The following is a 114,314-nucleotide window of genomic DNA, read 5'->3' on the forward strand; positions in this document are numbered from 1 at the left end:
CGAAGGAAGCAAACGCCGCATACTTGACCTTCTTCGGCTCCACGAGCCCGCTGCCGGTCAGGCGCAGCGGGCCGGAGCGGTCATCGTCGGTCCCCTTGATGCCATCGGAGTAGTCGTTGGCGTAGTTCACGCCCACGATCATCGCCAGTGCAACTACCCCGGCTAGCACGGCGCGCAGCGGGGCCGCCCCGTCCGCCAGCGCGGCCGCTGCGGTGCCGGCCAGCACGGGAGCCACGGCGTTCGCCCAGGTATGCGGCCGTGCTCCTTCCAGCCACTGAGCCGGTGTCGCGCCGGGGTACTGCCTGGTCGTGGAGGTCATGGTTCGCCTTTCTGGGGCTCGCGCTGCACTAGGTACCCGTCACATCGGGGTGCCACAAACCTCTTTAGTCTAGTCCGTTCCGCGTTCGTTCTCTTAACCCCGTGACGGGCCGTAGAAATCGCGGAGCATTGCCGTTGCTCGTTGGCGGTCGATCTTCCCCGGCCCGGTGGTAGGCATCTCGCCTATTGCCCAGACACGTCGGGGGAGTAGTCCGCGGCTCGTATGCTCGCGCATCGCCGCGCGCACCTGCTCGGTCACGTCGCTGTTACTGTCTGTACGGCCCTGTGCGTCGCTGTTGTCTCCGCCCAGCACCACCAGCGCCCCGATCGATTCGCCGAATTCCGCGAACTCCGGGTCTTCCACCCCCGCCGCAAATGCCACTTCGGCCCCCGGAACGTACTGGCAGATGGCCTTTTCTACCTCCTCGGGCAGAACCTTGTAGCCGCCGGTATTGATGGCTCCGTCAGCACGCCCGACAATCCGCAGTTCGCCGTCGGATCCGCCTTCCAGCATCCCAATGTCTGAGGTCACAAACTCACCTGCGACTGGGAACGCCTCCGTCGAGTCCACGTTCCGATACCCGTCTGCCACCATCGGTCCGATGATCCGCACGCGCCCAGCCCCACGCTCGTCCGCATCGTCGATGCGCACCTGTGCGCCTGGCAGGCAGTGGCCGTTGTACACCATCCCACCGGCGGTTTCGCTGGAGCCGTAGGTCAGCGCGATGTGTGCCCCTGCCGCGGCCATCTTTTCTATGACGCCCTCACGCGCCGCCGCCCCACCCACCAGCACGCAGGCGTAGCGCTTCAGCGCCTTAACGGCTGCGGGGTCTTCCGCGACCCTTTCCAGCTGCGCGGGCACGAGGGAGGTGTAGAGGTCCACGCCCGGGTAGGTTTCCGCCAATGCTTCTGTGTCTGCGATGAAGCCCGCGGCGGTGAAGCGCGCGTCGGCGTGCAGATTCTGAGCTTGTAAGTGCGCGGCGGCCAGGGGGGTGTAGCCCGCCCGCAGGCTGCGCAGCAATACCTGTATTCCGGCGATGTGATGGGCCGGGAGCGTGAGCAGCCAGGCCCCCGGTAGGGCTTTAAAGTGGCGCTCGATGAAGGAAGCTGTGGCGTCCGCACTAAAGGTGAGCTGCCGCGACCCGAGCACTGCGCCCTTCGGTGTGCCGGTAGAGCCAGAGGTGCAGGCGATCAATGTGCCGGGCGCGACCATGTCGGCATCGAGCGAGCTGCCCGCCCGCATGTGTTGGGGCAGGTCGGGGCAGGTGCGGTGCCAGTCCGCGGGGAGGGGGAGGAGGGAGATTTCCCCTGCCAGCAGTTGCCTGAGTGCCGTGAGTGAGATGCCGAAAAGTGCTGGCGAGGCAGCACTGATGATGGTCGGCTGCAGTGGGACTCGAGCTGGGGCTCGAGATGGGACTCGGGCTGAAACGGGGGCTGAGGCTGAAACGGGGTTTCCAGTCATGCTGACCAATGTACAACCCGGCGTGGACAGCCCCCGTGCGTGATTAGCTGGCCGTAAGGCCGAACTCCTGGACTCGCTCTACAGTGGTCTTCAGCTCCGCCGGGCCGGGGAGGCGCTTGTGCACTGCGAGGAAGCTGGCCTGAATGTCCTGGCGGGTGGCGGGGGTCTTTCCAGTGTCGATGAGGTAGGCGATGATGTCGAGGTAAGAGGGGCTGCGGGTATCCAAAGCGTTTAAGAAGGGGGTCGGGAGGTCACTGTTGGCTTCGAGGTAAATGCGGTATTCCTCGGGGAGGGGGAGGGCATCGGCGACGTCAGCGACATCGGGGGCTGCCTGATCGGGTCCCTCGGTGGTGTCGGTTGTCCAGAGCTTTGCTCGGAGCTGACTAAATGGGTTGAACATGATGCACGCTCTCCTTCCTGGTGAATCGTGAGTGTGTATTTATTTAAACATAGGGTAAACAACAACTGTTGGAAACGTCAAGTATTTTTTCTGCCCACCTTATGTGGGGAGGGAGAGCCAAAAATAAACCCCCGCCGGTGAGGGTTTCTGCCCTTTCCTGCGGGGTAGTTGTGCTGCTCAGCCGCTCAGTTTTAGAGCCCGGGTAACCTGTGGCTTTTAGTCGCCATCACCGCCGCCGTCTCCGCCGCTGGAGTCGCTGTCAGAGCCCGAATCTGAACCGGAGCTGAAGAAGCTGCCAGAGCTGTTGTTGCTGGAGGGGCCACTGCTTTGGTCGCTGTTCCACTGGGTGGTAGGGGCATCAGCGTCGCCGCCGTTCGTCATGCCCGCCGCACCGGCGCCACCGGCAGCGCCAACGGTGCCAGCACTGCCAGCGCTGTCCGTGCCACCGATGGTGTAGCCAGCGTAGCCGTCGTTTCCTCGATTGCTCCAGGGCGTATTGTTCTGGGGCTTATTTCCCTGGTTGTTGCCCCAGAGGTTGGAACCCTGGTTGGCGGACCCATAGCTGCCGTACGGGCTCTGCCCAGCATTTGGAGCTGCGTTCGGGGCTCCAGCCGCTCCGGCAGGCGCGGCTGCGGGAGCATAACTACCGTTGGCCTCTTGCGCCGCCTTTTCCTTACGTTCCTTGCGGGCACGTACGGGCGTCATAAAGAGATAGTCCAAGCTAAAGCGACCCGAGCCGGATGCGGCCAGGGCGAGGCCCGCCGCACCCAGAACCCCGACGAGCTCCCAGCCACCATCGGCAATGAAGACACCCTTGCCCCAGTGCGCGAAGCCAAAAGCGAAGGCCATTTGGATAAACAGCAGCGGACCGACGATCCGGACCAGCAGGCCGAGGATTAGTAGCACGCCCGCGGCGAGCTCGAAATAGGTGGCGATCTGCGCGGAAGCGTTCGGCCACGGCACGCTCATGGACTCGAAGGATTGTGCCGTGCCGTCGATGGTCCAGGAATCGTACTTTTGCCAACCGTGGGCGATCAGCACGATGCCCACGAGGATGCGGGAAATCGTGATGCAAACATCTTTAAAAATATTCATGTCGCTAACGCTACCAACTTAGCGGTGGCATGGCCGGGCTTGTGGCAGGTCAACCTGCTACAGATAGAGGCCAGAGCCACCATGAATCATTCCGAACCTCAGACCCTGATCGTGAGCGACTCGCAGGCGGATCACTGCCTGGATAAGTACATCTGCTCGCAGGTCAAGGGCGTACTCGCCACGGTGCTGTTCCGCCTGATGCGCACCAAGCAGATCACCGTCAACGGCGCCAATTGCAAACCCGACCAGCGCACCGTTGCCGGCGACAAGGTTCGGTTGCCCGCCCTGGAAGTCGCCGCGGAGAAACCGACGCCAACGGGGGATCGCAAGGCGGCGGAACAATTGGCCCGCAGGCTGTCCCGGCATATCGTTTTTGAAGACAGCGACATGCTCGTTGTGAATAAGCCCGCCAACATCGCCGTGCATGTGGGCAGCGGGGTCAAGGCTGGGGTGATCGAGGCGCTGCGCGTGCTACGGCCGAAGGAAAAGGAACTAGAGCTGGCGCACCGGCTGGATAAGGAAACCTCCGGGTTTGCTGATGGTAGCCAAGAACTCGAAGATGCTGCGGCATCTTCAGGGGCTCCTGCGTACCGGCGGGGAGGACATCCAGCGCTACTACCTGGCGGTGGTTTCCGGTGGAGCGAAAAGGACCGGTAGACAACCGCAGCGGATAGAGGCGCCACTGCGCAAAACCGGGGCGGCCGCGGAAAAGGGGGTGCGGATGCTGATGCTGCACGCCTGCAGGCTGGTGGTGCCGCTGCCGGATGGCGAGGTGCTGGACGTGCACGCCCCGATGCCCCCGGCGTGGAATAAGCTGCGGGGTTAGTGGAGGGGTGTTCATGCCCAATCAATTTTGCCCCCAAAAGTGGTTAGGTTCAATTATCTTATTGATGTCTCGTCCTTGTTGGGATTTAATGCCTTTGAGGGTGGAGTTGCTGCCCCGATGTTGAAAAGGAGATGCATCCAAAATGGTGAAAATGAAAGCTGTGGTTGCAGGCTTGGTATCAGTTATGGGACTTGCAGGGGGTGCGATTCAGAGTGCGCAGGCAGAGGATGTCGGTCATGCTGTTGTTGAGAACAACTTGCGGGAACCTAATGGAAGGCTTGTTGATAGGCAAGAGGGGGTTGCCCATCCTGATGAGAGGGTGGAGGGTGGTTTTATGACCACAGCAGCGGGGAATTGCCGACTTCATACCTGGGCTGTGGGGCAGAAGGGGAAAGGGCTAGGGGTGCAGGGAGGACGGTTTGACTGCGCCAATCCTGTTGGATTTCGAGTGCAGTTGCGGAAGAACCGGAAGTTTCTTCCCGATGAGGTGATTGGTGAATCTTGGGGGTATGGAAACGGAGCCATTCGCGCGTATGGAGTATGTAAAGGAAGGGGGACATACTTTGGCGAAACCAGAAGCGATACTGGTAATAAGAAGCAAGGAGATCGCGGTGTGCGTTGCTAACTTTCCTGTGAGGTTGAGTTCCGCCGCATGAAACTATCATTAGAAGAACTGAGCTTCTCGTATAGGAAGATCTTTGGTACGAAGCCAGTGTTGCGCTCCATTACTGGAACCTTTAATGAAGGTGTCACGGGTATCTTGGGGCCGAATGGTTCCGGTAAGAGTACCTTGCTGAATATTGTCACTGGTCGGTTGAAATCCCCGAAGGGTTCAGTCTACCTGGTGACAGAGCATGGGCGGAAAACGATGGATGAGTATCAGAGAAACTCTTCTATTGGCTACTTACCGCAGCGTTTCACGTTTGTTCCCGGGATGTGTGTCAAAGACACTGTCGAATATGTTGGATGGGTTAATGGTCTAACGGGGAAGCAACTTAATCGTGCTGTGGAAAAATCGCTTGATGTTGTTCGTCTGAATGAGCAGCAAGTGCTGAAGGCTGGTGCGCTCTCGGGTGGACAACGGCAACGGCTTGGACTCGCGTGCGTCCTTGTACACGAGCCGGAGGTAATGATTCTCGACGAGCCCACTACGGGGTTGGATCCGGAATCGAGAATGCTAATGCGGAAATGCATTGCCGACGCTGCTAGCGATGACAGGCTCGTCCTTATTTCTACCCACCATATGGAAGATCTTCGGTATCTGGCTGATGATGTATGGGTCATAGCAGAGGGGCAGCTCCTGTACTCCGGGTCGCTCGAGGGTATGGGAGAGGGTCTTGCTACCAGCGATGACCTTCGATATGGAACTGAGTTTGAAGCTGGATACTCGGACTTGGTTCAGAGCCTGCGATCCCAGAATGGGGCGGATCCGAAGCATGATTAGATTGTATGCTCGGTCTTCCCTCGGTTGGATCATGCTTGCGGGTGCCGGTGTAATTACCTTAACGGAAGTTCTCTTTCAACTTGAGTTGTTGAAGGCTCCCTATCAGCAGTGGGGTCTTATTGAGTCGAACTTGTCGAACTCACTTGTCGTCGTGATGCCACTCGTAGGTGGGATAGCTGCGGTGCTGCAGGTCGTCGGGCACTCTCCGGGGCGGATAAGCACTATGGCTGGAACTCGAGTTAGCCCTTACGGGCAGTCTATCTGGACAACATTAACGTGGTTAGCGGTGTCTATAGTTAGCGTTGTTGCCGTACTGCTTATCTGCTTCGGCTTTGCTATTGCAACAGCTGGGGGTGGAACACCGGAGTTTAAACTGTACCTGGCCATCTTAGGATCGATTGTTTTTTCGGTGTTTCTTGGTCATGTCATTGGCTACCTGGCTGCTGATCTGAAAGTATCCCTGATTGCGGTTGCCTTTCTCGCCGTGCTTCCCATGTCTGCAGTTAATGGATTTTCGACCTTGCGGTTTATTCCGATACTTCCGGCTGAGAAGCTACCTAGTTTCATTTATTCAGATAGTTGGCTGAACCGGCAATTACTGTTGGGGCTTGTCTTTATAGTGATTTTGGTTCTTGTTCTCTATAGTGCTGGCGCAACGAGGTCTCGGGGTGTCATTTCTAGAGTGATTATGTCCTCGGCTGCCCCCATTGCCGTGTTTATCATCGCTTTGGTTTCGCCTGCCGGTCCCGTGGAGGTTTTTGAGTATTCTGCCTCTGCCAGAGAAAAACAGGTCTGTGAAGTAGTTGGTGAGCGCACAGTGTGTGTACACGAGGAGAACCAGCCCGAATTAGTAAGAATTAGAACCTCGCTCAATGCAGTCGATGATGTTGTAGGGAGGTCGAGGGCGGGTTTCTATGAAATGAAAGATTCGTCCCTGGTCGATACAGCGAAGCCTTTGCCTTATGGCGTTGGAATTGTAGAGCTTAAGCCTGGTCAAGGATCTCGTTTTGGTGCTTTATTGATCGAAGCTATTTCCGGGGTTCTAGTGTGTGGACCGGAATCCTCCGAGTCTGCTGTCAACACTTCTTTCGAAGTTAACGACTGGCTGTTGTCTAGGGTTCCCGTCACGGCTCGTGAAACTTTTAGTAGCGAACCAGACCATCCTAAAGAGCGACAGTTTAATGACGTTCAGATGGAAACGATCGTGCAGGAACACAGTGAAGAACTGAGTACCTGCAGTTATTCTGGCGGTACTAATGCAAGTTCTTAAGTACGGTTGGCAGACCCGAAGACTGAGTTGGGTTGTGGGCGCCTCCCTCCTGGCAATGTGTGCAGTTGTCTTGGTTGGCGATGGTGGATTTCAAGTGAACTGGGACACGGTATATGAGCCTAAATACGTGCTCTACATGGAGTTGGTCTTCCTACTTTTGAGTACTGTGGCGGCAGTTTTGATTGAACCTCTAAGTGCTCAATGGGAAGGCAGTTCTTCACGTGCACGAGGGGTTGCATTGTTTTCCCTGTGCGTCACCTTCGTGGGTATATGGCTTGTGGCGGCGGTGGCAATGGGGCAGCTATTGAGAATTTACCCTGCCAACATCGTAGTGTTGATGATGCTGACAAGCAGCACCCTTGTAGCATCGGTGACTCTCGGGTTATCACCGTGGATTGGTCCTTACTGGGCGGGAGTTAGCTCCCTGAGCTTCTATGCGGCTTGTATCGCAATCCAGGGGTTTATGCCTGCCTACCGTTCTTTAGTCCCTCTAGGGGACTCTCGGCTGATACCCGCGCCCACGGAGCCGCATGTCGTACTCACTTCAGTTCTTGCTCTGGCGCTGTGCGTCCTGAGTCATTGGACGACAGGCGGGCTTCGCCAAGGGCGCAGAATTGTCAAAGAAGACTTGTCTTAGAGAGCCCCGGACAGCCTCAGTTAGTAGTAGTACGGGAAGTCGTCCCAGTTCGGCTCGCGCTTTTCCAGGAAGGCATCCTTGCCTTCTACGGCCTCGTCGGTCATGTAGGCCAGGCGCGTAGCCTCACCTGCGAAGACCTGCTGGCCCATCAACCCATCGTCGGCCAGGTTGAAGGCGAACTTCAGCATGCGCTGCGCGGTGGGGGATTTGGTGTTGATCTTGCGGCCCCATTCGATGGCGGTGTCCTCCAGATCCGCGTGGTCCACCACACGGTTGACAGCTCCCATCTGGTGCATCGTTTCAGCGTCGATGGCCTCGCCGAGGAAGAAGATCTCGCGGGCAAACTTCTGGCCCACCTGCTTGGCTAGGTAGGCGGAGCCATAGCCTGCGTCGAAGGAGCCGACGTCGGCGTCCGTCTGCTTGAACTTAGCGTGCTCGCGGGAGGCCAGGGTCAGGTCGCACACCACGTGCAGGCTGTGCCCGCCGCCAGCGGCCCAGCCGTTAACCAGACAGATCACAACTTTCGGCATCGTGCGGATCAGGCGCTGCACCTCCAGAATGTGCAAGCGGCCGCCCTCCACCTTCGCGCGAGCCTCGTCCACCCCATCGGCGCCAGCGGCGGCGACGTCCGTATCGTGGCTGGTGGCGTACTGATAACCGGAACGGCCACGGATGCGCTGGTCGCCGCCGGAGCAAAACGCCCAGCCGCCGTCCTTCGGGGAAGGCCCGTTGCCGGTCAGCAAGATCGTGCCCACGTCCGGGGTGCGGCGCGCGTGATCCAGCGCCCGGTACAGCTCGTCGACGGTGTGCGGGCGGAAGGCGTTGCGCACCTCGGGGCGGTCGAAGGCGATGCGCACGATGCCGTTGGCACGACCTTCGCCGACGTGGCGGTGGTAGGTGATGTCCGTGAAGTTGTTTACGCCCGGCGCATCTACCGGGCGCCACAGCTCGGGGTTGAAGGGGTTGTTGCGGGAATCAGTCATGCCCGCCATTCTATCGGCCGGCCGCTTTTGGCAAGGTAGGAAGCATGAACAGTTCCGCCCCGTCTTCTAACTTGTCTTTCCCGCTGCCGTCGCTCGCTGAGTTACTCGAGCGCGCCGACGTGGTTGCCCTGCCGATGCGGGTGCCCTTCCGTGGCGTGACTGTACGTGAGGCCCTTCTTATTGACGCCCCGTTCCAGTGGGCCGAGTTCGCTCCCTTCCCGGAATACGAACCGGCCGAGGCTTCCCTGTGGCTGCGTTCGGCGATCCAGTACGGCTATGGAGGAAGCAGCGACGGCGACGGCTGGGTGCCCGTCAACGCGACCATTCCCGCTGTGGACGTTGCCGCGCAGCCGGGAGTCATCGGTGAGCTCATGACGCGTTATCCGGGCTGCACCACTGTGAAGGTCAAGGTTGCAGAGAAGAACGCCCTGGCCAACGACCCGGCCGCCAGCATGCGCCAGGATATTCAGCGTGTCCGCGCCGTTCGGGAGTGGTACGCCAACCAGGGGGTTGTCGCCCCGAAGATTCGCATGGATGCCAACGGCGGCTGGACCGTCCAGCAGGCACTGGAAGTCGTGGAAACCCTCGCCGCCGATGGGCCACTGGATTATGTAGAACAACCCTGCGCCACCGTCGCTGAGTTGGCGGAGGTGCGCCAGAACCTCATGCGCCGGGGGCTTTTTGTGCGCGTGGCCGCCGACGAGGCGATTCGTAAGAGTGCCGACCCGATTGCTGCGGTCAAGGAGGTGACGGATGCCGGAGCCTGTGATGTGGCCGTGCTCAAAGTGCCACCGCTGGGTGGCGTGGATCAGCTCCGCACGGTCGCCCGCGAGGTTGCCCAGCGCGGGGTTTCCATCACTGTCAGCTCCGCGCTGGATACCGCGGTTGGTCTGGGTGCCGGGCTGCAGGCGGCCGCCAGCTTGGCGTACGTAGACGACGACGGCATGCTCGCCGAGCCTAACGCCGCTGGCCTGGCCACTGGAACCCTGTTTGAGTGCGACCTCGCGGACCGCAGCATTATCGACGGTCGGATGCACACTGGCGCCGTCACCCCGGAACCGGACCGCCTGGCCGAGTTCCGCGTTACTGGTGAGCGCCGCGATTGGTGGCTGGAGCGTCTGGGGGCGGCCTACCGCCACCTGTAGGCGGGCGGCTGGTGTGTGTAGCCTCTGCCGGGTTGTCCGGAGCGGAAGGTAGATTGTGGAACTGTGACTAACACTGATAGTTCTTCCCCGGATTCACCCCAGAATTCACCTAAGGGCGCAGCTGCTCTGTCCAGCCCCGTTGCCGTGCGTGCGGGGCTGGTTTTGGTAGACCAGCTGATTCGCAGCGGGGTGCGCGAGGCAGTGCTGTGCCCCGGTTCGCGCAATTCCCCACTGAATCTGGCATTTGTGGAAGCTGAACGGGTCGGTCGCGTGCGTCTGCACGTTCGCACAGACGAGCGTTCGGCGGCTTTCCTAGCGTCGGGGCTGGCGAAGGTATCGCGACTGCCGGTGCCGGTTGTCATGACCTCCGGCACTGCCGTGGCCAACTGTTTGCCCGCGATGGTGGAGGCCACGCTGTCCGGTGTGCCTCTCGTTGTGCTGTCGGCTAACCGTCCGCTTTCCATGCTGAGCTCTGGTGCGAACCAGACGATCGACCAAGCGGAGATCTTCGGTTCGCATTCCGTATGCACCCTGAACACGAGCGAGTTGGCGCTGGAAGGCGCCGTTGCCGACGCTGGCACGGGTCAAGCCGCCAAGCACACCGATGCTGCAGCGGAGCTCCGCGACCTGGTGCGCAAGCTAATTGCTGCAGCAACAGATCCCATCGACGGCGGTGGAGCCCACCTGGACGTGCCGCTGCAGGAACCGCTCGTGCCGCCGACGTTGGATCAGCTCTCGCTGTGGGCGGGCGACATCGCCGCCGCTGAAGATGCGGAAACGACCGAGGGTGCGCACGACTCGCACGCGCCAGGTCAGCCCGCCCGTGGCTCCCGGAAGCTGCCCTATGGCCAGGTCGAGGTGGACCTGTCCCGCCGCACGCTCGTCATCGCGGGCTCCGTCAGCGACGTCGCCTGGGCGCGTTCGATCATGGACGAACTAGCGGACGTGCCAACCATCGCGGAACCCGTCGCCCCGGCACCCGACTTCCCCGTGCACAGCGCAGCCGTAGACATGTTCAGTACCCAGCTCGTCAGCGACGGCGCACACTCGGCGGTTACCACGCCCGAGCAGATCGTGGTGATAGGCCGGCCAACGCTCCACCGAGGCGTCACAAAACTTCTGGCGAACAAAGACATCCACGTCATCGCGCTGAGCGATACCCGCCGTGTCACTGACGTATTTGGCAACGTCGACGAAGTCGGCAGCACCGTCCGACCGCGTGGCGAGCAGCCGGAAAGCTGGCTGCAAGTGGCGCGTGCCATTAGCGACATGGGCGTGGGGCAGGTGCGCGACGGGTTGGCCGAGCGCGACCCGTTTACCGCGGTGCATGCTGTGGCCGTTGTTGCGGACGCCCTGCGCGACGGGGATCTCTTGGTTCTGGGAGCCTCCACTGCGGTGCGGGATGCCTCCCGCGCCGGGCTGCCCTTTGACGGTGTGCAGACAATCGCCAATCGTGGGGCGGCGGGGATCGACGGGACTATCTCCACGGCGGTGGGGGCGGCGATGGCGCACGCCCACGCCGACCCGACCGCGATTCGTGCACCCCGCACCATCGCGGTGATGGGGGACCTGACCTTCGTTCACGACCTGGGTGGCTTGAACATCGGGCCGCTAGAGCCCCGTCCCGATAATCTGCTGATCGTGCTGACCAACGATAGTGGTGGCGGGATCTTTGAAACCCTAGAGCCTGGCGCCGAAGATCTGCGAACCTTTGCTGACGGAACCGCCGCTTTCGAGCGTGTCTTCGGCACGCCACTGGATCTGAACTTTGCGGAGCTCTGCGCGGGCTTTGGAGTGGAGCACAAGCTGGCCACCAGCGTGGAGGAGTTGGCAGTGGCCCTCGACGAGCACGCTGAGGTTGGCGGTAGCGGGATCACGGTGCTGGAAGTGAAGGTAGACAGGCGAGGGCGCCAAGAAATAGAAAAAAGAATTGCGGGCGCGTGATGAAGCGCACGACGGACGAAGAGCTCACCCTAAAGAAATTCCGGAGGGGGCGCAGGCTACGGCGCGCGAAGCAGGCCGTGATCGGCCTCGCCGGGCTGGTGGTGCTGGTATGCGGCGGCATGATCGTGACCTCTGCGATGGATGACTTCGCAATTTCGCGCGATAAAGCGGAGGCGACGGCGGAGGTGGTCTCTGTGCAGAAGTTGCGCACAACGGTGCGTTTTCGCGACGCGGAGGGCAACTTTCAGCAGCCAGAGGAAGGCCTGAAGTACCCATCCGGACTGGTGGAGGGGCAGAACGTGCGCGTGGAATACCAGGCCAGCGATCCGGAAAACGTGAAGGTGCAGGGGAGGGGATGGACGTTGGCGTTCTTGCCAGCGCTGTCCTCGATGTCCGCGGGGCTGATCGTATGTGCCTTCCTGTCGCTGCTGATCCGCATATGGCAGAAGAAAAATAAACTCCAATAAACTTTTCGTAACGAAAGTAACCTTCTGTTTCCCTAGACTTGTTAATGTTTTTACCCAGACGAAACGCGGGCGTGAACTACAAAAGGGATGCTGAAGGGTATGCGAGTTGCAATTGTTGCCGAGAGCTTTTTGCCCAACGTCAACGGGGTTGTAAACTCCGTGCTTCGCGTGCTGGAACACTTGCGTGCCAACGGGCACGAAGCGCTGGTGATCGCGCCCGGTGCCAAGAAGGGTCAAGAGGAAATTGCGACCTACGAGGGCTTCCGCATCGCCCGTGTGCCCGCCGTGGACGTGCCGGGAATCAACTCCCTGCCGATCGGTGTGCCGATGCCGAGCGTGTACACGGAACTGAAGAAGTTCCAGCCCGACGTGGTCCACCTGGCTAGCCCCTTTGTGCTGGGTGGCGCAGGCGCGTTCGCGGCGAAGGCTTTGAAACTGCCCTGCGTGGCCATTTTCCAGACCGACGTGGCGGGCTTTGCCAATAGCTACAAGATGGAGTTCATGTCTAAGCTGGCTTGGCACTGGGTGCGCATCATGCACAACATGTGCGCCATGACTTTGGCCCCCAGCTCCGTGACGATGCGCGAGCTGGAGGATAACAAGGTGCGCGGAGTGGCGCATTGGGGGCGCGGCGTGGACACCGTTCGTTTCAACCCCTCCAAGCGCTCCGCTGAACTGCGCCGCGAGTGGCTGCTGACGGGTGAAGAGAAGCGCGGCAACGCAGTGCGAGCTGGCGAGGGCGATGCGATGATTGCTGAGCTGGAAAGCCGCCGCAAGATTATCGGCTACGTAGGGCGCCTGGCCGCCGAGAAGTCCGTGGAGCGCATGGCCGCCTTGAACGGCCGGGAAGACGTGCAGCTGGTGATCGTCGGCGACGGCCCGGAGAAGGACGAACTACAATCCCTGATGCCCACCGCCGTGTTTACCGGCGGGCTGTACGGCGAGGATTTGGCGCACGCCTTCGCCAGCCTGGACATCTTCGTACACACTGGGCAGTTCGAGACGTTCTGCCAGGCGATCCAGGAGGCTCAGGCTTCCCGTGTGGCCACCATCGGCCCGGCGGCCGGTGGACCGATCGACCTGATTAAGCCTGGACACAACGGCTTTCTGCTGAACGTGGATACCTTCGAGGCCGAGCTGGTGGACGCGGTGGATGCCATCCTCGCCGGTGGTGTGGATTCCTACCGCGATAATGCCTTCGAAGGTGTGCAGAACAAGAGCTGGTCCAGCCTGTGCGATCAGCTGCTGGGCTACTACCGCCAGGCCATCGCCCAGGGTGGGAAGGCGGCTCCGCGCACGAACTCGCAGCGCGACTTTACCGGCGTGCGAGAGGCTGCACGCCCGGCCGCAGATGAAGGCGCCGCCGCGGGCACGGCCGCCCCGTCGGCCGCAGACTCTACGGAATCCGCCGAGTCCGCTGAGCCCGCAGCACCTGCAGCTGAGTCTGCAGCGCGCTAGTAGCCGCCTCGGCTTCCTCTTTGGCGCCGGCGCGCGTAGGCTCGCCCCGGAGCCGGTGAAAGGGACGAGCCTCGATCTGGGGCGCGCGGTTTCCGGCTCACACTCCCCGGCACGCTAAGATGTTTGTCGTGTCTCGGGCAAGTTTGGAAAAGAAACCGCAGGAAGTCGCGTCGATGTTCGACGCGGTGGGCAAGAACTACGACCTCACCAACACGGTGTTGAGCTTTGGCCAGGATCGCTACTGGCGCATCCGCACCCGCAAGCGCCTCGACTTGAAGCCCGGCGACCTGGTGCTCGACCTTGCCGCGGGCACGGGCGTATCCACCGAAGAATTTGCCCGCACCGGAGCCACCTGTATCGCCTGCGACTTCTCCTTCGGCATGCTCGCCGCCGGGGCTCACCGGGATGTTCCAATGGTCTGCGCGGACGGCACGAACCTGCCCTTCGCGGACGCGACCTTCGACGCGGTCACCATCAACTACGGCCTGCGCAACATTGTGGACTTTCGCGCCGGTCTGCGCGAGATGGCGCGTGTGACGAAGCCGGGCGGGAAGCTGGCAGTCGCGGAGTTTTCCACCCCTGTCATCCCGATCTTCAAGACGATCTACAAGGAATACCTGATGCGCGCCCTGCCGAAGGTCGCGAAGGTGGTTAGCTCTAACGCAGATGCTTACGAGTACCTCGCCGAATCCATTCGCGCCTGGCCCGACCAGGAGGAACTAGCTGCCGAGATCCGTGGGTGCGGGTGGCACGAGGTTGGCTGGCAGAATCTCACCGGCGGCATCGTTGCGCTCCACAGCGCCATCCGTATCTAGCCTCATACATATGTAGCGCCGTGTAGCCCAGCTAGCGCCGAGCCGCGAAAGGCTTGTCGATCGGCGCGAGGTTCACCATGCGCCCCGCCCCGCGCCACAGCCTGGCTGCTATGTCGCGGTCGGCTGGGCTCACGAGGTTGCCCATCAGTCGCGTCGCTACCCCCATCGCACGATTGGCCAGTGGCCCGCGCATGCCGAGCGGCCCGAGTGCGCTCATCAGCCCCGGCATCGTCAGTACCACCGCCAGCCGCCGGGCCAGCCCAAACGCTTGCCCATACTGTTTCTGTAGCTCGGCCGTCCATTCCGGCTCCATGCCGGCACCGTTGTGGTTTTTTGTTCTCGACGCCCACTTCTCCGGCCCGCCCCACTGCTCAACCAACAACCGAACCAGCAGCTCGGCGGATTCCAAGGCGTAGTCGATGCCCTCGCCGTTTAGTGGATTCACCAGCGCTGCGGTGTCTCCGATGGCGGCCCAGTTGGGGCCTGCCACGCGGCTGACGGCTCCGCCCATTGGCAGTAGTGCGGAGGTGATGGATTCCGGTTCCCCGACGATGCCCCACTCGTCGCCTACCTGACGTGCGTAGTCGTGTAGGAGCTTCTTGGTGTTCACCTTCGCTGGCCGCTTCGTAGTGGCCAGCACCCCGCAGCCGAGGTTCGCTTTGCCAATACCTTCGGCCAGGCCGCTTCCCACCCCTTCGACCGGATTGCCTAGGGGGAACACCCAGCCATAGCCTGGCTGGGCGGTGCCCGTGGAGTCGTTGAGCTCCAGATGCGAATGGATCCAGGGCTCTGCGCCGAAAGGAGTGGTGATGTAACTGCGGGCGGCGATGCCGTGGACCAGCCCCTTATCCCACTGCACGCCCAACTTGCGAGCAATGCCGCTGCGGACCCCTTCGGCCAAGACGAAGAAGCGGGCGCGGACCCTCAATTGTTGGGCTGTTGCCGTCTTGTCCCGAACGCCTTCGCCGGTGCGCGTGTTGTCCCGAACGCCTTCGCCGGCGCGCGTGCCCGCGACCTCGATGAGTTGTTGGGTTGCGGGGTCTAAGGTGGCGTCCACAATCTTCGCCTGGACAAAACGCGCACCCGCAGCGATGGCGAACCTGGCGAGGGCAGCGTCGAGGCGCGCGCGGGGGATGGCCGAGCCGCGGCGTGGGAAACTTCCTTCGGGCCACGGCGCGGTGACGGAGCCGCCGAAACCATGCAGCTTGAGGCCCTGAATGTGGGGCGCGCCGTCGAGCAGGCTGAGTGCCCCCATTGATTCGAGCGCGGCGATGGCGCGTGGGGTGAGGCCATCGCCGCAGGTCTTGTCGCGGCCGAGGGAGCTGGCCGACGTGCCCGGCACGTCGGCCATGTCCACCAGCACAACCTCCAGGCCAGCGCGGGCGGCGTGATAGGCAGCGGCGGAACCGGCCGGCCCCGCGCCCACGATGGCGAGGTCGCACTCGATGCCGTGGGGGAGGGCGGTAGAAGTTTCAGCGGTGGGGGAATTCATCGACCCCTATTGTTCCACGGGGTGGGGGCGAGGGGGCGTTGAGGGCACAGCGAAGACAGCATGTGCGTTAAACACCGCCACGTTAATCGACTAAAGTGTCGGTAGACATGTAAAAGACCACATGTGAAGTTTCAGCATGTGGGAGTTCAAGAGGAAAAGTCGAGGCTGACCACGGACATGCCAAGTGCCACACCCCGTAAACCGGCGCTCCCTGACGTGGGGGACGCGCAACTAAACGAGGCCTTGGGCCAGTCGATGCAGCAGGTTGAGCAGCTGCTGAAGGATCGGTTGTCGGTTGGCGAGTCTTTCTTGACCGACAAAATCAGCCACCTTTTCGACGCTGGTGGTAAGCGCTTCCGCGTGATGTTTGCCCTGCTGGCGGCTTACTACGGTGAGAATCCGACGGCGCAGCAGGTGAACGAGGCTGCCGCGGTGGTAGAGCTGACCCACCTGGCAACGCTGTATCACGACGACGTGATGGATGAGTCCGATCAGCGGCGTGGTGCAGAGTCCGCAAACAAGCGGTGGAACAACTCGGTGGCCATCCTGGCGGGCGACTACCTGTTTGCTATCGCCAGTGACATTATGGCGAAGCTGGGCACCGAGACGGTGCAGCACTTTGCGGAGACTTTCCGCGAGCTCGTCACTGGTCAGATGCGCGAGACCGTCGGCGCCCGCGAGGGTGAGGATGAGATCGAGCACTACTTGACGGTGATCCAGGAGAAGACCGGTGTGCTGATTGCCTCTGCTGGCTGGCTCGGTGCCCTGCACAGCGGGGCTTCCGTGGAACATCGCGAGGCTCTGTTTAGCTTTGGCCGCAACGTAGGTCAGATTTTCCAGATTGTCGATGACATCATCGACGTGTGGGCCGACCCGGAGGTATCCGGCAAGGTGCCCGGCACGGACTTGCGCGAGGGCGTGTTCACCCTGCCGGTCCTTTACGCAATGCGGCAGGAAGACACCACGGGGGCGCGGCTGCGCGAAATCCTTACTGGACCTGTCACAGAGGATGCCTTGGTGGACGAGGCGCTAGAGCTTATCCGTGGCTCCGAAGGCCGCGAGAAGTCGTTTGAGGTGGTGCAGCGCTACCGCCAGTACGCTGAGCAGGAGCTGGCGAAGCTGCCGGATAACCATGTGACCCATGCGCTGCGCAGCTTGATGGACTTCGCCCTGGAGCGCCTGGGATAGTTCGCGACGGTGCCCCCGTACGGGCGCGGGTGTGCGGGGTGTTGTGTCGCGCATTGAGTGCACGGGTTTGGTTGGGGTCTGGGCGTGTTCTGAACAGGCGATTTGCATAAGTTGGGGCTACTCGTAGTAGAGTTACCAGCGCACCGAATGGTGCATGCCAGATTGCCCGAGCGGCCAAAGGGAGCGGACTGTAAATCCGCCGGCTCTGCCTTCGTTGGTTCGAATCCATCATCTGGCACAATGCCTTATGGCAAAACAACCCGGTGGTTGCTTTCCTGTTAGTGGGAAAGCAACCACCGGGTTTTTCTGTGTGCGAAGTGCGGGCTAATGGGGTTAAAGGACAAAAAGTGTGTCTTTCCCGGGCGTGTCGTGGCTATTTGACCCAGCCTTTTTGGATGCCGAGGTTGTGTTGGTAGCTGGTGTCGATGGCGGTGTCGTATTCTGCTGGTGCACCGATGTCATTGGTAGTGGCTGTGGTGTCGTGGGTGATCAAGTTTGTTGCTGTGGAAAGTGCGTCTTGACCCCATCGCTGGTCCCTGGCGATCTTGACCGGATCGTCAGGGACTTCTGTATGTAGGTACAGCCACCAATCCATCACTGTGCGTTGATGCGGTAGTGATAATCCGCGGTGTCTGCGGGCTAGTTCTTTTATTGGGGCGTTGATGCCGCCTTCGAGACTGTTTGTTGTTGCTGCTAGTCCGTCAGGATTGATGGTTGTTGGTGGTGGTTGCAGGTAGGTAAACAACAGGTCCCTGCGGTGCAGGGATAGCAATGACTGATAGGCCGCTCGGACGCGTTGGTGGGTGTAGACCCTGCTGTAGGCACCGCTGGCAGGGTCGCGGATGGTGGTTTTCTCGTTCATCCACACCCGGTAGGTGTGGCTGAATTCGTGCAGGTGTGTGACCCATTCGGTTGCGTGGTCAAGGTCTGTGATGCCAGTGAGTTTCAGGGCTAGACGGTAGATGGTTTTGCCTGCGTCAGTGCGGGGATTGCTGGTGGTATGGCGGCGGACTGTTCGTTGGGCGTGGACGAGGCAGCGTTGGATGCGTGTTGTCGGCCAGCAGTGGTGGATGGCTGATTGGGCGCCTTGTCCGCCGTCTGTCACTGCGACAAGTGGTGCGGCAATGGGGCGTAGGAGTTCGGTGTAGGCGGCGGTGGTTTCATGTCTGGCCCAGGTCCAGTTGATGACGTGGGTTTTGCTGGCAGCGATAAGGAGGCAACCAGATTTTAGGTAGGTCGCGTCGAGGAAGATCTGGTCGTAGATACGGAAAGTATCGATGGTGGGTGTGGGGATGATCCACCAGCACCAGTGGAAGCGGCGTTGCAGTGTTTTCGCTGAAACGTGTTGTGTAACTGCAATGTGTGACAGTGGTTGGGTGCCGGTGACCCATTGGATGAACCAGGTCATGGTAGCGGCGTTTTTGTTGTGTGTTTGGGTGCTGCGGGTAAAGGAGTGTCCGCATGTGGTGCAGCGCCAGCGGGTTGTTCCTTTGCTGGTGGTGCCGTTTTTCTTTGTGTTGTTGCTGCATAGTGGGCAGCTGGGTCGGTTGGTGGTCATCCTTTAATCCAACCGGTGTGCGTTTAGCACAGATGTGGCCGGAGGTGTGGGATGGCGTGGGGAATAGCTTTCGGGGAGCTATTACGCGGTGGTTTGTGGGGTGTGTTCTGCGGTTATGTAGGGATGCGGACACACTTTTTGTCCATTAACCCGGCTAATGGGTTAAAGGATAAAAGGGGATGCGGACGTTCTCCGCGGCCGTACATTGACCTCGTACCTATCGTTGAAGACTGACCTCCAGAACGCTGGGGCGACGTGGGTCGACGAGGAGGTTCACGTGGATAACGGCTTGGTTTCTTCCCGCACTCCAGCCGATCTTGACGCGTTCAATGCGAAGTTGGTTGAGGAGTTTGCCGAGGGGCAGCACTAAACGCTCTTAGGGCGGAGCCGGGTCCCAGATGGGGCCCGGCTCCTGTCGGTTTAAAGTAGGGGACCTGTCGGAAAATAAGTCGGTTAAAATCGCCTCTGACCAGTAGATTTGTGATTCTCATTGGAAACTGGTTATGCTACTTCAGGCTTTGATCGAAGAGCACAGGCGGAAGAACACCGCTGGGTTCAATCGATTTAAGTTATGCCCCCTTAGCTCAGTCGGCAGAGCGTTTCCATGGTAAGGAAAAGGTCGACGGTTCGATTCCGTCAGGGGGCTCTGTCATTTTATGCGCCCCGTCACGCGACGTTAGACACAGACCGTTGGCGGTCCGTAGCAAAGTGGCGATGATGGCGGTGTAGCTCAGCTGGTTAGAGCGCACGACTCATAATCGTGAGGTCGAGGGATCGAGTCCCTCCACCGCTACAAATCAAGACCAAGACCACCCGGTGATGCAAGTCGCCGGGTGGTTTTGCTTTTGCTGTCGCTACGCTCTGTGTCTCGCCTCAAACCGCCTGCCCTAAACCTGCGTGTCCCAACTCCGCCAGCCCCAGCACCCGCGCCCTATTTGGTTGCGCGCTCCGAACCCTGCTATTGTTCTTGAACGTTGCACTGAATGTGCGTCGCGGAACCAGCAAGCCCAACAAATTGGGAATTGCTTTTCTTCGTCCGCAGGATGTTGCTTCACCTATGTTGATCTGGTCGCGTACACTCGTAAACCAGAACTTCGATAGGGGCGTGGCTCAATTGGCAGAGCAGCGGTCTCCAAAACCGCAGGTTGCAGGTTCAAGTCCTGTCGCCCCTGCACGATCTTCCTTGCAGGTACCTTTAAGGAGAAAACAGACGTGAGCGACGAGAGCAAAAAGTCCGCAGCCGGCGCATCCGGCAAAGGCGGCAGTCTTCGCCCGTCCGGTAAGCGCCAGGTGGCCGGTCAGGCCACGACGTCCCGCGCGGTTGCTAACTCCAGCTCCAAGGCTCCGGAGGTTGTAAAGACCAGCAAGAACCCCTTCAGCGCCATCGTGGATTACATCCGCGGTGTGATCTCTGAAATGGGCAAGGTTATCTGGCCTACCGGTCGCGAGATGGTGAACTACACCATCATTGTCCTGCTGTTCCTCATCTTCGTATGCCTGCTCGTTGCTGGCAGCGATTGGGTTGCTAGCTGGGGCTTGCAGCAGATTATGCGCTAACTTGTGTTAAGCTAGCGAACATCAACTTTTATACCGCCTTCGCCGCCCCGGCGAGAGGCGGATTTTTAATGATATGGAGGGTATTTCCATGGCAGAGGAAAACCAGAACGACCAGGCCGTTAGCGCCGAAAGCTTGGCCGCAGCTGCACAGGAAGACGTGCAGCAGGCTGTTGCTGAGGCACAGAAGGATGCTGCGGGTGCTGAGACTGAGGGCGTCACTAATGATGACGCCGCAGCACCAACCACCGAAGGGGCCGAAGAAACGGCGAGCGCCGACGGCGCTGAGGCCTCCGAGGCTTCAGCAGCAGCCGAGGGGGGCGAGAGCGCTGAAGGTGAGGCCGAGCAGTCCGCAGAGGACGCCGCGATGGCCGCCTACAAGGCTCGTCTGCGCCAGTTCATGCGTGCATTGAAGAAGCTGCCGGGCGACTGGTACATCATCCAGTGCTACTCCGGCTACGAGAACAAGGTGAAGACCAACCTGGAGATGCGTGCGCAGACTCTGGGTGTGGACGAGCAGATCCACGAGGTCGTTGTGCCGATCGAGGAAGTAGTGGAGCTGCGCGACGGTAAGCGCAAGCTGGTGAAGCGCAAGCTGCTGCCGGGTTACGTGCTGGTGCGCATGTCTCTGGATGATGCTTCGTGGTCCGTTGTCCGCGATACCCCGGGCGTGACCAGCTTCGTTGGTAACGAGGGTAAGCCCACCCCGGTGAAGATTCGCGAGGTCGCGAAGTTCCTGCTGCCGCCGGAGACTGCGAAGCCGCAGGAGACCGAGGATGGCGAAGAGGTTCCAGCTACCGGCGTGGACGTTTCCGCAACGGGTGTGGCAACCCCGCCGAAGCCGGCCAGCGAGCAGGTTGTGGTGGACTACGAAGATGGCGAGTCCGTCACCATCCTGTCCGGCCCGTTCGCTTCCGTTTCCGCAACTATCAGCGAGATCGATACAGAGAACAACCGCCTGAAGGCCATGGTCTCCATCTTCGGCCGTGAGACCCCGGTTGAGCTGGAATTTGATCAGGTAGAGAAGCTGAACTAAAGTTGTACAGGTTGTCCGTGGTAAAGGCCGCGGATTGACACGCAAATTTTTTCCATTTTCCGGTGGCCGGTGAAATTCCGGCATCCGGTCGATGCGATGAACTCCGCGCTGGCCATCACGGGCGCGGGGAACGGGCGCAGTTTTCCCTTCCAGCCTGCGGGCTGGTGGCGGTGAAAATGGGCGCCCGCGGATCGCGTTGATAACAGAAAGTAGGTTTAAAGATGGCAAAGAAGAAGGTTACTGGCCTCATTAAGCTGCAGATCCAGGCTGGTCAGGCTACCCCGGCACCGCCGGTTGGCCCGGCTCTGGGTGCACACGGCGTGAACATTGTTGAGTTCACCAAGGCATACAACGCTGCAACCGAGTCCCAGCGCGGCAACATCGTGCCGGTGGAGATCACCGTCTACGAAGACCGCTCCTTCGACTTCAAGCTGAAGACCCCGCCGGCAGCGAAGCTGCTGCTGAAGGCTGCGGGCATTCAGAAGGGCTCCGGCGTTCCGCACACCGACAAGGTCGGCTCCGTTACTTGGGACCAGTGCAAGGAGATTGCAACCACCAAGAAGGAAGACCTGAACGCTAACGACGTTGAGGCTGGCGCTGCCATCATCGCCGGTACTGCTCGCTCCATGGGCATCACCGTCAAGGACGCTCCTCAGAAGTAAATTTTTCAGACCGTGGTAAGGCTACTTGCTTCGCCTGCACCACAACTCCAACGTTTCAATAGATTGGATTCATTATGAGCAAGACCTCTAAGGCATACCGCGCGGCAGCGGAGAAGATCGACGCTGGCCGCCTGTACACCCCGCTGGCAGCCGCTAAGGCTGTCAAGGAGACCTCCTCCAAGAACTTCGACGCTACCGTCGACGTTGCTATCCGCCTGGGCGTGGATCCGCGCAAGGCTGACCAGCTGGTTCGCGGCACCGTTTCCCTGCCGAACGGCACGGGTAAGGAAGTTCGCGTTGTCGTCTTCGCCGAGGGCCCGAACGCTACCGCCGCTGAAGAGGCTGGCGCGGACGTCGTTGGCACCGCCGAGCTGATTGAGAAGATCCAGGGCGGCTGGACCGACTTCGACGCTGCGATCGCTACCCCGGACCAGATGGCCAAGGTTGGTCGTGTGGCTCGTGTGCTGGGTCCCCGTGGCCTGATGCCGAACCCGAAGACTGGTACCGTCACCACTGACGTTGCCAAGGCCGTCTCCGAGATCAAGGGCGGTAAGATCTCCTTCCGCGTGGACAAGGCTTCCAACCTGCACGCCATCCTGGGCAAGGCTTCCTTCACCGAGAAGCAGCTGGCTGAGAACTACGGCGCTCTGATCGATGAGCTGCTGCGTCTGAAGCCGTCTTCCTCCAAGGGCCGTTACTTCAAGAAGATCACCATGGCCTCTACCAATGGCCCGGGCGTTCCGGTGGACAACACCATCGTGAAGAACTTCGCCGAAGAGGACTAAGTCTCGTTGCCTAGACTCCTTCTAGGAGACTTCCTCTAGGTTTCGCGCCCTCGCTACTTCTGGGTAGTGAGGGCGTTTTCATTTTGGGGTGTCCTGGCATGGCGGGAAGTATCTGCATCGAAAGAGTGTATCGACTAGGTGTTCTATTATGGACGCCTTTTCGTTTCGATTGATGGTCATTTATGCAGGTCAAGTTAGTCGATGATTGGTTTTGCGGTTTCGGGCAGTGTCGCTGCGTCATGGTATGTTCAATCCATGCAAATACCGCTTACTTCGGTTGAGATTTGCGCTGGCGCTGGAGGCCAAGCGCTTGGTTTAGAGGCTGCCGGATTTATGCATCGTGCGGTGGTCGAACTCGATGCGCATGCCGTATCCACATTGCGGGCAAATCGTCCAGGATGGAACATTGTTCATGGAGACGTGCAAGATTTTGACATTGAGCCGTACGCAGATGATCTTGATCTGCTGGCGGGGGGTGTTCCATGCCCGCCTTTCTCGATTGCCGGTAAGCAGCTTGGGCAGGATGATGAGAGGGATCTGTTTCCGAGGGCGCTAGAGTTGACCGCGCAGTCGCGTCCGAAAGCGCTCATGTTGGAGAATGTTCGAGGATTGGCACAACCAAGATTTGCTCGATATAGAAATGAGCTAGTCACAGAGTTGGAAGAGCTGGGTTACCGTACCTTCTGGGAGGTCGTTACAGCAGCAGATTTTGGCGTCCCCCAATTAAGGCCTCGCTTCGTTTTGGTTGCTTTGAGGGAACCGTATGCTGATCATTTTGCCTGGCCTGAACCTTTAGATACGCGGGTAACTGTTGGTGAGGCGCTTCACTCGCTTATGGCTGAGAATGGGTGGCCGGGTGCAGATGCATGGGCAAAACGGGCAAACGGTATTGGGCCGACGCTCGTTGGTGGCTCGAAAAAACATGGTGGTCCAGATGTTGGCCCATCACGCGCCCGTGAAGGCTGGAAGAGGCTCGGTGTGCGGGGTACAAGCATTGCTCACGAGGCACCAGGGCCTGATTTCCCGATTGGGAATGGTGCAGAAATGCCACGGCTAACTGTACGTATGGGCGCCGTGATTCAAGGATTCCCTTCTGAGTGGAAATGGGAAGGCGGCAAGACCGCAGCGTGGAAGCAGGTAGGCAATGCCTTTCCACCGCCAGTGGCGAGAGCGATTGGCGATCGCATTGTGGCGGCTTTGCGGCAGGATCTGTTAAGTGGAATGGTTCCAGCGGAGCCGGTGGTTCCAGAAATGAGTCTCTTGGAGGGAGTGGGGCTGTGAGTCACTCTGAATCGCTAATAACTCGGGCTCGTAAAGAGCTGCATCGAGAGTTAATTGATAAGGGCGTTTTGACCATTGCTGATTTAGCAAAAGGGAGGATTGCTTCAAATGCGGACAGTAGTAGTAATGCGTCTCGAGAAACTGCGCTTCATCTAGCTGATCAGCTAGGTGCGAGCGTTGCCCGTAAGAAGGCGGGACAGTCTATGGGTGCAGACTTCGAACGTGCGGTCGCTCGCTTTATCAAGGAAACTTTTACGCACATGCAGTCGGTGCGTCCGGGAACATGGGAGGTTCAGAATGTTGGAAGCTCTCGACGGCGCGAACATCTCTTCCTCTGTGAGCCGTACTCTCACTTGGCGGATCTAGCCGAATTGGTGCGCAGGTATCCGGAATTGGGGGCTGCCCTCGGAAATAGTTATTCGATCTCTCCTGACATCTTGGTTCTGCGTGAGCCCGTGACGGATGACGAGTTTAATGAGGGAGAGTTTCTGGTAGACGGTGATTCTGGTTTGGGCTCTCCTGTGAGGGCGAGTAATCGGGAGAATCCTGCCAAGATCGTCCATGCTGTTGTTTCGTGCAAGTGGACGATGCGGAGCGATCGAGCGCAGAACACCCGTGCGGAAGCCCTGAACCTGATTGAGCATAGGAAGGCGCGTGCCCCGCATATTGTTGCGGTGACGGGGGAGCCATTGGTGACAAGAATCGCCAGCCTGGCTTTAGGTACTGGGGATATTGACATGACCTACCACTTCGCACTACCGGAGCTCAAGAAAGCGGTGGAGGCTGTTGGTAATGACGACACTTGCGAGCTGTTGCATACGCTAATTGCAGGAGACCGTCTTCGGGACATCTCTGATCTTCCCTTGGATATGTCTGTCTAACCATTCGAGTGCTTATCTCTTCTTTTTAGGGTGGGGTAGCGCGGGCGGGAGCTACCGCACCCAATGTTTGAAAATGGTTACCACTTCACTATAGTCCTTAATGAAAACTAGACCCATTGTGTTTTAAAGGACTTAATCTGGTGCGCACATCACCCCTCGCAGCATTCTCAGTCGCTCTTATCGCAGGCTTCGCAGCCTTCCTCGGTATTGGTAGCCTCGGCCCGCAGTCCCTACCTGAGGCGAAGGCGGATTCCGTCACCCTTAACCAGGGACACATCGACGCTTTCCATGTCACTTCCTCCGGGGCCGGCAACCTCAAGCTGGACCTCACGGAGGACGTCACGGGTTCCCACGTTGCTCACGATCCAAATACCGTCACCTTGGAGGTCGGGGCGCAGGCCTACGAGCCCCGCACCGCAGAAGTGGCGGAGGTTGGTGTGCCAACCTACTTCCTGCCGCAGACTCAAGAGCAGGACCTGATTTGGCCAGGCTGGGACACTCAAGGCGTGGCTCCCCACTACCAGGGCGTAAAAATCAACTTCAACCGCGTGTGTGGTCCGGGCCGAGTGTTCATGTGGAGCCAGGCGTTCAGCGGCGCCTCCCCGCTGCTCTCCGACGGGGTGGAGGTCAAGTCCGGCAACAGCATCAACCAGGCTAACCCCAGCCATGTCCACGCCAACTGGGGCTTCGAGCGCCCTGGTCGCTACTCCATGCAGGTACAGGCCACCACAGACGACGCGAAGTCGGAAGTGAAGACCTACACCTGGGTCGTCGGTAAGTCCGCCGAGGACGACCAAGCTGACGAGCCCGCAGAGGGCGCTACCCCGTGTGGCAGCGAGGACGAGGCTTCTGCCGGTGCTATCGGCGGTGATTTGGCTGGCACCGGCGCTAGAAACAAGGCCGGTTCTGCGGGCATAGCCGGAGCGGCAGGCAAGCCGAGCGTGGCAGGCAAGTCGAGCGCGGTAGGAAAGTCCCGCTCGTCTAGTAGCACTGCCAGCTCCACCGGCTCTACCAACTCCACCAGCTCTACCGGCACTCAAGGTTCGGCTACCTGCAAGAAGGGCGAACCCGCCCTGCGCCCGCAAATCAAGGACGACCGCCAGCAGCCACCAAAGTGGACCAACCCCAGTGCGCTCAACTTCGGCCTCGGCTCGGCAGCCAAGACGAACCTGCCCCAGGCCCTCGGCCCCGTCGGTGCCGGTACCGCGTGGATGATCGGCGCCACCCAGACCAACGGTGTGCCGTGGGTGGGCGTGAACACCATGCACCCGGACCTGCTGGCAAACACACAAGGTGATGTCACCTTCAAGCTCACCTCCTTCAGCGGGCCGGGCAGCATGTACGTTTTCGAACAGGGCAACCTGGGCCAGGTCGTGGGCAAGGAGTGGTTCAAGGCCAGCGGAGGCAACGCATCCGGCGCTCACGTCGTCCCCCGCAACTCGCACGTTCACCCGAACTGGGTGTTCTCCAAGCCTGGCACGTACAAGGTAGGCATCACGCAGACCGCTACTACCAAGCAGGGCAAGAAGGTCAGCGCTCCCGCGGTACTGACCTTCACCGTCGGTGGCAGTGGCAACGCCAATAGCGGCCACTTCGACTTCGGCGCAAGCATCACCACCGACGGTGATTGCGCTGCCGGTGCTGCGGGTGGCTCCGGTGCTGGAGGGGAGGGCAGTGCTGCCGCCGGTGGCGATGCTGGCTCTGCCGCCACTTCCGACGGTTCCCTGGCGGACACCGGCTCTACTTCCGCCATGCTGGCTCTGGCCATTGCAGGCGTGGGTCTAATCGCCCTTGGCGCGGGTGTGGTGTACATGCTGCGCACGAACGCTCTGGCTGCTGATTCTGTGGCGTCTCTTCGTTCGGTGACGCCCCCTCGAACCCCGCGCCCGAAGTCTTAAACATGGGCTTCGCAGTTTCATCGGGCAAGGGGCCTGCCAAGTCTCTGTGCGCGAATGTCAGCACGGTGCTGCTAGCCGCTGGCCTGGCTGGATGCACGGCCGCCGGCGGTGCGAGCCTGCCGAGCCGGGACGACGGCGTGACGGATGTTGTGGCCTCTACGCCGATCATCGCGGACCTCGCCCGCCACGTTGCGGGTGATTCCGCCCGCGTTACTGCGCTAATCCCGAACACCGCGGATCCGCACACTTACGAGCTGACTTTGCGGGACGTTCGCAACCTTGCCAACGCAGACATAGCCTTCAACAACGGACTATTGCTAGAGCAACAGTCGGTGCTGCGAACCATGGATAATGGTGTGCTGCCTGGCACGGAGGTCGTGGCGCTGGCAGACGTGGCCGCCAACCAAGGGGCGACCGTCATTCCCCTGGTGGAGAACATGGCGCTCGATACCGTCTGGCTGGGTCTGCGCGCCCAGGGGATCGGCGCCAAGCATGGAGGCTCTGCGCACTCAGAGATGCACTTAAGTGTTACCGACGTTAAGGGACCCGGCGACGCGGCGGCCTACATCACTGGTACGTTCGGCCAGCCGGAAGTCTTCTTCAACTCCCGCGATGGCTTCGATTCCTCCCGTGGATACGAGGGCGATACCGCCACGCTGCCGGTCGATGCGCACACCCATATGAGCTGGTCGTTCTCCCAGCCCGGCACCTATACCCTGCACTTGAGCGCCTCCCTGGTGCCGGATGAGGGCAAACCGCCAGAGCACATTGCAGATCAAACCGTGCGCTTTAATGTGGGCACGGAAGAAGGGGCGTCCAAAAAGATAGACAGCGGGCACTACGACATCGCGGTGAACGCCGACGACAACAGCATCAACCTGGTAGGCGACGGCGGCACCTTCGACCCCAAGGATGCAGTGGTCAGCGTGCCTAACCAAACGCTGCAGCCGATCCCGGGCGAACCGACCTTCCGCTTCCTCGGGAATGCGGGCGACGAGACCTACCTGCTGCCGCAAGCCGTGCTGGGTAAGCACGTTCACGGCGAGCTCGACCCGCACCTGTGGCACAACGCGAAGAACGCGATGGCATACGTGAAGGTGATCCGCGACAAGCTCATCGCAGTGGACCCCGACCACGCCGCGGACTACCAGCAGAACGCGCAGAATTACCTGGACCAGCTGGATCGCCTGCACCGTGACATCAAGGACAAGATACGCACGATCCCGGAGCACCGCCGGCACCTCGTTACGGCCCACGACGGCTACGCCTATTTTGCGGACGCCTACGGCCTGGACGTCGCCGGCTTTGTCACCCCGAACCCGGAGATCGAGCCGAGTACACGGGACCTCGTGAGCCTGACCCGCACCCTGGAAAACCTGCAGGTTCCCGCGGTGTTTATCGAGCCGACGATGGCGGGGCGCACCCGAGAGTTGCAGCAGATCGCGGATCGGCTGGGAGTGAGCGTGTGCCAGATCCGCAGCGACACCCTCGACGAGACGGCACCGACATATGTGGATCTGATGCGCACCAATGCGGAATCTATGTCCGACTGCCTGAAGGACGCGTGACCTGGGCTCATGTGGGTGGCCGTGGGCAGTTTGACAGCACATTGCACGACAACCGGCACCCAGACAATAGACGGCAAGACAACAGACAACAAAACAGCAAGAGGAAGAGCAACATGAAAGTTACAGTGCGCAAGAGCATCCTGACCCCCGCCGCAGCCGTGATGCTGGCCGGGGGAGTAGCCGTGGCGGGGGTGCCGGTAGCCGGGCTGCCCTTCGCCGTGGCCCAGGAAGATCCCGCCCTAAAGCAGACCGTGACCGATAAAGAGGAGCACATCCCGGCCGGTACTCCGCATGTGTTCGATCATGGCCATGCAGACCTGGGGATGCGCCTGGACGGCGGCAAGTTGGACGTGCAGCTGCGCGACGACGCGGAAGAGAAGCCCGTGTGGCGCGTGCTGGACGACGTGGTCTTCGACGTCTCGGACAAGGCCAAGCAGCAGCTACCCTCCGACGGCGGTTACGAGTTCACCGGCGCGCAGCCAGGTCAGGAGGTCTGGGTACTACCGCAGACCGAAGTACAGGGCGTGCCGTGGCTGGGCTGGAACACGCAGTCTCCGGCGCTCATAGCGCAGGCCAACCGGGGTGTGACCATGGAGTATCTGGGCCACCAGGGACCTGGTCAGATGAGCATGTTCCTGCAGGCTGGTGGGTTTGAGAAGCCCCAGGAGCTGTGGAACTCCGCACAGCCTACTCCGCAGGATCTCTGGGTGGACCTTAATACTCACACCCATGCCAACTGGGTGTTTACCGAACCTGGCGTGCACCGCGTGGCCATGGGCGTGCGCGTGAAGATGAAGGACGGCTCCGAGAAAACCGCCACCAAGGTACTGAACTTCGCCGTGGGCGTGGACCCTTCCGAGGCCCAGAACTCCGGTTGGGAAGGCGAGCTGCCGAAGGCGGGTGCTGCGGGATCTGCTGAATCCGCGGGATCTTCGGACGGCACCAATAACTCCAGCCCCAATGGTTCCGCCGATGCCAATGCCGCTAGCTCCGACGGGGAGGAGCCCAGCGGTAGCTCCTCTGCTCTGCCGTGGATCCTGGGTGGCATAGGCGTGGTGGTTGTCGCGCTGCTGGCCTTTGGCTTCCTTTCCCTGCGCAAGGGCGCCAAGGAGCGCAAGCGTATCGAGGACGAACTGTGGGGCCAGCTGAAGTGACCGCACTCCAGATAGCGGATTTGAACGTATCGCTCGCCGGGCGGCAGATCCTCACCGATGTGAACCTCGAGGCGCGCCCCGGCGAGCTCATCGGGCTGCTTGGCCCTAACGGCGCGGGCAAGACCACCCTCATGCGCAGCATCCTAGGGCTGATCCCGCGAACCAAGGGCAGCATCCAGGCCGCGAGCGTAGGGTACGTTCCGCAACGCCACGAGTTCGCGTGGGATTATCCCATCGACGTCCGCCATACGGTACTGAACGGTCGCGCGGGGCTGATCGGCCCGTTCCGGCGGTCGCGCCGGGCGGACTTTGCGGCCACGGCCCACGCCCTGAAGCGGGTGAACCTGCAGCATTTGGCTGGCCGCCCCATCGGGCAGCTATCCGGCGGGCAGCGTCAGCGCGTGCTGGTGGCCCGCGCCCTGGCTGTGGAGCCGACGCTGCTGCTGCTAGACGAACCCTTCACCGGCATGGATTTCCCCAGCATCGAGGCGCTGGTAGAGATCCTCCAGTCCCTGGCCGCCGACGGCATGAGCATTCTGATGGTCACCCACGACCTGGCTCAGGCAGTGCACGTGTGCGACCGCCTCGTGCTGTTGAACGGACGTGTGGTTGCCGACGGCTCGCCGGAGCAATTGCAGAGCCCGGAGCCGTGGATGGAGACCTTCGACGTCCGGCCGGATTCGCCGCTGTTGAAGGGAGTGGGGTTAAACCAGTGATTTCTTTCTCTCAGTTCCTAGCCGACCTCACGAACCCCGCCCTGGCCTTCCTGCCGAAGGCTCTGCTGGTGGCAGTTCTCTCCGCTCTGGTGTGTGGGGTGATCGGTACTCACGTGGTGCTGCGAGGCATGGCATTCATCGGCGATGCCGTGGCACACGCCGTGTTCCCGGGCCTGGCCATTGCCTTCGCCTTGCAGTTTTCGGTGATCGCCGGCGGCGCGCTTGCCGGAGCCGTGGTTGCCCTGCTGATCGCCCTGTTCTCGCAGCGCAGGCGCGTGAAGGAAGACACGATCATCGGCATCTTCTTCGCCGCCGCCTTCGCCTTGGGGTTGGTCGTGATCTCGAAGGTGCAGGGCTACACGGCCAGCTTGAATAGTTTCTTGTTCGGCTCCATCACGGGTGTGTCAAACGAGGACATTATTTTCAGCGCTGTCGTCGGTGCCGTCGTGATCGTGGCCGTAGCGGCGCTGCACAAGGAGATCGTCGCGGTCTCCGTAGATCGAGAGACGGCCGCCGCTATGGGAATCCGTGTGCTGTTGATCGACGTTGTGCTCTACCTTGCGGTCACCGCCGCCGTGGTGATGTCGGTGCGCACTGTCGGCAACATCCTGGTTCTCGCGCTGCTCATCACCCCGGCCGCAACCGCGCGACTGTGGACGGATCGCCTGGTCGTGATGATGATCCTGAGTGCCGTGATAGGCATGGTCGGTTCCTTCGTCGGTGTGTATGTCTCGTGGGCCATCGACGTACCCACAGGCGCGACGATCGTCCTGGTTCTCACCGTTGTTTTCCTCTTTTCTTTCTTTGTGGCGACGCCGATTCGTGCCGCCAAGCAATCCAACGAACCCTCACAGGTGGTAGCTACTGATGCAGAATAAGCATGACCTCACACAGCAGCTGGCCAAGCAGCAGCTGGCAGAGCTCAAGCGCAGCCAGAATAAGGCCGAACGGATGATGTGGGCAGCCAAGTCCACCCTGGCGGTATTGGGTGTGCTGGTGCTAACGGTGGTGGCCGGCGCCTGGAATGCGGCGTCACCACTAATCAGTGACCACCGCACCGCCGAGGTGTTGCAGCGTGCGCAAGCAACACCGACAGGGCATAAGCCCGGAACGACTAGCGACGGACCGACCGTCGGCAAGGACGTTAAGGATCCGGCAACCGGGAAAGCCCATGTGTGCGCGGGCAGAAAACTGCTGTACAAGGCGCACGTGGATGCGGTGTACGGCACGTATAACAAGGGCAAGCCGGACGTGATGGTGGTCGATGGGCAGCAACCCGTGCCCGCCGGTGACGTCTGTCTGAGGCTGGCGCCCGACGCGATCGGTGGCAAGGAGGTCTCGCGCATCAAGGTGCCGAAGAACAAGGCACTGAGCTTCCTCGGCAAGCCTGGCACTGTGCTGTGGAACGCCCCGCAGACCGTAGATTTCAGCTCTCAGTGGCGCCCAATTTGGGCAGGTCTGGGTGCCTTTGATCCGGCACACGAGATCGAGGTGCCGACAGATTTCGCCGAGTCGGATGTCCACTTCCACATGAAGAAGTTCTCCGGCCCCGGCGACATGGAGGTCTTCTTCCGCAACTCCGGCACCCCCACGCCGGAGCGGATGCTGTCCACGAAGGAAGGCCTGAAGGACTACGACTACGAGGTCGGCGGTCACGGACACTTCAACTGGACGTTCTCTAAGCCCGGCGTCTACCAAATGACGATGGCCTGGGACGTAAAGAAGAAGGACGGCTCCACCGTAAAATCTGCAGAGCGTACCATCCGTTGGCTGGTTGGTAGCGATAAACAGGTTGGTCTGCCGGAGGGCACGACCACGGGGTTGAACGAGATCGAGAATCCGATCGCGCCGCTGGAACCGGGTAATCCGGGAGATCAAGATCAACCTGAAGAGCCTGAGCAGCCTGAAGAGCCCGAGCAGCCAGGCGAGAATGAAACGCCAGGCGACGAGGAAGATCCGAGCGATGGCACCGACAAGCCCGCGCCGACGTGCGAAGCCCCGCAGGAGATCTCCGACGACGAGGTCCGCAGCGAGGTCAACGATGCCTTCGGTGAGGGGCAGGGATCCGAGCGCGCTGTGATTCCCAAGGGGCACATGGATTTGGGAGTGGGTACGACGGATGAATCAGACTCGGATCCGCACACCTTCCTGAAGGACGGCGCTGACCCCGCGAATGTGCAGGAACGTGAGTCCGGCAGTTTCGTGTTCTTGGTCAACAGCCCGAAGGCGAAAGTAAGAATTCCGGAGGCTTACCAGGAGGAACTGGGGGAGACTGCATACGCACTCCCGCAGGCACAGCAGGAGAACCCGGACGTCCCATGGTTGGGATTTTCTACCGAGCATCTGAACTCGGCGGCTCAGGGCGTGGACCTTTCCATTAAGGACTTTGAAGGCCCGGGGCGAATGGTGACTCTGGAAGATACAGGCATAGAAAGCCACCTGCGTCTGGATTCCGAGCACCGTGAGAACAAGCTCCATTACTCCGTCGGAGCGCACAACCACCAGGCCTTCTTCTTTACCAAGCCGGGAGCGTATCGGGTGGTGTTCCGCTACGAGGGAACCACGGTAAGCGGTGAGAAATTCGACAAGGAACTGGAGACATTTTTCGTCATCAAGGATTCGTGCGGCGATAACGCCGGAGTAAAAACCGGTCTGGAAGAGCTGCAGGATCTACAGAAACACCTGGACAGCGAGAACGCTAAGTTCGGCAAGTACATGGATCAGATCGTCGGCGGTATCGAGGCACTGCGCGGAAACGTGCAGGCGCCACAAAAGCCCGCCGACAGCGGGACGAGCGCGGGGCCTTCCGGCGCCGCAGAAACTAGCCCTGGAACCGGCTCTGGTACCGGCTCTGGAGGCCAGAGCGGTGGAGGCCAGAGCGGTGAAAGTGCGAACTCCGCCGATACGACAAGCTCTGCTGGAGCTTCCGGTGGGGGTGCGAGCGCCTCGTCCGCAGATACATCCGATTCCTCGGGTGCGACTTCCGGCGGAACCGGTGGCGCTGTTGCCGGCGGCGGATCCGGCGAGGTCGTTGATGGCGGAGCGGATGTCGCAGACACCGCAGGTGATTCAAGTGACCTAGGTGGCGCAGCCGACCCAGCCGACCCAGCCGACACAGCCGACACAGCCGACCCAGCCGACACAGCCCGCACAGCCGAGGGCGAGGTCGGTGGTGGTGGCATCCGCCGTATCAACGCTGCCCAGGGGCAGCAGAACGCTCACGCAGCACCCGCGCACTCCGACGGTGCACAGAATGTGGATACCAAGAAAACTGCTACCCAGTCCTTCCTGGATTCCCTTACCGGCGGTGGTTGGACCACCGGATTCCTGCTGGGGTTGGGCCTGATGGGGCTGCTCGGCGGGGCACTGCTTTTCTTCGTCGCAGCTCGCAACATGCAGCGCGCCCACACTCTGCAGCTGCTGCAGGCGTACCGCGAGATCAGCCGCGACCGCGCAGAACAGGCCTACGCGGAAGAGCCCTGGGACGGTCCGCAGGAAGGGCCGGGCAAGCAGGCCTAGCCTCGCCGCCTCCTCATCCGGAACTCGCCCATCATCGGCAGAACCACCCCGCGCCGTAGCGGGTGGGCGGCCCGGTAGGTAGCCGGGCCATCCTCGCCCGGCTCCAGCGCTTCGAGAATCAGATCCGCCACGCGCGGCGAATACAGCATCGCCAAGTGGCCGGACAGATCAAACGGGTTGTCGTCCTGAACGCTTAAATTGCGCACCCGCGCGCCCTCGCCGGCAACCATCACCTGCTTCAACCGGGGCGTGGCAATGCCGTCGTACTTTGCGGTGATCATCGTGTAGTCCACCCCTGGAGTGGTATCCCCCTCACGGTTCAGGTGCTCGCCAAACTCGCTACCCACACGCTGGTCGATCGCAGCCCCACCCAGCAGTTTTTCCAAGAATCCGGCGGACTTATTGTGGGGGTCCACCCGCTCTGCCAGCGTAGATACGCCCGACAGGGTAGTGCCGTGGTGCGCCGGACCCACGCCCACTAGGCGATCCACTTTGTTGCGCGCCACGTCTGCGCGGTCTGCACCACCAGAATCGGAGAGGTACAGGCGGGCTTGCGCCACGCCCTGCGAGTGCCCAACCAGATTAACTTTGCTAGCCCCCGTGCGCTCGATCACTTCGTCGATGAAGGCCGCCACCTCTTCCTGCGAGGTGCGAAGGAAGTTGTTCGCGTACACGCCCGCGGCCTTGCCCACGAACGCCGAGCGGTCTTTGCCGTAATTCACCGCAAACACTGGATGGCCTGCGGCGATGAGCTTCTTCGCCACGTAGTCCCACGTGTTGTATGCGTTGAGCCACGTGCCGTGGATCAACACCGTCGGCGTTGCACCGTCCAGGGGTGTGTCCCATTTATTGACGCCCTCCGGCAGTGGATTGTCGCGCAGCAGACTGGAAAGGAACTTAGGAATGAATGCGTCCATAAACCCCAAGGGTAATCAAACTGCTAACCCCACTTTTGTAAACGAAAGATTTTTTGGGGTGCAGGGTGGCGTCATAAGACAAGCACAACGGCGATTTGGAGAAGCGTTGAGGAGGGGTGTAACCTCTTTCGAGGAAGTTTGACTAGATCAACAACGAGATCAGCAACGTCAAGTTTTCACCGAAGACCGTCGGTCATCACCGTCCGTTCGACCCCTTTCGCGGGGAGCGAGTGGGCAGGAGATTGAAGGATCATCGTCATAGATGACGGCCCACGCAGGTAACACGATAGACGTTCGGATCGGATTCCAGCCTTTTGTAGGCCGGGGATCCTACGAATGCGCCTTGTGTTTCTTGCGTATAACGCCGGAAACGCGAGGCGCTTTGTCGTTTATGTACAGTGTTGCCCTTCAAACAATGATCGTCGGTGGACGTACTGCGTAAAACGTACACCGTAAACATCAGGAAGGAGGCGAGAGTATGGCTAATCCGAAGAACACCGCTTCGCTGGAAGAGCTCAAGGCACGCTTCGAGCAGGCTCAGTCCACTCTGTTGACCGAGTACCGTGGCCTGTCCGTGGCTGAGACCACCGAGCTGCGTCGCGCTCTGGGTTCGGAAGTTACCTACTCCGTCGCCAAGAACACCATGATCAAGCTGGCTGCACGCGAAGCCGGCATTGAGCTTGATGAGTCCCTGCTGACCGGTCCGACCGCAATCGCATTCGTTAGCGGCGAGGCCGTGGACGCTGCGAAGGCCATGAAGGACTTCAGCAAGGATCACAAGAACTTCGTGATCAAGGGTGGCTACATGGACGGTGCCACGATTGATGCAGCTCAGGTTGAGGCAATCGCCGAGCTGGACAATCGCGAAACCACGCTGGCCAAGCTGGCCGGTGCCATGCAGGGTTCCTTGGCAAAGGCCGCAGGCCTGTTCAACGCACCAGCATCCCAGGTTGCACGCCTGGCCGCTGCACTGCAGGAGAAGAAGGAACAGTAAGTTCCCTCCCCACTTACATAAGACATAAAACAATTTGCCGGCCGGGCCGCCAACATATTCTGGCTCACCGGCGCAACTACGAAAGGATGCCATTATGGCTAAGCTCACCAAGGACGAGCTCATCGAGGCTTTCAAGGAAATGACCCTCATCGAACTGTCTGAGTTCGTTAAGGAATTCGAAGAGGTCTTCGACGTCACCGCTGCTGCTCCGGTTGCTGCCGTTGCTGCTGCTCCGGGCGCTGAGGGCGGCGCTGCTGCTGAGGAGAAGGACGAGTTCGACGTCGTTCTGGAGGACGCAGGCGCTAAGAAGATCGGCGTTATTAAGGTTGTCCGCGAGATCGTCTCCGGCCTGGGTCTGAAGGAGGCTAAGGAGCTGGTTGAGGGTGCTCCGAAGGCTATCCTCGAGGCTGCTTCCAAGGACGACGCTGAGGCTGCTAAGACCAAGCTGGAAGAGGCTGGCGCAAAGGTCTCCCTCAAGTAAGCTCGTCTTACTTACCTCGCTTTGGCCTAGCGCCGAATGTAGAGGTGAACCAAGCCGCCGGGAATCACGTTCTGTGGTTCTCGGCGGTTTTTTGTTGTCTTGCTACGCTAGGGTGACTACGAACCGACTAAAACGCAGATGGTGGCAGAAAAGTGACAAACCGAAAGAGCTCCGGCAAGGGTCCCTACATCCTGGGTGCACTTGGTGCACTGATTGGGGTAGCGCTGATCACTGTGGGCGTCATGCTCCCCAAGGTCGTATCGAACGAGAAGGCCGTGCCGCTAGACCTGGCCGCGACGACGATCACTTTGCACGATCCTGCCGCCGAGATCGGGCCAAACTACCAAGGGCCGGACGGCAAAAAGGAGTTGACGGCGCCGGTCAACCGGCAGTTCAAAATCACACTGGAAGAGCCCGCCACCGAGGAAGAAGCCAGTGCGCGCGTAGGCGTGACCACCGCCCGCACCGACGTTGAGGACGATTTGGAGTCGCTGCTGGAGGCGCAGGTCTGGAGCTTCACCGTGGATCGCCGCTCGGGTGAGGCGAAGGGAGGCGCCAAGGTATCGGATACCCCTGCTACTCCCGCCACCGACGGCGAGATCGCGGGATACTGGGCCAAGTTCCCTCAGGGAACCGAGCAGCGCTCCTACGACTACTTCGATATGACGCTTCGTCGCGCATTACCTGCGGAGTTCACCGGTACGCGCAATGTGACCACCGCGGACGGCCACGAGCATGAGCTGTATGTGTTCCGCCAAGAGATCCCGGCTACGTCGGTGGCAAAGGAGTACGCGGGAATCCGCAACACCATCACCGTGGAAGGCGAAGATGGGAAGCCGCAGCGTGCACAGCTATACCACGAGGGGTGGCGCGAACTGACCGTGGAGCCGGCATCTGGCTTGCTGGTGAGTGTGGAGGAGAAGGTGAAGGATACGTACCGCGATAGCTCCGGTAAGGACGTACAGAACCTGTTGAAGTTCCACGGGAAGACCCCGCAGAGTGTAACCCAGTCGATGCTGGACCAGGCCATGGAAGTTAGCGGCCAGCGCAACACCGACAAATGGGGAGTTGCATTGATTGTTGCGGGTGTTATTGTGGCAGCAGCATCCGTGGTGTTGGTTCTGTGGCTCCGCGTGAAGCGGCGGGCCGGGCTGAAGGCCGAGCGTGAGGGTGACCGCGAGGCCGTAGGAGAGATCCCAGAAGAAGCCTAGACAACTGCGCATCGATGCTATAGGATAGTTCGTTGCGCTGGATTTGATTTGTTGAGCTATCCGCTACAACGAAACGACTACAAAGCTACGCAGAAGTGATGTGAAGACATTACGCCCAAAGCAGACTTTGCCAAACGTGCCAAAAAGGCCATTTGACAAGGTCGTTTAGTCGTTTCTGCGTGGGGATAGTTTGGCAGGGAAAATCCAACTAAATCGACCATCACGAGACCGTACACACACAATTACGACCGCGCACTACAGCTCCACCACGTAGTGCCGACCGATGTTGTGCTGGAAGGACCCATCTTGGCAGTCTCCCGCCAGACCAGCTCAGTGGCCGGAATTCCCGGAGCTCCGCAGCGACACAGCTTTGCGAAGATCGATGCTCCGATTGAGGTTCCAGGCCTTCTTGACCTCCAACGAGAGTCCTTCGCTTGGCTCGTCGGTACGCCCGAGTGGCGTGCCCGCGCCCAAGCAGAGGCAGGGGAGGATGTCCGCATCATGAGCGGACTTGAGGAGATCCTCGAGGAGCTATCTCCGATTGAGGATTACTCCGAGAACATGTCCCTCACCCTGTCCGAGCCCCGCTTCGATGACGTGAAGTCCACCATCGACGAGGCGAAGGATAAGGACATTAACTACGCGGCACCGCTGTATGTGACCGCGGAATTCACCAACTCTATGTCCGGTGAGATCAAGTCCCAGACCGTCTTCATCGGTGACTTCCCGATGATGACCGACAAGGGCACGTTCATCATCAATGGCACCGAGCGTGTCGTTGTTTCCCAGCTCGTCCGTTCCCCGGGCGTGTATTTCGACGCTTCCATCGACGCATCCACCGAGCGTCCGCTGCACTCTGTGAAGGTGATCCCTTCTCGCGGTGCGTGGCTGGAGTTCGACGTTGATAAGCGAGACACCGTTGGCGTGCGCATCGACCGTAAGCGCCGCCAGCCGGTTACCGTCCTGCTGAAGGCACTGGGTCTGACCACGCAGGAGATCACCGATCGCTTCGGCTTCTCCGAGCTGATGATGTCTACCCTCGAGAAGGACGGTGTGGATAACACCGATGAGGCTCTACTGGAGATCTACCGCAAGCAGCGCCCGGGCGAGTCCCCGACGCGCGACTCTGCGCAGGCTCTGCTGGAGAACTCCTTCTTCAAGCCGAAGCGCTACGACCTGGCCAAGGTTGGCCGCTACAAGGTCAATCGCAAGCTGGGTCTGGGTGGCGACACCGACGGTGTGATGATCCTCACGGAAGAGGACATCCTGACCACCATCGAGTACCTGGTGCGCCTGCACGCCGGTGAGAAGTCCATGACTTCCCCGGACGGCACCGAGATCCCGATCGATACCGACGACATCGACCACTTCGGCAACCGTCGTCTGCGTACCGTCGGCGAGCTGATTCAGAACCAGGTTCGCGTGGGTCTGTCCCGCATGGAGCGTGTTGTGCGCGAGCGCATGACCACCCAGGATGCGGAATCCATCACCCCGACCTCCCTGATTAACGTACGCCCGGTTTCCGCGGCGATCCGCGAGTTCTTCGGCACCTCCCAGCTGTCGCAGTTCTTGGACCAGAACAACTCCCTGTCCGGACTGACCCACAAGCGCCGTCTGTCTGCGCTGGGTCCAGGCGGCCTGTCCCGTGAGCGTGCGGGACTGGAAGTTCGAGACGTTCACCCGTCCCACTACGGCCGCATGTGCCCGATTGAGACTCCTGAGGGTCCGAACATTGGTCTGATCGGTTCGCTGTCCTCTTACGCACGCGTTAACCCGTTCGGCTTCATCGAGACTCCGTACCGCAAGGTCGTGGACGGACAGATCACCGATGAGGTCTACTACTTCACCGCGGACGAAGAGGACCGCCACGTGATTGCTCAGGCGAACACCCCGTTCGACGAGAATCACCGGTTCACCGAGGATCGTATTGAGGTTCGCCTGCGCGGCGGCGACGTGGAGGTCGTCCCGTACACCGAGGTGGACTACATGGACGTTTCGCCGCGACAGATGGTTTCCGTGGCAACCGCGATGATTCCGTTCCTCGAGCACGACGATGCTAACCGTGCACTGATGGGTGCCAACATGCAGCGTCAGGCTGTGCCGCTGCTGCGTTCCGAGTCCCCGTTCGTGGGTACCGGTATGGAGCTGCGCGCTGCGTACGACGCCGGCGACATGATTATCGCGCCGAAGGCTGGCGTGGTTGAGTACGTCTCCGCTGACTACATCACCGTCATGGATGACGAGGGCGTGCGCGATACCTTCGTGCTGCGCAAGTTCGAGCGCACCAACCAGGGCACCTGCTACAACCAGAAGCCGCTCGTCGATGAGGGCGACCGCGTGGAGGCCGGCCAGGTTCTGGCTGACGGACCGGGTACCGACAACGGTGAGATGGCGCTGGGTAAGAACCTGCTGGTCGCATTCATGCCGTGGGAGGGCCACAACTACGAGGACGCCATCATCCTGAACCAGCGCATGGTTGAGGAAGACGTTCTGACCTCGATCCACATCGAGGAGTACGAGATCGACGCCCGCGACACCAAGCTGGGTCCGGAGGAGATCACCCGCGACATTCCTAACGTGGGCGAAGACGTGCTGGCAGACCTCGACGACCGCGGTATCGTCCGCATCGGCGCCGACGTCCGCGATGGCGACATCCTGGTTGGTAAGGTCACCCCTAAGGGTGAGACCGAGCTGACTCCGGAAGAGCGACTGCTGCGCGCCATCTTTGGCGAGAAGGCCCGCGAGGTTCGCGATACCTCCATGAAGGTTCCACACGGCGAGACCGGTAAGGTCATCGGCGTTCGCGTGTTCTCCCGTGAGGACGACGACGACCTGGCCGCTGGCGTTAACGAGATGGTCCGCGTCTACGTCGCCCAGAAGCGCAAGATCCAGGACGGCGATAAGCTCGCAGGCCGCCACGGCAACAAGGGTGTCGTGGGCAAGATCCTGCCGCAGGAGGATATGCCGTTCCTGCCGGACGGTACTCCGATCGACATCATCCTGAACACCCACGGTGTGCCGCGTCGTATGAACATTGGTCAGGTTCTGGAGGTGCACCTGGGCTGGCTGGCCAAGGCTGGCTGGAAGGTCGATACCGACTCCCAGGATCCGAAGATCCAGAAGATGCTGGAGACCCTGCCGGAGGAGCTGTACGACGTTCCGGCGGATTCTCTGACCGCCACCCCGGTGTTCGACGGTGCTTCCAACGCAGAGCTGTCCGGCCTGCTGCGTTCCTCGCTGCCTAACCGCGACGGCGAGCGCCAGGTCGACGACTTCGGTAAGTCCAACCTGATTGACGGCCGCTCTGGCGAGCCCTTCCCGTACCCGGTTTCCGTGGGCTACATGTACATGTTGAAGCTCCACCACCTGGTTGACGAGAAGATTCACGCCCGTTCCACTGGTCCTTACTCCATGATTACCCAGCAGCCGCTGGGTGGTAAGGCACAGTTCGGTGGCCAGCGCTTCGGTGAGATGGAGGTGTGGGCAATGCAGGCATACGGTGCCGCCTACACCCTGCAGGAGCTCCTGACCATTAAGTCCGATGACGTGGTTGGCCGTGTGAAGGTGTACGAGGCGATCGTGAAGGGCGAGAACATTCCGGATCCTGGCATCCCGGAGTCCTTCAAGGTTCTTCTGAAGGAGCTGCAGTCGCTGTGCCTGAACGTTGAGGTTCTGGCCGCTGACGGTACTCCGATGGAGCTGTCCTCTGACGATGACGATGAGCTGGAGAACGCTAACGCGGCTCTGGGCATCAACCTGTCCCGTGACGAGCGTCCGGATGCTGACATGGATGTCAGCTAGGGCGTTGACGACCCTAAACATCTGACTTTCGTACATTCGCCGTACTTTCGGCGCTTGAGCCCGACAAACAACACAGCTAAGCGCCGCAACTACCCAAAGCCCTCCGCCAAGAGGAGGGGAAAGGAAGTCCACGTGCTGGACGTCAACTTTTTCGATGAGCTTCGCATCGGACTAGCGACCGCTGATGACATCCGTCGTTGGTCCCGTGGCGAGGTCAAGAAGCCTGAAACCATTAACTACCGCACCCTGAAGCCGGAGAAGGACGGCCTGTTCTGCGAGCGCATTTTCGGCCCCACCCGCGACTGGGAGTGTGGCTGTGGCAAGTACAAGCGCGTGCGCTACAAGGGCATCATCTGTGAGCGCTGTGGCGTTGAGGTGACCAAGTCCAAGGTCCGCCGTGAGCGCATGGGCCACATCGAACTGGCCGCTCCCGTCACCCACATCTGGTACTTCAAGGGCGTGCCTTCTCGTCTGGGCTACCTGCTGGACCTGGCTCCGAAGGATCTGGAAAAGATCATCTACTTCGCCGCCAACATCATCACCTCTGTCGACGAGGAAGGTCGCCACAACGACCAGTCCACCCTGGAAGCAGAGATGCTGTTGGAGAAGAAGGAGGTCGAACAGGAACGCGATGCGGAGCTGGCCGACCGTGCCAAGACTCTCGAGGACGACCTGGCCGAGCTCGAGGCAGCGGGCGCTAAGAACGATGCCAAGAAGAAGGTGCAGAGCGCAGCCGACCGCGAGATGCGCCACATCCGCGAGCGCGCCGAGCGTGAGATCGATCGCCTGGACGAGATCTGGAACACCTTCGTCAAGCTGGCTCCGAAGCAGATGATTGTGGATGAGAACATCTACAACGAGCTGGTCGACCGCTACGAGGACTACTTCACCGGCGGCATGGGTGCAGAGGCCATCCAGACGCTGATCCGCAGCTTCGACCTCGAAGCCGAGGCCGAGTCCCTGCGCGAGGTTATCCGCGACGGCAAGGGCCAGAAGAAGCTGCGCGCTCTGAAGCGCCTGAAGGTCGTCGCCGCGTTCCTGCGTTCCGGTAACGACCCGGCCGGCATGGTTCTGGACTGCATCCCGGTTATCCCGCCGGAGCTGCGCCCAATGGTGCAGCTGGACGGTGGCCGCTTCGCGACCTCCGACCTGAACGACCTGTACCGCCGCGTGATTAACCGCAACAACCGCCTGAAGCGCATGCTGGACCTCGGTGCTCCCGAGATCATCGTGAACAACGAGAAGCGCATGCTGCAGGAGTCTGTGGACGCGCTGTTCGACAACGGCCGCCGTGGCCGCCCCGTCACTGGCCCGGGCAACCGCCCGCTGAAGTCCCTGTCCGACCTGCTGAAGGGTAAGCAGGGCCGCTTCCGCCAGAACCTGCTGGGTAAGCGCGTGGACTACTCCGGTCGTTCCGTGATTATCGTCGGTCCGCAACTGAAGCTGCACCAGTGTGGTCTGCCGAAGCTGATGGCTCTAGAGCTGTTCAAGCCGTTCGTGATGAAGCGCCTGGTAGAGAAGTCCTACGCGCAGAACATCAAGTCCGCAAAGCGCATGGTGGAGCGTCAGCGTCCCGAGGTGTGGGACGTGCTGGAAGAGGCCATCGCCGAGCACCCGGTGATGCTCAACCGTGCACCTACCCTGCACCGCCTGGGCATCCAGGCCTTCGAGCCGATCCTGGTCGAGGGTAAGGCCATCCAGCTGCACCCTCTGGCTTGTGAGGCCTTCAACGCCGACTTTGACGGTGACCAGATGGCGGTTCACCTGCCGCTGAGCGCCGAGGCGCAGGCGGAGGCTCGCATCCTGATGCTGGCTTCCAACAACATTCTGTCCCCGGCCTCCGGTAAGCCCCTGGCTATGCCGCGTCTGGACATGGTGACCGGCCTGTACTACCTGACCCTGCTGAAGAAGCCGGATGAGCTCGGCGGCCAGGGTGCCTACGCACCGGCCACCGCGGATGGTCCGGCGCAGGGCGTGTACTCCTCCCTGGCCGAAGCCATCATGGCTTACGACCGTGGCGTACTGGGCCTGCAGGCTCCGATCCACGTGCGCATCAACCACCTGCGCCCGACCGAGGAGATCGAGTCTGAGCTGTTCCCGGATGGTTGGCAGCGCGGCCAGACCTGGCTCGCGAAGACCACCCTGGGTCGCGTGCTGTTCAACGAGCTGCTGCCGTGGAACTACCCATACGCAGAGGGCGTCATGGCGAAGAAGCCACAGGCCGCCGTCATTAACGACCTCGCGGCGAAGTACCCGATGATCACCGTTGCGCAGACGGTGGACAAGCTGAAGGATGCCGGTTTCTACTGGGCAACCCGCTCCGGCGTGACCATCACCATGCACGACGTGCTGGTGCTGCCGAACAAGCAGGAAGTCCTGGATAGCTACGAGGCCAAGGCCCGCGTTATCGAGAAGAAGCTGGCTCGCGGCAAGATCAACGAGGCCGAGCGCTACCAGTCCCTGGTGGACCTCTGGAAGGAAGCCACCGACTTCGTTGGTCAGTCCGTCGAGGACCTGTACCCGGACGACAACCCGATTCCGATGATCGTGAAGTCGGGTGCTGCCGGTAACATGCGTCAGATCTGGACCCTGGCCGGCATGAAGGGCATGGTTACGAACTCGCGCGGTGAGTACATCACCCGTCCGATTAAGACCTCCTTCCGCGAAGGCCTGTCCGTGCTCGAGTACTTCAACAACTCCCACGGTTCCCGTAAGGGCCTGGCCGATACCGCTCTGCGTACCGCGGACTCGGGTTACCTGACCCGTCGTCTGGTGGACGTGGCGCAGGACGTCATCGTGCGCGAGGACGACTGCGGCACCAAGCAGGGCGCCGTTATGCCCGTCGCCGTTCCGGTTCTGGATGCCGAGGGCAAGCCGACCGGCGACTACACCCCGGCAGACTTCGTTGAGACGTCTGTTCTGGGTCGTTACCTGGCTAGCGACGCCACCGCCTCCGACGGCAACGTTATCGTCGCCGCGGGCAATGTCATTGGCGAGGGCGAGCTGAAGACCCTCCTGAACGCTGGCGTGGAGGAGGTAAAGGTCCGCTCCGTGATGACCTGTGCCACCAACACCGGCGTGTGCTCCACGTGCTACGGCCGCTCTATGGCGACCGGCAAGAAGGTGGAGATCGGCGAGGCCGTCGGCATCGTCGCCGCCCAGTCCATTGGTGAGCCGGGTACCCAGCTGACGATGCGTACGTTCCACCTGGGTGGTGTCGGTGGCGACATTACCGGTGGTCTGCCGCGTGTTCAGGAGCTGTTCGAGGCACGCGTGCCGAAGGCGAAGTCCCCGATTGCGTCGGTGGACGGCAAGGTGCGCATCGAGGACGACGACAACTTCTTCACCCTCACCATCGAGCCGGACGATGGCTCCGACGATGTGGTCTACGAGAAGCTGTCCAAGCGCCAGGGCCTGGCTACGCTGGGTAGCGGTGGCGTGGAGCGCCCGATCCGCGACGGCGACCACGTGAAGATGGGCCAGCAGCTGCTGAAGGGCGCTGCGGATCCGCACGAGGTTCTGCGCGTGCTGGGCCGCCGTGGCGTGCAGCAGCACCTGATCAACGAGGTCCAGAAGGTTTACCGCGATCAGGGTGTGGCCATCCACGACAAGCACATCGAGATCATCGTGCGCCAGATGCTGCGCCGCGTGACCGTCATTGACTCTGGCTCGACTGAGTTCCTGCCGGGCTCCCTGGTGGACCACGCCGATGCAGTGGCTGCGTCCAAGGAGGCCGTCAAGACCGGCGGCCGCCCGGTGGAGGTTCGCGCCGAGATCATGGGTATCACGAAGGCCTCCCTGGCCACCGAGTCCTGGCTGTCCGCCGCCTCGTTCCAGGAGACCACCCGCGTGCTCACGGATGCTGCCATCAACAAGCGTTCTGACAAGCTGATTGGTCTGAAGGAAAACGTGATCATCGGTAAGCTGATCCCGGCCGGTACCGGTATTTCCCGCTACCGCAACATCAGTGTGGAGCCGACGGAGGAGGCCCGTGCAGCGGCCTACTCCCTGCCGTCTTCCTTCGGCGATGGCTTCTACGCCGACGACACTTACGGCGAGTTCACCGGTGCTGCCGTGCCGCTGGACGACATGGATCTGATGTAACCCATTAGGATCCCCGGACTGGCTGCGCTGCGGGTTTGCCAGTTCACTATTTAAGCGGGCGATTCTCCTTCCGTAAGGGGGCGCCCGCTTTTTCATGCCCGTCGCCGGCAGCGCATTATCGTCAGTGCTCTATGATGTGCTGCATGGGTATGATGTTTCGCAACTCCAAGAACTTCGGTCCGTTTCGTGTGAACACCTCGTCGGGCGGTGTGGGTGGCTCCACCCGCCTAGGGCCGATGCGCATTACGCAGCGCGCCGATGGTCGCCGTTCCGTTACGATCCACACCCCGATCCGGGGCTTGAACTTCACTAAGACCTTCGGCAGCAAGCGCCGCTAGAACCAATACTTCTGGCCTGCGCGCTAGTTCTCCAGCGCCCGCTTTGTTTTCTTCGTTGCCGTAGCCGACCACGGGTCTTCCGGCCACGGGTGCTTCGGGTAGCGCCCCCGCATGTCCTTACGCACGCCCTGGTAGGGGCCGTTCCAAAAACTCTTCAAGTCGTCGGTGACGGCTAGCTCACGGCCCGCTGGCGATAGTAGGTGAAACAGAACTTTCTGCCCCGCGATAGTGGGGGATTCCGCCAGCCCGAAGCATTCCTGCAGCTTAACGCGCACAATCGGCCGCCCGGTTTCGTAGTGAACCTTCGGAGCTGATCCGCTGGGTACTTCCAGTCGTTCCGGCGCGAGCTCGTTCATTCGCCCTGCCTCGGGCCACGGCAGTTGGCGCATGATCGCCTGATACGCGTCGATGTCGGCGATTCTTTCGCCCGCCACGACCCGCTCGGCCTCGGGGGTGTAGTCGCCTGCCGCTAGGTCCGGCCACGGTTCGCCGAGCTGCTCGCGGAGGTAGTCGACTCGCTCTTTCATTCTGGACGCCCCCTCCGTCATCCGCATCCAACCCAAGCCCTCGGCAGCCAAGGCTGCGACCGCTTGGGCTTTCTCTTCTTCGCCCAGCTGGCTGACGGAAACTGGAGTGCTGGATAGCTCGATGGCTCCGAGGTGGCGGGTGCGCCGGGCGCGTAGCTTGCCGTCGGATACGTGCGCGGTGATGTTTTCTTGAGCCTGCGACATATCCGGTTGCGTCAGCCGGGCAGCCGCGCGGATCAGGGGAGTGCGACCCAGCTGCACTTCCGCCACTGCCAACCATTCGGACCCGCCGAGCGGGCGGCGTAGCTCCGGCGCGAGGGTGGCGCGGGTGCCGGAGGCCAGCAGGTACTCGGAGGCTTGGCTGCTGCCGCTGTTGCCTCTGTTTCCACTGCCGTCGCTGGCTTCCATCAGCTTCGCCACGCGGTCCGGGTATGAGGAGGCTACAACCTCGCCGGGAGTGGCCGGGCCGTGGTCGTCCACCATCCGCGCGAAGCGACGCACCTCGGCTGCCGCGGGTTGCGCCTCGGCCAGATCCCCCTGTAGGCCGATCGAAAGGGCGGCGACCACCTCGGCGGCACCAGAGCCGTGCGCCAACAGAGCCGCCCCCAGGCGCGGGTCGGCGGGGATGCGGGCCAACTTCTGGCCCATCTCAGTAATCGCGCCGTTCCCGTCCAGCGCACCTAGAGCGCGTAGTTCCTTGTGGGCATCGGTGAGAGTTGCGGCCGGAGGGGCGTCTAGAAGAGAAATATCGGGGGAGCCCCAAGCAGCGAGCGTGAGGGTGGCGGCGACGAGGTCTGAAGAGAGGATTTCCGGGGTGATGTCCGGCGCAAAGTGTGAGTAGTCGGCTGCGGAATAGGCGCGGTAGACCTGCCCGGGACCGAGGCGACCGGCACGACCAGCGCGCTGGTCGGCGCTGGCCTTGGACGTAGACACGGTGACTAGGCCCGTCATGCCCCGCGCTTGGTCGCGACGGGGTGTACGAGATAGACCGGCATCGACCACCGCGTGGACGCCGGGGACAGTGAGGGAGGACTCGGCGATGGAGGTGGCGACGACGATGGGGGAGCCGCCGGTAAGTGCAGCATCCTGCTCGCGAGAGGTCAGGCCGCCGTGGAGGGGAGCCGAACCCGGAAGATGCGAGCAGACCCAGTCGATTTCCTTGCGGCCCGGAACGAAAACGAGCGTGCGGTGGTCTGGGTGGCCGGATTCGCGCCTGCTTGTGTGTACCTGGAGGGCAAGGTCCGCAACGTGCCGGTAGAAAGCCGGTGAGCCCTGGGCGCGCTCGGGGTGTGGGTGGTATGAGATGTCCAGGGGATGGGTGACCGCCGGGGTGAATACAACCTGCGCACCCATGTATTCCGCGAGCTTCTGCGTATCCACGGTGGCGGACATGGCGCAGAGGTAAAGCTCTCCGACGGGGTCGCCTTCGCGCAGCAGTGCGACCTCCTGGCACATGGCCAATACAAGGTCGGAGTCCAATTGGCGCTCGTGGACCTCATCGATGAGAACCGCCCCCACGCCTTCCAAGGCAGGGTCGGCCAAGAGGCGATTGAGTAGCACGCCGGGGGTGACGAATTCCACGAGCCTGCCGGGGTGGTGTTCGCCGCGGATGCTATAGCCGACGCGGTCGCCTACGCGGGAGCCGTCGAGGTGGGCGAGGCGCCGGGCGGCGGCGCGGACGGCCACGCGACGAGGTGCGGTGACCAGAACTTTCGGCGGGATGGTCGGGGTGGTCGGGGGCTCTCCCGTGGCTTCGTCGGCTGTGCGCGCCAGAATATTGGACAGCGCGGGCGGGACGAGGGTTGTCTTACCAGTTCCCGGCGGTGCTTCCACCACCAAAGGGCCGCGTTGGGGAATTCGGGGGAGCAGCTCGGCGGCGGGTAGCCCCTCGCCGATGGACGCAAGGTCGAACGGGTAAGGAAACATCGGGATGATTGTAGGCCAGTGCGTTTAAGAAAATGGGATTTGGTAGCTGGCACAAAGTGCACTAAACTCCTCCCCGTAGATTGTATTGTCTCCACTGGTGCAGTGGCGGCCCTAGAACAACCGAGGTTCGGATTGGCCCGAAACCGACGGATGCTCGAAGGCTGGTTGTGCAGCTGGGGTGCGATGCAGGGATCTCCACGTAGATACGTGGGGTGATACACCACGGAAGAGGCCCCGTAAGGAAGAGCCCCTTATTTTTCGTGTGTGCGCATCCTTTGAGATTCCCACGCTACAGATGCTCAAACCGCAGAGCAGTCGCCGCCGAGGCGGCCGCGTTGCGATACTGCGCCGAAAAGAACCGAAAGAAAGTTCATCTATGCCAACTATTCAGCAGCTGGTCCGCAAGGGCCGTCACGACAAGAGCACGAAGGTTGCCACTGCTGCGCTGAAGGGCTCCCCGCAGCGCCGTGGCGTGTGCACCCGCGTGTACACCACCACCCCGAAGAAGCCGAACTCCGCACTGCGTAAGGTCGCTCGTGTTCGCCTGACCTCCGGTATCGAGGTTTCCGCTTACATCCCCGGTGAGGGCCACAACCTGCAGGAGCACTCCATGGTGCTCGTCCGCGGTGGTCGTGTGAAGGACCTCCCGGGTGTTCGTTACAAGATCGTGCGTGGTTCCCTCGACACCCAGGGTGTTAAGGACCGCAAGCAGGCACGTTCCCGCTACGGCGCTAAGAAGGAGAAGTAAACAATGCCACGTAAGGGTCCAGCACCTTCCCGACAGCTAGTCAAGGATCCAGTATACGGCGACGTTCTCGTCTCCCAGCTGGTCAACAAGGTTCTCCTTGACGGTAAGAAGTCCACCGCAGAGCGCATCGTCTACGGCGCACTGGAGCAGTGCCGCGAGAAGACCGGCACCGATCCGATCCTCACCCTGAAGAAGGCACTCGACAACGTCAAGCCGGCTCTTGAGGTTCGCTCCCGCCGTGTTGGTGGCGCAACCTACCAGGTTCCGGTTGAGGTTCGCCCCGGCCGTTCCACCACCCTGGCACTGCGTTGGCTGGTGACCTTCACCCGTCAGCGTCGTGAGAACACCATGACCGAGCGTCTTGCCAACGAGATCCTGGATGCATCCAACGGCCTGGGTGCTTCCGTGAAGCGTCGCGAAGACACTCACAAGATGGCAGAGGCCAACCGCGCCTTCGCCCACTACCGCTGGTAACAGCATTCCTATAGCCTCGCCGCCCAACTTCATAAAAGGGTAGTGGGGCTATAGTTTTATCTAGCGCGCGATGGCGTCAATAGACCCCTCGACGCGACGTGACGGCGCAAAGCTGGCACAATAGAACGAGTACATAATCGCCTGCGGCTTGCGGGGCTTTTGAAAGCACTTCAAAACATCAATGTGAACAACATGGAAGTTCCAGCCAAGTCGCTCAACAACGAAATGAGCGGGGTAACCCAGTGGCACTTGAAGCGTTGACCGACCTGAAGAAGGTCCGCAACATCGGCATCATGGCGCACATCGATGCTGGTAAGACCACCACCACGGAGCGCATCCTCTTCTACACCGGTATTAACCGTAAGATCGGTGAGACCCACGATGGCGCTTCCACGATGGACTGGATGGACCAGGAGAAGGAGCGCGGAATTACGATTACTTCCGCAGCTACCACCTGCTTCTGGGAAGGTAACCAGATCAACATCATCGACACCCCGGGTCACGTGGACTTCACCGTTGAGGTGGAGCGTTCCCTGCGTGTCCTGGATGGTGCGGTTGCTGTGTTCGACGCCAAGGAGGGCGTGGAGCCGCAGTCCGAGCAGGTCTGGCGCCAGGCAACCAAGTACGACGTTCCGCGTATCTGCTTCGTCAACAAGATGGACAAGCTGGGCGCTGACTTCTACTACACCGTGCAGACCATTGTCGATCGCCTGGGTGCAAAGCCGCTGGTAATGGCCCTGCCGATCGGTGCCGAGGACGACTTCGACGGCATCGTCGACCTGTTGAACATGCGTGCAGTTACCTGGCGCGGCAAGGTCGAGATCGGTGCAGAGCCGACCTACGAGGACATCCCGGAGGATCTGAAGGACAAGGCCGAGGAGTACCGCGAGAAGCTCATCGAGACCGTTGCAGAGTCCGACGAGGAGCTCATGGAGCGCTACTTCGCCGGTGAGGAAATCACCCTCGACGAGCTGAAAGCTCAGATCCGTAAGCTGACCGTCAACTCCGAGGTCTACCCGGTGTACTGTGGCTCCGCTTACAAGAACAAGGGTATCCAGCCGATGCTGGACGCTGTGATCGACTTCCTGCCGAACCCGATGGACGTTGGTTCCATCGTCGGCCACGATCCGAAGGATCCGGAGGCCGAGAAGCTGCGCAAGCCGTCCAAGGACGAGCCGTTCTCCGCTCTGGCCTTCAAGGTTGCCGTACACCCGTTCTTCGGCAAGCTGACCTACGTCCGCGTTTACTCCGGCTCCGTTGAGTCCGGTGCGCAGGTCACCAACTCCACGAAGGACAAGAAGGAGCGCATCGGCAAGCTGTTCCAGATGCACTCCAACAAGGAGCAGCCGGTGGACCGCGCTTCCGCGGGCCACATCTACGCCTTCATCGGTCTGAAGGATACGACCACGGGCGACACCCTGTGTGACGCACAGGATCCGGTGATCCTGGAGTCCATGGACTTCCCGGATCCGGTTATCGAGGTGGCCATCGAGCCGAAGACCAAGTCTGACCAGGAGAAGCTGGGTACCGCTATCCAGAAGCTGGCAGAAGAGGACCCGACCTTCACCGTGAAGCTGGACGAGGAGACCGGCCAGACCGTTATCGGCGGTATGGGCGAGCTGCACCTGGACGTCCTGGTGGACCGTATGAAGCGTGAGTTCAAGGTCGAGGCAAACATCGGTAACCCGCAGGTTGCTTACCGCGAGACCATCCGCAAGCCGGTGGAGAAGCTGGAGTACACCCACAAGAAGCAGACTGGTGGTTCCGGTCAGTTCGCTCGCGTTATCGTCGCGATCGAGCCGTACCAGCCGGAGGAGGGCTCCGAGGAGACCTACGAGTTCGTCAACGAGGTCACCGGTGGCCGCGTGCCGAAGGAGTACATCCCGTCCGTCGACGCTGGTATTCAGGACGCTATGCAGTACGGCTACCTGGCGGGCTTCCCGCTGGTGAACATCAAGGCCACCCTGCTGGATGGTGCTTACCACGAGGTCGACTCCTCCGAGATGGCCTTCAAGCTGGCCGGCTCTCAGGCTCTGAAGGAGGCCGTTGCTAAGGCAAAGCCGGTTCTGCTGGAGCCGCTGATGGCTGTTGAGGTCATCACGCCTGAGGAGTACATGGGCGACGTCATCGGCGACATCAACTCTCGCCGTGGCCAGGTTTCCTCCATGGACGACCGCGCTGGCGCCAAGATCGTCAAGGCCAAGGTGCCGCTGTCCGAGATGTTCGGCTACATCGGCGACCTGCGTTCCCGCACCGCCGGCCGTGCAAACTTCTCCATGATTTTCGATTCCTACGGCGAGGTTCCGACCAACGTCGCATCCGAGATCATCGCGGAGCGCACTGGCGGCCAGGCCTAACCCTTGGCTTAGCCCTTTAAGCCAAGCCCCAGCAAGGTTTCGTAGCTTTTGTCGCGCTCCCTGGGGCGCCCACTCGATTGGGCGCCTGCAAGGGGGCGGCACGGGTCCGGGGCCTTGCGGGGTAGGGGTCAGCACGGCGTAGCCCTGCGTCAATAAATAACCAAATAGATAACCAGCTTTCGTGGCTATGACTGGCCACAGGCGAGCCTTTACCCCAATGTTCGTGGGTTTTCGCATCGCTTGCAGGGGCTAATTTTTCTAGATGGGTAAAGTGACGTAGGATGCGGTGTGCTGGCCGTTACCCAGTTCGCGTGTAGCGCGACTGGCCTCGAAGCACAATGTCGAGGCAGAGAGGTTCGTTACACGGATAATCTGATATTCGGCAAGAAGTAAGAAAAACTAGCCAGTGGGCGACTCGCAAACTGCGGGGAAGCAGCTGGTTGGCAACAAAAAGTTAATGTGGCTGCGAGAGTCGTAGCCACCGAGCAGTCCAGGAGGACACAAAGTGGCGAAGGCTAAGTTCGAGCGTTCCAAGCCGCACGTAAACATCGGCACCATTGGTCACGTCGACCACGGCAAGACCACCACCACTGCCGCGATCACCAAGGTTCTGGCTGACGCATTCCCCGAGGCCAACAAGTCCTTCGCTTTCGACGCCATCGATAAGGCGCCGGAGGAGAAGGAGCGTGGCATCACGATCAACATCTCCCACGTTGAGTACGAGACCGAGAAGCGCCACTACGCTCACGTTGACGCTCCGGGCCACGCTGACTACATCAAGAACATGATCACCGGTGCTGCTCAGATGGACGGCGCTATCCTGGTTGTTGCTGCAACCGATGGCCCGATGCCGCAGACCCGCGAGCACGTTCTGCTGGCGCGCCAGGTCGGCGTTCCGTACATCCTGGTTGCACTGAACAAGTGCGACATGGTTGACGATGAGGAGCTGCTGGAGCTCGTCGAGATGGAGGTTCGCGAGCTGTTGGCCGAGCAGGAGTTCGACGAGGAAGCTCCGGTTGTTCACATCTCCGCTCTGAAGGCCCTGGAGGGCGACGAGAAGTGGGGCAAGCAGATTCTCGAGCTGATGCAGGCTTGTGACGACGCCATCCCGGATCCGGAGCGCGAGACCGACAAGCCGTTCCTGATGCCGGTTGAGGACATCTTCACCATCACCGGTCGCGGTACCGTTGTTACCGGCCGTGTTGAGCGTGGCGTTCTGAACCTGAACGATGAGGTTGAGATCCTGGGTATCCGCGAGAAGTCCCAGAAGACCACCGTTACCTCCATCGAGATGTTCAACAAGCTGCTGGACACCGCAGAGGCTGGCGACAACGCTGCACTGCTGCTGCGTGGTCTGAAGCGCGAGGACGTTGAGCGTGGTCAGATCGTTGCTAAGCCGGGCGAGTACACCCCGCACACCGAGTTCGAGGGCTCCGTCTACGTTCTGTCCAAGGACGAGGGCGGCCGCCACACCCCGTTCTTCGACAACTACCGTCCGCAGTTCTACTTCCGCACCACCGACGTTACCGGTGTTGTTAAGCTGCCGGAGGGCACCGAGATGGTTATGCCGGGCGACAACGTTGACATGTCCGTCACCCTGATCCAGCCGGTCGCAATGGACGAGGGCCTGCGCTTCGCTATCCGTGAGGGTGGCCGCACCGTCGGCGCTGGTCGCGTTACCAAGATCACCAAGTAGTAGTCCACTACTTCACGTTGATCGCCGTTTAGCGCCACGGCGCTAGACGGTTTTAGGCCCCGGGTTCCGAAAGGAATCCGGGGCCTTTGGCATGTCCTGGAACTAACCCCAGGGAAAACGATTCAGCGTGGTCCAGCTGAGAACGTTGTTCTTGCCAGACGTGGGCACGGCGAGACTAAGGGCGTCTGCAATATAGCGATCCTCACTCATCTCTAGCGGCGTGCCCTTCGCATCGCGCGAGAGACGTCGGTGCACAAGTACCGGATCGCCAGCATCGAGAGGCAGCCACTTCGCATCGACCTCACCGGCCTTAGCCGCAGAGAACACGTTATCCGCAGCAAAGAAGTGCACATTGTGGCGGGAGGCCAGCTCGTTCGTCACCGAGGGGCACGAGGGATCCATCGGCTCAACCTTCGCGCCCACCCAGGCGGGGTAGCGAGTGCGCTCCAGCATGATGGGAGAGCCATCAATCGTTCGCACACGCAGCACCTTCAGCACCTTCTCGCCTTCCGCGAGACGCAGCAGCCGGGCATCCTGCTCGGTCTGCACCACCCACTCCTGGTGAATCACGTGACCTCCAGGGGTGCGTCCGCGACCGTAAGCCCACTGGGCGAAACTGCGGAACTTTGAAATTTCCGGAAATCGAGCCGGCATGCGCAGGACAACTTTGCGCGCTCCACGCTTGGAGCTGAGCGTCCCCTCGTCTACCAGCACGTTAAGAGCTTGGCGCATAGTTCCGGGGGCTACGTGAAAGCGCTCGGAGAGCTCCTTCTCGCTCGGTAGTGGTGCCCCGACTGCGAACCGCTCGCTGCGAATGTCCTCACGCAGCTCGCGGGCGATCTGTTCGTAGCGCGTGCCCATCTAGCTGTCTCCCTCGCGATAGCCGCGGCGAAACTCCTGGGGCAGCTTGTCGAACAGTGTCTGGCGAACGTTGCCAGCGAAGCGCCCCGCACGTCGAGCGAAGTTCTCCGCCACACCCATAGCTTGCTCTGCGGCGTCCATGGCCTGTTCGGCCTTGTCTTCGGGGATAAAGCTAGGCCGGTGTTCCTGTACTTGGCGGCGCAGACGGGCGCGTCTGTCCCAGTTGTCGTCGAGGGCACGCAAAGCGTCGATCAGCTCCGCGTCTGTCCCTCCGGCGTCTGGGTGGTGCTGCCGAATCAACGCGCGCCGTTGGCGTTGGTATTCGGGGTTGCTGCGGTAGTCGCTCATTGCTGTTCCTTCTTTAGATGACGCCACCTTTAGGGCATGCATCGTCACACTCCACTATGGGGGCGATTGTAGTGCTAAAAGGGCTACGGAAGTAAAAGGTCACCGGCGCGTAGGGGCGTCAAAAAAGAAGAGACAGAAGTGATTTGGTTTCGGCGCGCCCGGTGTGGTTGAATACTTGACGTTGCTTTAACACGGCACATGAGGCCAGCAGCGCAATAGTGAAGCTGGATCAAGAAGGTGTCGATGGTGAAGTGAGCATGATCCATCGTCGGTGAAGAAACTCGCGCAACGTGATTCGTACAGAATCTAACGGCGGGGCTGCTTTGCTGTGCGGTACTTAAAAAGCGGAAGGGCGACACGCCCGACCGCGGGTGCCGGAGGATGGGGCATGGTAAATGAACAGCGGCAGTAAGCGAAGGGGATTCCCTTCCGACAAGGCGCGGAACACGTTTCCAAGCTTGTACTCCATATATTTCGTATATAAGGCCTCGGTAAAACGAATTTGGCCATGGAGCGAGCAAGGGGCGGGAACCGGGTGTTGTTACATCACTTGTTAAATCGAGTGCTCTTGGCGTGTGTTCATGAAAACCAAATGACCCGCATTCCGTCGATGGCACAAACAAGTAAATGTAAGACACAAGCGACACTGGCGACTGGACCAGGCCCCTAGGCCGGACAGCGTTAAGACTAAGACAGATAAGAAGCGTGTATACCTGCTGTTTTCAACGGCGGGCAGCGCTTTGAAGGAAGAGGACAAGCGTGGCGGGACAGAAGATCCGCATTAGGCTCAAGGCCTACGATCACGAGGCTATCGACGCTTCTGCCAAGAAGATCGTCGAGACGGTAACCCGTACCGGCGCTCGTGTTGTCGGCCCAGTGCCACTGCCAACTGAAAAGAACGTGTACTGCGTCATCCGTTCTCCGCACAAGTACAAGGACTCGCGCGAGCACTTTGAGATGCGTACGCACAAGCGTCTGATCGACATTCTCGACCCAACCCCGAAGACCGTTGACGCTCTTATGCGCATCGATCTTCCGGCCAGCGTCGACGTCAACATTCAGTAAGCGGCAAACGAGTCTGAACTACTGAAACGGCAGCGGAAGAGAAACTATGAGTGATATTGAGATCAAGGGCATCCTGGGCAAGAAGCTCGGCATGACCCAGATCTTCGACGAGGAAAACCGTGTTGTACCGGTCACTGTCGTCGAGGCTGGGCCTTGTGTCGTAACCCAGGTGCGTTCCAAGGAAACCGACGGCTACGAGGCCGTACAGATCGCCTTCGGCGAGATCGACCCGCGCAAGGTAAACAAGCCGGCCGCTGGTCACTTCAAGAAGGCTGGCGTGACTCCGCGCCGCCACGTCGCTGAGATCCGCGTTGCAGACGCATCCAGCTACGAGGTTGGCCAGGACGTCACCGTCGACATCTTCAACGATGTCAAGTTCGTCGACGTGACGGGCACCACCAAGGGCAAGGGCTACGCTGGCGGCATGAAGCGCCACGGCTTCGCCGGCCAGGGTGCTGCTCACGGTAACCAGGCTGCTCACCGTCGCGTGGGCTCCATTGGACAGGCAGCCACCCCCGGCCGCGTGTTCAAGGGCAAGCGCATGGCAGGCCGCATGGGTAACGACCGCGTTACCCAGCAGAACCTGAAGGTTGCCAAGGTCGACGCAGAGTCCAACCTGCTCCTTATCAAGGGTGCAGTTCCGGGTGTCAACGGCGGCCTCGTCGTTGTCAAGACCGCAGTGAAGGGCGGTGCACACGCATGAGCAATCTAAAGCTTGATGTCCACACCGCTGACGGTAAGACCAACGGCACGGTCGAGCTGCCCGCATCCATCTTCGATGCAGAGGCTAGCGTCGCACTGATGCACCAGGTCGTTACCGCTCAGCTCGCAGCAAAGCGTCAGGGTACCCACGCTACGAAGACTCGTGGCCAGGTTTCCGGCGGTGGCCGTAAGCCGTTCCGTCAGAAGGGCACCGGTCGCGCACGTCAGGGTTCCATCCGCGCTCCCCACTTCACCGGTGGTGGCACGGTTCACGGCCCGCAGCCGCGCGACTACTCCCAGCGCACCCCGAAGAAGATGAAGGCCGCCGCTTTGCGCGGCGCCCTGACCGATCGCGTGCGCCACGACCGCATCCACGTGGTTGAGGAGCTGGTTCCGGGGCAGACCCCGTCCACCAAGGCTGCACGTACCTTCATCGAGCGTCTGACGGACCGCAAGTCCGTGCTGGTCGTCCTGACCCGCGAAGACGTCACCGCATGGAAGTCCGTAAACAACCTGCCGCAGGTACACACCCTGGTCAACGACCAGCTGAACACCTACGACGTTCTGAATGCGGACGACGTTGTGTTCTCTGTGGAGGCACTGAACGCTTTCATCAACGCCGCTGATAAGACCAAGGAGGAGGCAAAGTGAGCACTGTAGCTGATCCTCGCGATATCATCATCGCCCCGGTCGTGTCTGAGAAGTCCTACGGCCTGATGGAGCAGAACGTTTACACGTTCCTGGTTAACCCCAGCTCTAACAAGACCCAAATCAAGATTGCCGTCGAGCAGATCTTTGGTGTGAAGGTCGCCAGCGTGAACACCGTTAACCGTGAGGGTAAGCGCAAGCGCACCCGCACCGGCTACGGCCAGCGCAAGGCAACCAAGCGCGCCATGGTGACCCTGGTCGCCGGCAGCGATCCGATCGACATCTTCGGTGGAGCGACCGCCTAAGGGCGGCCGGATACCGAAAGGTAAAGAGGAAGCAAAAGTATGGCTATTCGTAAGTACAAGCCGACTACGCCGGGTCGCCGCCAGAGTTCTGTCTCCGAGTTCGCGGAAATTACCCGTTCGACTCCCGAGAAGTCTCTGCTGCGCCCGCTGTCGAAGACCGGCGGCCGTAACGTTCACGGCCACATCACTACCCGTCACAAGGGTGGCGGCCACAAGCGCCGTTACCGCGTTATCGACTTCCGTCGTAACGACAAGGACGGCGTGATCGCCAAGGTCGCTCACATCGAGTACGACCCGAACCGCACCGCTAACATTGCGCTGCTGCACTACCGCGACGGCGAGAAGCGTTACATCATCGCCCCGCGTGGCCTGAAGCAGGGCGCCCTGCTGGAGTCCGGTCCGAACGCCGACATCAAGGTTGGTAACAACCTGCCGCTGCGTAATATCCCGACCGGTACTACCATCCACGCTGTGGAGCTGAAGCCGGGCGGCGGCGCCAAGATGGCCCGTTCCGCTGGTGCCTCCATCCAGCTGCTGGGTAAGGAAGGCAAGTACGCAGTTCTGCGTATGCCGTCCACCGAGATCCGTCGCGTCGACATCCGTTGCCGCGCAACCATCGGTGAGGTCGGCAACCAGGAGCAGATCAACATCCGCTGGGGTAAGGCCGGCCGTATGCGCTGGAAGGGCGTTCGCCCGACCGTCCGTGGTGTTGTTATGAACCCGGTCGACCACCCGCACGGTGGTGGTGAGGGTAAGACCTCCGGTGGTCGTCACCCTGTGTCTCCTTGGGGTCAGCCTGAGGGACGCACCCGCAAGCCGAACCGTCCCAGCGACCGGATGATCGTTCGCCGTCGTCGCTCCAACAAGAACAAGAAGCGCTAAGAGGAGGTAGTAGAGAATGCCACGCAGCCTGAAGAAGGGCCCATTCGTCGACGAACACCTCCTCGCGAAGGTGGACGCTCAGAACGAAAAGGGCAACAAGAACGTCATCAAGACGTGGTCCCGTCGCTCGACCATTCTTCCCGATTTCATCGGCCACACTTTCGCCGTCCACGACGGCCGGAAGCACGTTCCGGTGTTCATCGACGATTCCATGGTCGGTCACAAGCTAGGTGAGTTCGCTCCTACGAAGACCTTCAAGGGTCACGTCAAGGACGACAAGAAGGGCCGTCGATAAATATGTCTGACACCGTAACCACCGCACGCGCAACCGCGCGTTTCGTCCGCGTCACTCCGATGAAGGCTCGCCGCGTGATCGACACGATCCGTGGCAAGTCTGTCGAGGACGCACTGGCGATCCTGAAGTACGCTCCGCAGGCCGCTTCCGAGCCGGTCGCGAAGGTCGTTGCTTCGGCCGCCGCCAATGCCGAGAACAACTTCGGCTTGGACCCGCAGACGCTGGTCGTCTCTGAGGCTTACGCCGATGAGGGTCCGACCATGCGCCGTTTCCGTCCCCGCGCCCAGGGTCGTGCATTCCACGTCCGCAAGCGCACCAGCCACATCACTGTGGTCGTCGAGAGCCAGAAGGGAAGTGCTCAGTAGTGGGCCAGAAAATCCACCCCCACGGCCTCCGGCTGGGTATCACTTCCGAGTGGCGCTCCCGCTGGTACGCCGACAAGCAGTACGCTGATTACCTCGCCGAGGACATCAAGATCCGTGACTTCCTGTCTGAGGGTCTTGACCGTGCCGGCATCGCCGATGTTGTCATCGAGCGCACCCACGACCGGGTTCGCGTTGACATCCACACTGCCCGCCCGGGCATTGTGATCGGCCGCCGTGGCTCCGAGGCTGACCGCATCCGCGGCCAGCTGGAGAAGCTCACCGGCAAGCAGGTTCAGCTGAACATCCTCGAAGTCAAGAACATCGATGCCAATGCACAGCTGGTGGCACAGTCCATCGCTGAGCAGCTGACCAACCGCGTTGCCTTCCGTCGTGCAATGCGCAAGGCAATTCAGGGCGCAATGCGCCAGCCGCAGGTCAAGGGCATCAAGGTTGTTTGCTCCGGTCGCCTGGGCGGCGCGGAGATGGGTCGCACCGAGCGCTACCACGAGGGTCGCGTTCCGCTGCACACCCTCCGCGCGGAGATCGACTACGGCACCTACGAGGCTCACACCACCTTCGGACGCATCGGCGTCAAGGTGTGGATCTACAAGGGTGACGTCGTCGGCGGCCGTCGCGAGAGCCTGATGAATGCACGCGACGAGCGCCCGTCCCGCGGTCGTCGTGAGCGTCCACGTCGCGGTGGCGCCCGTCGCCAGCGCGCAGAGCAGAAGCAGGAGGGCTAAGACAAATGCTTATCCCGAAGCGCGTTAAGTACCGTCGCCAGCACCGCCCGACCCGTCGTGGCGTGTCCAAGGGCGGCAACCGCGTAACGTTCGGCGACTACGGCCTGCAGGCCCTGGAGCCGACCTACATCACCAACCGTCAGATCGAGTCCGCTCGTATCGCCATTAACCGCCACCTAAAGCGTGGTGGCAAGGTGTGGATCAACATCTTCCCGGATCGTCCGCTGACCCAGAAGCCGCTCGGCGTGCGTATGGGTTCCGGTAAGGGGCCCGTGGAGAAGTGGGTTGCCAACATCAAGCCGGGCCGCATCCTCTTCGAGGCCTCTTACCCGAACGAAGAGGTCGCCCTGGAGGCACTGCGCCGTGCTGGTAACAAGCTGCCCTGCAAGGTTCGCATCGTGAAGAAGGAGGATCAGTTCTAATGGCTACCGGAACTCCGGCACATGAGCTCCGCGAGCTCAACAACGAAGAGCTGACCACCCGCCTGCGTGAGGCGAAGGAAGAACTGTTCAACCTTCGCTTCCAGGCTGCGACCGGCCAGCTGACCAACAACCGTCGTCTGGGTGTTGTCAAGCGCGACATCGCCCGCATCTACACCGTCCTGCGCGAGCGCGAGCTCGGGCTGTCTACCAACCCGGGTGGTGACGCAGCATGAGTGAGGCAACCGTGAATGACAACGCAGCTGTGGAGAACGAGAAGGGCGCCCGCAAGGTTCGCTCCGGATACGTTGTTTCCACCAAGATGAACAAGACCATCGTGGTCGAGCTCGAGGACCGCAAGCAGCACGCACTGTACGGCAAGATCATGCGCCGTGACTCTCGCGTGAAGGTTCACGATGAGAACGAGACCGCCGGTGTCGGCGACCGCGTTCGCATCGAGGAGACCCGCCCGCTGTCCAAGGACAAGCACTTCCGCCTGACCGAGATCATCGAGAAGGCTCGCTAGTCCCAGCAGCTCTGGCTGCTTAGGTGGCGCAGACGCTGCGCCGTCGGGCGCTAAGGCCCTCTCCCGCACATTGCTGCGGTAGGGGGCCTTTTTGTTTCTTAATGACGCCGAAGCCAACCACTTGGCCGTGCCCCAGTTGAGCGCGGAAATGTCGCTAGAACGGGAATACCCTAAAGCCACTGATTAGCGTCTTTGTAAAACCGCAGGTCGGGAGGTTGCTGGAATTTCCGGCGGCGAGACTGCACTGACAGATTCCCGTTCTAGCGCCATTTGGCCTCCGGCGAAGCGGGTTTGGGTCGGTAGTCGTCCCCGCGTGGCCAGGTCCTTGTGTTGCCGAGGCGCGAATGTCGGAAAAGTTGCATTTTGTTATTGGCCCCCATTTTCACTACCGTAAATCTGCAGGTCAAAGCGTTTTTGAATCTCGCTGGCTCGGAGACTATTTTCCGTTTTGCAACTTTTCCGACATTTGGTCTTTGGGAGTGCAACTTTTCCGACAGTTGGCGCCACGAGTTGCAATAGCGGGGGCATCTCGGCGCTGAGGGCCAGGGTAGCCAGGGGTGATAGTGGCAGGGGGGCGATGGTGGCGGGCGAGGCCCGGGGTTGCAATGGTGGCGGACTAGGTCTGGGGCGCCGCTGGTAATGGCGGCCGAGCGGGAAGGGCGGTAGCTTAAGGTAGATTATTGTGTGGTTAGCCTTACCTCTGTAATATAGGCGCGATTGCTGTGTTGACCGTAGCCGAAAGAGGCCAACAGTCCCTTGGGGGCTATGGGTAATACACAGCGCCTCAAAGAGTTCCTTACACGTTAGGCTTTCGCATGTTACGCAACAATTCGCTGACCCGTCGAGCGGCACTGAAGACCGCCGCTGTCTTGGCAGCATCCACTCTTGTTCTGTCTGGTTGCTCCCGAGGCGACGACGCGGCGGCGTCAAAAAATGAGGGCACCGGGGACGAGCGCATCGCCGCAGTTGGCCTGGGAGACAGCGATACCTTGCTCGCCCTTGGCATCCAACCAGTCCTCGTAGCGCCCTGGGGTGCTGAGGGAGATGTTGATGCGTCTGGCGTTGGCCCATGGGCTACCGAAAAGCTCGGCGACAACAAGCCTGAAGTGGTTTACGGTACTGCCAACGGATTCACTGCTGAAATCCTGGAGAAGATCTCCGCCGCTGATCCGGACAAGATCATTGCGGTGAACTCTGCCGTAGACGCGCAGGCGAAGAAGGCGCTTAATGACATCGCCCCAACCACCGTTAAGCCAGACGGTGCCACGGACTGGCAGATCCCATGGCAGGATCAGGTCAACCAGATCGCCGGCGCTGTAGACAAGCAAGAAGAAGGCGACAAGCTTGTCGAAGAAACGCAGAAGGCCTTCGATGATTTCCAACAGCAGCACCCTGAGCTCAAGGGCAAGCGTGCGGCTATCGTCATGCCTTATCAGGGAAAGATCGGCCTGTACACCTCCGGTGACGGTCGTGGGCAGTTTATCGAGAGTCTGGGCTTCGAGATCCCGAAGGAACTCGAAGGTGACGGGGGCGAGTTCTACCGCGACATCGCACCTGAGAACTACAGCGACCTCAACAATGTCGATTACCTCTTCGTCCTTGATTATCAGGGTGCCGCCGATACCTTGAAGAAGGATCCAACATTCAGCAAGCTGGACGTTGTTCGCGAAGGCAAGGTCCGATGGATGGACGAAAACGTGGGCAATGCAATGAGTATGCCGAACCCATTGACCATCCCCTGGGCAGTCGACAAGTTCTCTGACGCAATTTAGTTGAAAGTGTCCGTCTCAAGAATTCGACATTCTTTGGTATTTTCCAGGCGTTTGCTTACTTCGGCCGCACTCGTTGGTTTGGCTTTGCTGCTGGTTGCCTCCCTGTACTTGGGTTCCAAAGATCTTTCCATTGGCGAGGTGACCAGCATCCTCATGCATGGTTCGCACCCGTCCGCGCAGTCCGGCATTAATGCTGAACAGTCCGGCATCATTTGGGACTTGCGCGTTCCGCGTACCCTCTTGGCTGTGATCACAGGCGCAGCCCTGGCTATGGCGGGTGCCATTGCTCAGAGCTGGACCCGCAACCCCTTGGCAGATCCCGGCATTATCGGCGTGAACGCCGGAGCAAGTTTTGCAGTCGCCGCGGCACTGACCTTGGGCTGGGCAACGACGGTCGGAGAGCGAACACTTGTGGGGCTCCTCGGAGCTGCCGTCGCCGCTCTAATCGTGCTGTTGATTTCCCGCGTATCCCGTAACCCGCTAACTCTGGTACTGGTGGGCGTGGGAGTTACCTTTGCCCTGCAAGCGGCGACGAACATGCTGAGCCTCTATTCTTCCGACACCCTGGAAGGGCTCCGCCGCTGGACCGTCGGCTCTACGGCTGGGCGGGGTATGGAAGACGTGACCTTAGCTGCTTTAGGTCTAGCACTAGGTGCTCTATGTGGTGCGCTTGCAGCACGCCCGCTGGATCTACTTGCGATGGGAGAGGACTCCGCCCGTTCCCTTGGCAGCTCGCCCACGAGAACCCGCTTGTTGGCTGCCGCAGCGGTGATCATCCTCGCCGGCTCGGCGACTGCCACGGTGGGGCTTGTGACATTCGTGGGCTTCGCCGTGCCACACTTACTACGCCCGTTTACCGGCCCGGCACTTACCCGCCTCTTGCTACCAACTGCCATCGTCGGCGGTGCGGCTGTACTGCTAGCCGATATTGCTGGCCGCTTCGTCCTGCAGCCTAACGAGCTGGAAATGTCCATTGTCCTAGCTATTGTCGGCGCCCCAGTGATGATTCTGGCGGTGCGGCGTGAGAAGAGTTCACCGACCTCGAATGACTCGGAGCTGACGATATGAGCGATATGACGTCTATCCGTAGTATCAAGCGTTCACGAAGCAGACGCGTCCTGGCGGCTTCGGCAGGGTTCGCCCTCATAGCGGCTCTTTGTTACTGCTTAATCCTGGGGCAGGGTGCGGTGAAGCTCAGTCCGGTGGAAGTCATCGAGGTTCTCACCGGTGGGGGCACACAGCAAGCAATCAACGTGGTGTGGGATCTCCGCCTGCCTGTAGCAATCGCTACCGTTCTGGTCGGTGCGGCTCTAGGGCTGGCCGGTGCGTGGACCCAAACCATGGCTCGCAATCCGTTGGCCAGCCCGGACATTCTCGGTGTCTCCGGTGGCGCGGCGGTTTTGGTTGTGGCGGGCACCGTAGTTACCCGCCCTGCATGGAGTGAGGGGGTGCCGACGTTCTGGTGGCGTGCTGCACTCGCTTTGGTTGGCGCACTAGTGATCGTTGGTTTGCTCGTTCTACTCGGTGGTTTCGGGACGTCGCAGCGCGTAGTGGTCATCGGCCTGGCACTGTCGTTCCTCACGCAGTCTTTAGTGCAGTATCTTCTGCTCAGGGCTGACTTAACTCGTGCCACGGATGCCCAAACTTGGCTCGCTGGGTCCACCGGCTTTGTGCGTACGGAGGCTTTGTTGCCTATGGTGTTGGGCCTATTACCCTTCGTGGTTTTAGGCCTCTGTGTTACGCGCGATGTCCCTCTTCTTTCTCATGATGACGCCACCGCGTCCACACTTGGTGTAGATGTCACGAGGGTGCGCGCTATTTTGCTCATTGCTGCAACGGGCATTGTCGCGGTGGTGGTTTCCTTTGTCGGCCCAATTGGATTCGTGGCACTGTTGGCTCCTCAGCTGGCCAAGCTGGTGGCCGGAACGCCCACGCCCCATCCGCTGTGCTCTACTTTTGCAGGCTCCGCTCTATTGGCTGCGTGCGCCGTCGTGGCGGGCGCACTGCCGTTTACATCCCCTGTGGGTTTGGTTACCGCCATCATCGGTGGCCCCGCGTTGGTGTTGCTTGTCTGGCTGGCGGCCCGTCGCGGAACTCTGAAAGGAATGGTTCAATGAACGTTCAAGTTGATCACGTCACCGTGGGCTACAACTACGGCCCAAGCATTGTTAAGGACGTGTCTTTCACTGCAGAACCCGGGAAGGTCACCACGCTCTTAGGCCCCAATGGTTGTGGCAAGTCAACGCTGCTCAAGACGCTTTCTCGGCTGCTTGCTCCCACCGAAGGGCAGGTACTTGCCCAGGAGAAAGACGTGCATAGTTTGGGGGCACGCGAAGCCGCCCAACTAATTGCGCTTTTGCCACAGCATCCGCTGTGTCCGGCGGGGTTGACTGTTGGAGAACTCGTGGAACGCGGACGGCACCCTTATCGTCGATCGCTCTGGGGTGGGGGAGCGACGGCGTCAGAAGATAAAGAAAAAGTGCGCGAGGCGCTGAAGAAGACGAAGGTTGACCATCTTGTTGCCCGCGACGTGGCGGAGCTATCCGGCGGTCAGCGACAGCGCGTCTGGATGGCGATGGTGCTGGCGCAGGATACGCCAATTGTGCTGTTGGACGAACCGACTACCTACCTAGATCCGGCACATGCGATAGAGATTCTAAGTATCGTGCGGGAGCTCGCTCAAGAGGGCAAGACGGTGATTACCGTACTTCATGATCTTGGCCTGGCGGGAGCTTTTAGTGACGAGATGATCGTCATGAAGGAGGGGGAAAAGATCGCCGAGGGTTCTCCGAAAGAGGCTCTGACGGTGGATGTGTTGCGCGACGCATATGGCCTGAACGCCGAGGTGTGGGAAGATCCCCGCGGTATGGCTCCGATCATTGTGCCGCGAGGAATTGTGGCTAATTAAGGTCGCGCCCTGCCAAGGAACCAATACGGGCACCACTGCACGGATTCGCTATTAAGGCCCCAAGTGTGAACTACGTGGTGCCGAACATCCTTGCAAAGCTGGCCTTCGCCTGCGACCCAGACGTACTTCGACTGCGTTGCAGGGTGTTCGGCGTGGTCTAGCTGCTGTAGGTGGGACATAACCGCCGCGTTGAAATCCGTTGCCGCGCTAAACAACACCTTTAGGCTGCCTAGTTTGCACTCCCAGTCGGCGACGAGGGATGGCTCGAGGTCGTGCTGGCTCTCGGCGACCACAATGACGTGCATGTCGCACAACTGTTCCGGGGCGAAGGTTTGCGTGTATTCCAAGACGGCATGAACAGAAGGCGCGGCAGATGGGTCTGCGATCAGCGTTTGCGAACTGTGTGCACGGTGCCATAGCCCCCGGCCTGTCCAGATGCCCACTTGGTCGCCGACACGAGTCCTGAGGGTCCAGGCAAGTCCTGGTCCGACGCTCTCATCGTTAGGATTCTTGACGCCATGAGTCGCCACGTCGAAAGCTATCAGCCCACGTTCGGAATCGAGTGAGCGAACGGTATACCAACGTAGGTTTGGGCGCTGGCCGTCCGGCATAGCTGCAACACATGCACGGATATTGGTGTCACCGTTGTAGAGAGGTAAATGAAGATCCTCGTGGGGGTTTGGCGGCATAAGAAGACCAAAGAACTCGTCAGGGCCGGAAAGCTGAAAGCCGACTAATTCGGGGGAATGGATGACAATCCGTTGCAGGTTTTCGGCAGGGGCGCTGACGCTATGAACAGTGGCACGGAAGATGCGGTGGCGCGGTTCAGAAGGTGTGGCCAGGAGTTGGTGGTCAAAGAAGGCCGCGCGGTAAGTGGAAGTGTTCGTCGGAGCGTTTAATGTAAGAAGTTCTGAGACCATAGTGAAAGTTAACCTACCCTTACCTGAACTAGAGAGAAAGAGTGGGGGTATAAATAAAGCCCCACGGCGATCCAGGGATCGCGGCGGGGCTTGGGGTCTCAGCTGAACGGACTCGTTCTAGCTTGAGAAGGCTGTTCTTACTTGAACAGGTTCTGGATCTTGCCGAAGTTGGCGGCCAGGGTAACGACGCCGGCAACCAGAGCACCAATGGTGGTGATCAGGGTGACAACGCTCTTCATCTTCTCCAGGCCGGAGGTGTCATCTTTCCAGCCGAAGAACTTGTCTGCGGAACCAGCCAGCTTGGACGGCTCTTCCTTGTCGCCGTCCTTGTTCGGCTCGGTTTCGGTCTTGCCGCCAGCCTCGTTGTTGTCGGTAGCGGTGGAGCCTGCAGAGGGGGTGTTCTCCTCAGCAACAGCGGTAGCGGTGCCAGCAACTGCAACGGTAGCGGCGGTGGTCAGAGCCAGCAGAGACTTCTTGAGCTTCATGTGTTTAATCCTCACAAAAAAGTTGGTGCGTCGGCCTTAACCGGCCGGGGTACGTCCAACAACGTAGCATGTCTATTATCTTCAAGCACAGTTCGAAAATGCTACTCAACCGCTGTATTACGCCGAAGAGTACGCTGCTAGGCGACGTTGCGGCTAGGTATTGGCTGCCTGTAATTGCGGCGAAAAGTACTGGAATCGGGGAGTAAGAGTGATTTGCTGCAGTGCTTCATCAGATCACTTTCAGCAAAAGCCCATGTAGCGGTGGCGATCGGTGTGTGGTTTCGAAGGAAAAAATGAATCCGATTCCATAGGGTCGGGTTCTGCTGTTGTGTGTGGTTAATGGGGCGTGGGGGCGGCGTCCCTAAAAAAGAAAGAGAGAACTCCACGGGGGTAGCTGTACCTACCCCCGGATGGCGAAATGGCGCGCCACGGTTCGAACCTCTGGTACAGCGATTTGGTTGGGGGAAGTGGGGTGTGGAAGAATATAGCGGTTGCCAGAAGGCGTATTGGTATTGCGCTCAGTCAGCGGCTGATGCGAAGAACCGACTGCCATGCTGGCACAGACCGCGTGCGCGAGGGTCGGAAATCCCACGCACGATTAGCAAAACATTCTAGGTCAATTTAGGAGACTCAAGTGATTCAGCAAGAATCGCGTCTGCGAGTTGCCGACAACACCGGTGCCCGGGAAATCCTGGTCATCCGTCCGCTCGGTGGTTCCGTTCGACGCTCCGCTGGTATCGGTGATGTCGTCGTAGCAACCGTTAAGGAAGCTACCCCGGGCGGCACCGTGAAGGCCGGCGACATCGTCAAGGCTGTTATCGTCCGCGCCAAGAAGGAGACCCGTCGTCCGGACGGTTCTTACATCGCATTCGACGAGAACGCGGCTGTCATCATCAAGGCAAACGACAACGATCCCCGCGGCACCCGTATCTTCGGCCCGGTCGCACGTGAGCTTCGCGACAAGAAGTTCATGAAGATCGTTTCCCTGGCTCCGGAGGTGCTCTAAATGAAGATCCGTAAGGGCGACACCGTACTGGTTATCTCCGGCCCGGACAAGGGTGCCAAGGGCAAGGTCATCGAGGCCTACCCGCAGCGCGACAAGGTCCTGGTCGAGGGCGTCAACCGAATCAAGAAGCACGTTGCAAACTCCGCTCCAGAGCGCGGCGCTGAGTCCGGCGGCATCGTTACCCAGGAAGCTCCGATCCACGTCTCCAACGTGATGGTCGTTGATTCCGACGGCAACCCGACCCGTATCGGCTACCGCTTCGACGAAGACGGTAAGAAGATCCGCGTGTCCAAGCGCAACGGGAAGGACATCTAACGATGAGCGAAAACTACACCCCACGTTTGAAGACTCGCTACCGTGAGGAAATCCGCGAGAAGCTGAACGGCGAGTTCAGCTACGAGAACGTTATGCAGATCCCGGGCGTCACCAAGGTTGTCGTCAACATGGGTGTCGGCGACGCTGCTCGCGATTCCAAGCTGATCAACGGCGCAATCGAGGACCTGACCAAGATTACCGGTCAGAAGCCGCAGATCCGCACCGCGAAGAAGGCAATCGCTAACTTCAAGCTGCGTGAAGGCATGCCCATTGGCGCCCGCGTTACCCTGCGCGGCGACCGCATGTGGGAGTTCCTGGACCGTCTGCTGACCGTCGCTCTGCCGCGTATTCGCGACTTCCGCGGTCTGAGTGACCAGCAGTTCGACGGCCACGGCAACTACACCTTCGGCCTGTCCGAGCAGTCCATGTTCTACGAAATCGACGTGGACAAGATCGACCGTCCGCGCGGTATGAACATCACTGTTGTGACCACTGCGACGAACAACGACGAAGGTCGCGCACTGCTGCGCGAGCTGGGCTTCCCCTTCAAGCAGAAGGGCTCCGCTGAATAATTCAGCGCTGAGACGTTAGCTCGGGCGACGTTAGCTTAGGCGCCGATGCTGTTGCAGAGGCGCTAACATAAAAAGACCCCCGCTTCCCCTCGAACTATTTCGAAGGTAGGGAAGCGGGGGTTCGTTGTTTCCGGGGAACCCCTACTGGGGGTTCTCCAGTGCTGTAGGTCTTGCAGAGACTACAGAACGATCTTGACGATCTTGCCGATGAAGCCCAGAACGTCCTTGATCTTCTGGATGGTGGAGGTGGACTCGTCCCAACCAACCAGCTTGTCGATAGAGCCCTTCAGCTTCTGGCCCTTCTCACTGTCAGCGGAGCCGTTGGCCGGCTCGTTCTCGTCAGCGCCAGCCTCGTCCTCAGGCTTGGTCTCGTCGGCGCCTGCCTCGTCGTTACCAGCCTCGTTCTCGGTAGCAGCAGCGACCGGTGCGTCTTGTGCAGCCGGTGCCTCTTCAGCGGTAGCAGCCGGGATGCCAGCCATTGCTACGGAGGATGCTGCGGCCAGGGTGATGAGGGACTTCTTGAACTTCAAAGGAATTTCCTTCCGAGAGGGGTGTATAAAACTGCGAAATGGCGACGGTTTAGGGATCGGTTCTGCGGGTTCCGATCAGGCGCCGCCGGGTCTGTACTTTGTGTACGTACAACATGTCTAGTGAACGGCGACTCACTTGCGCAAGAAGTGCGCTAAAAGTGTGATATATATCATGTAACGCCTGAAACGTGCAGGTAAGAAGCCTTAACGTCTCTGTAAGGCCACTCATGCAGCACAAATGCTGTACACATAGTTCGCTCATCTGCGGGCAATTGGCACGGTGGTTAAAAAGCAGAAATAGGCTCCGCTGTACGTGCCTGCCTGTAGCTTTGAGCTATGTATTCAAACGGTGCGCCGCGCCCCGCCGGCTCCCACCCAACTGCTTTGAACTGGAATGGGCTCGAAACCTTTCAGGCTTTCGACCCGATGAGTCTCGCTGTCCTCTGTGGCGGCCGTTCCCACATGACTATGGTTGCGGTTCAACAACTCCTCCGCGGAGGTGCCCTTAAGGTCGGAGACCTCGCCGACAAGCTCGGTCCGATCGCTCGACGTCTACCGTCCTCACTAAAGAACAGCCTCTCCGTTTTGCTCCCCGTCGAGCCCATTCTCGCTAACCAGCCGTATCAACGTGCGGTTCTGCGCCGCACTAACGGTCGCCTTTACTTCTTTGGTCGTCGGAGGTTGTCGAAGGCGGTTGATTCTTTTGTGACGCCCCTTGCCTTCGCCGGTCTAGTCCACCGACCACAGCGCCTACGTATTCGCGGGATTGGAGACTGTCGGGATCCCCAGCTCACGCAGGCTGGCGTGCAAGCGCGCGATGCGCTGCGCAATCAGCTGGCAAGCGGAGGTGGCTACCACGCACTTGCGGAGCAAGCGGAAGATTGGGAGAAAGATGTGCTCGCGGCAGTCTACGGCGAACGCTTCATCCATTCCCTTGATCCGCATCTGTGGGGCAGTATGACGGTTACGTTTGGCGGCGTGCCCGCACGCGGGCCTTTCGGGTTCGGCAGGGACTGGGATTGGAATGCAACGGACTTGCTGGATTTCTGGCCCTAAGGGCGTCAGAACCAAAAAAACAGCGATTTGGGTAAATTCGCAGGTGATTGCTAGAGTTATCAAGTCTTACGTTGCTCCGTGCCAAAAACAGGGCCAGCAACGTGAGCAGTGTAAACATCAAACCACTTTGTTGTAGGCCCCTCGCCCAATAAAGCGGCCGCGCGGACACGGCGGCGAGCACCCCACGTTATTTAGCATGGGGCGCGCTAGTAGCCAGCAAGCGCGCGGTACACGCACTCTGGGTGGGTTGGGAACCGCAATAAGAAAGGCTATGGGTCAATACTTATGACCATGACTGATCCCATCGCGGACATGCTGTCCCGCGTGCGGAACGCATCCAACGCGTTCCATGATTCCGTCTCCATGCCTTCCTCCAAGATTAAGGCCAACATTGCCGAGATCCTGAAGGAGGAGGGTTACATTGCTGACTACACCGTCAACGACGCCAAGGTTGGCAAGACACTGGACATCGAGCTGAAGTACGGCCCGTCCCGCGAGCGTTCCATCTCCGGGCTGCGTCGTGTCTCCAAGCCGGGTCTTCGTGTGTACGCAAAGTCCAACGAGCTGCCGCAGGTTCTCGGCGGCCTGGGTGTGGCCATCATTTCCACTTCCCACGGCCTGCTGACCGACCGTGAGGCTCAGAACAAGGGTGTGGGCGGAGAAGTTCTCGCCTACGTCTGGTAACTAGAGGAGGTCTAAACCATGTCTCGTATTGGCAAGGCACCGGTGGCTGTCCCCTCTGGCGTCACCATCAACATCAATGGCCAGTCTGTTGAGGTGAAGGGGCCGAAGGGCACCCTGAACCAGGACATTCCGGCTCCGATCACCGTGGCTCAGGAAGGCGACGAGGTCGTCGTCACCCGCCCGGATGATCACCGTAAGAATCGTTCCCTGCACGGCCTGTCCCGCTCCCTGATCAACAACATGGTTGAGGGCGTGACCAAGGGTTACACCATCAAGATGGAAATCTTCGGTGTTGGTTACCGTGTGCAGCTCAAGGGCAAGAACCTGGAGTTCGCACTGGGCTACTCCCACCCTGTGCTGATTGAGGCACCGGAGGGTATCACCTTCGCCGTGGATGGCAACACCAAGTTCTCCATCGCTGGTATCGACAAGCAGCAGGTCGGACAGATCGCCGCGAACATCCGCCGTCTGCGTAAGGATGATCCTTACAAGGGCAAGGGTATTCGCTACGAGGGCGAGCAGGTCCGTCGCAAGGTCGGAAAGACGGGTAAGTAATGAGCAACACTGCACAAAACGAAAAGCGTCTACCGGTGGGCAAGGACATCTCCACCCGCCGTCGTACCGCACGCGCACGTCGTCACTTCCGTATCCGCAAGACTCTCTCCGGCACCCCGGAGACCCCGCGTCTGGTCGTTCACCGCACCTCTCGCCACATGCACGCACAGGTCATCGACGATGTTGCAGGCCACACCCTGGTCGCAGCGTCCACGATGGAGGCCGACGTGCGCGCTATGGAGGGCGACAAGAAGGCTCGCGGTGCGAAGGTAGGCCAGCTGATCGCCGAGCGCGCCAAGGCCGCTGGCATCGAGGCTGTCGTCTTCGACCGCGCAGGTTACAAGTACCACGGCCGCGTCGCCGCTCTGGCTGATGCTGCCCGCGAAGGTGGTCTGAAGTTCTAATGACCAACTCCACGAACAACACCAACGGAAGGAACGCGTGATGTCGGGACGTGAACGTAACGGCGGACGCTCCGCCGAGAACAACGACAAGAACGAGCGCAACGGCCGCAACGATCGCAACAACGATCGCGGCGGACGCAACGATCGTCGCAACCAGCAGGATGAGCGCAGCCAGTTCATCGAGCGCGTGGTTACCATCAACCGCGTCTCGAAGGTTGTTAAGGGCGGTCGTCGCTTCAGCTTCACCGCGCTGGTAATCGTCGGCGACGGCCAGGGCATGGTCGGCGTTGGCTACGGCAAGGCTAAGGAAGTTCCTGCCGCCATCCAGAAGGGCGCAGAAGAGGCTCGCAAGAACTTCTTCCGCGTACCGATGATCAATGGCACCATCACCCACCCGGTTCAGGGTGAGGACGCTGCAGGCATCGTCATGATGAAGCCTGCTGCTCCTGGTACCGGTGTGATCGCCGGTGGCGCTGTCCGCCCGGTGCTGGAGTGCGCCGGCGTGCAGGACATCCTGTCGAAGTCCCTGGGCTCCGACAACGCCATCAACATTGTCCACGCAACCGTCGCTGGCCTGAAGCAGCTGGTACGTCCAGAAGAGGTTGCCGCACGCCGTGGCAAGGCTCTGGACGAGGTTGCTCCGGCCGCTATGCTGCGCGCACGTGCAGCAGGACAGGGGGCATAAACAATGGCTTTGAAGATTACCCAGACCAAGGGCTTGGTCGGAACCAAGCCGAAGCAGCGCGATTCCATGCGCTCTCTCGGCCTGAAGCGCATTGGCCAGTCGGTTGTCCGTGAGGATACCCCGATCGTTCGTGGCCAGATCAACGTTGTGCGCCACATGGTCGAGGTCGAAGAAGTGGCAGGAGAGTAAACATGAGCGATCCAATTAAGCTCCACGACCTCCGCCCCGCTCCGGGCGCCAAGAAGTCTAAGACCCGCGTGGGTCGTGGTGAGGCGTCTAAGGGTAAGACCGCAGGTCGTGGTACCAAGGGCACCAAGGCTCGTAAGCAGGTTTCGGCAGCATTCGAGGGTGGCCAGATGCCACTGCACATGCGCCTGCCTAAGCTGAAGGGCTTCAAGAACCCCGCCAAGATCACTTACCAGGTGGTCAACGTGGCTGACCTGGAGAAGGCATTCTCCAACGGTGGCGACGTTACCGTTGCAGACATCGTCGCAGCTGGTCTGGCTCGCAAGAACCAGCCGGTGAAGATTCTGGGCAACGGCGAGATCAGCGTGAAGCTGAACGTCACCGCTAACAAGTTCTCGGGCTCTGCAAAGCAGAAGATCGAGGCTGCCGGTGGCACCGTCACCGAGGCTAAGTAACGCTGATTAAGTTTTAGTGGGGCTTAGCCCTCGCCGATCGCCCTGCCAGTGCTGTGTTGCGCTGGCAGGGCGATTTCTTTGTTTATTGACGCCCCAATTCCAGGCTGCTTCACAACCCGGTTTTCTTGCACGGAATTGTGGTTAGGTAACGGCGCACCCCGGGGCTCTTGAAAGATCTCTCGATAGTAGTGGTACAGTGTCGTAAGCATTTGCCCTGTCTGCTAACCTGTACAGGTTGCAATTAGTATCGCCTCTTTTGCGGGCGTATCTTGAAGTGCAGGTGCGCTAGCCACATAGATCCCGCACGAAGGTAAGAAACTACACAGGAGGCAAAGTTTGTCCGCCCTCTCCTCGGCGTTCAAGAACGTGGATCTTCGCAAGAAGATCTTGTTCACGCTTGCGATGATCATCCTCTATCGCATTGGCGCCCAGATCCCCACCCCAGGCGTGGATTACGGCTCGATTCAAGCGCAGATCAAGGGCCTGACCGATAACTCGGCCATGTACTCCCTGATCAATCTGTTCTCAGGTGGTGCGCTGCTGAAGCTTTCTGTCTTCGCCGTCGGCATTATGCCGTACATCACCGCGTCTATTATCGTTCAGCTGCTGACAGTGGTGATCCCCAAGTTCGAGCAGCTGAAGAAAGAAGGCCAGTCCGGCCAGGCGAAGATGACGGAATACACCCGTTACCTGACTGTGGCGCTCGCGCTGCTGCAGTCCGCAGGCATCGTGGCGCTGGCGGATCGTCGCCAGCTTTTGGGCCAGGGCGTGCAGGTTCTCAAGGACGGCACTGGCGTGTTCGGCCTAGTCGTCATGGTGCTTGTCATGACCTCCGGTGCCGTGCTGCTGATGTGGATGGGTGAACTCATCACCGACCGCGGTATCGGTAACGGCATGTCCCTACTGATTTTCGCGGGTATCGCTACCTCGCTGCCCGCACAGGGTGCTTCCATTTTCTCGGGCTCCGGCGGCTTCGTATTCGCCGGTGTCATCGTCGGCGTGCTGATCCTGGTTGTCGGTGTGGTCTTCATCGAGCAGGGCCAGCGCCGCATCCCCGTCCAGTACGCAAAGCGCATGATTGGCCGCCGCCAGTACGGCGAGACCTCCACCTACCTGCCGCTGAAGGTCAACCAGGCTGGCGTTATCCCCGTGATCTTCGCCTCCTCGCTGCTGACCGTCCCTATTCTGATCACCCAGATCATCCAGTCGGGCAACTCGCAGGGCGCAGGCCAGGATAACTGGTGGAACCGCAACGTTATGACGGTGCTGACCGACCCGGCGGCCTGGCAGTACATTCTGCTGTATGTTGCGCTGATTATCTTCTTCTCCTTCTTCTACGTCTCCGTGCAGTACGATCCCTACGATCAGGCGGATAACATGAAGAAGTACGGTGGCTTCATCCCGGGCATTCGCCCGGGCCGCCCGACCGCGGAGTACCTTGGATACGTGATGAACCGTCTGCTGATCGTCGGTTCCATCTACCTGGCTGTCATCGCCGCCCTGCCGAACATTCTGATCAACATGGGTGTGCAGACGGCTCAGGCCGGCGGCCAGGGCCAGATGCCGTTCGGTGGTACTGCCATCCTGATTCTGGTGTCCGTGGCCCTGACCACGATCAAGCAACTCGAATCGCAAGTTATGCAGTCTAACTACGAAGGATTCCTCAAATGAGACTAGTTCTGCTCGGCCCTCCCGGCGCTGGCAAGGGCACCCAAGCATCCCTACTGTCCGACTCGCTGAAGATCCCGCACATCTCCACCGGCGATCTGTTCCGAGCCAACATTTCCCAGGGCACCGACCTGGGCAAGCAGGCGCAGGAGTACATGGATGCCGGCAAGCTGGTCCCGACCTCCGTTACCGCAGACATGGTGCGCGACCGTCTGAACCAGGACGATGCCGCTAACGGCTTTTTGCTGGACGGCTTCCCGCGCACCATCGAGCAGGCAGAGCTGCTGGAAAAGATGCTGCAGGAAGACGGCCACTCCCTCGACGCAGTTATTAACTACGTCGTCTCCGAGGACGTTGTCGTCGATCGTATGCTGGCGCGCGGCCGCAACGATGACAACGAGGAAACGATCCGCACCCGTCTGGAGGTCTACCGCAACGAGACCGCCCCGCTGATCGACCACTACAAGGACGTTCTGCTGAACATCGACGCAGAGGGCACCGTGGAGGACATCTCCACCACCACGCTGAACGCGCTGGATAAGTAACTACTCCGCGCGATACTGCTCATCCCGCCAGCCGGCCCCACACGGTCCGACCTGGCGGGATTTGTGGTTGTTCGTCCCCGCGAAGGGGCGTCATTAAAACCCCAAAAACAACAACGAACAGGACAAACGAAACGATGGGCTTTCGGCGTAGGAATAAGAAGATCGCGGCAAAGACTGCCGAGCAGCTAGACAAAATGCAGGCCGCGGGTGAGATCGTTGGGCTGGCGTTGCAAGAGGTCAAAAAAGCCGCGGCGCCGGGCAAAACCACGCTGGACCTCGACCGCGTGGCCGAACAAGTGATCCGCGACCACGGTGCCACTCCGACGTTCAAGGGCTACGGCGGCTTCCCGGGTTCCATCTGCGCGAGCCCGAACGACATGATCGTCCACGGCATCCCATCTGCAGATGTGGTGCTGCAGGAGGGCGACCTGATTTCCGTGGACTGCGGTGCGACGCTGAACGGTTGGGTCGGCGATTCCGCGTGGACTTTCGGTATAGGCGAAATTGCCGAGGAACACAACCGCCTGAACCGCGCGACCGAATGGGTTCTGCACGAGGGGCTGAAGGCAATGGTGCCGGGCAACCGTCTGACTGATGTTTCCTGGGCGCTGGAGCAGGCCACCGATGCAGCCGAGAAAAAGTTTGACGTGGAGCTGTGGATCGTAGACGGTTACGGCGGCCACGGCATTGGTCGCACTATGCACGAAGACCCGTACCTGGCTAACGAAGGTCGCGGCGGGCGTGGACCGGTAATCCAGGAAGGTTCCGTGCTGGCGATCGAGCCCATGCTGGCGCTGGGTACCGCCGATTCTCACGTGCTCGACGACGAATGGTCCGTCTTGACCGATGACGGAAGCTTCGCCTCGCACTGGGAGCACACCGTCGCCGCGACTATCGACGGGCCGCGCATCCTCACGCCGCGTACGTAACCCTTCTTTAGAGGCTCCCTCTGCCCGCCACACCCGCACCGGCGCAGACTCACGGGTTGGGGGCAGGAGCCAGGGGAGTAGGGGAGTAGGGGTTAGTGGGCGGCGCGCGATTATTGGGGTGGAAAGTATTCAGAGTAGGCTAATCATTAATCGTTTCTTGAGGACCTACAAGCTTGTATAAAGGGAAAGCGCCAGCATGAACCTATCCCGAGTTTTTAATTCGCTGCTATTCAAGATCATCGTCGCGATCATCTTGGGCGTAGTGTGCAGCCTCTTCTTCCCGGATTGGGCGGGGCGCGTATTCGCAACCCTCAACGGGCTGTTCAGCAACTTCCTGGGATTCTTTGTCCCGGTACTGATCTTTTCTCTCATCGCACCGGCTATTGCCAGCCTGGGTCGCGGGGCAGGAAAATGGCTGGGCGTGACTGCGGGCATCGCATACGTGTCTACCGTCATTTCCGGTCTTATTGCCTACGGTGTGGCGGAGGGCACGTACCCGTCGTTGCTGGGGAACGAGTCGATGATCGAAGCCGAAGACATCGATGCAGGGGCGCTGGAGCCATTCTTCTCCGTCGAGATGGACCCGCCGCTGGGTGTGATGTCCGCGCTGCTGCTGGCCTTTACCGTGGGAATCGCGATGGCTTCCATGCGCACGGAGATTCTGTATAAGGGCGCAGAGGAACTGCGCGAGGTAAGCATGCGGGTGATCGAGAAGTTCATCATCCCACTACTGCCGTACTACATTTTCGGTGTGTTCTTGACTATGGGCATGAACGGCAACCTCAAGGTCACGATCGTACAGTTTTCGAAGGTGCTGATCCTTGCCGTAATTATGACGTGGCTGATCCTGGCACTCCAGTACCTGCTGGCCGGCGCGTTTGCGGGGCGCAACCCGATAACTGCGCTAAAGAACATGCTGCCCGCGTACTTCACAGCGCTAGGCACCTCTTCTTCTGCCGCGACTATTCCGGTGACGCTGGAGTGCACCCGTAAGAACGGTGTGTCCCAGTCCGTGGCAGACTTCGTGGTGCCGCTGTGTGCGACGGTGCACCTTTCTGGCTCCATGCAGAAGATCGCCCTGTTCGCATTCTCCATTGTGTACATGACCGGTATCGACATGACACCGGGTATGGCCCTGGGCTTCATCTTCCTGTTGGGCGTGATGATGATCGCCGCCCCGGGCGTGCCGGGTGGCGCCATTATGGCGGCCGTCGGCTTGTTGCAGTCTCAGCTGGGCTTCGACGACGGCCAGGTGGCGCTGATGATCGCCGCCTACATCGCCATCGACTCCTTCGGTACTGCATGTAACGTCACCGGTGATGGCGCGATTGCGCTGACTGTGAACCGTCTGGCTAACGGACAGCTGCGCCGCGAAGTGCAGCACGCCTAGCCCTGGCCCGCGAGGAACAAGCGAGGAACAACCGCCGACGGCTCGACGGCTTGACGGCTAACGTCGGCCCCGCTCTCGCCGCCCCCACGCTCGCGCCGCCCCCACGCTCGCACCGCCCTTCCTTGGAGGGGAGGCGCGAGCGTTTTTGCATCTGTGCAGGTCGCGTGTATTGTAAGCAGTTGGTGCAAGAGGTTTTCGCATCGGCTGGCCCACAAGAAAGCTGGCGTGAGCGAGATCCCTAGACTGTGCCAAATGTAGCAAAACATCACCCATTCCAGCTGCTGAGCTGGGGAAACGTTGGAGGATATGGCAAAGAAGGAAGGCGCCATCGAGGTTGAGGGTCGCATTGTCGAGCCCCTGCCGAACGCGATGTTCCGTGTCGAGTTGGACAACGGCCACAAGGTATTGGCTCACATCTCCGGCAAGATGCGCCAGCACTACATCCGTATCCTCCCCGAGGACCGCGTCGTGGTGGAGCTGTCTCCCTACGACCTGACCCGTGGGCGCATCGTTTACCGCTACAAGTAAACCGTTAAGCCTCCACACATCCAATCTGGGCAGAACCGCTGAGGTGGGCCCTGCCTAGTCACTACCTCTGGCCGCGGCGGCCGGAGCCCTCCTTCCAACACCCCAATTGTTGGGGTGTTGGTTTCGCACGTTGAAGGCACCTGGTGTCCGAACAGTCTCTTCCGTGACTGTTGGCGAGATACTCGAAGGATCAACAGGGACGAGTGTGGAGAAAACCGTCGCTAAACCGGAAGGAAACTGCCCTATGGCACGCCTTGCTGGTGTTGACCTGCCACGCGAAAAGCGCATGGAGGTCGCACTGACCTACATCTTCGGAATTGGCCCCGCCCGTTCCAAGGAGCTGCTGGAAAAGACCGGCATCTCCCCTGACCTTCGCTCCAAGGATCTGACCGACGAGCAGCTGTCCGCTCTGCGTGACGTTATCGAGAACACCTGGAAGGTGGAGGGTGACCTCCGCCGCGAAGTCCAGGCCGATATTCGCCGCAAGATTGAGATTGGTTCCTACCAGGGTCTGCGCCACCGCCGTGGCCTGCCGGTCCGCGGTCAGCGCACCAAGACCAATGCTCGTACCCGTAAGGGCCCCAAGAAGACGATCGCAGGAAAGAAGAAGTAACCTATGCCTCCGAAGACTCGTTCCGGCGCGCGCCGTTCCGGCCGTCGCGTCGTAAAGAAGAATGTGGCCAACGGCCACGCATACATCAAGTCCACCTTCAACAACACCATCGTGTCCATCACGGACCCGAAGGGCGCTGTGATTTCCTGGGCTTCCTCGGGCCACGTCGGCTTCAAGGGCTCCCGTAAGTCCACCCCCTTCGCCGCTCAGATGGCTGCCGAGTCCGCTGCCCGTAAGGCAATGGATCACGGCATGAAGAAGGTTGACGTTTTCGTGAAGGGTCCGGGCTCCGGCCGCGAGACCGCTATCCGTTCCCTGTCCACCGCGGGCCTCGAGGTTGGCACCATTGCCGACGTCACCCCGCAGCCGCACAACGGTTGCCGCCCGCCGAAGCGTCGTCGCGTCTAAAGAGAAGAAAGGATTAGGGATAGAAAATGGCTCGTTATACCGGCCCCGTAACCCGTAAGTCCCGTCGCCTCCGCGTCGACCTCGTCGGCGGCGACAACTCCTTCGAGCGTCGCCCCTACCCTCCGGGGCAGGCTGGCCGTGCTCGCATCAAGGAGTCCGAGTACCTCCTGCAGCTGCAGGAGAAGCAGAAGGCGAAGTACACCTACGGCGTTCTGGAAAAGCAGTTCCGTCGCTACTACGCAGAGGCCAACCGTCGCCCGGGTAAGACCGGTGACAACTTGGTCATCCTGCTGGAGTCTCGCCTGGACAACGTTGTCTACCGCGCAGGTCTGGCACGCACCCGCCGCCAGGCTCGCCAGCTGGTCTCTCACGGTCACTTCACCGTGAACGGCAAGAAGGTCAACGTTCCTTCCTACAAGGTCTCCCAGTACGACATCATCGACGTGCGTGAGAAGTCCCGCGCGATGCTGTGGTTCGAAGAGGCTCAGGAAGCCCTGGTCGATACGATCGTTCCTGCTTGGCTGCAGGTCGTACCGTCCACTCTGCGCATCCTCGTGCACCAGCTGCCCGAGCGCGCTCAGATCGACATTCCGCTGCAGGAACAGCTGATCGTCGAGCTCTACTCGAAGTAAACCTGACGTACCTATTCGTTAGACTTACTTCGGATAGAACACCCAACGCGGTTTCTACCGTCCGCACCGTCCACCAAACCTGGTGGCGGTTGTCCCCGTAACGGCGTCATATAGCGGTCGCCGAAAAAGGAGAAGCTTTAACAATGCTCATTTCACAGCGCCCCGCGCTCACGGAAGAGTTCATCGACGATTCCCGCTCCCGGTTCATTATCGAACCGCTGGAGCCGGGCTTTGGCTACACGCTGGGTAACTCCCTGCGCCGAACCCTGCTGTCGTCCATCCCGGGCGCGGCAGTGACCTCCCTGCGCATCGAGGGTGTGCTCCACGAGTTCACCACCATCCCGGGCGTGAAGGAAGATGTTTCCGACATCATCCTGAACATCAAGTCCCTGGTTCTGTCCAGCGACTCCGACGAGCCCGTCTCGATGTACATCCGCAAGGAAGGCCCGGGCGAGGTAACCGGTGCCGACGTGGAGGTTCCGGCTGGCGTGGAGGTCCACAACCAGGATCTGCACATCGCCACCCTGAACGAGCAGGGCAAGCTGGAAATCGAGATGGTTGTCGAGCGTGGCCGCGGCTACGTTCCGGCTGCCGCAGCTTCTTCTGAGATCGGACGTATCCCGGTCGACCAGATCTACTCCCCGGTGCTGAAGGTCAGCTACAAGGTTGAGGCTACCCGTGTGGAACAGCGCACGGACTTCGACAAGCTGATCCTGGACGTGGAGACGAAGAACTCCATCACTGCCCGCGATGCCATGGCTTCCGCTGGTAAGACCCTGGTGGAGCTGTTTGGTCTGGCTCAGGAGCTGAACAACGAAGCAGAGGGCATCGAGATCGGCCCGTCGCCACAGGAAAGCGAGCACATCGCTGCCTACAGCATGCCGATCGAGGACCTGAACTTCTCCGTCCGCTCCTACAACTGCCTGAAGCGTGAAGAGATTCACACCGTTGGCGAGCTGGCTGCACGCACGGAGTCCGACCTGCTGGACATCCGCAACTTCGGCCAGAAGTCCATCAACGAGGTCAAGGTCAAGCTGGCTGGCTTGGGTCTGGGCCTGAAGGACGCGCCGGAGGGCTTCGATATCAACGATATTGAAGGCTACGACGCAGAGACCGGCGAGTTCATCGACACCGAGGGCGAGGACATCGCGGAATAACCCGGTGGTTTAACCGCACGCGCTCACTGATTTAAAGATCCACACGAGGAGAACTAATGCCTACCCCAAAGAAGGGCGCCCGCCTGGGCGGTTCTGCTTCCCACCAGAAGAAGATCCTGTCCAACCTCGCTGCTCAGCTGCTTGAGCACGGCGCCATCAAGACCACGGACGCAAAGGCGAAGCTGCTGCGCCCCTACGTCGAAAAGATCATCACCAAGGCCAAGCGCGGCACCCTGGCGGATCGCCGCAATGTGCTGAAGCTCATCCCGAACAAGGAAGTTGTTGCTTACCTGTTCAACGAGCTGGCCCCGAAGTTCGAAGGCCGTCCGGGTGGCTACACCCGCATCATCAAGCTGGAGAACCGCAAGGGCGACAACGCTCCGATCTCCCAGATTTCCCTGGTGACGGAGCAGCTGGCCTCCACCGAGGCAGAGCGCGCTAACCGCGTTGCTGCTTCTAAGGCGAAGAAGGCTGAGGCCGAGGCTGCAGAGGCCAAGGCCGAGGAGACCAAGGCTGAGGAGGCACCGGAGGTTGAGGCTGACACCGCAACCGACAAGGCCGCCGAGGCTGAGGCCGCTGAGGCACAGTCCGCCGAGGCTGCCGACGCTGACGAGGCTGAGGCCGCTGAGGACAAGTAAGTCCGGCGCCTTCGCCAAGCTCTGAGGCGGGCCACCGTTACCCAATCGGGTAGCGCGTGGCCCGCTTTTTCTGGTTCTTGTCTTTTACTATTGACGCCCCCGCGGTCCCCACCTGTCCCCAATGTCGCCTATGGCTCAGAAGTCTGGCTGAGCACCGCCCGGCGAGTCGGCTAGTCCATCTCCAGCTCCGGTTCCTCCGCACGAGCCTGCTCGAAGACCTCCTTCGCCGCCGATAGGTTAATTAGGCCGATAATCACGCCGACCACGATGTCCGGCCAGGCGCTGGCCCAGAACAGCATCACCACGCCGGCACCGAGGATGAGCAGATTCGCGGCGGCATCGTTGCGCGCCGCCAGCCACGCCCCCTGAACCAGGGCGCTATTCGCGCCGCGCAGTCGCAGCAACAGCGCAGCGCACACCAGGTTGATTATCAGTGCGCCGATGGCCGTCACGCTTAGAGTCGTTGGCTCCGGTGGCGTACCCGTCACGATCTTCCACGCGGCCGTGCCGAAGGCGGCGAAAGCCGGAATCAGGATCAACCCCGCCAGGCCGTAGCTGGCCTTCCGCCGGCTGGCCACCGACCACCCCAGGGCGGTGAGCACGAGCACGTTGATGAGGGTGTCTTCGAGGAAGTCTGCGGCGTCCGCAAAAAGGGCGGCCGAGCCGATGACCAGCGCAATCGTCACCTCAATGACAAAACCCAGACCGTTAAGAGCAGCTACCCAGGTAACTAAACGGCGGGCGCGCGAGTCCAGGGTGGATGCGGAGAATTCGTTATCGCTCACACAGACTAGACTAAGGCGCGCGTACAGGAACCACCAACCATAAAGCATCGACGACGAGCGTAGAAAGGCGGCCGATCATGCCCGAAAACCTGCAGGCCGGGATGCTAGACCAGGCACCCGGCGAGCTCGTCCGCGTGCGCCTGGAGGTTGCCTACGACGGCACGGCCTTCCACGGCTGGGCCACTCAGTCTGGCGGACTGCGCACCGTCGCGGGGGTGCTGCAGGACAAACTGTCGCTGGTCACCCGCCACCCGATTGAGCTGGTCGTCGCAGGCCGTACTGATGCGGGTGTGCACGCCAGCGGCCAGGTCTGTCATGCAGATATTCCGCTGGAGGCGTTCGGACAGCGCTCGCTGACACGGCCGGAGGATCTGGTGCGACGTCTGTCGCGCATGTTGCCTGCCGACGTACGGTTGCATGGGGCGACAGTTGCTCCGCAGGGGTTCGACGCCCGCTTCTCCGCGCTGCGCCGACACTACGTCTATCGCGTGACGACCCACCCGGCTGGCCCCGTTCCAGTGCGTGCGCGGGATACGGCAGCGTGGCGCCAGCCGATTGATCTAGCTAAGACTCAGGCGGCCTCCGATGCCCTGCTGGGGTTGAACGACTTCGCTGCGTTTTGCAAAGCCCGCGAGGGGGCGACAACTGTCCGCGAGCTGCAGGAGTTCCGCTGGGTGGATGTCTCCACGGAAGCAGAGCCCCAAACCTATGAAGCCCACGTGACCGCCGATGCGTTTTGCTGGTCGATGGTGCGCTCGCTGGTGGGGGCGGCGTTGACGGTCGGGTCGGGTAAGCGGCCGGAGGACTTCACCCCTGGGTTGTTGAAAGAAAAGAAGCGCAGCTCTGCGGTGCCAGTCGCGCCCGCAGAGGGGCTGAACCTGGTGCGGGTGGATTACCCAGCCGACGAAGAGCTAGCGGAACGGGCACTGACAACCCGCGCTAAGCGTTCGCCGGTGGGCCTGGGCAAGGAGTCGTCCACGGAGGGAGCGGAAGCTGCGGAGCCGGGGGAGCCCACAGCACCTGGCACCGAGCCGTGAGGGAAACGGTGCTTGTGGGAGCGGGGTTGCGCTCGGTGGGATTTAACGGTCTTGGGGCGCTGGGTTAATCCCGGGGTGGTATTCGTAGCCGTAGCTGGGGGCGCGGGCGCGGGAGCGGTCGCAGTCGCCGTCGCAGTCGCCGGTGCAGCCGTGACGGCGAAGAAGTTGAAGTACTCCCGGTGTTTACCGTGTGTGAGGACTGTTCCCGTGCCCACGGGCGGCACCGCAATGCAGACATCCACCGTAGGGTGGCCTAGCAATTGCAGTCGTTTGCACCCCTGGCTCAGTACAGCCTCTGCGGCGGCGAAGCCAGTGCCAACCTGAGCGGTCGGGCGATGTGCGCTGTGGTGGGTGCCGTGCTGTGTGCTCCGCGCAGCCGGCGGAATTTCCACCAGCAGTACCTGAGTCTTCGCGGCACTGTTGCCCGCAGCGTCTGCCCCGTCCACACCGTCTGTCCCGTCCGCAGCCGCCGTTGCGTCTTCCGTGGCGTTTCCACCACCGCCGAACCTCTGCACTTCGTAGATTTCTGCCGGCCAGTTCATCGATCCCTCCACCGCGCGCAACTGGGGCGCCGTGCCGAACACCGCAAACGTCGCCCCAGGGATGGGGTGCACCTGCATGGGTTCGCCCGCATCGGTCAGCCCGACGAACCACCCCGGCGCCGCCGGAACCGTCAGCTGCTCTGCCAACGCGGTCACCTGGGCACCTGCCGGCGGTGCCGCGGCCGGTAGTGCCCACACCCCGCACCCGCTGGCAGCGAAAGGCATCCGCGCTGCCGCGTGCTCTGGCACGCCCACCAGCGTGGCATGGGAGCTCCCCAGCCAGCCGCGCCCGAAAGGTGTGGTGGGGACGGTTGTGGTGGAGATAGTGGCGTCTAGAAGACTAAGCCCCAAACCGCCGGCCAACCGGTCGCTAGAGATCTGCCGAGACGTCGGCTGGCCCCACAGTCTGTCGTGCACACACAGTAGGCGAAACCAGCGCGTTCCCTGGTCTGTAGTGGCTCGGCTGCGGGCAAAGGCGAACCAACCTGCCGCGATGCACGCAACGGCTACCACCCCGCAAAGAACCCACGCCCACCAGGCAGTATGCTGTGCCTCGGCAGAATCGGCGGCAGAAAGAGCCACAGAACCCATTATTCCCATCCCCCAAAGTAGAAAATCCCCCGTATGCAAGGTTCCCCTCGCGCCAGCAATTCAATCATGGAATACTTAAGCGCGCTAGCGGGGGCTAGCCACAACAAACACAACGAGGGGGAGCGCAGCACACATGCGCACAACGGGGATACAAGTATCTGGATTTAACTTTCTACTGCGCAGGCTTGAGCTCGCGCTGGTCATCGGCGATCCGCGAATGGCTCACGATCCGCTGCGCAGCCAGCGGCGCGCACTGGTCGTCGGCGTGCTGCTTAGCCTGCTGATCGCCGGAGGGGCGGTGATGCTGGGGCTGCTACGCCCACAGCCGGGCTTGGACGGCGCGGACCTAGTGGCCGACGAGACCGGTACGCTGCACGTGCGGCTGGAGGATTCCTACCATCCAATCACCAACGTCGCATCCGCGCGGCTGATTCTGCAGCAGCCCGTTGAGGTGCAGAAAACCACCGCTGAGCAGCTATCCCAGGTTCCGTTGGGCCAGCCGATTGGTATTCCGCAGGTGCCGGGGTTGGTTGCTGCGCCGGATCGCGAGTGGCTGTACTGCGATCGGGCGGCCGGTGGCGTGGGAACGGTCGTGGCCACGGAGCACATCACGGCCCATCGCCACGCCCTATTGGCTGCGCCGTCGGGGTATTGGCTTATCGACGCCACCACTCGCGCCCGCATAACTCCAGACGCAGCCAGAGCTTTCGGCACGGAGGCGGTTCCGGCTACTGATGGGTTGGTCCAGCAGTTCCGCCGTACCCCCGACATAGCCATGCCCGTAGGAAAGACGCGCATGCCCGCGCCCTTCGACGTGGCGGGCAGGGTAGTGACCTCTGGCGACCGGGCGTTTCTAGTGGATCGGGAGGGCGTGGGGGAGGTCAAGGGTTCGCGGCGAGATTTTGCCCTCGCCAGCAGTCCGGTTCCTTCGGTGGAGGCGCCACTGGCAAACGTCATGCGCCAACCCAGCGTAGACGTGCTGGTTGGGATTCCGGAGTTCGACGTCGAGCAGCCCGTGTCGTGGGCGCAGCCGCAGATGGTATGCGCGGGGCCGGATGGGTTGGCGGAGCCGGCAGGCAGTTCTGCCGCCGGTATCCACGATGTGCTGGTTGCAGACAAGCCGACCGCGTTCTCTGGCCCGCGCGGCACCGCCGCGCTGCAGACAGAGCGCGGATACGTGCTAATCAGCGAAAACGGCGTGCGCTACTCCGTGGGTAGCGAGTCCGAACTGCACGCCTTGGGGTTCACCACGGAGCGGAGCGTTCAATTCGCGCGGGTGGCTTCGTTGCCGGACGGGGGCCTACTGTCTGCAGAGAAAGCCCGGCAGACCACCGTGGCAATGATGCCTAGCGCGAGCACCAAGGACAGCACGACGGGCACGGAGTAATCGGCGGCGCCTGGTTCATTGGGGTGAGTGCGGACGGTATGCAAGGCGTAGGTCGCATCCGTTGAACCATCGGTGCCGCTGTCCCGGGCCTTCGCGTCCCGCAGGTCCAAGGCTCTATCCACCGCAGCGGCGGGATCGACAACCAACAGTTGTTTGCCTAGTCCCGGTCCACTTGCGCCGGGGGAGGCCGTGGAAGTCAAAAGGTCGCGGACCTCGCGTGCGCTGAAGTGAGGCACGATCTGCCAGACCAGGGCGGCTGTTCCGGTAACAACGGGCGCGGCGAAGCTGGTGCCCTCGAAGGGGTCGGGGTTGCCGACGATAGTGTGCACCTGTCCCCGGACATCTACCTGCCCCTCGACCGGCCCACCGGGTGCGAATACATCCACCCAGTGCGTCGGCGCGCTGTACTGCGCGGGCACGCGGCCTTGGTCGGCGGAGTTCGCCTTCCCCGCGCCGGATTCTGCCTTCGGTGCGGCGGTGCTACTGTCACCTGCCACCGGCTTTCGCACGCGCGGCGCTACAGCGCCCACCGCCAGCACCGGATCTAGGCTAGAAGGAAAAGTTGGGCCGCCCTCCGGGCACTGGCCAGTGTTGCCGGTAGAGGCCACCACCAACACTCCGGCCTTTTCCGCGCGGCCGATAGCCCCGCGCAATTCCGCCGTATCCTCGCAGGCCACCATCGAGATATTGATGATCTTCACCCGCGCCTTCAGCGCCTTGTCGATCGCGCGGACAAGATCCTCCACCGTGCCCTCGGCCCGGTCGGGGGCTGCGCTATGTCGCAGGGAATGCACCGTGGCTTCTGGCGCTACCGCGAGCAGCACACTGGTGACTACGGATCCGTGCAAAACGCAGTAGTCACGGTCGCCCAACACGCCCGGCCCGGCGGAGCCCGTATCTATCACAGCCACGTCCACACCCCGGCCCTGCGACAGGGCGTGCAGTGCTGGGTACGAGGGGGCGCCTATATCCGGCAACGGTACTGTTCCTGCCGGGGCGACCGTGCCTTCCTGGCAGTTCCCGTGTGGCGAAGAGTCCTGAACGATCATCAGCCAATGCCCCGAATCACCGTAAACAGCCCTGTGGTCTGCAGTGCCAGTGGGATGGCCAGGCAGAACGCGACAGCCTCCACCATGTCGATCGCGCGGCCCAGCATTGGCGACTGGACGCGCACCGCAGGCAACCCGACCAACACAAGGCACGCCGCACCCCACGGTTCGTGCAAAGCCAGCCACAGAATTGTCGCCGCCGACAGCGCTGCCAATGCCACCGAGTGCACCGGCCGAGTACTGCGCGCACTCACGCCGAGTACCGCCACCATTACCAGCAGCGCGGAAGTCCACAGGTTCAGTGATTCGCCCCACGGCGCCAGTTGGTACACACACGCACCCAGCACCACCACGATGGCCACTACCAGGGCGGAGTGCACCTCCACCACCTGCCCCGCCCGCGTGGTCGTCGGCGGAGTAAACACACCGGTCGCCGGCACCCTCGGCAGCTTGATTCCCGCCAGACCGATCGCGATCTGTCCCGAGTAAGCCAACGCGAACATAGCCAGTAGCAGCGTGATCCCCGGCCACAAGTTCACCGCTGCGAACACGACCCACGTGACCGTTACGATCCGCGCCGGGCCGCTGCGCCACACCAGCGCCGCCGCCACAAAACACGCGCATAGGACATTGACGTGCAGCCCCAGTCCGAAGCCCAGGATCGCGGCGAGGTAGCTGAAGTTGCGGTGGTGCAAAGAGGCCGCCGCTGCGGCGAGTGCTGCCACGGCGGTCGCCGCGATCGTTGCGGTATCTGCAGAGTGGTTGATGTTGACGGCGCCCCCGGGGCCCACGAGCCGATTTTCCAACGGGTGCCACGCCGGTGCCGCTTGCAGGCTAAACAGCGCCACGATGGCAGCAGCTACCCAGGCAGCAGGGCTGGTGGGGATGGGGCCGGAGAGCTCCTCGACGGCCTCGGCCGGTGGGGCGGGAATTGCGGCGATCTGTAAGGTCAGCGACTCGCCGGGGCGCACCCCGGCCTCCGCTAGCGTGTGCTGCGGCTGGACCTGGCCGACAGCTCGGTGAAGAGTCCAGTGCTCTCCGGGTTCCGCCTCCACGAGGTGCGGTATGAGTTCTGCGACCGGCACGTGGTCGGCGATCGCGGCGTTGATGGTGGTGCCCTTCGCGGGCACGGAAATGCTTAGAGCCAGCACTTAAATCCCCCTGTGCAAAGTGTTGAATGCGTTCGTTCGACGCGGTTGGTTGGCGAAGATCCCCCCTTGGACGTTCGCCGTTCTGTGCTGCAAGCGTAACCGACCGGTGCGAGTGACCGGTGTGGCTTACACGGCACAGATAGTAACCCAGACGTGGTTCACGCGCTTGCCCTGCGGTTCCCCAGGGGAAGGTTTAGAATCAGAAACCACATCCAGGGGGTTGGATGGGGGACAATACGGGGACGAGTAGGAAATCGGGGGATTTCTGCACTATGCAAACACAGGCGCCGCCTACGTTGCCGAGAGACAAACAACCGTTCATTAGGCTGCTCATGCCTGCCGTCATGCTGATCGCGGTGGTTGGCATGGTTGCCGCGATGATTTTGTCCGGGTCCGGGCGCAACCCCATCAGCTTTATCTTTCCGCTGATGATGTTGGGCAGCATGGCGATGATGTTCCAACCGGGGGCGAACGTGGATGAAACTCGACGTTCGTTCCATAGGCACATCGACGCGCTGAAAGACAGCGTGCAGCGCAGCCATAAAGAGCAGCTACAGACTATGCTGGCGGCCCACCCGCACCCGCAGGCGCTGTGGACACACGTGCACACCGGCACCGATGTGACTGCCGAGCCGGGAGTGGTCCGCATCGGCACGGCAGTGCAGACTCCGGACGATCCGCTGGAGGTGCCAGTCAGCGCGCCGCCGGAAGACTTAGAGCCCGTCAGTGCAATGAGCCTGCGCGAGGTCGCGCTGCGCTACGCCACCATCGAGGCTCCGGTCTCGGTGGAGCTGTCCAGCTTCCACTGCATCGTGCTGCTTGGCGACGGGGCAGCGGGTCTGGCGCGCGCCATGCAGGCACAGCTGGCGATGCAGGACCCGGACGTTATCGGGATTACCGGCCCATTCGAACAGTGGCTGCCGCACGATGGGCCGCGCAAGGTGCACTTCTGTACCGGGCAGAGCCCCGTAGTCGCCGGCGCTATCGTTACGGAGCCCACCGAGGAATGGGTGGAGAACGCCAAAGGGCATGGCCTATTGCTGCAGGTGGATGACGCAGAGAACGGATGTCTGCTGAGCGCCTGGACCGTTGATGGCTGGGTTCCGTTCGGGGTAGCAGACCAGCTTAGCGAGGTAGAACTGGCCCAGATCTGCCGTGCCCGATCCACAGTGAAATCCAGCACGTCCCTGCTGGAATTACCCGGTGGAGACCTGCGCGCACCGATCGGGTTTTCCGGCGCTCCGGTGTACCTGGACATTAAAGAATCCGCCCTGGGAGGCATCGGCCCGCATGGCCTGTGTGTAGGCGCCACGGGTAGTGGAAAGTCGGAGCTGTTGAAAAGCGTAGTGATCAGCTTCGCCCACCAACACAGCCCGGAAGAGCTGAACTTTGTGCTGGTGGACTTCAAGGGCGGCGCCAGCTTTCTGGGAATGGATCGCCTGCCCCATACCTCCGCGCTGATTACTAACCTGGCTGAAGAAGCGGGGCTGGTCGACCGAATGCAGGATAGCTTGCTGGGGGAGATGCATCGGCGTCAAGAAAAACTACGCGCTGCTGGCCTGACCACGGCGGCCGAATACAACCGCACTTACCCCGGGCAGATGCCAGCGCTATTTATCGTGGTAGACGAGTTCTCCGAGTTGCTGCATGCCCGGCCCGAGTTCGCCGAAGTGTTCGCCGCCATCGGGCGTTTGGGGCGAAGCCTACGGATGCACTTGCTGCTGGCCACCCAACGGCTGGAGGAGGGGCGACTGCGAGGGCTGGAATCGCACCTGAGTTACCGCATTGCGCTGCGCACGTTCTCCGCCTCCGAATCCCGCGCGTTGATCGGCACGACCGAGGCGTACGAGCTGCCGGCCACCCCGGGCGCGGCGATCCTTTCTGCCGGGGACAAAGTGCGTTTCCACTCGGCTTACGTCTCTGGCCCCGAGCTGCCCCGCGACCAGCGGCTGGTGCGGGTGCTCGGGTCTACCGTAGAGGCGGAAACGACCACTATGCGGATGGTCATCGATCGGCTGGAAGGGCCGAACAAGAATCCGGTGTGGCTACCGCCGCTGGTAGAAGACTTACCGGCCAGCGAGGTTATGGAGCCCCGCGCGCCGGGAGTGGCCCGCATCGGCTTAGAGGATTTGCCCTTCGAGGGACTGCAGGTGCCGTTGGATGTGGATCTGCGCCGCAAGCACTGGGCGATCGTGGGTCAGCCCCGCGCGGGTAAAACCACGGCGGTGCGCAGCCTGGTGCTGGGCTGGGTTCTGAGTTCGCCGGGGTGGCCGGTGTACATCTTCGATCCTGGCGGTGGCCTGCGAGAGTTGGAGCGTTTGCCGCAGGTGGCGGCGGTGGTGGGACCCGATGGCTTAGCTCGACTGTTCGACGAAATGGAGCAGACCGTGGGGCAGCGCCTGTTGGTCATCGACGGCCTGGATCAGGTTGGTACAGCTGGTGCGGGCAATGGTGAGGAAGAACAGCGTTTAATCCGCTTGGCGACCACCGGCCTGGAGCGCGGCCTGCACGTGGTGGTCACGGCGCTGCGGTGGAACTTCCGCCCATCGTTGCGCGACGTGCTGACCGGGCAGATTGAACTGCGGATGACTCCGCTGGATGCGCACTTCCGCGATGCGCAGAAGTCCCTGCCCGACGTGCCGGGCCGGGGTGTGTCGCCTCGCGGTAAGCATGTGCAATGTGTCAATTCCACCGCGCAGGACATCGAGCACGTGCGGATGGAGAGCGCCCGGCGTGGCGAGCCGGAGGTGGCCATGCGCGTGTTGCCGGACCACGTTGGGTGGGAGGAGCTGGGCAATCCACAGGCATTTGCTATCGGTGGGCCCCGCCTGGATCCGGTGTGTTGGGACCGGGGTACCTTCCCGCACCTGGTGGCTATCGGCCAGGCGGGCAGTGGTGTGACGACGGCTTTGCGCGCGGTGATGCAGTCGGTTGCGGAGACTCGTAGCCACACCGGTGAGCCGCCAGAGTTCCTGGTCACGGATACCCGCCGCGGACTTTTAGGGGTTGCGGGCTACCGCGTGCCGGAGGATTTCCGTGCCGATCTGACCACGTGGGTTGCGACGTTGCGGGAACGCATCCCTGGCAGCGACGTTACCCCGCAGCAGTTGCGCGAGCGGAGCTGGTGGTCTGGCCCGGAACTATTCGTGGTCGTCGACGATGCAGACGCAGATCCTGGGCTGGACCAGCTGGTTCCTCTGTTGCCTTATGCCGCCGATATTGGTTTGCACCTGGTGCTCGGCCGCCGTTCGGGTCAGTTCGCCCGCGCGGCTTACCAGCCGCTGATGCAAGCCATGCGCGACCAGAGTGCGTGGTTGCTGTTCTCTGCGCCGCGTGAGGACGGGCCGATCGCGGGGGTTCGCTTGGTACGACGCCTAACGGGCCGCGCCGCCTATGTTCACAAGGAAACGTGGACGGTGCACGTGGCTGAGATTGCCGATGAAAACTGATGGACACAAGAACACCTGAGCGGGGGAGAAGATGAGGGTAGATCAGAAGACTGGGGAGACGCGGGGACTGCTGGCTGAGGCGTTGGCGCTGCAGGAGTCGGGTGTGCTGGTCAGCGGAATGACAGTAACGGACCTGGCCACGGGTTTTGTGGTGACGGGGGAGGCCGAGATGCAGCAGCCGGGGTATCTGCAGTACACGGGTACGGCAGATGCAATGGACCCAGGGGGCACGGCAGGCTCAGCGGGCACGGTAGACACGGACGCAGCAGACACAGTGGGCACAACGGGCACCGCGGGCGCAGCAGACACAGCGGAGGCAGCAGATACCGCGGAGGCGATAGTGGACGTTGAGTTCCAGCGCTCCGGGTTGAGTCTAGGCCGACTGTCGGAGCTGTATGAGATGGTCAGCGAAGTCCTGGAACAGAGGTTCGACCACCCGGAGGCTGCAGCGGTGAACCCGCCGGAACCCCGCGAACAGTTCCCGTGGGGGATTGGGCTGCCGGAGGTAGACGTGTTGGTCACCGGCTCCTTCGCAGTGAAGGTGGTGCACTACCTGCGGATCATGGGTGTGCGTGCGCGGTTGGTAGATAACGATACGGTGTTGCGTGTAGCCAGTGAACTGGCGCTGGCGCAGCAGGAGTTGGAACATCTTGACCTAGCTGAACCAGCCAGTGCGCCCAAGCGGGGAAGTTATTTAGAGGAGACGGCAGGGGAACCGGAGGAGTGGGGAGGGGGAGACGAAGGGGCGTCCATAAAGAAGGAAGAAGAAAAAGACAACCGTAGGCTGCCGATAGCGTTGGCCGCGCTGGCGCTGTTCATTATCGGCGGGCTGGTGGCGACGTTTACGGTGTTTGACTCACAGGCGACGGGTAGGAATGCGAGTGTGCAGGAGAGCGAGCAAGTGAGCACACCCGCGGAGGGGCAGCCTGACGAGCAACCGGAAGAACAGACCGAAGAAGTAAGCGAACCTTTCCCCGAGCCACACAGGAATGGTGCGACGTCGGCAGATCAGAGCGTGCGGCGAGCGGATATACCAATCAGCGTGAACGTGGATGGGTGGCGCCTCGGCAGCGCAACGCGGGCACGCGAAGAATACGTTGGCAACGACGAGGGGATGCGTGTACTGGTGGCGGCGAAGGAAACACCGCTAAAGACGCAGGACGATCTGGACGCGGCGATGCTGAGTGCCCTGAATGACGTGGACGGAGGCGAGGGCGGGGTGACTGTTGTATCGAACCAGCCGGTGAGCTACGAGGAGAGTTATCCGAATTCGACGACTTTGTGGCACGTCCGCCTCGTAGACGGACATCAGATTTCGGTCGGCTGCCAGTACCGGCAGTGGAACGAGCAACGGGAAAAGGTGTGCCAGGAGTTTGTGGACACGGTGCGGCCAGAGAGGTAACCGCAGAGGAAGCCTGGTGCCGCTGCGTAAAAAAGATCTGGAGGCGGTGAACCTTAGTGGTGGCTGGTGAGTATAACTCTTACGATGGCGCCTTCGACAGGGGACTATCCAGGGGGATACCCGGCGGCATGAATATTCGATTGCAGATTCTAAATAGGGGGAGTTTGAGGCATGAGCTTTAAAACAGATGTCAGCACGATGAACCAGGCGGCGAATAACGTCGATCGTGTAAAGGACGAGGTCCAGGGGGAGCTGAGCCGACTGCGCGGTGTGGTGGAGGATGTCTCCGGAAGTTGGAAGGGGCAGGCGCAGGGCTCTTTCCACTCGCTGATGCAGCGCTGGGATGAAAACGCACGGAAGTTGAACGAGGCACTGCAGAGCATCGCGGATAACATCCGATCCAACGCTGGCGACTTCGATAACACCGACGCAGACAACGCCTCGGCCTTCAATGTTTAGGCCTGCAGCCTAAAGGCCGATCGCTCGACTACACAAGAGATTCTTTTCTAAAAGGGGATAGAAATGATTCAGTACAACTTCGCACAGATCGCCAACGCGGCGGATGACATCAATCGGGGCAACAACACCATCAACAGTCTGTTGGGTGATCTGAAGCGCGACCTGCAGCCGATGGTGAACGAGTGGGAGGGTTCTGCTGCGGAAAGCTACGGTGCTGCGCAGAAGAAGTGGGACGATTCCGCACGGGAGATCAACGATGTGTTGGGGCAGATCGCCCGTACTGTGCGTCAGGCCAACGACCGCATGAGCGAGATCAACACCAACGCAGCGAATAGCTGGGCGTAAAAGTCCAGCTAGACCATTTCTTTACCGAGAACCCTCAAGTTCCTTTAGAAATCTAAAGGGGAACCTGAGGGTTTTCTTTATTCGACATCAAGGGTCGCGCTTTTCGGTGATCGGACGCATTGTTGAGAAATGTAACCGAACTGTAATGTGTGCTGTGATCTGCGGCTTTGTGGAGCGAAACGGCACTTTTTGTTAATTGAAAAGCGTTTTGGTTGAAACGTGAATAAAACCATGCGTAGCGTCAATTGTGTACGGGAAAGACGAAAGCAATCAGCGACACCAATGCTGTAGCTACACCACTAAGTAATTTTCCCATTGTTGGTGCTCACCAAGCAAGACATAACCCCGTATTGCGTACCAACAAGGTGAAAGGATTTATTAACAAATGAGCAACGATATCAAGGATCTTTTCAAGGCAACCGCTTACGACAACGCTGGCGACAAGCTGGGCAGCGTCAAGGAAATCTTCGTTGACGACAAGTCCGGTCAGCCTACCTTCGTCGAGGTCAACCACGGTCTGTTCGGCATGAACTCCAGCCTGGTTCCGATGCGCGGCCACAAGTTCGACGGCGAGAACCTGAACCTGGCCTTCGCCAAGGATCGCGTTAAGGACGCGCCGGACTTCGACGCTGACCAGGCTCTGACCCCGGAGCAGCAGAACGAAATCTACCGCCACTACGGCCTGGACAATGTTGAGGACACCACCCGTTACGGCGATAACGCTGGCCAGCAGGGTGTTGCTGACGAGCGCGACGCCCAGGATCGCCACGAGGGTGCTGCAGGCACCGGCGCCGCTGGTGCCGGCGTTGCGGGCGCTGGCGTTGCTGGTGCAAACGAGCGCGAGGTTGCAGACCGCGAGGTTTCTGACCGCGAGGTTGCAGACCGCGATGCTGCTGCCAACACTGCTGCCGACGTTAACAACAACGGCGAGATCATCCGCTCTGAGGAGCGCCTGAACGTCCAGAAGGACAAGGTTCAGACCGGCGAGGCTCGCCTGCGCAAGTACGTTGTTACCGACACCGAGACCGTCGAGGTTCCGGTTACCCGCGAAGAGGTACACGTTGAGCGCACCCCGATCTCCGCTGACGAGGCTGCAAACTTCAAGGGCAGCATCGACGAGGGTGGCCAGGAAGCTTCCGTTACCTTGAGCGAAGAGCGCGTTTCCGTCAACAAGGAGACCGTCCCGGTAGAGAAGGTCTCCCTGAACAAGGAGCAGGTCACCGAGACCCAGCGCCACACCGAAGAGGTTCGCAAGGAGCAGATCGACACCGACATTGACGGTGACGTTCGCAAGTAATAAAAATCGGGATCGTTAGATCCCCGGCTGGCTAACCAGTCAGCCTCCAAAACCCCGGCAATTCCGACTTCTCATACTGGGAAAGACGGAACGGCCGGGGTTTTCTGCTGCCCAGGTAGAAAGCGAGTGGTAGAGCGCAACCGTTTTTGGTCTTTAAGCTTGTCTGCACTAAACTCCCAAGGGTTGTATGTATGGCGCTCGGCCTACGGCGGAGCACATTCATTTCTGCGGGTCACAACCGGCCGCCGCAGAAGCACTCACGTACCTCAGTGTTTAGTGTTCATCTGGCTGGCAGTTCCAAGATCAAGACTTTAAGGAGTCCACTGTGACTACTTTCCACCCGAAGAGCGGTGACATCACCCGTAAGTGGTACGTCATCGACGCCACCGATGTGGTGCTGGGTCGTCTTGCTGTTACCGCAGCTGACCTGCTGCGCGGCAAGAAGAAGCCCTACTTCGCACCCAACGTTGACTGCGGCGACAACGTCATCATCATCAACGCCGACAAGGTTCACGTTTCCTCCAACAAGCGCGACCGCGAGATGCGCTACCGTCACTCCGGCTACCCGGGTGGTCTGAAGACCATGTCCCTGGGTCGTTCCTTGGAGCTGCACCCGGAGCGCGTCATCGAGGAGGCAGTCAAGGGCATGATGCCGCACAACAAGCTGTCCCGCGCGTCTATCAAGAAGCTCCGCGTCTTCGCTGGCCCGGAGCACACTTTCGAGGCCCAGAAGCCTGAGACCTACGAGATCAAGCAGGTGGCACAGTAATGACTGAGTACAACGAGAACGTAACCGACGAGCAGAACGCTGCCGTCGAGGAGAACTTCGAGGGCGAGTACACCGCTACCGACGCAGTGAACGAAGAGTTCGTTGCCTCCATCGGTGACTCCGTCGCTTCCGAGGATGATACCGAGCAGGTTGAGGCTGAGCCGGTCGTCTTCGAGGGCACCATCCAGACCGTTGGTCGCCGTAAGGAAGCTGTCGTCCGCGTCCGCATGGTTCCGGGCTCCGGCGAGTTCTCCTGCAACGGCCGCAGCCTGGAGGACTACTTCCCGAACAAGCTGCACCAGCAGCTGATTAAGGCTCCGCTGGTCCTGCTGGACCGCGAGAACCAGTTCGACATCCAGGCCAACCTGAATGGTGGTGGCCCCTCCGGTCAGGCCGGTGCATTCCGCCTGGCTATCGCCCGCGCACTGAACAAGTACAACCCGGCAGAGCGCACCGACCTGAAGCGCGCTGGCTTCTTGACCCGCGACGCTCGTGCCGTGGAGCGCAAGAAGGCCGGTCTGCACAAGGCACGTCGCGCACCGCAGTACTCCAAGCGTTAAATCGCTTCGCCCTTTTTGGTGGCGACGCCCCCACGCTCCAGCCGAGCAGTTTTTCGGCCGGGACGTGGGGGTTTCCCTTTATTGGAGCATTTATGACAATTTGCTGATATCGGGAGTGGCACCCGCCAGACCGGCAAGGTGGCCAGGTAGAATTGCGCCCCATGGGTAAATTGTTCGGAACTGACGGCGTCCGTGGTCTAGCGAACAGGAAGCTGACCGCAACGCTGGCAATGAAGCTGGGTGCTGCCGCCGCGCGCGTACTGGTATCCAAGGAAGAAGTAGGCGGCCGTCGCCCCACCGCCGTGGTGGGCCGCGACCCGCGCGTATCGGGGGAAATGCTGACGGCTGCGCTGTCGGCAGGCATGGCTTCGCAGGGGGTGGACGTGCTGGATGTCGGCGTGATCCCGACTCCGGCGGTGGCATTCCTTACCGACGACTTCGGCGCCGACATGGGTGTGATGATCTCCGCCTCTCACAACCCGATGCCGGACAACGGTATTAAATTCTTCGCAGCGGGTGGCCGCAAGCTGCAAGATGACGTGGAGGATGAGATCGAGGCGGCGATGCTGGATCTGCCGGAGACCGGCCCGAAAGGTGCAGCAATCGGGCGAATTCTTGATGAATCCGCAGATGCACTGGAGCGTTACCTGGCTCATGTGGGCACGGCCATTAATCATCCGCTGGATGGTATTCGCGTGGTGGTGGACTGTGCCAACGGAGCGGCCTCGACTGCCGCGCCGGAGGCTTACCGCCAGGCAGGTGCGGACGTTGTGGCGATCCACAGCCGCCCAAATAGCTTAAATATCAACGACGGCGTGGGTTCCACCCACATTGATGTGCTGCAGAAGGCTGTGCTGGAGCACCAGGCAGACCTGGGGCTGGCCCATGATGGCGACGCGGATCGCTGTCTGGCTGTGGACTCCGAAGGAAATGTGGTGGACGGCGACCAGATCATGGCGATCCTGGCCGTGGCCATGAAGGAAAACGGTGAGCTGAAGCAGAACACTTTGGTGGCCACCGTCATGTCCAACCTCGGCATGAAGTTGGCGATGCGAGCCAACGGCATCAAGGTGCTGGAGACGAAGGTGGGCGACCGTTACGTACTGGCCGAGCTGTTGGCATCCGATCTATCACTGGGTGGAGAGCAGTCGGGACACGTCATCATCACCGAGCACGCCACCACCGGCGATGGCACGCTGACGGGGTTAACCTTGATGGCGCGTATGGCGCAGACAGGCAAGCCGCTGTCCGAGCTGGCGAAGATCATGACCGTTTTGCCGCAGACTCTGATCAACGTGCCGGTGGCGGATAAGTCCGTGATCGCGGACGACGAGCGCGTCGTCGAGGCCATTGCCAAGGCCGAGGAGGATCTGGGTGACGCGGGTCGTGTGCTGCTGCGCCCTTCCGGCACCGAAGAACTATTCCGTGTGATGGTGGAGGCCGCGGACCCGAGCACTGCCCGCCGCATCGCCGGCAAGCTGGCCGCAGTGGTGGCGGAGGTCTAGCGGGCACCGATCGGACGGAAATTGGCACTGGGAATTCCCCGCGAACCTTTCTGACATCCGCGCAGTATAACTGTGCGGATGTTTTTTAGTGCGCAGTGTTGGCATGCCGGGGTGCATGCTGTGAAGGCGCTGCCGGGGAATTCAAGGGGGACAAAAAACCGTGGGGGAGTTACACGTAGAACCAGCGATCGCCGCAGATCGGGCGGCGGCGCTACAGGAGGAGCAGCAAAGCTGGGCAGATCATTTGGGCGGTAACCGTCCGAACGTGCCTGTAGCGGCATTTGGGGCGGGGTTGCAGGCTAAGGCGCAGCAGTTCCTGGAGCTGGTGGATCAGGGGCATTCGGTGCGGCTGAACCACGCTCTGCGCCTAGCCAAAGCCGGTGAAGATCTAGTGGGATTGGTTGATCGGGTGGATCAGGCGGAGCAGGAAAACGCCACCAGTCTGATCGCAGGGGGTGGCTGGGCATGACGGGCTCTTTGGATCTACGTCTGAACGCTGCGCTCGATGTCATGGCACGCTATGGCGCACCGGTGGACGGGGCGAAAACTGCGGCGTCATTCACCCACGGCATGAACCCAGAGACCATCCGCACCTCGCTTGGTCCCGTAAGCAACCAGAAACAGCAGGCACCCCGGCTGAACGGCGAAGCGTACGCGGAGGAAAGTCTGGACGGGATGGCGTATTCGAAGCCGCGCAACGCTACAGAGAAAGCGGGCAAGGAGCAGCGCGACCATGAGCACTGCGTGCAGGATCGCTGCGTGGCGGTGAGGGATACTGCCGAGATCATGGATACGACCTCGGAAAAATCAGTGAGCACCATTGAGGACATTGCCGAAAAGCTCGAGGTCTTCGGGCTGGCGGTGATTGGCATGATGGCTGGTGGAAAAATAATGATGGATCTGCTGGCAAAGGCTGCGGGGAAGCTTTCCGAGAACATTATTCGCAGCCGCAACAAGTGCCTGGATAAGACGTTGGATCAGTTGATTTGCGACGCGAAGCCTGCCAGCGAGCCTGGGAACTCGGACAAGCCGGTGTGCCATGATCCGAAGCCCGAACAGATTACGTGCCCGGAGCCGGTCAAGAAGCCCCACGTGGACTGTCCTGCACCGAAGAGCTCTGCTCCTGAGCCGTCGGGCCCTGCGCCTACGGTAGTGACGCCCCCTCCGGCGCCCGAGCAACCGTGTGAAACTGGGCCTACACATCACCACGCACCTCAGGCGGCGGCTCAGGTGGTTACGCAGACAGCTATGGCGCACATTCCGCAACCGGCCCCTGCGCCTGCTCCGGCGCCAGTGGCTACTCCAGCGCCGGTGCCCGAGCAGATGCCTATGCCCACGCAGTCGCTGGTGCCACCGCCCCCGCCGCCGGCTCCACCGGCGCCTCCGTTGGCGGGATCCTTGCAGATCAACATTCAGGGTGCGGTGAAATTGTGGGAGGAGATCGTACATTGCGCCACTGAGGCTCTTGCGCCGCCCACGGAGAACTGTCCGCCGCAGGCAGCCGAACCTCAGCCGGCGCCGGAGCCCGCCCCGGCGACAGAGTCGGCGCCGCCTGCGGAAGAGGTCGTTCACCGAGACGAGTGCGTAGTCGAGCAGCATAAATGTACCGCCCCGACCGAAGCTGAAGTGGAACAGAAGCCGGTGGGGAATCCTCAGCCGGAGCCGACGCCGGAACCAGAGCCGAAGCCCGAACCAGAGCCCGACTGCGAGGAACCCAAGCCGGAGCCGAAGCCCGAACCAGAGCCCGACTGCGAGGAACCCAAGCCGGAGCCGAAGCCTGAACCCGAGCCGAAGCCTGACTGCGAGGAGCCCAAGCCGGAGCCGAAGCCCCACTGCGAGGAACCTAAGCCGGAGCCCGAGCACAAGGCGCCAGCGCCACCATCAAGCGACACGAAGGGGGAACCGATCACGCCCGCCGCTCCGGGGAACTCTAGTACGCCGCACCAGCCTCCTCACCCCGCACCGCACCCGGAGGCACACCCGAGACCGCAGCCAGCACCGTCTACGCAGTGGACTCCGGACGTGTGGGTATCCGCAGCGGGAGCTGCATCCATTGAAGTGACAGGAACCTCTGTGGAACTGGCTGGCGCGGGAGCTGCGGCAGTGGGCGTCCACATCGAAAGGAGCGGTGAGTGGTGACCCGCAGAGAGGAACTAACGGCGCGCTACCAGCGCATCGTCGACGAATACATGTCGGAGGTCGAAGAATCGGTGCGAGAGTTCGAGGAAACTCTCAAAGAGTGCACGCGCCAGCTCGAAGAAGCCAAAAAGGCGCAGGGAGACAAGGAAAAACAGCCGGGTAGCACCAGGGCTACTGGTGTGGCTTCTGTCGGAGGCAACGTCGGCCCAAGCTATGGCGCCCGCGGGCTTCGCGGACGGATTTTCGACTAAGGAGCAGGCCTAGAGGAACTCCGCCAGACGCTCGTCTAGGTCTACGTTCTCGGGCAGGTTCTTGTACAGCTCGTGCTGGGTTGCAGTGCGAGTCTTCTTCAGCTCGGCGTGGCCGTCGCGGAAAGACTTGTACTTGTCTTCGTGCTCAGCAAGAACGAAGCCGGTCATCAGACCACGCGCCAGCTCCTGTTGGCCGAACTGCGGCAGGCCGGAACCCAGTGCAAAGTTGCGGAGGTACTTTTCGTGGAAGCCATTGGCAGAGGCGGCCAACAGCTCGCGGTAAACAACGTCGCCACCCCAGTGCGCAGCCATACGCTTGGCGTTACCCATCGGAGTTTCCCCCAGACGGCCAGCCTCCAGCAGCAGGCCTGGAGCCTTCACGTACTTTGCAGCCTCCGTCGCATCCGGGGAAGTATCCGCCGGGTACACGGCCATCACGCCGGCGATGGTGGGCTGGGTCTCGTACCCCTCCAGCTCGCTGCGGTGGCGGCGACCCGTCGCTGCCAGCACGGCGGCCGAAGCACCCATGCCGTGGCCAGCCAGGTACAGTTCGTTCGGCTGCACGGTGATGTTGCCGTTGCCCAGTCGCACACCGGCCAGAATCTGCAGTGCAGTTTCCAGATCCGCGGCGAAACCCCGGTGGTTCGGGGCAATACCCTTTTCGGTGTCCGGTGCCGCCACCGCGAAGCCCCAGCTGGCCAGGTGGCGCAGTAACGCGTGGTAGGAATCCACGCCGACACGCCAGTCGTGCCCGAAAGCGATTCCGGGGATGCCGTTGCCTTCCGCCGGGGTATACACGCGCCCCGGAATTCCAGCGAAGTTCAGGTCGCCTACCATCACGCGGTGCGGGCCACGCTTGCCCAAGCGGGTAATCAGGTTCTTCATCTTATCTGCCACAGCCTCTCACCTTACCGAAATCGAGTGACCATTGTGTATCGTCAGAGGCATGTGTGCAATTGTTGGCTACGTAGGTAACTCCGAGGCCCTCCAAATCGGTTTGGATGCGCTGGAGCGAATGGAATACCGCGGATATGATTCCGCAGGCATCGCAGTTGTCGAGCAGGGTTCCCTGCACCTCGAAAAGAAGGAAGGCAAGCTGCAAAACCTGATCGACCGGATCGATGAGGTCGGTCGCGAAAGCTTCCAGGGCTCCACATGTATCGGCCACACCCGCTGGGCCACCCATGGCCGCCCGAACGACGTCAACGCACACCCTCACCGCTCCTTCGATGGCAAGGCCGCCATCGTCCACAACGGCATCATCGAAAACTTCTCCACCCTGCGTGCCGAGATCGAGGCCGCTGGAATCGAGCTGGAATCCGAGACCGACTCTGAGGTCGCTGCACACCTGCTGGCGCTCGCCTACAACGAGGGCGAGACCGCGGGCGACTTCCAGGCCTCCGCGCTGCAGGTTCTCTCCCGTCTGGAGGGGGCCTTCACCGTGCTGTTCGTCCACGCCGACCACCCGGGCACCATCATTGCCGGCCGTCGCTCTACTCCGCTCATTGTTGGCGTGGGTGAGGGCGAGACGTTCCTAGGTTCCGACGTGGCCGCGTTCATCGATCGCACGAAGAACGCTGTGGAGTTGGGGCAGGACAACGCAGTCGTCATCACCGCCGGCTCTTACGACATCTACGACTTCGACGGCAATCCGGTGGAGGGTAAGCCCTTCACCATCGACTGGGACTTGGATGCCGCGCAGAAGGACGGTTTTGATTCCTTCATGATGAAGGAGATCCACGAGCAGCCCGCCGCCGTCCGCGACACTCTGGCGGGCCACTTCGATGGCCGCCGCATTGTCTTGGACGAACAGCGCCTGTCCGACGAGGACCTGCGCGGTGTGGAGAAGGTCTTTGTCGTCGCCTGTGGCTCGGCCTACCACTCTGGCCTGCTGGCCAAGTACGCCATCGAGCACTGGGTGCGCCTGCCCGTCGAGATCGAGGTTGCCAGCGAATTCCGCTACCGCGACCCGGTGCTGGATCAGCGCACCCTCGTCGTGGCTGTCTCCCAGTCCGGCGAGACCGCCGACACCCTAGAGGCTGTGCGCCACGCGAAGATGCAGGGCGCCCGCGTGCTGGCCGTCTGTAACACCAACGGTTCGCAGATTCCGCGCGAGTCCGACGCAGTGCTGTATACCCACGCCGGCCCCGAGATCGGTGTGGCCTCCACGAAGGCTTTCCTGGCGCAGGTTGCCGCGAACTACCTGGTGGGCTTGGCTCTGGCTCAGGCCCGCGGCACGAAGTACGCCGACGAGATCGCGGAAATCTACTACGCCCTGGAGGCCATCCCGGAGAAGATTGAGAAGACCCTTGGCCTGCGCCAGCAGATCCTGCAGTTGTCCGAGGATCTCGGTCCGGTGAAGACCATGCTGTTCCTGGGGCGCCACGTCGGCTTCCCGGTCGCCCTCGAGGGTGCACTGAAGCTGAAGGAGCTGGCCTACATCCACGCCGAGGGCTTCGCCGCCGGTGAGCTTAAGCACGGCCCGATCGCCCTGATTGAGGACGACCTGCCCGTCGTCGTGGTCGTCCCCAGCCCGAATGGTCGCCCGGTTCTGCACTCCAAGATCGTCTCCAACATTCAGGAGATACGCGCCCGCGGCGCCAAGACCATCGTCATTGCGGAAGAAGGCGACGAGGCTGTGCGCCCGTACGCCAACTGGCTGCTGGAGATCCCGGGCACTACCTCCCTGATGCAGCCGCTGTTGTCTACTGTGCCTCTGCAGTTCTTGGCCGCCGACATTGCGCGCCAGTGCGGCAACCAGGACATCGATAAGCCACGCAACCTGGCCAAGTCCGTCACCGTCGAATAGCTCGGGTTTCTTTCTTATCGACGCCCCCTGCCGTGCCCCGTTTCCTGGAATTCCAGGAGGGGTGGCTAAGGTTATGAACATGTCGGATCGTCACCTTGCGGAATTAGTCGTTGACCTGGAAGCCATTGCGCACAATGTGCGGGTGTTCCGTAAGGCTGCGGCGCCCGCCGGGGTGATGGCGGTGGTGAAAGCCGATGCGTATAACCACGGGGTGGACAAAGTAGCGCCGGCAATGCTCGATGCCGGAGTCGAACAGTTGGGAGTGGCAACACTCGGGGAGGCCTTGCAACTGCGGGAGTTGTTGCGGGCAAAGGGGGAGCGCTATCTTCACGCCCCCATCACCGCGTGGATGTGGATGCCCACCGATGACCTAAGGGACGTTTTCGCCGAGGAGATCACTATAGGTATTCCCTCGTTGGCACATGCACGCACCCTGGTAGAGCAGGCCGTCCGCGCGGACGTGCCGGTGCGAGCATCCCTCATGGTGGATACAGGTCTGTCCCGTTCCGGGGTGAGCCCCGCCGAATGGGAAGCGACGGTGCAGCTGCTGGCCGCGCATACTGAACATGTGAACGTCACCGGTGTGATGAGCCATATGGCTAGCGCCGATGAGCCACAGTCACCGGCTAACGACCTGCAGGCTACCCGCTTTGCGGAAGCTATCGAGTTTTGCCGCGCCCGCGGCTTGCAGGTGCCCCGCAATCACATTGCCAACACACCGGCTACGCTCAACCGCCCGGAGGTGCGCCACCAACTGGTCCGACCGGGCGTCGGGCTATATGGCATCGACCCGGCAGGGGCGGGCGTCGAGCTTCGTCCGGCGATGACGCTGCGCGCCCGAGTTATCACGACCCGTGTGGTGCCCAAAGGCGAGGGTGTGAGCTATAACCACACGTGGCGGGCACAGCGAGACACCCGCACAGCAGTGGTGGCGCTGGGCTACGCCGATGGGCTGCCGCGCAGCGTGTCGGGGAAGATGCAGGTGACAATCAACGGGCGTGCATATCCGCAGATCGGGCGGGTATGCATGGATCAGATCGTGGTGGAACTCGGCTCGGCGGAAGAACCCACCGACGTGAAGCCAGGAGACTGGGCGGTGATTTTCGGCCCGGGTGGCACAAGTGTTGACGACTTTGCGGAGTTGGCGGGAACGATTAGCTATGAAGTGCTGACGATGCCCCGCGGGCCGCGGATTGCGCGTGTCTTTAGTGGCGGGGAGCCCGACTTTTCCGCGGACGGGTCGCGCGACGTAGCCACTGCGGAGGACATGCGCCAGTTGGGAGAACAACTAGGCGCGGCGCTGCAGGCAGGGACCGTCGTCGTGCTCTCCGGTCCGCTGGGAGCAGGGAAGACGACGCTGACTCAGGGACTGGCTTCCGGGCTCGGGGTGAAAGGGCGCGTGCAATCGCCGACTTTCACCATCGTACGAACCCACCGCGCCGGACAGCGCGGTGTGGGACTGCTGCACATGGATGCTTATCGCCTGCTGGGGGCAGACGTGGATCAGGGAATCGAGCCTGGGCGCCACATTGACCGCAACGAGGTGCTCGACGCACTAGAAAGTTTGGACATCGACGCGGACATCGATGATGTGGTTGTGGTGGCCGAATGGGGGCGCGGGGTGGTCGAACCACTGAGCGAAACTGTGCTGGATGTGCAGATCGAACGCGGTAGTGTGGCCGGCGATGAAGGCGACGCTGCCGACACCCGTACCGTGACATGGCACTGGAAGTAGCCTGCCTCGCCGGGTAAACAACCTTGGCAGGTGCTTCTCTGGTAGTTTCTCGGGGGCTTTTCTGGCAGTTTCTTAGGAAAAACTGGGGAATCTCTCGGGTAGGTTTGCTCGGGTAGGGGTTGATGTGTAAAAATGGTTAACGAATCACCGTGAGGGGTGTTTCACAAGACGCTGGCACTGAAGGGCCTGATCAACCCGCCAGGCGTACACCGTCCCTGAGAGGTTTACTGCGAGAGCCTCTCAGGGATTTCTTGTTTCTTAGCGGTGCCGCCTTGAACGTGAGCTCTTTATTACCAATGTCTGGGGAGCGCTCCCGACAAATCAACAAATGTGCTTAAAAGTAAGTAATCATGAGGCTGTGAGTTACCACATGGTTCTCAACAAACCAACCAAACAACAGCTGGATTCGTGGCCTGAATCCGGTTGCGTACCAGCAGTATGCTCCGCGGTATGATTCCCAAGGGAGAATGTCTGCGATAAACACGTTTCGAGGAGAATGCACATGACTACTTCAAAGAAGTTGCTGGCGCTGGGAGCTGCGGCAATTACCACGCTTTCAATCGCGGCATGTTCAGAGGATGATGCTCCGCAGGCGGAGCAATCATTCGAGGTGCAATCTTCGACCGCAGAATCTTCTTCCCCGGAGTCCACGAGTTCTGAGTCAGAGACTCCTTCCGCTTCCGCCAAAAATGAGAAGGAAGCCGAGCCAACTTTGGTTGATCCTGCGAATTCGCTTGAGCTGAGCAATGGAAAATTTCGCTTAACCAAGGACGAAGCCGGCCCCGGTTCTCCGGAGGACATCGTCACCTCATATCCGGAAATGCCCGATTATGGCTTTTCGGAGCTGCAGGTAACCGTGCCACGAGCTGAAAGGAACGGGATCATGCAGTACAAGAAGGGTTCAAAACTAGAGCTCAAGATTGCTGCGGCTGATCTCTCAAAGGTTCCTTTTGAAGAAAGAGAATGGGCGGCACTGGACTTCAAGCTGCTAGACGAAAGCGGTGCTGACGTCTTAAAGGGGCAGAATATTCGTCCCGAATGGTTGCCGGGCTATCAAAATGTGAATTACGATGAGATCAAGTTTGAGAATAAGGATATCAAGCTATCGGATTACTCTGAGGCAAATGTTGCTTATGACCTCGAAAAGGCGGGGAAATTCACCCTTGAAATCGAGGTTGCAATCCCAGGCTACAAGCCATTTAACATTAGTCAGCCTCTAGTTGTTGCCTAAGTCGAAATGTTAGCTGCCACTGATGGATCACACCTCATCGTCGATGATTTGATCGGAACCCGCAGGGTTTTATCTCAAGCAGTTAGTGTGACCCTTGGCCGGGCATCTGAATTCCCCATTGGAGCAGACGACCCTGCTATGCATCGCGCTTTTTTGCATTTCTGGTGTGACCATGGGATGTGGATGGTGCGCAATGTAGGCAGTTTCATTTCGGCTACCATTCAGCCGTCCTATGAAACCACCACGTATTCACCGGTTCGTCTCACTCCGGGGATGCAGTGGCCCCTCCCCGCAGGTACGAATTTCATTCTTTTTGCGACTAGAAACTTGCGGTATGAGATTGAAGTGACGGTTGTCCGACCAGTTGATTCCGTTCCGCGAATGAATACTCCCCTGGCTCCATTCACAATGGGGACATTTGATCCAAATATCGAGCAGCAGCAGGTGTTAGCTGCACTAGCAGCGCCGCTTCACCGTGACCCAAGTGCAGATCCGCGCATTGTGGTTCCTTCTGTGAAAGACCTTGCATGCCAGTTAGGCTGGGGAGAAAAGAAAACCTCGCAGAAGATTCAGTACATGGCGGAGACGTTGAAGAGGTTGGGTGTTCCACAGTTTCAGGATGGAGTGAACATCCCGTGGCGCATCGTGCTTGCGAAGTTCGCAGCGGAAAATCCGCATTTGTACTCTTAGTTCTACTTGCTCGTATTCACCATGTTCACCATGAATTTTTCCAAAGCCCCTGTCTCTGAAGACTTCTTAAATGATTTAAGTGCCCTGGGGTACTCAAACGTCCAACAGCTTGGACAAGGTGGTATGGGCACCGTATTTCGTGCTTACAAGCGAAATCTGGATCGGACAGTGGCAATCAAGGTTGTTTCCCAGGATCGTGTTTCTAACTCTGAATATGTCCAGAGGTTCTACGCGGAGATGCGCACCATGGCAGCGCTTGATCACCCTGCGATCGTTCCTGTATACGACGGGGGAGTGACCTCACATGGTTTTCCGTACTTCACAATGAAGTACATCGATGGTGAGAATCTTTATGACTTCCTACACCGACGTCGAGCATCGCGCCAGCTTCTTACTGTTCAGGAAGTTGTGCAGATTCTGGCTCCAATTGCCAGTGCGCTTGACTATCTCGCGGCGCTACCGAATCCTGTGGTTCATCGAGATATCAAGCCGGCTAATATTTTGTTGCCCTCTTCAGGGATGAACGGTATTCCGGCTTTGCTGACGGATTTCGGTATTGCAATTGATCGAGAATCCACTCGTATGACTCGGGTAGGGATGCGTATCGGTACAGATGGATACATTGCACCCGAATTGTTGGTTACGAAAGACGTGGCGGAACCTCCGCAACCGGATGCGTTGAGTGAACAGTATTCACTGGGTCTGGTTGCTTTTGAGCTGTTAACGGGCATTTACGTTCGTGGCTCCGTGACGTATGAACAGTGGGCTGTAAATCGACCAGTGCCAGAGCTTAAAGGGGAATTGATAAACCCCGCGGATGCTTCACACGTTAAGAAGCTCAATGAGGTCTTCGCGAAAGTTTTGGACGGTGACCCGAAGAAGCGTTTTGCAACCGCCTCGGCCTTTATTTCTGCTTTGCACTCCGTAGAAATGGAGCAGCAGTCAGAGCATGTGAAGCGAGGAGCGAAGCACAAAGGCGTTCCGAAGAAACTACTAGTGCTTGCCACGGCCGGAATGATGGTGGTCGTGATCGCTGCGGCAGTCTTTTCTTATCTGACCGCGCCCCAATGGGAAGGGGAAGATGCAGTTTTAGCTGACACTTTCCCACACATCGTGAGCCAGAATTCCGGAGGAGAAGGATGGCAGTCTACGTCGTGCGAACATCGAGAACCAAGCAGTGGAGAGCTTGCCCGTATTGCCTGTAACTCGGGGCAATTTAGCGTGGTTGTTGCTCACTTCGAATCGGTGGAGGCGAGGAATGCCGTGATACCAGTCGAAGGTGCTCAAACAATGAGATCAAGTCGATGCAGTGCGTTAACTATGCCGATGGGTTCAGGCGATTCTGCCTACGGGGTGTTTCCACAAGGTGATCTAGCCGCCTACGGGTTTATTGTTTCTGGGGACAACGCTGAGGATCTGCGGTTGAAACTTCCGATCTGTTAGCCTCCTGCTACGCGTCGCCATCTTTGTTGTACTAAGTCGTATTAGGGCATTAATTCGAGCTGACCACACAAGAAGCCTAAACTTGGTCACCATGATCAACGTGCTGGCCGTCGATACCTCCACCAATTACGTCACTTGTGGTGTTGTCCGCATTTCCGCCAACGGCCAAGTCCGTGTGCTGGCGGAGCGTCTGGTGGATAACGTTCGCGGCCACATGGAACTACTCGCCCCCAACATTCAGGCTTGTCTGGACGAAGCCTCGTTTTCCCCGCGCGATCTGCACACCGTTGTAGTCGGTACCGGCCCAGGTCCGTTTACGGGGCTACGGGTTGGCATGGCTACCGCTGCTGCTTTTGGCGACGCCCTCTCGATTCCCGTGCACGGAGTTCCCAGCGCAGCTGGCACCGTGTGGGAACACGTCGTTTCCCAGGTGGGTGCGAAGGCCTTCGGCGATTACCTTGTTGTCTCCGATGCACGTCGCCGGGAGTTCTACCACTCCCGGATCAGTTTTGTTCAGGGCGTAGCAGGGCAGTTGTGCTCGGAGGTGCAGGTTCCGGCTTCTGTCCACGCTCCCGATGTGGTGCTGGACATACAGCGACGAGTGGATCGCTGGCCTCTACGAGTCCTGAGTGCCTCGGCGGTGGCCGATCAGGTTCAGGAGCTATGCGCCTGCCAGGAAGGTTGCCAGGTGGAGAGCCTGGATGCTCACCCCACGCCGCGTGGCCTCGTGCTTGCTGCGTTGGAATCCCTTGGCTCAGTCCCCGGGCTGCTCACAGATGCTCCAGCGTTGCGGGCACTGTACCTGCGCCGTCCGGATGCGAAGGAGCCAGCGGCGAAGGCGATTTCGAAGGCACTGGATTTCTCCCGAGTAGGGGATCCGCATTTGGAGGTAAGCGAGCCTGAAAGCACGGCGGGGGCGGCCGCGGTGACTAATGCAGAGCCCGCTGTGGATGCTTCCCCTCACGGCGCCCGGGTACGCCAGCTCAAGGTCACTGACGCGCCGGCATGTGCGACCATTGAGCAGCGACTCTTTACTGAAGATTCCCCCTGGTCAGCCGATGCGGTCGTTAGTGAGATTGCTGCGCCGCATACGCACTGCCTCGGCTTGGAGGCCGCCGGTGAACTTGTCGGATACGCCATCCTCGCAGTCGGTGGCCCGGCGCACGATCCGGAAGGGGAGATCCACACCATCGGTATCCTTCCCGAGTGGCAGGGTAAGGGATTGTCCAAACTACTCGTGGATCCCCTCGTCACTATTGCCGACCGCCTGGGAGCCCCGATTTTCCTGGAGGTTCGCACCGACAATCAGCCCGCCGTGAGCCTCTACGAACGCTACGGCTTCACCATCGAAGGCACGCGCAAAGACTATTATCAGCCTTCTGGGGCCGATGCCTTCACCATGGTGCGCCCTGGTTTTATTGCTGACGCCATCCCGGCCCCAGAGGTCGAAACTCCAGATCGACCCCGCTATATCCTGGGTGTCGAAAGCTCCTGCGACGAAACTGGTGTGGGGATTATCGCCAGTACCTCAACTGCCGACGGTGCCGAACAGCTGGAGATCATCGCGGACAAAGTGGCTTCCTCGATGGAACAGCACGCCCGTTTCGGTGGAGTGGTTCCGGAGATTGCCTCCCGTGCCCACCTGGAGGCTATGCAACCGACGATGCGCGCCGCACTGGTGGAGGCGCGCGCGAACGTCCCAGGCTTCCATACTCCGGACGTGGTGGCTGCGACCGTAGGCCCTGGCCTTGCTGGAGCTTTGCTGGTCGGCGCCGCTGCGGCGAAGGCCTACGCGCTGGCGTGGGAGGTGCCCTTCTACGGCGTGAACCACCTGGGTGGACACGTGGCTGTGGGGACGCTCAGTGAAGGAGATGCGGCGGATACTACGGATATTACTGCCCCCGGAGAGGATCTCAGCAATGCAATCGCTTTGCTGGTCAGCGGTGGGCACACGCAGATTCTCCACGTCTCCGGCGTGGGTTCCCCGATGGAGGAGCTTGGCAGCACACTCGACGACGCAGCAGGTGAGGCCTATGACAAGGTCGCTCGTTTGTTGGGGTTGGGCTATCCCGGAGGCCCTGTTATCGACCGACTAGCGGCTCAGGGGAACCCGCAAGCTATAGCCTTCCCGCGCGGCATGATGCGCCAGCAGGACTCGCGCTATGATTTTTCCTTCTCCGGCCTCAAGACCGCCGTCGCCCGCTATGTCGAGAAGGCCGATAAGGAGGGTGCAAGCGTTCCGATTGAAGATGTGTGCGCTTCCTTCCAGGAGGCGGTGGTGGATGTCCTCATTACTAAGGCGCTGCGCGCCTGTGAAGATAAAAATGCCCGCGTCATGCTGCTCGGTGGAGGTGTGTCCGCGAATAGGCGCTTGCGTGACGTGGCGGCGCGCAGGTGCGGAGAAGTGGGCGTCCACCTAAAAATCCCGCAGGCAAAGCTCTGCACCGATAACGGCGTGATGATCGCCGCATTGGCCGCGCGACTGGTTGTTGCGGGAGAGGAGCCGAGTGGTTTATCCACGCCCACAGATCCTTCGCTCGATGTGGAAGAGCCCATCCTGCGTAATCCCTAATTTGCTGGCAAGATGGGTAATGACTGTGTAAAAATTCACAACTCTCTCATCACACATCTAGCTAGGAGCTCACGATGGCACGCAGCATGCTGGTAACGCCTGATCTGCAGGCGAAGGAACTGGATATCGATCTTTCGGAGGCCGCCGATGTCCTCGGCGGCAGCGAGCAGGACCGTCTGCACGTCGTTTTCGTGGAGAGTGGCCTAACGGTCGCCGCCATTTACTCCTCCGATGCGCGCAAGGCGGAGAACCCGGAGCCGAACCCGCTGGCTTCCATGGGGCGCAAGGAACAGGAGACCGGTGATTCCGCCTTCATTTCCGATCCGACCCGCGCCATCATCGGCCCGGTACTGTTCGTCGGCGACGAGGGAGAGGACCTGACCGACGAGGATGTTGAGTCCATTCACACCGGCATTCGTGCGGTGGAGAACTACAAGGCGGACAACGCTGAGGATTACCAGCTGTGGCACGACGCGGTCATTAACCTGACCAAGGGCGTCTAACTTTTCGAGCACCAGCTCCTGGTGCTGGAGCCCAGTGTAGGCACCTAGCACTGGAGTTGGTTGAGCGTTAGCACTTGCGAGGGTAGAGTGCCAGATAGGTTGTTTGACTCACAGTTGTTCACCCGCGACGACGGCTGTATCTGGAAAACCAACCGGCACAACAGTTCACAAGAGTGAAACCTACAGCTCGAATACACGGAGGTATTCAATCGTGGCTAACGTCAACATCAAGCCCCTTGAGGACCGCGTCCTCGTCCAGATCGTTGAGGCGGAGACGACCACCGCATCCGGCCTGGTCATCCCGGACTCCGCAAAGGAGAAGCCGCAGGAGGCTACCGTCATCGCAGTCGGCCCCGGCCGCTGGGCAGATGACGACGACCGCATCCCGATGGATGTGAAGGAGGGCGACACCGTCGTCTTCTCCAAGTACGGCGGCACCGAGCTGAAGTACGACGGCGAAGAGTACCTGCTGCTGAGCCAGCGCGACATCCTCGCTGTCATCGAAAAGTAAGCGGGTAGCTGCATGTCAAAACTCATCGCATTTGATCAAGAGGCCCGCGAGGGTCTGCAGAAGGGCGTAGACGCTCTGGCGGACGCGGTGAAGGTGACCCTGGGCCCGCGCGGCCGCAATGTCGTGCTGGACAAGGCCTTCGGTGGCCCGACCGTGACGAATGATGGCGTGACCATTGCGCGCGATATCGACCTGGAGGATCCGTTCGAGAACCTGGGCGCCCAGCTGGTGAAGTCCGTCGCCATCAAGACCAACGACATCGCCGGCGACGGCACCACTACGGCCACACTGCTGGCACAGGCTCTGATTAACGAAGGTCTGCGCACCGTGGCAGCTGGTGCCAACCCGATTGCTGTGAACCGCGGCATCGCCCAGGGCACCGAGCGCGTGCTGGAGCTGCTGCGCGAGCTGGCGCAGCCAGTTGCCGACAACGCCGCTATCGCTAATGTCGCCACTGTGTCTTCCCGCGACGAGAAGATCGGCGCCATGGTTGCCGATGCCTTCGACAAGGTGGGTAAGGACGGCGTGGTGACCGTCGAGGAGTCCCAATCCATCGAGGACGAGTCGATCGTTACCGAGGGTGTCTCCTTCGACAAGGGTTACCTCTCCCCGTACTTCGTGACGGATCAGGAGACCGGCCACGCTGTGCTGGAGAACCCGGTGATCCTGCTGGTGCGCGAGAAGATCTCTTCCCTGCCGGACTTCCTGCCGGTTCTGGAGAAAGTTGCTAACTCCGGCAAACCACTGCTGATCGTCGCCGAAGATATCGAGGGCGAGCCGCTGCAGATGCTGGTGCTAAACGCCATCCGCAAGTCCCTGAAGGTTGCTGCAGTGAAGTCTCCGTACTTCGGTGACCGCCGCGCGGCGTTCATGGACGACCTGGCCATCGTGACGGGCGCTACCGTCATCGATAGCGAGCTGGGGCACAAGCTCTCCGAGACCACCCTGGAGCAGCTGGGCTCCGCCCGTCGCGTGAACATCACGAAGGAAGAGACCGTGCTGGTCGACGGCGCTGGCTCTGCCGAGGCTGTCGAGGAGCGCCGCAATCAGATCCGTGCCGACATCGAGCGCACCGACTCTTCCTGGGACAAGGAGAAGTTCGAGGAGCGTCTGGCGAAGCTGTCCGGTGGCGTGGCCGTCATCCGTGCCGGTGGTGCTACCGAGACTGAGGTCAACGAGCGCAAGCTGCGCATCGAGGATGCGATTAATGCCGCCCGTGCCGCCAGCCAGGAAGGTGTAATCGCCGGTGGTGGCTCTGTGCTGGTGCAGATTGCCGCCGAGATCGAGGAGCTATCCCGCCAGGCAGAGGGGGACGAGGGCATCGGTCTACGTTCCCTGGCGCGCGCCCTGCGCCGTCCGACCTATTGGATCGCTGACAACGCCGGCCTGGATGGTGCCGTGGTAGTTGCTAAGACTGCCGAGCAGCCCAACGGTTCTGGCTTTAATGCCGCCACCCTGGAGTACGGCGATCTGTTGGGTCAGGGCATCATTGACCCGGTGAAGGTCACCCACTCCGCTGTGGTGAACGCAACGTCCGTAGCCCGTATGGTGCTGACGACCGAGACCGCTGTGGTGGACAAGCCCGCAGAACCGGCCGCACAGGCGGGCGGACACGCGGGTCACGCACACTAGCGCTGTGAGCGCGAGCTAGCGGTTGATTCGCTAACGCGAGCCGCGTCTCGCCGCCACACATAAACAAAGAGGGGATGCTTCCCACGCTGTTGGTGTTGGGCAAGCATCCCATTTTTGTGTGCCTGTGCCGCAGAAGCTTGCTTTTAGGAGGCTACGCGGCGACCACGGTTGCGGGAGGTGGGGCGCAGGATGGCATCGCGTTCAGACTCGCTGAGGCCGCCCCAGATGCCGTAGGGCTCGCCCACGCTGAGTGCGTGGTTGCGGCACTGCTCGATGACCGGGCATTCGCGGCAGATGGCCTTGGCGCGGTGCTCACGCATAGCGCGAGCGCGGCCACGCTCGCCGTCCGGGTGGAAGAAGATGGAAGAATCGGCCCCGCGGCATGCGCCGTGAAGTTGCCATTCCCAAGTCGAAGAAGCTGGTCCCGGAAGCTGGCTGGGCTGTGGCATTAGGTGGTAACTCCTCGTGAAAAGTCAGTTGATCACTTGTAGTGACGTGAGAGAGGTTCCAATCCTTAAGTGAACTCTAAGTAACGAGTGGGTGCCATCCGGGTGTCGCGAGCCCGCCCGCGCGCTCATTATTCTGGATCTTATATATGTCTACCTGCAACAACGGTCTTAATTGAACAATGGATTAACATGTTTCCGCGCCACGCCCAGATTCCCCCAAAGGGGGGTTAAAAAATAACTGTATGGCTGCAAATTTGCTGGTTGGCTGCCAAGGGTGTTGGGGTTGGCTGAAAATGCTAAGGATTCATGGGAACATGTTCCAAGTTTGTTCAATTGCATGCGTATGAGGAGTATTCGAACGGTCCCCATCAGTCGAACAGGGGCTGTCGGCGCAGTGTGATAGTTTCAATCCACATTAATAAAGACGTACGAACGGTTGGCGGAGTAAAGGCGATGGCTGCAAGCGGTGGTGGAGACGAGGAGATCCAGGATCTCCTCCCTGCAGCTATTGCTCGAGATCGTCGAGCGGTAAATCGTCTAATTCAACTGATTCACCCCAAGGTAGTCCTCTTCTGCCGTGGCAAGCTGAGTGCGAATGGCTACCCTACGCCCGACGATGTTGCGCAGGATACCTGCATCGCTGTGGCCAAGGCGCTGCCAAGCTTCGAAGATCGGGGCGTGCCGTTCATGG

Annotated in this window: 108 protein-coding genes, 4 tRNA genes and 2 pseudogenes (2 of these 114 only partly in view); 95 read left to right on the forward strand and 19 right to left on the reverse strand. The window is 60.7% G+C overall.

Translation table 11 applies throughout. The features are described 5' to 3' along the window. The 4 genes from ACKFRT_RS09735 to ACKFRT_RS09750 form a co-directional block, all read right to left on the reverse strand. A protein-coding gene (locus ACKFRT_RS09735) for a 1,4-dihydroxy-2-naphthoate polyprenyltransferase (RefSeq protein ID WP_408925150.1) crosses the window boundary here: on the reverse strand, positions 1-319 show its 5' portion. It extends 578 nt beyond the left edge of the window; 319 of the gene's 897 nt are visible here — the first part of the coding sequence; the start codon lies at positions 317-319; its stop codon lies off the left edge, out of view. Between the two features lie 93 nt (positions 320-412). Continuing rightward, positions 413-1,780, reverse strand: a complete 1,368-nt coding sequence (locus tag ACKFRT_RS09740; protein ID WP_408925151.1) for an AMP-binding protein — start codon at positions 1,778-1,780, stop codon at positions 413-415. 43 nt (positions 1,781-1,823) lie between these two features. Further along, a complete protein-coding gene (locus tag ACKFRT_RS09745; RefSeq protein ID WP_408925152.1) occupies positions 1,824-2,180 on the reverse strand; it encodes a hypothetical protein in 357 nt (118 codons plus the stop codon). A 216-nt stretch (positions 2,181-2,396) separates the two neighbouring features. Next, positions 2,397-3,275 carry a DoxX family protein gene (locus ACKFRT_RS09750; protein ID WP_408925153.1) on the reverse strand — a complete coding sequence of 293 codons (879 nt, stop codon included), beginning with the start codon at positions 3,273-3,275 and terminating at the stop codon, positions 2,397-2,399. An 81-nt stretch (positions 3,276-3,356) separates the two neighbouring features. On the opposite strand from ACKFRT_RS09750, the gene ACKFRT_RS09755 reads away from it, so the two are divergent. The 4 genes from ACKFRT_RS09755 to ACKFRT_RS09770 all read left to right on the forward strand — a co-directional run bounded on the left by ACKFRT_RS09755 (position 3,357) and on the right by ACKFRT_RS09770 (position 6,815). Beyond that, on the forward strand, positions 3,357-3,932 hold the full coding sequence (locus ACKFRT_RS09755; RefSeq protein ID WP_408925154.1) for a pseudouridine synthase: 576 nt from the start codon (positions 3,357-3,359) through the stop codon (positions 3,930-3,932). A 311-nt stretch (positions 3,933-4,243) separates the two neighbouring features. After that, positions 4,244-4,726, forward strand: a complete 483-nt coding sequence (locus ACKFRT_RS09760) for a hypothetical protein (protein ID WP_408925155.1) — start codon at positions 4,244-4,246, stop codon at positions 4,724-4,726. Positions 4,727-4,753: 27 nt separating this feature from the next. Further along, positions 4,754-5,545 (forward strand): ATP-binding cassette domain-containing protein, encoded by a 792-nt coding sequence (locus ACKFRT_RS09765; RefSeq protein WP_408925156.1) that lies wholly within the window; start codon positions 4,754-4,756, stop codon positions 5,543-5,545. After that, on the forward strand, positions 5,538-6,815 hold the full coding sequence (locus tag ACKFRT_RS09770) for an ABC transporter permease (RefSeq protein WP_408925157.1): 1,278 nt from the start codon (positions 5,538-5,540) through the stop codon (positions 6,813-6,815). The genes ACKFRT_RS09765 and ACKFRT_RS09770 overlap by 8 nt, the downstream gene beginning before the upstream one ends. A 657-nt stretch (positions 6,816-7,472) precedes the next feature. Here ACKFRT_RS09770 and ACKFRT_RS09775 read toward each other — a convergent pair. Further along, entirely contained in the window at positions 7,473-8,435 is a 963-nt protein-coding gene (locus tag ACKFRT_RS09775; RefSeq protein ID WP_408925158.1) for a 1,4-dihydroxy-2-naphthoyl-CoA synthase, read from the reverse strand. 44 nt (positions 8,436-8,479) lie between these two features. Between ACKFRT_RS09775 and ACKFRT_RS09780 the strand changes: the two genes are divergently transcribed. The 5 genes from ACKFRT_RS09780 (at position 8,480) to ACKFRT_RS09800 (ending at position 14,264) form a co-directional block, all read left to right on the forward strand. Beyond that, a complete protein-coding gene (locus ACKFRT_RS09780; protein WP_408925159.1) occupies positions 8,480-9,580 on the forward strand; it encodes an o-succinylbenzoate synthase in 1,101 nt (366 codons plus the stop codon). Positions 9,581-9,643: 63 nt separating this feature from the next. Next, entirely contained in the window at positions 9,644-11,524 is a 1,881-nt protein-coding gene (menD, locus tag ACKFRT_RS09785; RefSeq protein WP_408925160.1) for a 2-succinyl-5-enolpyruvyl-6-hydroxy-3-cyclohexene-1-carboxylic-acid synthase, read from the forward strand. Continuing rightward, positions 11,524-11,991 carry a DUF3592 domain-containing protein gene (locus ACKFRT_RS09790; protein WP_296215450.1) on the forward strand — a complete coding sequence of 156 codons (468 nt, stop codon included), beginning with the start codon at positions 11,524-11,526 and terminating at the stop codon, positions 11,989-11,991. The genes menD and ACKFRT_RS09790 overlap by 1 nt, the downstream gene beginning before the upstream one ends. Before the next feature lie 99 nt (positions 11,992-12,090). Then, entirely contained in the window at positions 12,091-13,449 is a 1,359-nt protein-coding gene (locus ACKFRT_RS09795) for a glycosyltransferase family 4 protein (RefSeq protein WP_408925161.1), read from the forward strand. Between the two features lie 128 nt (positions 13,450-13,577). Continuing rightward, on the forward strand, positions 13,578-14,264 hold the full coding sequence (locus tag ACKFRT_RS09800) for a demethylmenaquinone methyltransferase (RefSeq protein WP_296215286.1): 687 nt from the start codon (positions 13,578-13,580) through the stop codon (positions 14,262-14,264). 31 nt (positions 14,265-14,295) lie between these two features. Here ACKFRT_RS09800 and ACKFRT_RS09805 read toward each other — a convergent pair whose 3' ends face one another. Next, on the reverse strand, positions 14,296-15,756 hold the full coding sequence (locus tag ACKFRT_RS09805; protein ID WP_296215284.1) for a geranylgeranyl reductase family protein: 1,461 nt from the start codon (positions 15,754-15,756) through the stop codon (positions 14,296-14,298). A 177-nt stretch (positions 15,757-15,933) separates the two neighbouring features. Here ACKFRT_RS09805 and ACKFRT_RS09810 point away from each other — a divergent pair, with 177 nt between their 5' ends. Together ACKFRT_RS09810 and ACKFRT_RS09815 are read left to right on the forward strand one after the other, a co-directional pair. Next, positions 15,934-16,944 (forward strand): polyprenyl synthetase family protein, encoded by a 1,011-nt coding sequence (locus tag ACKFRT_RS09810; protein WP_408925162.1) that lies wholly within the window; start codon positions 15,934-15,936, stop codon positions 16,942-16,944. A gap of 156 nt (positions 16,945-17,100) precedes the next feature. After that, positions 17,101-17,182, forward strand: a tRNA-Tyr gene (locus tag ACKFRT_RS09815). Between the two features lie 135 nt (positions 17,183-17,317). Here the strand turns inward: ACKFRT_RS09815 and ACKFRT_RS09820 are convergent. After that, entirely contained in the window at positions 17,318-18,502 is a 1,185-nt protein-coding gene (locus ACKFRT_RS09820; protein WP_408925163.1) for an IS1249 family transposase, read from the reverse strand. A gap of 178 nt (positions 18,503-18,680) precedes the next feature. Here ACKFRT_RS09820 and ACKFRT_RS09825 point away from each other — a divergent pair. From ACKFRT_RS09825 to ACKFRT_RS09900, 16 genes and pseudogenes are all read left to right on the forward strand, one after another. After that, a pseudogene (locus tag ACKFRT_RS09825) lies at positions 18,681-18,872 on the forward strand (DJ-1/PfpI family protein); the annotation flags it as partial. A 203-nt stretch (positions 18,873-19,075) separates the two neighbouring features. After that, positions 19,076-19,148, forward strand: a tRNA-Thr gene (locus tag ACKFRT_RS09830). 73 nt (positions 19,149-19,221) lie between these two features. Beyond that, positions 19,222-19,295, forward strand: a tRNA-Met gene (locus tag ACKFRT_RS09835). Positions 19,296-19,601: 306 nt separating this feature from the next. Beyond that, positions 19,602-19,674: transfer RNA gene (locus ACKFRT_RS09840), tRNA-Trp, on the forward strand. Positions 19,675-19,714: 40 nt separating this feature from the next. Then, positions 19,715-20,059: a preprotein translocase subunit SecE gene (gene secE, locus ACKFRT_RS09845; protein ID WP_296212580.1), complete on the forward strand. Its 345-nt coding sequence runs from the start codon at positions 19,715-19,717 to the stop codon at positions 20,057-20,059. A gap of 88 nt (positions 20,060-20,147) precedes the next feature. Then, on the forward strand, positions 20,148-21,092 hold the full coding sequence (nusG, locus tag ACKFRT_RS09850; RefSeq protein ID WP_408925164.1) for a transcription termination/antitermination protein NusG: 945 nt from the start codon (positions 20,148-20,150) through the stop codon (positions 21,090-21,092). Between the two features lie 221 nt (positions 21,093-21,313). After that, the gene (gene rplK, locus ACKFRT_RS09855; RefSeq protein WP_293791653.1) at positions 21,314-21,754 is read left to right on the forward strand and encodes a 50S ribosomal protein L11; all 441 of its coding nucleotides are present in this window, start codon (positions 21,314-21,316) and stop codon (positions 21,752-21,754) included. Between the two features lie 74 nt (positions 21,755-21,828). Next, a complete protein-coding gene (rplA, locus tag ACKFRT_RS09860; RefSeq protein WP_296212588.1) occupies positions 21,829-22,539 on the forward strand; it encodes a 50S ribosomal protein L1 in 711 nt (236 codons plus the stop codon). Positions 22,540-22,794: 255 nt separating this feature from the next. Further along, positions 22,795-23,820, forward strand: coding sequence for a DNA cytosine methyltransferase (locus ACKFRT_RS09865; protein ID WP_296213139.1), 1,026 nt, complete (start codon positions 22,795-22,797; stop codon positions 23,818-23,820). Beyond that, the gene (locus tag ACKFRT_RS09870) at positions 23,817-24,701 is read left to right on the forward strand and encodes an NgoMIV family type II restriction endonuclease (protein WP_296212590.1); all 885 of its coding nucleotides are present in this window, start codon (positions 23,817-23,819) and stop codon (positions 24,699-24,701) included. Before ACKFRT_RS09865 ends, ACKFRT_RS09870 begins: the two co-directional genes overlap by 4 nt. 140 nt (positions 24,702-24,841) lie before the next feature. Next, a complete protein-coding gene (locus ACKFRT_RS09875; protein WP_408925165.1) occupies positions 24,842-26,599 on the forward strand; it encodes a TIGR03773 family transporter-associated surface protein in 1,758 nt (585 codons plus the stop codon). 2 nt (positions 26,600-26,601) lie between these two features. Next, positions 26,602-28,167 (forward strand): anchored repeat ABC transporter, substrate-binding protein, encoded by a 1,566-nt coding sequence (locus ACKFRT_RS09880; RefSeq protein ID WP_296212597.1) that lies wholly within the window; start codon positions 26,602-26,604, stop codon positions 28,165-28,167. A 113-nt stretch (positions 28,168-28,280) separates the two neighbouring features. After that, positions 28,281-29,321 (forward strand): choice-of-anchor M domain-containing protein, encoded by a 1,041-nt coding sequence (locus ACKFRT_RS09885; RefSeq protein WP_408925166.1) that lies wholly within the window; start codon positions 28,281-28,283, stop codon positions 29,319-29,321. After that, entirely contained in the window at positions 29,318-30,037 is a 720-nt protein-coding gene (locus ACKFRT_RS09890) for an anchored repeat-type ABC transporter ATP-binding subunit (RefSeq protein WP_408925167.1), read from the forward strand. Before ACKFRT_RS09885 ends, ACKFRT_RS09890 begins: the two co-directional genes overlap by 4 nt. After that, on the forward strand, positions 30,034-30,915 hold the full coding sequence (locus ACKFRT_RS09895; protein WP_408925168.1) for an anchored repeat-type ABC transporter permease subunit: 882 nt from the start codon (positions 30,034-30,036) through the stop codon (positions 30,913-30,915). The genes ACKFRT_RS09890 and ACKFRT_RS09895 overlap by 4 nt, the downstream gene beginning before the upstream one ends. Continuing rightward, complete coding sequence (locus tag ACKFRT_RS09900; protein ID WP_408925169.1) at positions 30,905-33,556, forward strand: choice-of-anchor M domain-containing protein; 2,652 nt, start codon at positions 30,905-30,907, stop codon at positions 33,554-33,556. Before ACKFRT_RS09895 ends, ACKFRT_RS09900 begins: the two co-directional genes overlap by 11 nt. Here the strand turns inward: ACKFRT_RS09900 and ACKFRT_RS09905 are convergent. Then, on the reverse strand, positions 33,553-34,473 hold the full coding sequence (locus ACKFRT_RS09905; RefSeq protein WP_408925170.1) for an esterase/lipase family protein: 921 nt from the start codon (positions 34,471-34,473) through the stop codon (positions 33,553-33,555). The genes ACKFRT_RS09900 and ACKFRT_RS09905 overlap by 4 nt on opposite strands. A gap of 478 nt (positions 34,474-34,951) precedes the next feature. Here ACKFRT_RS09905 and rplJ point away from each other — a divergent pair, with 478 nt between their 5' ends. The 6 genes from rplJ to ACKFRT_RS09935 all read left to right on the forward strand — a co-directional run bounded on the left by rplJ (position 34,952) and on the right by ACKFRT_RS09935 (position 45,402). Further along, on the forward strand, positions 34,952-35,467 hold the full coding sequence (gene rplJ / locus ACKFRT_RS09910) for a 50S ribosomal protein L10 (RefSeq protein ID WP_296212613.1): 516 nt from the start codon (positions 34,952-34,954) through the stop codon (positions 35,465-35,467). 94 nt (positions 35,468-35,561) lie between these two features. Continuing rightward, positions 35,562-35,948 carry a 50S ribosomal protein L7/L12 gene (gene rplL / locus ACKFRT_RS09915; protein WP_296212616.1) on the forward strand — a complete coding sequence of 129 codons (387 nt, stop codon included), beginning with the start codon at positions 35,562-35,564 and terminating at the stop codon, positions 35,946-35,948. 152 nt (positions 35,949-36,100) lie between these two features. Continuing rightward, positions 36,101-37,159 carry a DUF3068 domain-containing protein gene (locus tag ACKFRT_RS09920; RefSeq protein ID WP_408925171.1) on the forward strand — a complete coding sequence of 353 codons (1,059 nt, stop codon included), beginning with the start codon at positions 36,101-36,103 and terminating at the stop codon, positions 37,157-37,159. Positions 37,160-37,447: 288 nt separating this feature from the next. Continuing rightward, positions 37,448-40,960: a DNA-directed RNA polymerase subunit beta gene (locus ACKFRT_RS09925; protein WP_296213143.1), complete on the forward strand. Its 3,513-nt coding sequence runs from the start codon at positions 37,448-37,450 to the stop codon at positions 40,958-40,960. A gap of 132 nt (positions 40,961-41,092) precedes the next feature. After that, on the forward strand, positions 41,093-45,064 hold the full coding sequence (locus ACKFRT_RS09930) for a DNA-directed RNA polymerase subunit beta' (protein ID WP_408926100.1): 3,972 nt from the start codon (positions 41,093-41,095) through the stop codon (positions 45,062-45,064). Positions 45,065-45,207: 143 nt separating this feature from the next. Beyond that, positions 45,208-45,402 carry a DUF4236 domain-containing protein gene (locus ACKFRT_RS09935; RefSeq protein ID WP_296212626.1) on the forward strand — a complete coding sequence of 65 codons (195 nt, stop codon included), beginning with the start codon at positions 45,208-45,210 and terminating at the stop codon, positions 45,400-45,402. Positions 45,403-45,425: 23 nt separating this feature from the next. Here ACKFRT_RS09935 and ACKFRT_RS09940 read toward each other — a convergent pair whose 3' ends face one another. Beyond that, a complete protein-coding gene (locus ACKFRT_RS09940; RefSeq protein ID WP_408925172.1) occupies positions 45,426-47,855 on the reverse strand; it encodes an ATP-dependent RNA helicase in 2,430 nt (809 codons plus the stop codon). A gap of 376 nt (positions 47,856-48,231) precedes the next feature. On the opposite strand from ACKFRT_RS09940, the gene rpsL reads away from it, so the two are divergent. The 4 genes from rpsL (at position 48,232) to tuf (ending at position 53,130) form a co-directional block, all read left to right on the forward strand. After that, on the forward strand, positions 48,232-48,603 hold the full coding sequence (gene rpsL, locus ACKFRT_RS09945; RefSeq protein ID WP_034971062.1) for a 30S ribosomal protein S12: 372 nt from the start codon (positions 48,232-48,234) through the stop codon (positions 48,601-48,603). 3 nt (positions 48,604-48,606) lie between these two features. Then, the gene (gene rpsG / locus ACKFRT_RS09950) at positions 48,607-49,077 is read left to right on the forward strand and encodes a 30S ribosomal protein S7 (protein ID WP_005291999.1); all 471 of its coding nucleotides are present in this window, start codon (positions 48,607-48,609) and stop codon (positions 49,075-49,077) included. 242 nt (positions 49,078-49,319) lie between these two features. Then, entirely contained in the window at positions 49,320-51,434 is a 2,115-nt protein-coding gene (gene fusA, locus ACKFRT_RS09955; RefSeq protein ID WP_296212635.1) for an elongation factor G, read from the forward strand. A 505-nt stretch (positions 51,435-51,939) separates the two neighbouring features. Continuing rightward, positions 51,940-53,130: an elongation factor Tu gene (tuf, locus tag ACKFRT_RS09960; protein WP_408925173.1), complete on the forward strand. Its 1,191-nt coding sequence runs from the start codon at positions 51,940-51,942 to the stop codon at positions 53,128-53,130. Positions 53,131-53,232: 102 nt separating this feature from the next. On the opposite strand, the gene ACKFRT_RS09965 is transcribed toward tuf, so the two are convergent. Both ACKFRT_RS09965 and ACKFRT_RS09970 read right to left on the reverse strand, forming a co-directional pair. Beyond that, positions 53,233-53,991: a GntR family transcriptional regulator gene (locus ACKFRT_RS09965; protein WP_408925174.1), complete on the reverse strand. Its 759-nt coding sequence runs from the start codon at positions 53,989-53,991 to the stop codon at positions 53,233-53,235. Beyond that, a complete protein-coding gene (locus tag ACKFRT_RS09970; RefSeq protein WP_408925175.1) occupies positions 53,992-54,339 on the reverse strand; it encodes a hypothetical protein in 348 nt (115 codons plus the stop codon). It abuts the gene before it with no gap. Between the two features lie 759 nt (positions 54,340-55,098). Here ACKFRT_RS09970 and rpsJ point away from each other — a divergent pair. The 15 genes from rpsJ to ACKFRT_RS10045 all read left to right on the forward strand — a co-directional run bounded on the left by rpsJ (position 55,099) and on the right by ACKFRT_RS10045 (position 64,969). Beyond that, complete coding sequence (gene rpsJ / locus ACKFRT_RS09975; protein ID WP_010120790.1) at positions 55,099-55,404, forward strand: 30S ribosomal protein S10; 306 nt, start codon at positions 55,099-55,101, stop codon at positions 55,402-55,404. A 46-nt stretch (positions 55,405-55,450) separates the two neighbouring features. After that, entirely contained in the window at positions 55,451-56,107 is a 657-nt protein-coding gene (gene rplC / locus ACKFRT_RS09980) for a 50S ribosomal protein L3 (RefSeq protein WP_296212645.1), read from the forward strand. Continuing rightward, entirely contained in the window at positions 56,104-56,757 is a 654-nt protein-coding gene (gene rplD, locus ACKFRT_RS09985) for a 50S ribosomal protein L4 (protein ID WP_296212648.1), read from the forward strand. The genes rplC and rplD overlap by 4 nt, the downstream gene beginning before the upstream one ends. After that, positions 56,754-57,059 carry a 50S ribosomal protein L23 gene (gene rplW, locus ACKFRT_RS09990; protein WP_005291980.1) on the forward strand — a complete coding sequence of 102 codons (306 nt, stop codon included), beginning with the start codon at positions 56,754-56,756 and terminating at the stop codon, positions 57,057-57,059. The genes rplD and rplW overlap by 4 nt, the downstream gene beginning before the upstream one ends. 39 nt (positions 57,060-57,098) lie before the next feature. Beyond that, positions 57,099-57,941 (forward strand): 50S ribosomal protein L2, encoded by an 843-nt coding sequence (gene rplB / locus ACKFRT_RS09995; protein ID WP_408925176.1) that lies wholly within the window; start codon positions 57,099-57,101, stop codon positions 57,939-57,941. 16 nt (positions 57,942-57,957) lie between these two features. Continuing rightward, positions 57,958-58,236, forward strand: a complete 279-nt coding sequence (gene rpsS / locus ACKFRT_RS10000; protein WP_005291963.1) for a 30S ribosomal protein S19 — start codon at positions 57,958-57,960, stop codon at positions 58,234-58,236. Between the two features lie 2 nt (positions 58,237-58,238). Beyond that, on the forward strand, positions 58,239-58,601 hold the full coding sequence (gene rplV / locus ACKFRT_RS10005) for a 50S ribosomal protein L22 (RefSeq protein WP_005291960.1): 363 nt from the start codon (positions 58,239-58,241) through the stop codon (positions 58,599-58,601). Next, entirely contained in the window at positions 58,601-59,344 is a 744-nt protein-coding gene (rpsC, locus tag ACKFRT_RS10010) for a 30S ribosomal protein S3 (RefSeq protein WP_035012120.1), read from the forward strand. Before rplV ends, rpsC begins: the two co-directional genes overlap by 1 nt. Positions 59,345-59,349: 5 nt before the next feature. Further along, positions 59,350-59,766, forward strand: a complete 417-nt coding sequence (gene rplP / locus ACKFRT_RS10015; protein WP_296212657.1) for a 50S ribosomal protein L16 — start codon at positions 59,350-59,352, stop codon at positions 59,764-59,766. Continuing rightward, positions 59,766-59,999, forward strand: coding sequence for a 50S ribosomal protein L29 (gene rpmC, locus ACKFRT_RS10020; RefSeq protein ID WP_005291954.1), 234 nt, complete (start codon positions 59,766-59,768; stop codon positions 59,997-59,999). The genes rplP and rpmC overlap by 1 nt, the downstream gene beginning before the upstream one ends. Then, entirely contained in the window at positions 59,996-60,289 is a 294-nt protein-coding gene (gene rpsQ / locus ACKFRT_RS10025; RefSeq protein ID WP_296212660.1) for a 30S ribosomal protein S17, read from the forward strand. Before rpmC ends, rpsQ begins: the two co-directional genes overlap by 4 nt. An 815-nt stretch (positions 60,290-61,104) precedes the next feature. After that, a complete protein-coding gene (locus ACKFRT_RS10030; RefSeq protein ID WP_408925177.1) occupies positions 61,105-62,061 on the forward strand; it encodes an iron-siderophore ABC transporter substrate-binding protein in 957 nt (318 codons plus the stop codon). Positions 62,062-62,112: 51 nt separating this feature from the next. Next, positions 62,113-63,129 (forward strand): FecCD family ABC transporter permease, encoded by a 1,017-nt coding sequence (locus ACKFRT_RS10035; protein WP_408925178.1) that lies wholly within the window; start codon positions 62,113-62,115, stop codon positions 63,127-63,129. Next, the gene (locus tag ACKFRT_RS10040; protein ID WP_408925179.1) at positions 63,126-64,178 is read left to right on the forward strand and encodes a FecCD family ABC transporter permease; all 1,053 of its coding nucleotides are present in this window, start codon (positions 63,126-63,128) and stop codon (positions 64,176-64,178) included. Before ACKFRT_RS10035 ends, ACKFRT_RS10040 begins: the two co-directional genes overlap by 4 nt. Beyond that, a complete protein-coding gene (locus ACKFRT_RS10045) occupies positions 64,175-64,969 on the forward strand; it encodes an ABC transporter ATP-binding protein (RefSeq protein ID WP_408925180.1) in 795 nt (264 codons plus the stop codon). Before ACKFRT_RS10040 ends, ACKFRT_RS10045 begins: the two co-directional genes overlap by 4 nt. Here the strand turns inward: ACKFRT_RS10045 and ACKFRT_RS10050 are convergent. Beyond that, on the reverse strand, positions 64,966-65,889 hold the full coding sequence (locus tag ACKFRT_RS10050) for a siderophore-interacting protein (RefSeq protein WP_408925181.1): 924 nt from the start codon (positions 65,887-65,889) through the stop codon (positions 64,966-64,968). The two genes, ACKFRT_RS10045 and ACKFRT_RS10050, sit on opposite strands and share 4 nt — an antisense overlap. A 137-nt stretch (positions 65,890-66,026) precedes the next feature. Further along, on the reverse strand, positions 66,027-66,374 hold the full coding sequence (locus ACKFRT_RS10055) for a hypothetical protein (protein ID WP_296212665.1): 348 nt from the start codon (positions 66,372-66,374) through the stop codon (positions 66,027-66,029). Between the two features lie 634 nt (positions 66,375-67,008). On the opposite strand from ACKFRT_RS10055, the gene rplN reads away from it, so the two are divergent. Genes rplN through rplE form a run of 3 tightly spaced genes read left to right on the forward strand, consistent with a single transcriptional unit; the run spans position 67,009 to position 68,267 of the window. After that, on the forward strand, positions 67,009-67,380 hold the full coding sequence (gene rplN / locus ACKFRT_RS10060) for a 50S ribosomal protein L14 (protein ID WP_293791601.1): 372 nt from the start codon (positions 67,009-67,011) through the stop codon (positions 67,378-67,380). Next, complete coding sequence (rplX, locus tag ACKFRT_RS10065) at positions 67,381-67,695, forward strand: 50S ribosomal protein L24 (protein WP_005291939.1); 315 nt, start codon at positions 67,381-67,383, stop codon at positions 67,693-67,695. A gap of 2 nt (positions 67,696-67,697) precedes the next feature. Continuing rightward, positions 67,698-68,267: a 50S ribosomal protein L5 gene (rplE, locus tag ACKFRT_RS10070; protein ID WP_296212668.1), complete on the forward strand. Its 570-nt coding sequence runs from the start codon at positions 67,698-67,700 to the stop codon at positions 68,265-68,267. Positions 68,268-68,446: 179 nt separating this feature from the next. Here rplE and ACKFRT_RS10075 read toward each other — a convergent pair whose 3' ends face one another. Next, positions 68,447-68,797 carry a hypothetical protein gene (locus tag ACKFRT_RS10075; protein ID WP_296212672.1) on the reverse strand — a complete coding sequence of 117 codons (351 nt, stop codon included), beginning with the start codon at positions 68,795-68,797 and terminating at the stop codon, positions 68,447-68,449. Between the two features lie 462 nt (positions 68,798-69,259). Between ACKFRT_RS10075 and ACKFRT_RS10080 the strand changes: the two genes are divergently transcribed. From ACKFRT_RS10080 to rplQ, 17 genes are all read left to right on the forward strand, one after another. Beyond that, positions 69,260-69,853, forward strand: coding sequence for a hypothetical protein (locus ACKFRT_RS10080; RefSeq protein WP_408925182.1), 594 nt, complete (start codon positions 69,260-69,262; stop codon positions 69,851-69,853). Positions 69,854-70,138: 285 nt separating this feature from the next. Further along, the gene (rpsH, locus tag ACKFRT_RS10085) at positions 70,139-70,537 is read left to right on the forward strand and encodes a 30S ribosomal protein S8 (protein WP_005291933.1); all 399 of its coding nucleotides are present in this window, start codon (positions 70,139-70,141) and stop codon (positions 70,535-70,537) included. 18 nt (positions 70,538-70,555) lie between these two features. After that, a complete protein-coding gene (gene rplF, locus ACKFRT_RS10090; protein WP_296212678.1) occupies positions 70,556-71,092 on the forward strand; it encodes a 50S ribosomal protein L6 in 537 nt (178 codons plus the stop codon). Next, a complete protein-coding gene (gene rplR, locus ACKFRT_RS10095; protein WP_034971095.1) occupies positions 71,092-71,496 on the forward strand; it encodes a 50S ribosomal protein L18 in 405 nt (134 codons plus the stop codon). The genes rplF and rplR overlap by 1 nt, the downstream gene beginning before the upstream one ends. A gap of 40 nt (positions 71,497-71,536) precedes the next feature. Next, positions 71,537-72,181: a 30S ribosomal protein S5 gene (gene rpsE / locus ACKFRT_RS10100; RefSeq protein ID WP_408925183.1), complete on the forward strand. Its 645-nt coding sequence runs from the start codon at positions 71,537-71,539 to the stop codon at positions 72,179-72,181. A gap of 3 nt (positions 72,182-72,184) precedes the next feature. Continuing rightward, entirely contained in the window at positions 72,185-72,370 is a 186-nt protein-coding gene (gene rpmD, locus ACKFRT_RS10105; RefSeq protein WP_296212686.1) for a 50S ribosomal protein L30, read from the forward strand. A 2-nt stretch (positions 72,371-72,372) separates the two neighbouring features. Beyond that, positions 72,373-72,822, forward strand: coding sequence for a 50S ribosomal protein L15 (gene rplO / locus ACKFRT_RS10110; RefSeq protein ID WP_296212689.1), 450 nt, complete (start codon positions 72,373-72,375; stop codon positions 72,820-72,822). Positions 72,823-73,158: 336 nt separating this feature from the next. Further along, on the forward strand, positions 73,159-74,493 hold the full coding sequence (gene secY / locus ACKFRT_RS10115; protein WP_408925184.1) for a preprotein translocase subunit SecY: 1,335 nt from the start codon (positions 73,159-73,161) through the stop codon (positions 74,491-74,493). Then, positions 74,490-75,035 carry an adenylate kinase gene (locus ACKFRT_RS10120; protein WP_296212695.1) on the forward strand — a complete coding sequence of 182 codons (546 nt, stop codon included), beginning with the start codon at positions 74,490-74,492 and terminating at the stop codon, positions 75,033-75,035. Before secY ends, ACKFRT_RS10120 begins: the two co-directional genes overlap by 4 nt. Positions 75,036-75,169: 134 nt before the next feature. Beyond that, positions 75,170-75,964 carry a type I methionyl aminopeptidase gene (gene map, locus ACKFRT_RS10125; RefSeq protein WP_408925185.1) on the forward strand — a complete coding sequence of 265 codons (795 nt, stop codon included), beginning with the start codon at positions 75,170-75,172 and terminating at the stop codon, positions 75,962-75,964. Between the two features lie 196 nt (positions 75,965-76,160). Then, positions 76,161-77,354 carry a dicarboxylate/amino acid:cation symporter gene (locus ACKFRT_RS10130; protein WP_408925186.1) on the forward strand — a complete coding sequence of 398 codons (1,194 nt, stop codon included), beginning with the start codon at positions 76,161-76,163 and terminating at the stop codon, positions 77,352-77,354. Positions 77,355-77,660: 306 nt separating this feature from the next. After that, complete coding sequence (gene infA, locus ACKFRT_RS10135; protein ID WP_005519800.1) at positions 77,661-77,882, forward strand: translation initiation factor IF-1; 222 nt, start codon at positions 77,661-77,663, stop codon at positions 77,880-77,882. Between the two features lie 244 nt (positions 77,883-78,126). After that, on the forward strand, positions 78,127-78,495 hold the full coding sequence (gene rpsM, locus ACKFRT_RS10140) for a 30S ribosomal protein S13 (protein WP_296212713.1): 369 nt from the start codon (positions 78,127-78,129) through the stop codon (positions 78,493-78,495). A gap of 3 nt (positions 78,496-78,498) precedes the next feature. Continuing rightward, positions 78,499-78,903, forward strand: a complete 405-nt coding sequence (gene rpsK / locus ACKFRT_RS10145; protein ID WP_293819608.1) for a 30S ribosomal protein S11 — start codon at positions 78,499-78,501, stop codon at positions 78,901-78,903. Positions 78,904-78,929: 26 nt separating this feature from the next. Next, on the forward strand, positions 78,930-79,535 hold the full coding sequence (gene rpsD, locus ACKFRT_RS10150) for a 30S ribosomal protein S4 (protein ID WP_296212717.1): 606 nt from the start codon (positions 78,930-78,932) through the stop codon (positions 79,533-79,535). A 143-nt stretch (positions 79,536-79,678) separates the two neighbouring features. Further along, on the forward strand, positions 79,679-80,692 hold the full coding sequence (locus ACKFRT_RS10155) for a DNA-directed RNA polymerase subunit alpha (protein ID WP_296212721.1): 1,014 nt from the start codon (positions 79,679-79,681) through the stop codon (positions 80,690-80,692). 56 nt (positions 80,693-80,748) lie between these two features. Further along, positions 80,749-81,330, forward strand: a complete 582-nt coding sequence (gene rplQ / locus ACKFRT_RS10160) for a 50S ribosomal protein L17 (protein ID WP_408925187.1) — start codon at positions 80,749-80,751, stop codon at positions 81,328-81,330. A gap of 170 nt (positions 81,331-81,500) precedes the next feature. Here rplQ and ACKFRT_RS10165 read toward each other — a convergent pair whose 3' ends face one another. After that, positions 81,501-82,115, reverse strand: a complete 615-nt coding sequence (locus ACKFRT_RS10165) for a cation transporter (protein WP_408925188.1) — start codon at positions 82,113-82,115, stop codon at positions 81,501-81,503. Positions 82,116-82,192: 77 nt separating this feature from the next. On the opposite strand from ACKFRT_RS10165, the gene truA reads away from it, so the two are divergent. Together truA and eccB are read left to right on the forward strand one after the other, a co-directional pair. Next, on the forward strand, positions 82,193-83,152 hold the full coding sequence (gene truA / locus ACKFRT_RS10170; RefSeq protein ID WP_408925189.1) for a tRNA pseudouridine(38-40) synthase TruA: 960 nt from the start codon (positions 82,193-82,195) through the stop codon (positions 83,150-83,152). Positions 83,153-84,418: 1,266 nt separating this feature from the next. Beyond that, positions 84,419-85,672 (forward strand): type VII secretion protein EccB, encoded by a 1,254-nt coding sequence (gene eccB / locus ACKFRT_RS10175; protein ID WP_408925190.1) that lies wholly within the window; start codon positions 84,419-84,421, stop codon positions 85,670-85,672. Positions 85,673-85,863: 191 nt separating this feature from the next. Here eccB and ACKFRT_RS10180 read toward each other — a convergent pair. Then, a pseudogene (locus ACKFRT_RS10180) lies at positions 85,864-86,721 on the reverse strand (S8 family peptidase); the annotation flags it as partial. Further along, the gene (locus ACKFRT_RS10185) at positions 86,721-87,872 is read right to left on the reverse strand and encodes an EsaB/YukD family protein (RefSeq protein WP_296212738.1); all 1,152 of its coding nucleotides are present in this window, start codon (positions 87,870-87,872) and stop codon (positions 86,721-86,723) included. The pseudogene ACKFRT_RS10180 and the gene ACKFRT_RS10185, both read right to left, overlap by 1 nt. Positions 87,873-88,144: 272 nt before the next feature. On the opposite strand from ACKFRT_RS10185, the gene ACKFRT_RS10190 reads away from it, so the two are divergent. From ACKFRT_RS10190 to ACKFRT_RS10240, 11 genes are all read left to right on the forward strand, one after another. Continuing rightward, complete coding sequence (locus tag ACKFRT_RS10190) at positions 88,145-91,321, forward strand: FtsK/SpoIIIE domain-containing protein (protein WP_408925191.1); 3,177 nt, start codon at positions 88,145-88,147, stop codon at positions 91,319-91,321. Between the two features lie 31 nt (positions 91,322-91,352). After that, positions 91,353-92,723, forward strand: a complete 1,371-nt coding sequence (locus tag ACKFRT_RS10195; RefSeq protein ID WP_408925192.1) for a type VII secretion-associated protein — start codon at positions 91,353-91,355, stop codon at positions 92,721-92,723. Between the two features lie 171 nt (positions 92,724-92,894). After that, positions 92,895-93,182 carry a WXG100 family type VII secretion target gene (locus tag ACKFRT_RS10200; RefSeq protein WP_296212746.1) on the forward strand — a complete coding sequence of 96 codons (288 nt, stop codon included), beginning with the start codon at positions 92,895-92,897 and terminating at the stop codon, positions 93,180-93,182. A gap of 63 nt (positions 93,183-93,245) precedes the next feature. Next, on the forward strand, positions 93,246-93,527 hold the full coding sequence (locus tag ACKFRT_RS10205) for a WXG100 family type VII secretion target (RefSeq protein WP_296212749.1): 282 nt from the start codon (positions 93,246-93,248) through the stop codon (positions 93,525-93,527). A gap of 385 nt (positions 93,528-93,912) precedes the next feature. Continuing rightward, entirely contained in the window at positions 93,913-94,824 is a 912-nt protein-coding gene (locus ACKFRT_RS10210) for a PRC and DUF2382 domain-containing protein (protein WP_408925193.1), read from the forward strand. Between the two features lie 325 nt (positions 94,825-95,149). Further along, positions 95,150-95,593 (forward strand): 50S ribosomal protein L13, encoded by a 444-nt coding sequence (rplM, locus tag ACKFRT_RS10215; protein WP_296212755.1) that lies wholly within the window; start codon positions 95,150-95,152, stop codon positions 95,591-95,593. Further along, entirely contained in the window at positions 95,593-96,153 is a 561-nt protein-coding gene (rpsI, locus tag ACKFRT_RS10220) for a 30S ribosomal protein S9 (protein ID WP_296212758.1), read from the forward strand. The genes rplM and rpsI overlap by 1 nt, the downstream gene beginning before the upstream one ends. 161 nt (positions 96,154-96,314) lie before the next feature. Further along, positions 96,315-97,658: a phosphoglucosamine mutase gene (gene glmM / locus ACKFRT_RS10225; protein ID WP_296212762.1), complete on the forward strand. Its 1,344-nt coding sequence runs from the start codon at positions 96,315-96,317 to the stop codon at positions 97,656-97,658. A 160-nt stretch (positions 97,659-97,818) separates the two neighbouring features. Beyond that, positions 97,819-98,127 (forward strand): hypothetical protein, encoded by a 309-nt coding sequence (locus tag ACKFRT_RS10230; RefSeq protein WP_408925194.1) that lies wholly within the window; start codon positions 97,819-97,821, stop codon positions 98,125-98,127. Continuing rightward, a complete protein-coding gene (locus ACKFRT_RS10235; RefSeq protein WP_408925195.1) occupies positions 98,124-99,797 on the forward strand; it encodes a hypothetical protein in 1,674 nt (557 codons plus the stop codon). The genes ACKFRT_RS10230 and ACKFRT_RS10235 overlap by 4 nt, the downstream gene beginning before the upstream one ends. After that, complete coding sequence (locus tag ACKFRT_RS10240; protein WP_408925196.1) at positions 99,794-100,048, forward strand: hypothetical protein; 255 nt, start codon at positions 99,794-99,796, stop codon at positions 100,046-100,048. Before ACKFRT_RS10235 ends, ACKFRT_RS10240 begins: the two co-directional genes overlap by 4 nt. A gap of 9 nt (positions 100,049-100,057) precedes the next feature. Here the strand turns inward: ACKFRT_RS10240 and ACKFRT_RS10245 are convergent, their stop codons facing one another. Further along, the gene (locus ACKFRT_RS10245; RefSeq protein ID WP_408926101.1) at positions 100,058-100,933 is read right to left on the reverse strand and encodes a dienelactone hydrolase family protein; all 876 of its coding nucleotides are present in this window, start codon (positions 100,931-100,933) and stop codon (positions 100,058-100,060) included. Between the two features lie 61 nt (positions 100,934-100,994). Here ACKFRT_RS10245 and glmS point away from each other — a divergent pair, with 61 nt between their 5' ends. The 9 genes from glmS (at position 100,995) to groL (ending at position 113,174) form a co-directional block, all read left to right on the forward strand. After that, positions 100,995-102,857 carry a glutamine--fructose-6-phosphate transaminase (isomerizing) gene (gene glmS / locus ACKFRT_RS10250; RefSeq protein ID WP_408925197.1) on the forward strand — a complete coding sequence of 621 codons (1,863 nt, stop codon included), beginning with the start codon at positions 100,995-100,997 and terminating at the stop codon, positions 102,855-102,857. Positions 102,858-102,936: 79 nt separating this feature from the next. Continuing rightward, a complete protein-coding gene (gene alr / locus ACKFRT_RS10255; protein ID WP_408925198.1) occupies positions 102,937-104,592 on the forward strand; it encodes an alanine racemase in 1,656 nt (551 codons plus the stop codon). Between the two features lie 502 nt (positions 104,593-105,094). Next, positions 105,095-105,823 carry a hypothetical protein gene (locus ACKFRT_RS10260; RefSeq protein WP_408925199.1) on the forward strand — a complete coding sequence of 243 codons (729 nt, stop codon included), beginning with the start codon at positions 105,095-105,097 and terminating at the stop codon, positions 105,821-105,823. 6 nt (positions 105,824-105,829) lie between these two features. After that, positions 105,830-106,513: a hypothetical protein gene (locus tag ACKFRT_RS10265; protein ID WP_408925200.1), complete on the forward strand. Its 684-nt coding sequence runs from the start codon at positions 105,830-105,832 to the stop codon at positions 106,511-106,513. Positions 106,514-106,543: 30 nt separating this feature from the next. After that, the gene (locus ACKFRT_RS10270; protein ID WP_408925201.1) at positions 106,544-107,956 is read left to right on the forward strand and encodes a serine/threonine-protein kinase; all 1,413 of its coding nucleotides are present in this window, start codon (positions 106,544-106,546) and stop codon (positions 107,954-107,956) included. A gap of 91 nt (positions 107,957-108,047) precedes the next feature. Next, positions 108,048-110,528, forward strand: coding sequence for a tRNA (adenosine(37)-N6)-threonylcarbamoyltransferase complex transferase subunit TsaD (gene tsaD, locus ACKFRT_RS10275; protein ID WP_408925202.1), 2,481 nt, complete (start codon positions 108,048-108,050; stop codon positions 110,526-110,528). Positions 110,529-110,602: 74 nt separating this feature from the next. Further along, complete coding sequence (locus ACKFRT_RS10280) at positions 110,603-111,031, forward strand: hypothetical protein (protein ID WP_408925203.1); 429 nt, start codon at positions 110,603-110,605, stop codon at positions 111,029-111,031. 211 nt (positions 111,032-111,242) lie between these two features. Next, positions 111,243-111,542 (forward strand): co-chaperone GroES, encoded by a 300-nt coding sequence (gene groES / locus ACKFRT_RS10285; protein WP_296212798.1) that lies wholly within the window; start codon positions 111,243-111,245, stop codon positions 111,540-111,542. 12 nt (positions 111,543-111,554) lie between these two features. Further along, positions 111,555-113,174: a chaperonin GroEL gene (gene groL, locus ACKFRT_RS10290; protein ID WP_408925204.1), complete on the forward strand. Its 1,620-nt coding sequence runs from the start codon at positions 111,555-111,557 to the stop codon at positions 113,172-113,174. Between the two features lie 143 nt (positions 113,175-113,317). Here the strand turns inward: groL and ACKFRT_RS10295 are convergent, their stop codons facing one another. Further along, positions 113,318-113,623 carry a WhiB family transcriptional regulator gene (locus ACKFRT_RS10295; RefSeq protein ID WP_408925205.1) on the reverse strand — a complete coding sequence of 102 codons (306 nt, stop codon included), beginning with the start codon at positions 113,621-113,623 and terminating at the stop codon, positions 113,318-113,320. Between the two features lie 453 nt (positions 113,624-114,076). On the opposite strand from ACKFRT_RS10295, the gene ACKFRT_RS10300 reads away from it, so the two are divergent. Further along, positions 114,077-114,314: the start of a sigma-70 family RNA polymerase sigma factor gene (locus ACKFRT_RS10300; protein ID WP_296212809.1), read on the forward strand. 332 nt of this gene lie beyond the right edge of the window; 238 of the gene's 570 nt are visible here — the first part of the coding sequence; the start codon lies at positions 114,077-114,079; the stop codon falls past the right edge of the window.

The organism is Corynebacterium jamesii (assembly GCF_046097395.1).
Lineage (GTDB): Bacteria > Actinomycetota > Actinomycetes > Mycobacteriales > Mycobacteriaceae > Corynebacterium.

Excerpts from the sequence above, each read along its gene's own strand:
- ACKFRT_RS09750 (WP_408925153.1), bottom strand. The coding sequence starts at position 3,275 with ATGAATATTTTTAAAGATGTTTGCATCACGATTTCCCGCATCCTCGTG.
- rplR (WP_034971095.1), top strand. The coding sequence starts at position 71,092 with ATGAGCAACACTGCACAAAACGAAAAGCGTCTACCGGTGGGCAAGGAC.
- ACKFRT_RS10200 (WP_296212746.1), top strand. The coding sequence starts at position 92,895 with ATGAGCTTTAAAACAGATGTCAGCACGATGAACCAGGCGGCGAATAAC.
- ACKFRT_RS10280 (WP_408925203.1), top strand. The coding sequence starts at position 110,603 with ATGGCACGCAGCATGCTGGTAACGCCTGATCTGCAGGCGAAGGAACTG.
- rpmD (WP_296212686.1), top strand. The coding sequence starts at position 72,185 with ATGGCTTTGAAGATTACCCAGACCAAGGGCTTGGTCGGAACCAAGCCG.
- ACKFRT_RS10190 (WP_408925191.1), top strand. The coding sequence starts at position 88,145 with ATGCAAACACAGGCGCCGCCTACGTTGCCGAGAGACAAACAACCGTTC.
- ACKFRT_RS09780 (WP_408925159.1), top strand. The coding sequence starts at position 8,480 with ATGAACAGTTCCGCCCCGTCTTCTAACTTGTCTTTCCCGCTGCCGTCG.
- ACKFRT_RS10260 (WP_408925199.1), top strand. The coding sequence starts at position 105,095 with ATGACTACTTCAAAGAAGTTGCTGGCGCTGGGAGCTGCGGCAATTACC.
- ACKFRT_RS10130 (WP_408925186.1), top strand. The coding sequence starts at position 76,161 with ATGAACCTATCCCGAGTTTTTAATTCGCTGCTATTCAAGATCATCGTC.
- ACKFRT_RS09865 (WP_296213139.1), top strand. The coding sequence starts at position 22,795 with ATGCAAATACCGCTTACTTCGGTTGAGATTTGCGCTGGCGCTGGAGGC.
- ACKFRT_RS09740 (WP_408925151.1), bottom strand. The coding sequence starts at position 1,780 with ATGACTGGAAACCCCGTTTCAGCCTCAGCCCCCGTTTCAGCCCGAGTC.
- ACKFRT_RS09745 (WP_408925152.1), bottom strand. The coding sequence starts at position 2,180 with ATGTTCAACCCATTTAGTCAGCTCCGAGCAAAGCTCTGGACAACCGAC.
- rplP (WP_296212657.1), top strand. The coding sequence starts at position 59,350 with ATGCTTATCCCGAAGCGCGTTAAGTACCGTCGCCAGCACCGCCCGACC.
- rplX (WP_005291939.1), top strand. The coding sequence starts at position 67,381 with ATGAAGATCCGTAAGGGCGACACCGTACTGGTTATCTCCGGCCCGGAC.
- ACKFRT_RS09905 (WP_408925170.1), bottom strand. The coding sequence starts at position 34,473 with ATGGACGCATTCATTCCTAAGTTCCTTTCCAGTCTGCTGCGCGACAAT.
- ACKFRT_RS09885 (WP_408925166.1), top strand. The coding sequence starts at position 28,281 with ATGAAAGTTACAGTGCGCAAGAGCATCCTGACCCCCGCCGCAGCCGTG.
- rpsL (WP_034971062.1), top strand. The coding sequence starts at position 48,232 with ATGCCAACTATTCAGCAGCTGGTCCGCAAGGGCCGTCACGACAAGAGC.
- ACKFRT_RS09880 (WP_296212597.1), top strand. The coding sequence starts at position 26,602 with ATGGGCTTCGCAGTTTCATCGGGCAAGGGGCCTGCCAAGTCTCTGTGC.
- rpsM (WP_296212713.1), top strand. The coding sequence starts at position 78,127 with ATGGCACGCCTTGCTGGTGTTGACCTGCCACGCGAAAAGCGCATGGAG.
- ACKFRT_RS10050 (WP_408925181.1), bottom strand. The coding sequence starts at position 65,889 with ATGGTCTCAGAACTTCTTACATTAAACGCTCCGACGAACACTTCCACT.
- rpsG (WP_005291999.1), top strand. The coding sequence starts at position 48,607 with ATGCCACGTAAGGGTCCAGCACCTTCCCGACAGCTAGTCAAGGATCCA.
- ACKFRT_RS10295 (WP_408925205.1), bottom strand. The coding sequence starts at position 113,623 with ATGCCACAGCCCAGCCAGCTTCCGGGACCAGCTTCTTCGACTTGGGAA.
- ACKFRT_RS09965 (WP_408925174.1), bottom strand. The coding sequence starts at position 53,991 with ATGGGCACGCGCTACGAACAGATCGCCCGCGAGCTGCGTGAGGACATT.
- ACKFRT_RS10080 (WP_408925182.1), top strand. The coding sequence starts at position 69,260 with ATGACTATGGTTGCGGTTCAACAACTCCTCCGCGGAGGTGCCCTTAAG.
- ACKFRT_RS09790 (WP_296215450.1), top strand. The coding sequence starts at position 11,524 with ATGAAGCGCACGACGGACGAAGAGCTCACCCTAAAGAAATTCCGGAGG.
- glmS (WP_408925197.1), top strand. The coding sequence starts at position 100,995 with ATGTGTGCAATTGTTGGCTACGTAGGTAACTCCGAGGCCCTCCAAATC.
- rpsK (WP_293819608.1), top strand. The coding sequence starts at position 78,499 with ATGCCTCCGAAGACTCGTTCCGGCGCGCGCCGTTCCGGCCGTCGCGTC.
- ACKFRT_RS10210 (WP_408925193.1), top strand. The coding sequence starts at position 93,913 with ATGAGCAACGATATCAAGGATCTTTTCAAGGCAACCGCTTACGACAAC.
- ACKFRT_RS10195 (WP_408925192.1), top strand. The coding sequence starts at position 91,353 with ATGAGGGTAGATCAGAAGACTGGGGAGACGCGGGGACTGCTGGCTGAG.
- rplE (WP_296212668.1), top strand. The coding sequence starts at position 67,698 with ATGAGCGAAAACTACACCCCACGTTTGAAGACTCGCTACCGTGAGGAA.
- infA (WP_005519800.1), top strand. The coding sequence starts at position 77,661 with ATGGCAAAGAAGGAAGGCGCCATCGAGGTTGAGGGTCGCATTGTCGAG.
- ACKFRT_RS10265 (WP_408925200.1), top strand. The coding sequence starts at position 105,830 with ATGTTAGCTGCCACTGATGGATCACACCTCATCGTCGATGATTTGATC.
- ACKFRT_RS09775 (WP_408925158.1), bottom strand. The coding sequence starts at position 8,435 with ATGACTGATTCCCGCAACAACCCCTTCAACCCCGAGCTGTGGCGCCCG.
- ACKFRT_RS10155 (WP_296212721.1), top strand. The coding sequence starts at position 79,679 with ATGCTCATTTCACAGCGCCCCGCGCTCACGGAAGAGTTCATCGACGAT.
- rpsE (WP_408925183.1), top strand. The coding sequence starts at position 71,537 with ATGTCGGGACGTGAACGTAACGGCGGACGCTCCGCCGAGAACAACGAC.
- ACKFRT_RS09770 (WP_408925157.1), top strand. The coding sequence starts at position 5,538 with ATGATTAGATTGTATGCTCGGTCTTCCCTCGGTTGGATCATGCTTGCG.
- truA (WP_408925189.1), top strand. The coding sequence starts at position 82,193 with ATGCCCGAAAACCTGCAGGCCGGGATGCTAGACCAGGCACCCGGCGAG.
- rplJ (WP_296212613.1), top strand. The coding sequence starts at position 34,952 with ATGGCTAATCCGAAGAACACCGCTTCGCTGGAAGAGCTCAAGGCACGC.
- glmM (WP_296212762.1), top strand. The coding sequence starts at position 96,315 with ATGGGTAAATTGTTCGGAACTGACGGCGTCCGTGGTCTAGCGAACAGG.
- rpsH (WP_005291933.1), top strand. The coding sequence starts at position 70,139 with ATGACCATGACTGATCCCATCGCGGACATGCTGTCCCGCGTGCGGAAC.
- rpsS (WP_005291963.1), top strand. The coding sequence starts at position 57,958 with ATGCCACGCAGCCTGAAGAAGGGCCCATTCGTCGACGAACACCTCCTC.
- rplQ (WP_408925187.1), top strand. The coding sequence starts at position 80,749 with ATGCCTACCCCAAAGAAGGGCGCCCGCCTGGGCGGTTCTGCTTCCCAC.
- ACKFRT_RS10120 (WP_296212695.1), top strand. The coding sequence starts at position 74,490 with ATGAGACTAGTTCTGCTCGGCCCTCCCGGCGCTGGCAAGGGCACCCAA.
- eccB (WP_408925190.1), top strand. The coding sequence starts at position 84,419 with ATGCGCACAACGGGGATACAAGTATCTGGATTTAACTTTCTACTGCGC.
- rplF (WP_296212678.1), top strand. The coding sequence starts at position 70,556 with ATGTCTCGTATTGGCAAGGCACCGGTGGCTGTCCCCTCTGGCGTCACC.
- ACKFRT_RS09810 (WP_408925162.1), top strand. The coding sequence starts at position 15,934 with ATGCCAAGTGCCACACCCCGTAAACCGGCGCTCCCTGACGTGGGGGAC.
- ACKFRT_RS09935 (WP_296212626.1), top strand. The coding sequence starts at position 45,208 with ATGGGTATGATGTTTCGCAACTCCAAGAACTTCGGTCCGTTTCGTGTG.
- rplA (WP_296212588.1), top strand. The coding sequence starts at position 21,829 with ATGAGCAAGACCTCTAAGGCATACCGCGCGGCAGCGGAGAAGATCGAC.
- ACKFRT_RS10270 (WP_408925201.1), top strand. The coding sequence starts at position 106,544 with ATGAATTTTTCCAAAGCCCCTGTCTCTGAAGACTTCTTAAATGATTTA.
- ACKFRT_RS10055 (WP_296212665.1), bottom strand. The coding sequence starts at position 66,374 with ATGAAGCTCAAGAAGTCTCTGCTGGCTCTGACCACCGCCGCTACCGTT.
- groL (WP_408925204.1), top strand. The coding sequence starts at position 111,555 with ATGTCAAAACTCATCGCATTTGATCAAGAGGCCCGCGAGGGTCTGCAG.
- rplL (WP_296212616.1), top strand. The coding sequence starts at position 35,562 with ATGGCTAAGCTCACCAAGGACGAGCTCATCGAGGCTTTCAAGGAAATG.
- map (WP_408925185.1), top strand. The coding sequence starts at position 75,170 with ATGGGCTTTCGGCGTAGGAATAAGAAGATCGCGGCAAAGACTGCCGAG.
- rpsI (WP_296212758.1), top strand. The coding sequence starts at position 95,593 with ATGACTGAGTACAACGAGAACGTAACCGACGAGCAGAACGCTGCCGTC.
- rplV (WP_005291960.1), top strand. The coding sequence starts at position 58,239 with ATGTCTGACACCGTAACCACCGCACGCGCAACCGCGCGTTTCGTCCGC.
- rplK (WP_293791653.1), top strand. The coding sequence starts at position 21,314 with ATGGCAAAGAAGAAGGTTACTGGCCTCATTAAGCTGCAGATCCAGGCT.
- ACKFRT_RS09795 (WP_408925161.1), top strand. The coding sequence starts at position 12,091 with ATGCGAGTTGCAATTGTTGCCGAGAGCTTTTTGCCCAACGTCAACGGG.
- rplC (WP_296212645.1), top strand. The coding sequence starts at position 55,451 with ATGAGTGATATTGAGATCAAGGGCATCCTGGGCAAGAAGCTCGGCATG.
- ACKFRT_RS09820 (WP_408925163.1), bottom strand. The coding sequence starts at position 18,502 with ATGACCACCAACCGACCCAGCTGCCCACTATGCAGCAACAACACAAAG.
- tsaD (WP_408925202.1), top strand. The coding sequence starts at position 108,048 with ATGATCAACGTGCTGGCCGTCGATACCTCCACCAATTACGTCACTTGT.
- rplB (WP_408925176.1), top strand. The coding sequence starts at position 57,099 with ATGGCTATTCGTAAGTACAAGCCGACTACGCCGGGTCGCCGCCAGAGT.
- ACKFRT_RS09760 (WP_408925155.1), top strand. The coding sequence starts at position 4,244 with ATGGTGAAAATGAAAGCTGTGGTTGCAGGCTTGGTATCAGTTATGGGA.
- rplO (WP_296212689.1), top strand. The coding sequence starts at position 72,373 with ATGAGCGATCCAATTAAGCTCCACGACCTCCGCCCCGCTCCGGGCGCC.
- ACKFRT_RS09900 (WP_408925169.1), top strand. The coding sequence starts at position 30,905 with ATGCAGAATAAGCATGACCTCACACAGCAGCTGGCCAAGCAGCAGCTG.
- ACKFRT_RS10205 (WP_296212749.1), top strand. The coding sequence starts at position 93,246 with ATGATTCAGTACAACTTCGCACAGATCGCCAACGCGGCGGATGACATC.
- rpsQ (WP_296212660.1), top strand. The coding sequence starts at position 59,996 with ATGAGTGAGGCAACCGTGAATGACAACGCAGCTGTGGAGAACGAGAAG.
- alr (WP_408925198.1), top strand. The coding sequence starts at position 102,937 with ATGTCGGATCGTCACCTTGCGGAATTAGTCGTTGACCTGGAAGCCATT.
- rpsD (WP_296212717.1), top strand. The coding sequence starts at position 78,930 with ATGGCTCGTTATACCGGCCCCGTAACCCGTAAGTCCCGTCGCCTCCGC.
- ACKFRT_RS09940 (WP_408925172.1), bottom strand. The coding sequence starts at position 47,855 with ATGTTTCCTTACCCGTTCGACCTTGCGTCCATCGGCGAGGGGCTACCC.
- rpmC (WP_005291954.1), top strand. The coding sequence starts at position 59,766 with ATGGCTACCGGAACTCCGGCACATGAGCTCCGCGAGCTCAACAACGAA.
- ACKFRT_RS09970 (WP_408925175.1), bottom strand. The coding sequence starts at position 54,339 with ATGAGCGACTACCGCAGCAACCCCGAATACCAACGCCAACGGCGCGCG.
- ACKFRT_RS10235 (WP_408925195.1), top strand. The coding sequence starts at position 98,124 with ATGACGGGCTCTTTGGATCTACGTCTGAACGCTGCGCTCGATGTCATG.
- rplD (WP_296212648.1), top strand. The coding sequence starts at position 56,104 with ATGAGCAATCTAAAGCTTGATGTCCACACCGCTGACGGTAAGACCAAC.
- ACKFRT_RS09765 (WP_408925156.1), top strand. The coding sequence starts at position 4,754 with ATGAAACTATCATTAGAAGAACTGAGCTTCTCGTATAGGAAGATCTTT.
- ACKFRT_RS10040 (WP_408925179.1), top strand. The coding sequence starts at position 63,126 with ATGAGCGATATGACGTCTATCCGTAGTATCAAGCGTTCACGAAGCAGA.
- ACKFRT_RS10030 (WP_408925177.1), top strand. The coding sequence starts at position 61,105 with ATGTTACGCAACAATTCGCTGACCCGTCGAGCGGCACTGAAGACCGCC.
- ACKFRT_RS09805 (WP_296215284.1), bottom strand. The coding sequence starts at position 15,756 with ATGAATTCCCCCACCGCTGAAACTTCTACCGCCCTCCCCCACGGCATC.
- ACKFRT_RS09755 (WP_408925154.1), top strand. The coding sequence starts at position 3,357 with ATGAATCATTCCGAACCTCAGACCCTGATCGTGAGCGACTCGCAGGCG.
- ACKFRT_RS10045 (WP_408925180.1), top strand. The coding sequence starts at position 64,175 with ATGAACGTTCAAGTTGATCACGTCACCGTGGGCTACAACTACGGCCCA.
- ACKFRT_RS10245 (WP_408926101.1), bottom strand. The coding sequence starts at position 100,933 with ATGAAGAACCTGATTACCCGCTTGGGCAAGCGTGGCCCGCACCGCGTG.
- nusG (WP_408925164.1), top strand. The coding sequence starts at position 20,148 with ATGGCAGAGGAAAACCAGAACGACCAGGCCGTTAGCGCCGAAAGCTTG.